At 53.0% G+C, this 113,564-nt stretch carries 112 protein-coding genes and 1 other RNA gene (2 of these 113 only partly in view); 49 read left to right on the forward strand and 64 right to left on the reverse strand.

The window, feature by feature from the left end; all coding sequences use genetic code 11:
• From E3E30_RS07600 to E3E30_RS07620, 5 genes are all read left to right on the forward strand, one after another.
• Positions 1-77: the final stretch of an ATP-binding protein gene (locus E3E30_RS07600; protein ID WP_167729115.1), read on the forward strand. 763 nt of this gene lie to the left of the window's left edge; the window shows 77 of its 840 coding nt (coding positions 764-840); its start codon lies off the left edge, out of view; its stop codon occupies positions 75-77.
• Between the two features lie 165 nt (positions 78-242).
• Positions 243-2,618, forward strand: a complete 2,376-nt coding sequence (locus E3E30_RS07605; protein WP_167729116.1) for an STT3 domain-containing protein — start codon at positions 243-245, stop codon at positions 2,616-2,618.
• An 809-nt stretch (positions 2,619-3,427) separates the two neighbouring features.
• Complete coding sequence (locus tag E3E30_RS07610; protein ID WP_240922657.1) at positions 3,428-4,675, forward strand: polysaccharide biosynthesis C-terminal domain-containing protein; 1,248 nt, start codon at positions 3,428-3,430, stop codon at positions 4,673-4,675.
• Positions 4,676-4,705: 30 nt separating this feature from the next.
• Entirely contained in the window at positions 4,706-5,425 is a 720-nt protein-coding gene (locus tag E3E30_RS07615; protein WP_167729117.1) for a phosphocholine cytidylyltransferase family protein, read from the forward strand.
• Positions 5,422-6,456, forward strand: coding sequence for an iron-containing alcohol dehydrogenase family protein (locus tag E3E30_RS07620; RefSeq protein WP_167729118.1), 1,035 nt, complete (start codon positions 5,422-5,424; stop codon positions 6,454-6,456). The genes E3E30_RS07615 and E3E30_RS07620 overlap by 4 nt, the downstream gene beginning before the upstream one ends.
• Before the next feature lie 64 nt (positions 6,457-6,520).
• On the opposite strand, the gene E3E30_RS07625 is transcribed toward E3E30_RS07620, so the two are convergent.
• From E3E30_RS07625 to E3E30_RS07665, 9 genes are all read right to left on the reverse strand, one after another.
• Positions 6,521-7,699 carry a CDP-glycerol glycerophosphotransferase family protein gene (locus E3E30_RS07625; RefSeq protein ID WP_167729119.1) on the reverse strand — a complete coding sequence of 393 codons (1,179 nt, stop codon included), beginning with the start codon at positions 7,697-7,699 and terminating at the stop codon, positions 6,521-6,523.
• Positions 7,700-9,381: 1,682 nt separating this feature from the next.
• The gene (locus E3E30_RS07630; protein WP_167729120.1) at positions 9,382-10,560 is read right to left on the reverse strand and encodes a glycosyltransferase family 4 protein; all 1,179 of its coding nucleotides are present in this window, start codon (positions 10,558-10,560) and stop codon (positions 9,382-9,384) included.
• Between the two features lie 10 nt (positions 10,561-10,570).
• Positions 10,571-11,698 carry a glycosyltransferase family 4 protein gene (locus E3E30_RS07635; RefSeq protein ID WP_206205119.1) on the reverse strand — a complete coding sequence of 376 codons (1,128 nt, stop codon included), beginning with the start codon at positions 11,696-11,698 and terminating at the stop codon, positions 10,571-10,573.
• 15 nt (positions 11,699-11,713) lie between these two features.
• Positions 11,714-12,655: an S-layer glycoprotein N-glycosyltransferase AglJ gene (gene aglJ / locus E3E30_RS07640; protein ID WP_167729373.1), complete on the reverse strand. Its 942-nt coding sequence runs from the start codon at positions 12,653-12,655 to the stop codon at positions 11,714-11,716.
• A 59-nt stretch (positions 12,656-12,714) separates the two neighbouring features.
• Positions 12,715-13,263, reverse strand: coding sequence for a hypothetical protein (locus E3E30_RS07645; RefSeq protein WP_167729122.1), 549 nt, complete (start codon positions 13,261-13,263; stop codon positions 12,715-12,717).
• Entirely contained in the window at positions 13,264-14,556 is a 1,293-nt protein-coding gene (locus E3E30_RS07650) for a DUF58 domain-containing protein (RefSeq protein WP_167729123.1), read from the reverse strand.
• Positions 14,557-14,559: 3 nt separating this feature from the next.
• Positions 14,560-15,489, reverse strand: coding sequence for a MoxR family ATPase (locus E3E30_RS07655; RefSeq protein WP_167729124.1), 930 nt, complete (start codon positions 15,487-15,489; stop codon positions 14,560-14,562).
• Complete coding sequence (locus tag E3E30_RS07660; protein WP_167729125.1) at positions 15,479-16,495, reverse strand: DUF4350 domain-containing protein; 1,017 nt, start codon at positions 16,493-16,495, stop codon at positions 15,479-15,481. Before E3E30_RS07660 ends, E3E30_RS07655 begins: the two co-directional genes overlap by 11 nt.
• Positions 16,492-18,225: a carboxypeptidase-like regulatory domain-containing protein gene (locus E3E30_RS07665; RefSeq protein ID WP_167729126.1), complete on the reverse strand. Its 1,734-nt coding sequence runs from the start codon at positions 18,223-18,225 to the stop codon at positions 16,492-16,494. The genes E3E30_RS07660 and E3E30_RS07665 overlap by 4 nt, the downstream gene beginning before the upstream one ends.
• A gap of 67 nt (positions 18,226-18,292) precedes the next feature.
• On the opposite strand from E3E30_RS07665, the gene E3E30_RS07670 reads away from it, so the two are divergent.
• The 9 genes from E3E30_RS07670 to thpR all read left to right on the forward strand — a co-directional run bounded on the left by E3E30_RS07670 (position 18,293) and on the right by thpR (position 26,777).
• Entirely contained in the window at positions 18,293-19,039 is a 747-nt protein-coding gene (locus E3E30_RS07670) for a hypothetical protein (protein ID WP_042691351.1), read from the forward strand.
• Entirely contained in the window at positions 19,030-19,278 is a 249-nt protein-coding gene (locus tag E3E30_RS07675) for a hypothetical protein (RefSeq protein WP_167729127.1), read from the forward strand. The genes E3E30_RS07670 and E3E30_RS07675 overlap by 10 nt, the downstream gene beginning before the upstream one ends.
• Entirely contained in the window at positions 19,279-20,280 is a 1,002-nt protein-coding gene (locus tag E3E30_RS07680) for a DUF1616 domain-containing protein (RefSeq protein WP_167729128.1), read from the forward strand.
• 54 nt (positions 20,281-20,334) lie between these two features.
• The gene (locus E3E30_RS07685) at positions 20,335-20,925 is read left to right on the forward strand and encodes a M1 family metallopeptidase (RefSeq protein WP_167729129.1); all 591 of its coding nucleotides are present in this window, start codon (positions 20,335-20,337) and stop codon (positions 20,923-20,925) included.
• 39 nt (positions 20,926-20,964) lie between these two features.
• Entirely contained in the window at positions 20,965-21,762 is a 798-nt protein-coding gene (locus tag E3E30_RS07690) for an HAD-IIA family hydrolase (RefSeq protein ID WP_167729130.1), read from the forward strand.
• Positions 21,759-22,190, forward strand: a complete 432-nt coding sequence (locus tag E3E30_RS07695) for a ferritin family protein (RefSeq protein ID WP_167729131.1) — start codon at positions 21,759-21,761, stop codon at positions 22,188-22,190. The genes E3E30_RS07690 and E3E30_RS07695 overlap by 4 nt, the downstream gene beginning before the upstream one ends.
• A 175-nt stretch (positions 22,191-22,365) precedes the next feature.
• On the forward strand, positions 22,366-25,557 hold the full coding sequence (locus E3E30_RS07700; RefSeq protein ID WP_167729132.1) for an adenosylcobalamin-dependent ribonucleoside-diphosphate reductase: 3,192 nt from the start codon (positions 22,366-22,368) through the stop codon (positions 25,555-25,557).
• Between the two features lie 161 nt (positions 25,558-25,718).
• A complete protein-coding gene (locus E3E30_RS07705) occupies positions 25,719-26,183 on the forward strand; it encodes a phosphoribosyltransferase (protein WP_042691329.1) in 465 nt (154 codons plus the stop codon).
• 39 nt (positions 26,184-26,222) lie between these two features.
• Complete coding sequence (gene thpR / locus E3E30_RS07710; protein ID WP_167729133.1) at positions 26,223-26,777, forward strand: RNA 2',3'-cyclic phosphodiesterase; 555 nt, start codon at positions 26,223-26,225, stop codon at positions 26,775-26,777.
• Here the strand turns inward: thpR and E3E30_RS07715 are convergent.
• On the reverse strand, positions 26,741-28,060 hold the full coding sequence (locus tag E3E30_RS07715) for an ATP-binding protein (protein ID WP_167729134.1): 1,320 nt from the start codon (positions 28,058-28,060) through the stop codon (positions 26,741-26,743). The two genes, thpR and E3E30_RS07715, sit on opposite strands and share 37 nt — an antisense overlap.
• Positions 28,061-28,135: 75 nt before the next feature.
• On the opposite strand from E3E30_RS07715, the gene cca reads away from it, so the two are divergent.
• Complete coding sequence (cca, locus tag E3E30_RS07720; RefSeq protein WP_167729135.1) at positions 28,136-29,500, forward strand: CCA tRNA nucleotidyltransferase; 1,365 nt, start codon at positions 28,136-28,138, stop codon at positions 29,498-29,500.
• Here cca and E3E30_RS07725 read toward each other — a convergent pair.
• Positions 29,423-29,650: a hypothetical protein gene (locus tag E3E30_RS07725; protein WP_167729136.1), complete on the reverse strand. Its 228-nt coding sequence runs from the start codon at positions 29,648-29,650 to the stop codon at positions 29,423-29,425. The two genes, cca and E3E30_RS07725, sit on opposite strands and share 78 nt — an antisense overlap.
• 32 nt (positions 29,651-29,682) lie before the next feature.
• The gene (locus E3E30_RS07730; protein ID WP_167729137.1) at positions 29,683-31,413 is read right to left on the reverse strand and encodes a glycoside hydrolase; all 1,731 of its coding nucleotides are present in this window, start codon (positions 31,411-31,413) and stop codon (positions 29,683-29,685) included.
• Between the two features lie 104 nt (positions 31,414-31,517).
• Between E3E30_RS07730 and E3E30_RS07735 the strand changes: the two genes are divergently transcribed.
• From E3E30_RS07735 to E3E30_RS07745, 3 genes are read left to right on the forward strand one after another with little or no spacing between them, the layout of a single operon-like run.
• Positions 31,518-31,826 carry a hypothetical protein gene (locus tag E3E30_RS07735; RefSeq protein ID WP_167729138.1) on the forward strand — a complete coding sequence of 103 codons (309 nt, stop codon included), beginning with the start codon at positions 31,518-31,520 and terminating at the stop codon, positions 31,824-31,826.
• A 30-nt stretch (positions 31,827-31,856) separates the two neighbouring features.
• Positions 31,857-32,684: a DMT family transporter gene (locus tag E3E30_RS07740; RefSeq protein ID WP_167729139.1), complete on the forward strand. Its 828-nt coding sequence runs from the start codon at positions 31,857-31,859 to the stop codon at positions 32,682-32,684.
• 50 nt (positions 32,685-32,734) lie between these two features.
• Complete coding sequence (locus E3E30_RS07745) at positions 32,735-33,118, forward strand: hypothetical protein (RefSeq protein WP_099209590.1); 384 nt, start codon at positions 32,735-32,737, stop codon at positions 33,116-33,118.
• Here the strand turns inward: E3E30_RS07745 and E3E30_RS07750 are convergent.
• Positions 33,110-33,589: a putative toxin-antitoxin system toxin component, PIN family gene (locus E3E30_RS07750; protein ID WP_240922672.1), complete on the reverse strand. Its 480-nt coding sequence runs from the start codon at positions 33,587-33,589 to the stop codon at positions 33,110-33,112. The genes E3E30_RS07745 and E3E30_RS07750 overlap by 9 nt on opposite strands.
• Before the next feature lies 1 nt (position 33,590).
• A complete protein-coding gene (locus E3E30_RS07755; protein ID WP_167729141.1) occupies positions 33,591-33,935 on the reverse strand; it encodes a hypothetical protein in 345 nt (114 codons plus the stop codon).
• Positions 33,936-34,150: 215 nt separating this feature from the next.
• Between E3E30_RS07755 and E3E30_RS07760 the strand changes: the two genes are divergently transcribed.
• Positions 34,151-35,206 (forward strand): ATP-binding protein, encoded by a 1,056-nt coding sequence (locus E3E30_RS07760; RefSeq protein ID WP_042691302.1) that lies wholly within the window; start codon positions 34,151-34,153, stop codon positions 35,204-35,206.
• Positions 35,203-35,877, forward strand: coding sequence for a hypothetical protein (locus E3E30_RS07765; RefSeq protein WP_042691299.1), 675 nt, complete (start codon positions 35,203-35,205; stop codon positions 35,875-35,877). Before E3E30_RS07760 ends, E3E30_RS07765 begins: the two co-directional genes overlap by 4 nt.
• Here the strand turns inward: E3E30_RS07765 and yjjX are convergent.
• Positions 35,866-36,399: an inosine/xanthosine triphosphatase gene (gene yjjX / locus E3E30_RS07770; protein WP_167729142.1), complete on the reverse strand. Its 534-nt coding sequence runs from the start codon at positions 36,397-36,399 to the stop codon at positions 35,866-35,868. The genes E3E30_RS07765 and yjjX overlap by 12 nt on opposite strands.
• A gap of 160 nt (positions 36,400-36,559) precedes the next feature.
• Here yjjX and ileS point away from each other — a divergent pair, with 160 nt between their 5' ends.
• Positions 36,560-39,763, forward strand: a complete 3,204-nt coding sequence (gene ileS, locus E3E30_RS07775; RefSeq protein ID WP_167729143.1) for an isoleucine--tRNA ligase — start codon at positions 36,560-36,562, stop codon at positions 39,761-39,763.
• Positions 39,764-39,931: 168 nt separating this feature from the next.
• Here ileS and E3E30_RS07780 read toward each other — a convergent pair whose 3' ends face one another.
• The 4 genes from E3E30_RS07780 to E3E30_RS07795 all read right to left on the reverse strand — a co-directional run bounded on the left by E3E30_RS07780 (position 39,932) and on the right by E3E30_RS07795 (position 42,024).
• Positions 39,932-40,438, reverse strand: a complete 507-nt coding sequence (locus E3E30_RS07780) for a hypothetical protein (protein WP_042691292.1) — start codon at positions 40,436-40,438, stop codon at positions 39,932-39,934.
• Between the two features lie 189 nt (positions 40,439-40,627).
• Positions 40,628-41,005, reverse strand: coding sequence for a type II toxin-antitoxin system VapC family toxin (locus tag E3E30_RS07785; protein ID WP_167729144.1), 378 nt, complete (start codon positions 41,003-41,005; stop codon positions 40,628-40,630).
• Positions 40,975-41,205, reverse strand: a complete 231-nt coding sequence (locus tag E3E30_RS07790; RefSeq protein ID WP_167729145.1) for an antitoxin VapB family protein — start codon at positions 41,203-41,205, stop codon at positions 40,975-40,977. Before E3E30_RS07790 ends, E3E30_RS07785 begins: the two co-directional genes overlap by 31 nt.
• A 36-nt stretch (positions 41,206-41,241) precedes the next feature.
• Positions 41,242-42,024 (reverse strand): hypothetical protein, encoded by a 783-nt coding sequence (locus E3E30_RS07795; RefSeq protein WP_167729146.1) that lies wholly within the window; start codon positions 42,022-42,024, stop codon positions 41,242-41,244.
• An 82-nt stretch (positions 42,025-42,106) separates the two neighbouring features.
• On the opposite strand from E3E30_RS07795, the gene E3E30_RS07800 reads away from it, so the two are divergent.
• Positions 42,107-43,159, forward strand: coding sequence for an ATP-binding protein (locus tag E3E30_RS07800; protein WP_167729147.1), 1,053 nt, complete (start codon positions 42,107-42,109; stop codon positions 43,157-43,159).
• A 35-nt stretch (positions 43,160-43,194) separates the two neighbouring features.
• Here the strand turns inward: E3E30_RS07800 and E3E30_RS07805 are convergent, their stop codons facing one another.
• On the reverse strand, positions 43,195-43,971 hold the full coding sequence (locus E3E30_RS07805; protein ID WP_167729148.1) for a hypothetical protein: 777 nt from the start codon (positions 43,969-43,971) through the stop codon (positions 43,195-43,197).
• A 95-nt stretch (positions 43,972-44,066) separates the two neighbouring features.
• Positions 44,067-45,152 (reverse strand): radical SAM protein, encoded by a 1,086-nt coding sequence (locus E3E30_RS07810; RefSeq protein ID WP_167729374.1) that lies wholly within the window; start codon positions 45,150-45,152, stop codon positions 44,067-44,069.
• A gap of 67 nt (positions 45,153-45,219) precedes the next feature.
• Here E3E30_RS07810 and E3E30_RS07815 point away from each other — a divergent pair, with 67 nt between their 5' ends.
• The gene (locus E3E30_RS07815) at positions 45,220-45,582 is read left to right on the forward strand and encodes a ribonuclease P protein component 2 (protein WP_014123339.1); all 363 of its coding nucleotides are present in this window, start codon (positions 45,220-45,222) and stop codon (positions 45,580-45,582) included.
• On the opposite strand, the gene E3E30_RS07820 is transcribed toward E3E30_RS07815, so the two are convergent.
• Together E3E30_RS07820 and E3E30_RS07825 are read right to left on the reverse strand one after the other, a co-directional pair.
• Positions 45,579-46,925, reverse strand: a complete 1,347-nt coding sequence (locus E3E30_RS07820) for a glycogen synthase (RefSeq protein WP_167729375.1) — start codon at positions 46,923-46,925, stop codon at positions 45,579-45,581. The genes E3E30_RS07815 and E3E30_RS07820 overlap by 4 nt on opposite strands.
• Positions 46,926-46,930: 5 nt before the next feature.
• Complete coding sequence (locus E3E30_RS07825) at positions 46,931-47,956, reverse strand: TrmB family transcriptional regulator (RefSeq protein ID WP_042691270.1); 1,026 nt, start codon at positions 47,954-47,956, stop codon at positions 46,931-46,933.
• A 110-nt stretch (positions 47,957-48,066) separates the two neighbouring features.
• On the opposite strand from E3E30_RS07825, the gene E3E30_RS07830 reads away from it, so the two are divergent.
• Together E3E30_RS07830 and glmM are read left to right on the forward strand one after the other, a co-directional pair.
• Positions 48,067-48,465 (forward strand): UPF0146 family protein, encoded by a 399-nt coding sequence (locus E3E30_RS07830; RefSeq protein WP_167729149.1) that lies wholly within the window; start codon positions 48,067-48,069, stop codon positions 48,463-48,465.
• 22 nt (positions 48,466-48,487) lie between these two features.
• The gene (glmM, locus tag E3E30_RS07835) at positions 48,488-49,858 is read left to right on the forward strand and encodes a phosphoglucosamine mutase (RefSeq protein WP_167729150.1); all 1,371 of its coding nucleotides are present in this window, start codon (positions 48,488-48,490) and stop codon (positions 49,856-49,858) included.
• Here the strand turns inward: glmM and E3E30_RS07840 are convergent.
• Positions 49,827-50,642, reverse strand: a complete 816-nt coding sequence (locus E3E30_RS07840) for an MBL fold metallo-hydrolase (RefSeq protein WP_014123350.1) — start codon at positions 50,640-50,642, stop codon at positions 49,827-49,829. The genes glmM and E3E30_RS07840 overlap by 32 nt on opposite strands.
• Before the next feature lie 106 nt (positions 50,643-50,748).
• Here E3E30_RS07840 and E3E30_RS07845 point away from each other — a divergent pair, with 106 nt between their 5' ends.
• From E3E30_RS07845 to E3E30_RS07855, 3 genes are all read left to right on the forward strand, one after another.
• Positions 50,749-52,011 carry a M20 family metallo-hydrolase gene (locus E3E30_RS07845; RefSeq protein WP_167729151.1) on the forward strand — a complete coding sequence of 421 codons (1,263 nt, stop codon included), beginning with the start codon at positions 50,749-50,751 and terminating at the stop codon, positions 52,009-52,011.
• Positions 52,012-52,085: 74 nt separating this feature from the next.
• Entirely contained in the window at positions 52,086-53,366 is a 1,281-nt protein-coding gene (locus E3E30_RS07850) for a serpin family protein (RefSeq protein ID WP_167729152.1), read from the forward strand.
• A 29-nt stretch (positions 53,367-53,395) separates the two neighbouring features.
• Positions 53,396-54,142 (forward strand): RlmF-related methyltransferase, encoded by a 747-nt coding sequence (locus E3E30_RS07855; protein ID WP_167729153.1) that lies wholly within the window; start codon positions 53,396-53,398, stop codon positions 54,140-54,142.
• Here the strand turns inward: E3E30_RS07855 and E3E30_RS07860 are convergent.
• The gene (locus E3E30_RS07860) at positions 54,128-55,420 is read right to left on the reverse strand and encodes an ATP-binding protein (protein ID WP_167729154.1); all 1,293 of its coding nucleotides are present in this window, start codon (positions 55,418-55,420) and stop codon (positions 54,128-54,130) included. The genes E3E30_RS07855 and E3E30_RS07860 overlap by 15 nt on opposite strands.
• A gap of 143 nt (positions 55,421-55,563) precedes the next feature.
• Entirely contained in the window at positions 55,564-56,754 is a 1,191-nt protein-coding gene (locus tag E3E30_RS07865) for a class I SAM-dependent rRNA methyltransferase (RefSeq protein WP_167729376.1), read from the reverse strand.
• 94 nt (positions 56,755-56,848) lie between these two features.
• Here E3E30_RS07865 and E3E30_RS07870 point away from each other — a divergent pair, with 94 nt between their 5' ends.
• Positions 56,849-57,157, forward strand: a complete 309-nt coding sequence (locus E3E30_RS07870; protein WP_042691257.1) for a DUF5748 family protein — start codon at positions 56,849-56,851, stop codon at positions 57,155-57,157.
• A gap of 4 nt (positions 57,158-57,161) precedes the next feature.
• Here the strand turns inward: E3E30_RS07870 and E3E30_RS07875 are convergent, their stop codons facing one another.
• Genes E3E30_RS07875 through E3E30_RS07885 form a run of 3 tightly spaced genes read right to left on the reverse strand, consistent with a single transcriptional unit; the run spans position 57,162 to position 60,222 of the window.
• Positions 57,162-58,286 (reverse strand): tripartite tricarboxylate transporter permease, encoded by a 1,125-nt coding sequence (locus E3E30_RS07875; RefSeq protein ID WP_167729155.1) that lies wholly within the window; start codon positions 58,284-58,286, stop codon positions 57,162-57,164.
• Positions 58,265-59,428, reverse strand: a complete 1,164-nt coding sequence (locus E3E30_RS07880; RefSeq protein ID WP_167729156.1) for a hypothetical protein — start codon at positions 59,426-59,428, stop codon at positions 58,265-58,267. Before E3E30_RS07880 ends, E3E30_RS07875 begins: the two co-directional genes overlap by 22 nt.
• 41 nt (positions 59,429-59,469) lie before the next feature.
• Complete coding sequence (locus tag E3E30_RS07885; RefSeq protein WP_042691249.1) at positions 59,470-60,222, reverse strand: ATPase domain-containing protein; 753 nt, start codon at positions 60,220-60,222, stop codon at positions 59,470-59,472.
• 210 nt (positions 60,223-60,432) lie between these two features.
• Here E3E30_RS07885 and priL point away from each other — a divergent pair, with 210 nt between their 5' ends.
• Genes priL through E3E30_RS07900 form a run of 3 tightly spaced genes read left to right on the forward strand, consistent with a single transcriptional unit; the run spans position 60,433 to position 63,510 of the window.
• Entirely contained in the window at positions 60,433-61,641 is a 1,209-nt protein-coding gene (priL, locus tag E3E30_RS07890) for a DNA primase large subunit PriL (RefSeq protein ID WP_167729157.1), read from the forward strand.
• Positions 61,634-62,668: a DNA primase catalytic subunit PriS gene (gene priS / locus E3E30_RS07895; RefSeq protein WP_167729377.1), complete on the forward strand. Its 1,035-nt coding sequence runs from the start codon at positions 61,634-61,636 to the stop codon at positions 62,666-62,668. Before priL ends, priS begins: the two co-directional genes overlap by 8 nt.
• The gene (locus E3E30_RS07900; protein ID WP_167729158.1) at positions 62,665-63,510 is read left to right on the forward strand and encodes a DMT family transporter; all 846 of its coding nucleotides are present in this window, start codon (positions 62,665-62,667) and stop codon (positions 63,508-63,510) included. Before priS ends, E3E30_RS07900 begins: the two co-directional genes overlap by 4 nt.
• Here the strand turns inward: E3E30_RS07900 and rnpB are convergent.
• The 4 genes from rnpB to E3E30_RS07920 all read right to left on the reverse strand — a co-directional run bounded on the left by rnpB (position 63,496) and on the right by E3E30_RS07920 (position 66,217).
• An RNA gene (gene rnpB / locus E3E30_RS07905) (RNase P RNA component) lies at positions 63,496-63,817 on the reverse strand. The genes E3E30_RS07900 and rnpB overlap by 15 nt on opposite strands.
• 37 nt (positions 63,818-63,854) lie before the next feature.
• Positions 63,855-65,477: a hypothetical protein gene (locus E3E30_RS07910; protein ID WP_167729159.1), complete on the reverse strand. Its 1,623-nt coding sequence runs from the start codon at positions 65,475-65,477 to the stop codon at positions 63,855-63,857.
• 48 nt (positions 65,478-65,525) lie between these two features.
• On the reverse strand, positions 65,526-65,813 hold the full coding sequence (locus tag E3E30_RS07915; RefSeq protein WP_346765910.1) for a hypothetical protein: 288 nt from the start codon (positions 65,811-65,813) through the stop codon (positions 65,526-65,528).
• Positions 65,813-66,217, reverse strand: coding sequence for a DUF61 family protein (locus tag E3E30_RS07920; protein WP_167729160.1), 405 nt, complete (start codon positions 66,215-66,217; stop codon positions 65,813-65,815). Before E3E30_RS07920 ends, E3E30_RS07915 begins: the two co-directional genes overlap by 1 nt.
• 223 nt (positions 66,218-66,440) lie before the next feature.
• Here E3E30_RS07920 and glnA point away from each other — a divergent pair, with 223 nt between their 5' ends.
• Entirely contained in the window at positions 66,441-67,763 is a 1,323-nt protein-coding gene (glnA, locus tag E3E30_RS07925; RefSeq protein WP_167729161.1) for a type I glutamate--ammonia ligase, read from the forward strand.
• A gap of 7 nt (positions 67,764-67,770) precedes the next feature.
• Here glnA and E3E30_RS07930 read toward each other — a convergent pair whose 3' ends face one another.
• From E3E30_RS07930 to E3E30_RS07965, 8 genes are all read right to left on the reverse strand, one after another.
• The gene (locus E3E30_RS07930) at positions 67,771-68,616 is read right to left on the reverse strand and encodes an EamA family transporter (protein ID WP_042691224.1); all 846 of its coding nucleotides are present in this window, start codon (positions 68,614-68,616) and stop codon (positions 67,771-67,773) included.
• Positions 68,617-68,625: 9 nt separating this feature from the next.
• Positions 68,626-69,390, reverse strand: a complete 765-nt coding sequence (locus E3E30_RS07935) for an NAD+ synthase (protein ID WP_167729162.1) — start codon at positions 69,388-69,390, stop codon at positions 68,626-68,628.
• Complete coding sequence (locus E3E30_RS07940; RefSeq protein ID WP_167729163.1) at positions 69,387-69,863, reverse strand: hypothetical protein; 477 nt, start codon at positions 69,861-69,863, stop codon at positions 69,387-69,389. The genes E3E30_RS07935 and E3E30_RS07940 overlap by 4 nt, the downstream gene beginning before the upstream one ends.
• A 21-nt stretch (positions 69,864-69,884) precedes the next feature.
• A complete protein-coding gene (locus E3E30_RS07945) occupies positions 69,885-70,892 on the reverse strand; it encodes an ABC transporter ATP-binding protein (protein ID WP_167729164.1) in 1,008 nt (335 codons plus the stop codon).
• A 10-nt stretch (positions 70,893-70,902) separates the two neighbouring features.
• Complete coding sequence (locus tag E3E30_RS07950) at positions 70,903-71,862, reverse strand: ABC transporter ATP-binding protein (protein ID WP_042691217.1); 960 nt, start codon at positions 71,860-71,862, stop codon at positions 70,903-70,905.
• 10 nt (positions 71,863-71,872) lie between these two features.
• Positions 71,873-73,417 (reverse strand): ABC transporter permease, encoded by a 1,545-nt coding sequence (locus E3E30_RS07955; RefSeq protein ID WP_167729165.1) that lies wholly within the window; start codon positions 73,415-73,417, stop codon positions 71,873-71,875.
• Positions 73,418-73,427: 10 nt separating this feature from the next.
• On the reverse strand, positions 73,428-74,468 hold the full coding sequence (locus E3E30_RS07960; RefSeq protein WP_346765911.1) for an ABC transporter permease: 1,041 nt from the start codon (positions 74,466-74,468) through the stop codon (positions 73,428-73,430).
• Between the two features lie 164 nt (positions 74,469-74,632).
• A complete protein-coding gene (locus E3E30_RS07965) occupies positions 74,633-77,014 on the reverse strand; it encodes an ABC transporter substrate-binding protein (RefSeq protein WP_167729166.1) in 2,382 nt (793 codons plus the stop codon).
• A gap of 450 nt (positions 77,015-77,464) precedes the next feature.
• Between E3E30_RS07965 and E3E30_RS07970 the strand changes: the two genes are divergently transcribed.
• The 9 genes from E3E30_RS07970 to E3E30_RS08010 all read left to right on the forward strand — a co-directional run bounded on the left by E3E30_RS07970 (position 77,465) and on the right by E3E30_RS08010 (position 86,681).
• The gene (locus E3E30_RS07970; RefSeq protein ID WP_167729380.1) at positions 77,465-78,688 is read left to right on the forward strand and encodes a dihydroorotase; all 1,224 of its coding nucleotides are present in this window, start codon (positions 77,465-77,467) and stop codon (positions 78,686-78,688) included.
• Positions 78,672-79,373 (forward strand): dihydroorotate dehydrogenase electron transfer subunit, encoded by a 702-nt coding sequence (locus tag E3E30_RS07975; RefSeq protein ID WP_167729167.1) that lies wholly within the window; start codon positions 78,672-78,674, stop codon positions 79,371-79,373. The genes E3E30_RS07970 and E3E30_RS07975 overlap by 17 nt, the downstream gene beginning before the upstream one ends.
• A 47-nt stretch (positions 79,374-79,420) precedes the next feature.
• Positions 79,421-80,323: a radical SAM protein gene (locus tag E3E30_RS07980; RefSeq protein WP_167729168.1), complete on the forward strand. Its 903-nt coding sequence runs from the start codon at positions 79,421-79,423 to the stop codon at positions 80,321-80,323.
• 41 nt (positions 80,324-80,364) lie between these two features.
• Positions 80,365-81,363 (forward strand): ABC transporter permease, encoded by a 999-nt coding sequence (locus E3E30_RS07985; protein WP_167729169.1) that lies wholly within the window; start codon positions 80,365-80,367, stop codon positions 81,361-81,363.
• Positions 81,356-82,654, forward strand: coding sequence for an ABC transporter permease subunit (locus E3E30_RS07990; RefSeq protein WP_167729170.1), 1,299 nt, complete (start codon positions 81,356-81,358; stop codon positions 82,652-82,654). Before E3E30_RS07985 ends, E3E30_RS07990 begins: the two co-directional genes overlap by 8 nt.
• 26 nt (positions 82,655-82,680) lie before the next feature.
• Entirely contained in the window at positions 82,681-83,346 is a 666-nt protein-coding gene (locus E3E30_RS07995; protein WP_167729381.1) for a hypothetical protein, read from the forward strand.
• 27 nt (positions 83,347-83,373) lie between these two features.
• Positions 83,374-84,207: a 7-cyano-7-deazaguanine synthase gene (locus E3E30_RS08000; RefSeq protein ID WP_167729171.1), complete on the forward strand. Its 834-nt coding sequence runs from the start codon at positions 83,374-83,376 to the stop codon at positions 84,205-84,207.
• 144 nt (positions 84,208-84,351) lie between these two features.
• Entirely contained in the window at positions 84,352-85,419 is a 1,068-nt protein-coding gene (locus E3E30_RS08005) for an ABC transporter permease (protein WP_167729172.1), read from the forward strand.
• The gene (locus E3E30_RS08010) at positions 85,416-86,681 is read left to right on the forward strand and encodes an ABC transporter permease subunit (RefSeq protein WP_167729173.1); all 1,266 of its coding nucleotides are present in this window, start codon (positions 85,416-85,418) and stop codon (positions 86,679-86,681) included. The genes E3E30_RS08005 and E3E30_RS08010 overlap by 4 nt, the downstream gene beginning before the upstream one ends.
• Here the strand turns inward: E3E30_RS08010 and E3E30_RS08015 are convergent.
• The 15 genes from E3E30_RS08015 to E3E30_RS08085 form a co-directional block, all read right to left on the reverse strand.
• Positions 86,659-87,882: a DHHA1 domain-containing protein gene (locus E3E30_RS08015; protein ID WP_167729174.1), complete on the reverse strand. Its 1,224-nt coding sequence runs from the start codon at positions 87,880-87,882 to the stop codon at positions 86,659-86,661. The two genes, E3E30_RS08010 and E3E30_RS08015, sit on opposite strands and share 23 nt — an antisense overlap.
• Before the next feature lie 10 nt (positions 87,883-87,892).
• Entirely contained in the window at positions 87,893-88,648 is a 756-nt protein-coding gene (locus E3E30_RS08020) for a methyl-accepting chemotaxis protein (RefSeq protein ID WP_042691190.1), read from the reverse strand.
• A gap of 9 nt (positions 88,649-88,657) precedes the next feature.
• The gene (locus tag E3E30_RS08025) at positions 88,658-89,425 is read right to left on the reverse strand and encodes an MBL fold metallo-hydrolase (protein ID WP_167729175.1); all 768 of its coding nucleotides are present in this window, start codon (positions 89,423-89,425) and stop codon (positions 88,658-88,660) included.
• 100 nt (positions 89,426-89,525) lie between these two features.
• Complete coding sequence (locus tag E3E30_RS08030; protein ID WP_042691187.1) at positions 89,526-90,170, reverse strand: V-type ATP synthase subunit D; 645 nt, start codon at positions 90,168-90,170, stop codon at positions 89,526-89,528.
• A gap of 28 nt (positions 90,171-90,198) precedes the next feature.
• Complete coding sequence (locus E3E30_RS08035; RefSeq protein WP_042691186.1) at positions 90,199-91,590, reverse strand: ATP synthase subunit B; 1,392 nt, start codon at positions 91,588-91,590, stop codon at positions 90,199-90,201.
• A gap of 5 nt (positions 91,591-91,595) precedes the next feature.
• The gene (locus E3E30_RS08040; RefSeq protein ID WP_042691185.1) at positions 91,596-93,353 is read right to left on the reverse strand and encodes an ATP synthase subunit A; all 1,758 of its coding nucleotides are present in this window, start codon (positions 93,351-93,353) and stop codon (positions 91,596-91,598) included.
• Between the two features lie 6 nt (positions 93,354-93,359).
• On the reverse strand, positions 93,360-93,668 hold the full coding sequence (locus tag E3E30_RS08045; RefSeq protein ID WP_042691183.1) for a V-type ATP synthase subunit F: 309 nt from the start codon (positions 93,666-93,668) through the stop codon (positions 93,360-93,362).
• Complete coding sequence (locus tag E3E30_RS08050) at positions 93,665-94,765, reverse strand: V-type ATP synthase subunit C (RefSeq protein ID WP_167729382.1); 1,101 nt, start codon at positions 94,763-94,765, stop codon at positions 93,665-93,667. Before E3E30_RS08050 ends, E3E30_RS08045 begins: the two co-directional genes overlap by 4 nt.
• Positions 94,765-95,376: a V-type ATP synthase subunit E gene (locus tag E3E30_RS08055; RefSeq protein WP_167729176.1), complete on the reverse strand. Its 612-nt coding sequence runs from the start codon at positions 95,374-95,376 to the stop codon at positions 94,765-94,767. Before E3E30_RS08055 ends, E3E30_RS08050 begins: the two co-directional genes overlap by 1 nt.
• Before the next feature lie 35 nt (positions 95,377-95,411).
• Positions 95,412-95,897: an ATP synthase subunit K gene (locus tag E3E30_RS08060; protein ID WP_042691179.1), complete on the reverse strand. Its 486-nt coding sequence runs from the start codon at positions 95,895-95,897 to the stop codon at positions 95,412-95,414.
• 3 nt (positions 95,898-95,900) lie between these two features.
• Positions 95,901-97,910: a V-type ATP synthase subunit I gene (locus E3E30_RS08065; protein ID WP_167729177.1), complete on the reverse strand. Its 2,010-nt coding sequence runs from the start codon at positions 97,908-97,910 to the stop codon at positions 95,901-95,903.
• Position 97,911: 1 nt separating this feature from the next.
• On the reverse strand, positions 97,912-98,223 hold the full coding sequence (locus E3E30_RS08070) for a V-type ATP synthase subunit H (RefSeq protein ID WP_042691175.1): 312 nt from the start codon (positions 98,221-98,223) through the stop codon (positions 97,912-97,914).
• A 144-nt stretch (positions 98,224-98,367) separates the two neighbouring features.
• Entirely contained in the window at positions 98,368-99,045 is a 678-nt protein-coding gene (locus E3E30_RS08075) for a TrkA family potassium uptake protein (RefSeq protein ID WP_042691173.1), read from the reverse strand.
• On the reverse strand, positions 99,045-100,565 hold the full coding sequence (locus E3E30_RS08080; protein WP_167729178.1) for a preprotein translocase subunit SecD: 1,521 nt from the start codon (positions 100,563-100,565) through the stop codon (positions 99,045-99,047). Before E3E30_RS08080 ends, E3E30_RS08075 begins: the two co-directional genes overlap by 1 nt.
• Positions 100,562-101,470 (reverse strand): protein translocase subunit SecF, encoded by a 909-nt coding sequence (locus E3E30_RS08085; protein WP_167729179.1) that lies wholly within the window; start codon positions 101,468-101,470, stop codon positions 100,562-100,564. The genes E3E30_RS08080 and E3E30_RS08085 overlap by 4 nt, the downstream gene beginning before the upstream one ends.
• 314 nt (positions 101,471-101,784) lie before the next feature.
• On the opposite strand from E3E30_RS08085, the gene speD reads away from it, so the two are divergent.
• Positions 101,785-102,204, forward strand: a complete 420-nt coding sequence (gene speD, locus E3E30_RS08090; RefSeq protein ID WP_042693233.1) for an adenosylmethionine decarboxylase — start codon at positions 101,785-101,787, stop codon at positions 102,202-102,204.
• Here speD and E3E30_RS08095 read toward each other — a convergent pair.
• The 5 genes from E3E30_RS08095 to E3E30_RS08115 form a co-directional block, all read right to left on the reverse strand.
• The gene (locus E3E30_RS08095) at positions 102,201-102,746 is read right to left on the reverse strand and encodes a hypothetical protein (RefSeq protein ID WP_042691169.1); all 546 of its coding nucleotides are present in this window, start codon (positions 102,744-102,746) and stop codon (positions 102,201-102,203) included. The two genes, speD and E3E30_RS08095, sit on opposite strands and share 4 nt — an antisense overlap.
• 22 nt (positions 102,747-102,768) lie before the next feature.
• Positions 102,769-103,515 (reverse strand): KaiC domain-containing protein, encoded by a 747-nt coding sequence (locus tag E3E30_RS08100; protein WP_099209533.1) that lies wholly within the window; start codon positions 103,513-103,515, stop codon positions 102,769-102,771.
• Positions 103,516-103,598: 83 nt separating this feature from the next.
• Positions 103,599-104,102, reverse strand: coding sequence for a hypothetical protein (locus tag E3E30_RS08105; protein ID WP_167729180.1), 504 nt, complete (start codon positions 104,100-104,102; stop codon positions 103,599-103,601).
• 60 nt (positions 104,103-104,162) lie between these two features.
• Positions 104,163-104,582, reverse strand: coding sequence for a hypothetical protein (locus tag E3E30_RS08110; RefSeq protein WP_167729181.1), 420 nt, complete (start codon positions 104,580-104,582; stop codon positions 104,163-104,165).
• A gap of 62 nt (positions 104,583-104,644) precedes the next feature.
• On the reverse strand, positions 104,645-105,160 hold the full coding sequence (locus E3E30_RS08115; RefSeq protein WP_167729182.1) for a YkgJ family cysteine cluster protein: 516 nt from the start codon (positions 105,158-105,160) through the stop codon (positions 104,645-104,647).
• Positions 105,161-105,255: 95 nt separating this feature from the next.
• Between E3E30_RS08115 and E3E30_RS08120 the strand changes: the two genes are divergently transcribed.
• The 4 genes from E3E30_RS08120 (at position 105,256) to E3E30_RS08135 (ending at position 109,766) form a co-directional block, all read left to right on the forward strand.
• Positions 105,256-106,188: an ABC transporter ATP-binding protein gene (locus E3E30_RS08120; protein ID WP_346765912.1), complete on the forward strand. Its 933-nt coding sequence runs from the start codon at positions 105,256-105,258 to the stop codon at positions 106,186-106,188.
• Complete coding sequence (locus E3E30_RS08125) at positions 106,185-107,189, forward strand: ABC transporter permease subunit (RefSeq protein ID WP_167729183.1); 1,005 nt, start codon at positions 106,185-106,187, stop codon at positions 107,187-107,189. The genes E3E30_RS08120 and E3E30_RS08125 overlap by 4 nt, the downstream gene beginning before the upstream one ends.
• Positions 107,189-109,114, forward strand: coding sequence for an NEW3 domain-containing protein (locus tag E3E30_RS08130; protein WP_167729184.1), 1,926 nt, complete (start codon positions 107,189-107,191; stop codon positions 109,112-109,114). The genes E3E30_RS08125 and E3E30_RS08130 overlap by 1 nt, the downstream gene beginning before the upstream one ends.
• Positions 109,115-109,208: 94 nt before the next feature.
• Positions 109,209-109,766, forward strand: coding sequence for a DUF308 domain-containing protein (locus tag E3E30_RS08135; RefSeq protein WP_167729185.1), 558 nt, complete (start codon positions 109,209-109,211; stop codon positions 109,764-109,766).
• On the opposite strand, the gene E3E30_RS08140 is transcribed toward E3E30_RS08135, so the two are convergent.
• Positions 109,763-111,535 (reverse strand): tRNA uridine(34) 5-carboxymethylaminomethyl modification radical SAM/GNAT enzyme Elp3, encoded by a 1,773-nt coding sequence (locus E3E30_RS08140; protein ID WP_167729186.1) that lies wholly within the window; start codon positions 111,533-111,535, stop codon positions 109,763-109,765. The two genes, E3E30_RS08135 and E3E30_RS08140, sit on opposite strands and share 4 nt — an antisense overlap.
• Positions 111,536-111,631: 96 nt before the next feature.
• Between E3E30_RS08140 and E3E30_RS08145 the strand changes: the two genes are divergently transcribed.
• Positions 111,632-112,384 (forward strand): Nif3-like dinuclear metal center hexameric protein, encoded by a 753-nt coding sequence (locus E3E30_RS08145; RefSeq protein WP_167729384.1) that lies wholly within the window; start codon positions 111,632-111,634, stop codon positions 112,382-112,384.
• A gap of 75 nt (positions 112,385-112,459) precedes the next feature.
• Positions 112,460-112,924, forward strand: coding sequence for a hypothetical protein (locus E3E30_RS08150; RefSeq protein ID WP_042691157.1), 465 nt, complete (start codon positions 112,460-112,462; stop codon positions 112,922-112,924).
• Here the strand turns inward: E3E30_RS08150 and E3E30_RS08155 are convergent.
• Together E3E30_RS08155 and alaS are read right to left on the reverse strand one after the other, a co-directional pair.
• The gene (locus tag E3E30_RS08155) at positions 112,896-113,264 is read right to left on the reverse strand and encodes a hypothetical protein (protein WP_167729187.1); all 369 of its coding nucleotides are present in this window, start codon (positions 113,262-113,264) and stop codon (positions 112,896-112,898) included. The two genes, E3E30_RS08150 and E3E30_RS08155, sit on opposite strands and share 29 nt — an antisense overlap.
• A gap of 37 nt (positions 113,265-113,301) precedes the next feature.
• Positions 113,302-113,564, reverse strand: partial view of an alanine--tRNA ligase gene (gene alaS / locus E3E30_RS08160; RefSeq protein ID WP_167729385.1) — the 3' portion only. 2,479 nt of this gene lie beyond the right edge of the window; 263 of the gene's 2,742 nt are visible here — the last part of the coding sequence; its start codon lies beyond the right edge, outside the window — the gene reads right to left on this strand; the stop codon is at positions 113,302-113,304.

Raw genomic sequence — 113,564 nt, forward strand, 5'->3', positions numbered from 1 at the left:
ACTACGGCTTTCTGGAGCATGTGGGGAGGGAATACCGCATTCCCGACCCGGTAATTAAGAGAATCTTCCAAACCTGACTTTTTTCAGTTTAGCCCCAATAAGTTTTGAATCGATGATATGAGAAGAAGTGAGGAGCACCCGCAGACGAGACCAGAGTGAAGTTCCATTACGCAACGCTTTTATTACGTTACGATGGTAGTGAACTGGAGGATAGATTACAATTACGTGAGAGGGGAGCTTTAATGAAATGGCGATTGAAGTCCGAAACGGCGTCCCACCTTTACCGGAAACTCATCGAACCGAAGTTCGCCGTCCCGATAATAGCCGTTGTGGCCCTCATCCTCAGGCTCCTCCCCATGCACTTTAAGTACTTACTAGGTTACGACCCGTTCTTCCATCTTGCTTACATTAGGTACGCGCTTGAGAAAGGGGAATGGGTTAATTTTTTCCCTTACGCGTTTGGTCCTTGGGGAATGCAGATTAAACTCACCCAACCACTAGGCCTGTGGATGACCCCAGCTTTCATTTACAAGCTCCTTCATCCATTCGGTGTTTCCCTCTACAATGCGTTCAGGATAACCCCTGTAATCTTCGGAGTGCTCACAATCATTTTCATATACCTCGCCGTTCTCAAACTGTACGGGAAGAGGGAAGCCTTCCTCTCGGCCTTCCTTCTCGCGGTGAGCTTCGGCCACGTCTTCCGCTCGATGGCAGGTTATTACAGGGGAGACAACTACATGCTCTTCTGGTACAGCTTGGCACTCCTCGGAATCGCTCTCGGGCTGACGTGGAAGCCCAAGAGGTGGAAGTACGAGAGGTTCGTGTTCTACTTAATTCCGGGAATCGCAACCGGGCTGTCAGCGATATTCTGGCAGGCGTACTATCCCATCTTCGCCTTCGTGCTGGCAAACGCGGTTCTTCTATCAATAGGGGCGTTCCTTCTCAGGGAAGACGAAAGAATTCTGGACGGACTAGCCATCGCGCTTTCAACGGCCCTTGGGGCCCTGATAGCCAACGCTCTCGGCGGAATTTTTGGCTACGGTATGGTTGGCTACAACAGGTGGCTCGGTAAGAAGTTCGCCGAGGAGCTTGGAGTTCAGTTCGGGTTCATGAAAGACCTGTTCCTGCTCCTCTACGTTAAGTACGCCCTGCCCCTCGCGGTCACTGCAATCATCGCTCTCATTGTGCTGGCCAGAGTTGTAAGAGGTTGGAAAGCCCGGGTCTCAATCGTGGGAGCACTGGTTCTTGTGAGTGTAGTTCTGACGGGCCACTATTATGGAATCATCCAAAACCTGCTTGAAAAGATTTTTACTGAGGCCCCAATAGCTGAGACCCAGAGAACATCCTTAAGCGACTTGTGGACGGCCTACGGTCCGACTTTCGTTGCAGTACCCCTTTTTGCATTGTCCTTTAGAAGGAAGAATCTGGGGGACTACGTTGCTCTCGGCCTCGGACTCGTGGCAATCCCCATGCTCCTTATATGGACTCGCTTCCTCTTCATCGGCTCCCTCGCTGTCGCGGTTATGGCCGGCGTTGGGTTGGCTTCGGTCTCAGACCTCATAGCGGATTCCAGTAAGAAATACCTGTCCCTCGCGCTGAGCGGACTCGTTATAGCCGTACCCCTGACAACGGCCGTGGTGGGGGTTCAAAACACGCTTTCCGTGAAACCCATCGTGAACAACAACTGGGCAAGGGCTCTAGAGTACCTAAGCAACCACTCGAACATCAACGATGTCGTTCTGACTTGGTGGGACGAGGGGCACTGGGTGACGTACTTTGCGGAAAGAGCCCCAGTAGCACAAGCGAGTGCCATGACAAATCCTAGTAAGATTGTCGCCAAATACTATATAGGAAAGATATATAACAAGAGCCTCATGAACCTCGGAGTAGATTACGTCATCGTGTCTCTCGATGCCGTTGAGAAGTTCGGGGCCATACTTGAGACAGCAGGGGAGAGCGGGTACGCCATGATTCTGTTGAAGCCTGTTTCGACCCCCGGTGTGCTGACATTCGCGGCACCGGGGTACACGGTCATGGCAACGCCCGGAGAGAGCTGGGACGCAAAGGTTAGAATCGGAAACGTCTGGGGTGTTCCGGCTGAGCTCTTCATAGAGAAGGGGACGAAGGTTGAAAAGGTCCCGCTGAAGGGGAAGCCCACAATGGGGGCTTACGTTTACATAAACCTCAACTACGGCTACGCGGTGCTCATGAACGCTAAGGCCTTCAACACGAGCCTCGCGAGGCTGATGTTTACGGACGAGTATCCGAAGGATTACAAGCTCATTTACTCGGACGGGGGAATCGTTAAGATATTCAAGTTCGTCCATCCAAACGTCATCGTAACATCTGAGAACGGCTCGGTCGTGTTGAGGTTTGAGAACGCGAGTGGAACCGGACTCGGAGTATATGGATACCTTGACAATGGAACGTTGGTGTTCAAGAAGTGGTATAATGTGGAGGACAGAAGGGAGTTTATCCTTCCCAAGAACCTGAACGGGAGTGTCGTGGTAAGGTACACCTACACAAAGAGTAAGACCGTGCTTGACAGGGGAGTGCTTAGGGTTGATGACACATTAAGGAAAAATAAGGGGATAGAACACCAAGATTCAAGCCGTTAACAAGCTACTTGGGAGGAAATAGCTCAAAAGAGTTTAAATGAGAAACTTAATATGAGTAGTCTATGAGGAGACAGAGGATAAAATTCCAATCATCATCACAGCATATATAACCTCTCCTCTAAAGTTGAGAAGACGCTAGAAAGAACAGCAAAATAATTGAATTGGAATCGAGATAATAAATGCCCAGCGAGAATTGGGCCAAATCCCCTGAGCAAAATCTCAATACGACTCCAAGAGGCGACTGCTTAGGCGCCCATCAAAATGTTATTGCTTCTCCTGAACATTTTATTTATTCGTGCTTGAACGCGAAAGAGACATCTGTTAAAGAAATTCAGAGTCAAAAGTCCCTTATCACTCGCGTGGTGCAGTAAAGGTTAATACTCATTGAACTTACTATTGAACTTCAACTGCATAACCGCAACTGCAACAACTAGGCAAACGTGCAAAAGATGACATACTCATATGAAAGTTGGAAGCAGTTTAAAACTATGTTTAATACCATTAAACCTCCATTTGCGGTGTGTTCAGAGGTTTAGACAATGTTTGCAAAACGGCCGTGATTTATGGCCCCAACCGCATAGGATTGTGTTAGGGTGCAAAGAGAGGAAGAAAGTTTAAAATCTCACTAAGAGAATATCGATAACTGCAACTTACTAAGCTTTGCAAAGTTTTTCCATCTGCAAAATGTGCCTATCTAATAGAAGTATCAAAAAGCGAAAAAAGATAACATTCCTCGATTAGATGTTGAGGATATCCGATACAAACCAAATAACTTTTTAATTCCCACGAGGTAAACTGGATAGCCGGTGATGAGAATTATGCCGTTAAATCTGATTAAGAAGGAACTGCAGAACCTCAAGAGCCCGCTGTACAGGAACTCAATTTATATCTCACTGGCATCGTTCACAACAGCCCTCGCGGGTTTTCTGTTCTGGGCCATAGCTGCAAGACTCTACCTGGCGGAAGAGGTAGGGGTTGCGAGTGCTGTTGTGTCAGCCCTCAACTTAACATTTCAACTCTCGATGCTTGGAATGAACTTCGCGATAATAAGGTTCTATCCGAAATACAAGGAGAGGGCCGTTGGGAGCGCCCTCGCCATTACAAGCGTTGCAAGCGTTCTCTTTTCCGTCACCTATGGGTTAATCATGATGAGCTCCGGGTCATTTGAGGACTTCGGCTGGAAGTTTTTTGGAGTCTTCGTTCTGTTCTCTGTCATTGGAACAATTTACAATGTTCTGTACACATACTCTATAGCTAGAAGACGGGCTGAGCACAGTTTCCTTCAAAGTTTGCTCTTCGCGGGGAGATTCCTCTTTCTGTTCTTGCCGGTCTCGCTAGGAGCGATGGGGATAGTTTCGTCCTTTGGGCTTGGGCTCTTGCTTGGTCTTGGGTACGCGGTATTTATTGTGAGTATCCCCGAAATTAGATTGGATAGAAAGTTCATCAAAGAGGCTCTCCGCTTTTCCTTGGGAAACTACCTAGCCAACATTGCTAACATAGCCCCCAACTACCTCATGCCCACACTGGTTTTAAGCATGTTGGGAAAAAAGGAGACTGCTTACTTCTACATGGCCTTCGCGATAGGAAACCTGATTCTGTTCGTGCCCAACGCGATAAACACGTCGTTTTTTGTTGAGGGCAGTCATGGACTTAAGAACATCAAGGCGACCCTGAAGAAGGCGATAGCTTTCAGTTACGCATACCTGGCGGTTGCTACTGTGGCAGTATGGCTCCTTGGGGGTTTTGTTCTGAGGTTTTTTGGCGAGGAGTATGTGAACGGCCTGCCTCTCCTGAAGCTGATGGTCCTTGGAGGTTTCTTCGTTGTTGTTGTTAATTTCTCGATAACGATACTTAACATCCAAAAGAGGGTGAAAAAAATAGTGATAATAAACACGTTAAAGGCTGTGCTTTTCCTTGGCCTGAGCTACCTTTTGGTGCCTAGGATGGGGATTGTTGGAGTGGGATGGGGATGGATAGTGAGTCATAGTTGCTTGAGTTTGATATTGTTTTGGAATCATTTTGACCACATTAAACATTTAAAACATTTAAATTATTAAACTCCCCTACTAAAGGGGGGTGAATTCAAAATGGAGGCTATAATTTTAGCCGCAGGTGTTGGCTCACGCTTAGGAAACCTAACCAAAACTAAACCAAAGCCCTTATTGGATTTAGGAGGAATTACTATCCTTGAGTACCAGATAAACCAATTGGTAAATATTGCTGAGATTGAACTTTCAAGAATATTTGTTGTAGGTGGGTACAAAGTTGAGACCTTAATGCACTTAGAAAAGATGGGGGTTAACTTAATTTTTAATCCCAAATATCGCGAATACAACAATATTTATAGCTTTTACTTAGCAAAAGAGTATCTCGAAGAGGACTTTATTTTGCTCAATGGGGATACAGTATTCCACCCAAAAATTCTCGAAAAAATAATCAAAGCTAGAAGGGGTACCCATTTTATAATTGACAACGTCAAACAGCTTGGAGAAGAAGAAATGAAAGTTTTAATTGAGAATAATCGGATTCAAAAATTTGGGAAAGATATTGACCCAAAAAGTGCTAATGGTGAATATATTGGTATTGCAAAGTTTGATATTAACGATGCAAGAATCATATTCAATAAAATGAGAGAGCTTATAAAAAGTGGAAAAACAGGTATTTGGTACGAACTTGCCATTAATTATGTGTTAGATAAGATAATTGCAAAACCCATTTACACTGATGGTCTCCCCTGGATTGAAGTAGATACACCTAATGAATATGAAATGGCCAAAAAGCTATTTAGAGAGGTGATTCATATATGATTTATAAGTTTGTCAATTTTCCAATCATTATCGAGGTTAAAAGTGGGGTCTTGGAGGAATTTGAAAAAGTTGTTCATCAGAATAATCTCCATTTTGCGAATCCGTTGATAATAACCGGCAAAAAGAGTGGAGAGATTATTAATAGGTATCAGTTTGCTAGCGAGTACCAACATTACATCATTCAGGATGGTAAGCTAGAAGAGATATCTTATTTAAGAAAAATGCTTGTTGATTATCAACACGATGCCATTATTACCTGTGGTGGGGGTAGGATAATTGATATTGGAAAATATCTAGCAAGGGAAACTCTAATCCCTGTAGTTAGTGTGCCCACACTCTTATCGAATGACGCAATAGCGTCTCCAATTAGTATCCTAAGAATAAACAACGAATACAAGAGTGTGGGCACAACAATGCCTATAGGAGTTATTGTTGATATTGAAGTCATTAAAAGTTCTCCAAAGAAGTACATACTAGCCGGCTTGGGAGATTTAATTTCGAATATCTCCGCGTCATATGACTGGGTTCTGGCTCATCGTGATATTGGAGAGAAAATTGACAACTTTTCTAGAATGCTAGCGTATATGCCCGCAATAAATTTACTAAACAACTTTGAGATATATTCCTCACTTAAAGACGAGAAATTTATCGAAGACTTGGCTTATGGACTTATCTTAAGTGGGATTGCCATGAACATTGCTCATTCGAGTAGACCCGCAAGTGGTTCAGAACATAACATTAGTCATGCTCTCGATAGAATTTTAGGATTTAGTAGGATCCCTCATGGGTTACAAGTTGGATTCGCAACGATATTAACTACATATTTACAAGGACAAACAAGAGAACACAGACAAATCTTGGAACTATATGAAAAATTCAAGTTTCCAAAGACCCTAAAGGAGATTGGAGTTGATAGGGAAAGTCTAAGAGAAGCTCTTAACATTGCACCAACAATAAGAGATAGATACACTATACTAAACAAGTATCAGCCAGAAAAAATTGTTAAAATTGCAGATAACTTAATTATCTAATTTAGCCAAATTGGCGTAGCGGTTTGTTTTTAATTTTGAATTAGTTCAATTTATTTTTCATTACTTAATTTTTACCAAATAAGAACTTTGCAATTCGTTTACTTGATGCACTATCTGGATATACAAATGATAAGTCTCGAATGAGCTTCCTTTCGTATCTACATACATCTTCATTTTTTATTAGAATGTTGTGTAACACATTAACTAACTCTTCAACCGTTTTTACTTTCTCCCCAGGTGCCCAGAACTCAAACGGTTCCAACAAGAAGCCTCTTGTCTTCTTGTATTCCCCTATGTCGGGGACATAATACACAATAGGTCGATCTAAAAGAAGATAGTCAAAATAAACTGAAGAATAGTCAGTAATTAGTAAATCTGTCCCAGGTAACAAATCATATATTGTTAATCCGACCTCTAACAGATTTTGCGACAATAAAAGTTTAATATTGTCACTAATCTGCCCATATTTCTTTAGAAAATATTTTTCCTCAAAAGTATGGGGCTTATATACTAGTAGTATGTGGTTCTGCTCAAGAAAACGCTTGAGGTCTTTATTGGTGATTAACTGCTCAATAATTTCTCTAGTTACTTCGACTCTACCATCCCTATATGTTGGCATATAAATAATAATTTTCTCAAACTTATCTACATCAGTTTTTAGAACCTTTGCAATGTTATTTCTTCCCTGATTATATGAAAGGGATAGCAGGACATCACATCTGGGTTGTCCCAATATTTTAACTTTTTTAGGATCAATCTTAAAAGCAGAGGAAAATGCCGCCCTCATTATTGGGGATGTTGCTATAAAAAACGTGGTATTTTTAGACATTCTACCTAAAAAGTATCTAGATTCTCCCTTAAAGTAGTATCCTATATTTTTAAGAGGGAGGCCATGCCAGAGAACGACCCCAACTTGATTCCGTGGTTTAAACAATGGAACTGCATGTGAAACTACAAAATACTTAGACCTAAAAAGCTCCTTGAAATAAGAAAAGCTAAGAAATTTAACGTACGGAATACCATGAGTTTCGAAAACTTTCTCATCAGAATAGGCAACCCATATCATCTTTAGATTCGGGTAATGCTCTTTAAGAAACTCGTAAAGGTAACGGGGGTTGTCACTAAAATCTGGAATCGAGAGGAATAGCACTCTATTGGGGTCCTTGGGGATTAACGAACTTAGTAATGATAAAAAATCAAAAATAATTTCAAGCAACAATATCATTAGAGTGTTTATTTTCATGATATCTCCCCCCTGACATAAAACAACTTAGTCCCGTTAGATACATAGCATATACTATATTTTCCGAGAATATCTGAAAAGAAATGCCTAGGTATTTTGTAATATTCTCCCCAAATATTGTATATGTGATACTTTGTATTATACCATGTGAGAAATAGATAATAATTTATATACGTGGTATTTGATGGTATTTTGTTATACAAAAATAAAGACTTTATTGGAGTTATTCCCCAAATACCTATCCGCTCCCCAAAATACGTAGAAACCTCAATTACATGGTTGTCTCCTAAGATGATCGTTTGCTGGGGGTGCTCCATTTGATCCAGTTACTAAGCTGTATCTCTTCGGGAGTTGTTATCCAAAGTTGTTGATCTCCTAGATATACTGAGGGTGGATATACGATTATAATCGAAAAGATCGTTAATATAATAATTACAAAAGTGTACATATAATTGAATGATATCACCTTTGACGTTTTGTATGTAAATTTATTTAAGGGATATACAAGCAATGTTGAAAACGGAATTACAAGAAGTTCCACTATTCTAAATAGTGGAATCGATCCATTACTAAATAATGAGACTATTGATGCAACACTAATCCCAGCAATAAAGCCAAAAGTATATCCTATGTCACAAGAATCATTAGCATTTTTTGTGCAACTCCTGTTAAGTATCAACAGTGTCGATAGGAACGTTAAAATGGTAAACAAGATATAATATGTTCTTTTTATTAAATAAAATATATATACCTCCGAATGTATTTGTAGATTAGACGTAGGAAGAAGCGTTTTGATAAACATAATCAACGATAACTTTTTGGCCAATACAGTCGAGATTATCAAGTCAAGGAGACTCCTAATATACGAATGAGGATAATAAAAAAGCCATACTGCAATATAGGAGAAGCTAAGTAGTATAAATGAAGCGTAGAGAATGATAATGTGAGTCTTTCTACGGCAATAAAATGCATTAATAAATGTTATCCCACCCAATCCACTGATAAATAACAAAACTTCCAAGTGATGAGAAAATATTAGAGTAATACTCAAAATTACTATTAATAATATCCTTTTTGTTAAAGCAAAATTAATGTGTTTATCAAAAATCACCAGTAAAATTAAAATCCAAAGTAGTCTAGCCATACCCTGAGGGAGAACAATAACACCGAACAATACAAACGACGGAAACAAAGCTAAGATAGAAGCAGATAGAGTTGCTGAGAACAAGGTATAGCCCCAAGATTTATAAAGGAGTAAGAACATTGAAAATATCAGTATTAAATTAATTAAAATACTTAAAAGATGATATTCTAAAATCAATGATTCTTTATCAAATGGCGAAATCCCAATCACATATGCAAGAGTTGATAACAAAATATGAGATGCAGGAATTTTAAAATACACCTCTCCAGGAATGAGATTACTCTGCGATATATTTGATCTTGTTATTATATTGTGAGCTACTACAACATGATGAATATTATTTCCAACAGGAGCCCCATATATGTACAAGGGTACTAGTCTAAAAATAAATGATAACATCACTAATGCGCTAACAAGCTGTATATATTTCAAGCGATTGCTTGTATTGTCAGTTCTCGTTTTAATCGTAGTAACAAGTAAGTACACAAAGATAAAACTAATCGTGGCCACTAGCAGGTCTATTGCAAGCAACTTACTATTAATTACCATAGTGTATCACCAGTTCATTAAAGAGATCCTCAGTGTCGTTGCTAATCTTCTTCCACTCATATCTTCTCCTTACCATTTTCCGGCCATTGATTCCCATCTTTCTTGCATCTCTCTCGTTTTGTAGTATGTATACTATAGCATCCGCTAAGTTTTTCGAATCCTTAGGGGGGACTAATAGACCAGTCTTTTTATGTTTTACCACATATTTCATTCCCCCGATGCTACTGGCGATTACAGGTTTCTTTGCAGCATTCCCCTCAATTAAAACCATGCCAAAACCCTCTGCAGTGGTTATTGAGGGCAACACGACCACATCTGAACTAAGGTAGTAGTCAGGTAAATAATTGTCTTCAACAAACCCTGCAAAAATGACATTATTACTGACACCAAGACTCCTTGCAAGTTCCTTGTATCTAGGAATCATATTCCCTCCACCGACTAAAATTAAATAAGCATCCTTAACCTCTTTCACAACATTCGAAAATGCCCTGATAAGAACATCAACCCCCTTGTGGGTATGATGCCTCCCCATGGAGCCAACAAAAAGAACAATCTTCGAATTATCTGGCAGTCCATACTTTGTCCGAATATCTAAATAGTCCTTTTTTTCAAATCTGGATACCTCAACACCAGGAGGTATCCATGATACTTTCCATTTAACCTGCCGAAGAAAGGGGGATTCAAAATAACAATAAGGTGAAGGGGTTATTATATGGTCCGAAGAGCTCAAAACTATATTAAGCATTGTGGCATTGTAAACCCTGGCAATCATGTCCAGAGCATTAGGTTTAACTAAATCGTTATGGTAGGTCACTATAAATGGTGTGTTAATATTGTTAATAATTTGTTTATAAATAGACCCAATATCCGCAAAATACGTTACAGGCATATGTGCATTAATAATATCGAAATCTTCATTTTTTAGAAGATTACGAAGTCTACTTAGCAAATTCAACACGATGGGAGTATTTGAAAGTATCATCGTTGGAGGGATTCTACGGACGGTTATTCCATCAATGGTCTCCATTGCGGGAGCATGTTCTTTAGTAGAACAGAGAACAGTAACCTCATGGCCTCTTTGAACAAGTCTTTTAGCTATATTATAAACATAGTTTTCTAGTCCACCTCGATAGGGATAAAAATATGGGGTCAGGAACAAAACCCTCATTGTGCTCACCCTAAACAATAGTCTCTAGATATCCAACATAATCACGCACAATGTACTCCCAATCATATTTTTTGGCAACATTGAGCGATCCTTTTTTCATCTTCCTTGAGGAATGAGCCAGCACATACAGTATTTTCTCAGAGAAATCCTCAGGGATGGGTTTTGCTAAAAATCCATTCTTTCCGTCAATTATTAAATCCTTAGCAGCATTCATTGGGTGGGACGTTGTGACGACGGGAATTCCAGAGGCATTAGCCTCCAAAGCAGATATACCGAAACCTTCACGAACAGTTGGAAACACGAATACTTTGGATGACTTCATATGGGCTATTACATCTTCATGTTTAGGTAAAAATCCCTTAAACTCGACATTCCCAGTAAGATCCAATTGTCGAGTTAAGGCCTCTAATTTTTCTCGCTCAGGACCATCTCCAATGATAACAGCACTAATGTCAGGAATTTCCATTTTTAGTAACGACAATGCTTTTATCAAGAGGGCAACATTTTTCTCTTTAATTAACCTGCCTGCAAATATTATATCCCATTCCTCATCTACTGAAGGCACCCGTTGGATTTTAGTGAAATCAATACCATTTGAGAGTAATTTAATGTTTCTTACGCCTAAAGCATGAAGATCTCTTTTGGTTTTCCTTGATACAGCAATATGATACACAGATAAATTCACTAAAGACTTCTCAACAAATTTTCCAAATATTCCCAATTTTCCAAGATAATCCGCCCAATAATCTCTCCAGACTTCGTGCCAAGTTATCATCAATGGAATCGAACGGACATACGATGCAAACTTAGAAGAAAAACACGAAAAATAGGGAAACTCTTGGCAATCAATTACATCAATATTACTCTCTCTGATTAAAGGATATATGAGCCTCCTCGCGAAGTATATGGCCTCACTTATTGATCTTCTTCCATTTATATATAATTCTCGAGGATTGCCAACACCATGATAATAGACCCCATTAATTTCAATGTTCCTCTTTCCATTCCACCATTTTAACCCAAAGAAGTGAACTTCATGCCCAAGTTGAGTCAATCTCATTGATAGTTCAAACAATCTAGTTTCAATACCTCCTTTTTTCCATGGAGGGATACTGTCATATATAAATGCTATTCTCATAGGAATCCCCACGACTTAATCTTCTAATCTTTTACCGCATTCTCTTATCAATTGGGTATACTTATTCCTAAGATCCAAGATCAATTTGAATACAAAGTTTACTATAAATCCAAATATTAATAAATTAACCCCAGTAATTATGAAAATCGACGTCAATGAAGTAAGTAAATAATGACTAACACCACGAGACCATTCTGTAACAATATACACCCCACTTAAAACGCCGAGTGATAGAGCAATCATTCCAAAAAGATACAGATACCTTCCAGGATTGTACCGCACCATGAGCTCTATAATTGTCTTCCCAATCCTCCAACCGTCCTTGATGGGATGAAGGTTTGCCTTTCCTTTACGCTTGTAGTAGTTAATAGGAACCTCAGCAATACGGAACCCCTTGGCAATTGTCTCAACGGTTAGTTCGGTTTCAATTTCAAAACCGTGTTTCTCAAGTTCGACGTTCTTATAAAGTTCCCTTGTAAGGGCGCGGTAGCCGGTAAGAAGGTCATGAACCTCGACACCGTACATAAACCTGAAAAGGGCGTTGAAAATCTTGTTCCCGATAAGGTTCAACTTCGTAAAGGCACCCTTCTCAAAGTTAATCAAACGGTTCCCGATAACATGCTCCGCTATCCCTCTCTCGATAGGCTGGAGGAGCTTTGTAACATCCTTCGGGTCGTAAGTGCCGTCGCCGTCAATCATGACGACTACCGGCGTGTCTATCATCTTAAAAGCCTCAGCGACAGCCTGCCCCTTGCCCTTTCCGCTCTGGAGAACCACCGTTGCACCTTTAGCCCTTGCAATCTCGCGCGTTCTGTCCGTGCTGTGGCCGTCTATGACAAAAATGTTCGTAAATCCAAGCTTTTTGAATCCGTCGATTACCTCACCAATTCCATCCTCTTCATTTTTTGTCGGAATCAGTATTGTAACGTCCTCAGGATTCAATTTTTTCAATTGCATCACGGTGCCTCCCGATAGTGTTTGCACTGTGCCTCGCTAAGTTAGTATCCTTTATTTCTCTACGCACGCTTAAACATCTCATCCCTTTTAAAGTTTTTCCAAACGAGAAGCAATGAAAACGTAAAAACCCCAACCGCGGCCGTAACCGCCACCTGCGCCGGAGCGGAGCCCGCGTAATCCAGGGTTTCCCTAAGCAGGGCGAACGCTACAATTGTAATCCCCAAGACCGCGCCGGCAATCCGTCCAAACCTCACTCTGGAGACAAGAACAACGGCCCCGCCAACAATCAGCGACTCCGGAAAGAGGGCCCCGAGGAGTATGAAGGGAACCGCAATTAACTCCCTTCTCCCGGGCAGAAGCCTTCCCGTTAGAACGTCGTCAAGGAGAACAATGAGGGCCAGGGAAAAGGAAAGGACTGCAATCAATGAAGAGTAAGAGTACACCGTCGAAACCTGAACGGAGTTGCCCAGGTAGATGGCGTAGAGAAAGAACGCCACCAGCCCGGCGTCTCTTCTCTTCAGCGAGAGCAGCCAGGGCACTATCGAGAGCGCCCCCGCGTAGGTTCCAGCCCAGTAACCGGCGATTATCGAGAGTAAAACACCAATCACTCACATCACCCTTGCTATCTCCCTAAGGTAGTCGCTCGGCCCGAGGTCAATCGTGGGAACGAGGGCGTTGAAACGTTTTATAAGCCTCTCCCGCTCCTCATAAGCTTTGTAAAGCCTCTCAAGGGTTTTCTCGTCGAGGGTTCCCGAGTAAAACAGAATCGGATTTGGAGAGAGGATTAGAACCCTGTGCCTCTTCCTGGCCTCGGAAACGGCCCTGTAAACGTTCCTCGGGTTGCTGAGGTCGGTTATGAGGATTATAAACGCCGGACCTTTAAGGAGTGAGAGCGCCTCAAAGATTCCGGGTGAGCCCTTTCTGCCCTTCATCACTGGAAGCACCTTTTTAAGGAACTCCCTGGCCCTGGAACCCACGCTGGCTGAGAACTCGAACCTGAGGCTCATGGCCTTCTCCTCGTGCTTTATGCCCAGGCTCCTCCTGATGGCTTCGAGCTGAGCCTGCCCCTTCCTTGCGGGCAGCAGTTTGGCGCTCACCTCATCGTAAACGACGAGTCCAACGTTGTAGTTGTCGAGCAGTGCCGAAGCAAGCTGGAGAACAAGGGTTGAGCCGTAGTCAATCTTCGCCCGCCTTATTCCTTTCCTCATCTCCCGGGTGTTATCGAGGAATATGTAAACGTCAACGTTGTCCTCCCTGAGGAACTCCCTGACTATGAGCTCGCCGAGGCGGAGGCTGGCCTTCCAGTCTATCCTCCTGAAATCGTCGCCGTGCTGGTACTCCCTCAAATCCTTGAAGTCGAGGCTCTCGAGACCGAAGAAGCGCCCTGTCCTGTAAAGCTCGGCTAGGCGGAGGTTTCTCTCAACCCTCGCCTCCTCCCTCAGCTCCTCCAGCGAAGGGTACGCCTGAAACCTGGCCCCCTCAAGGGTCAGCTCATCAAAGTAGAGCCCGCGCCATTCCTCGACCCTGAGCGCGATTCTCTCTATCGAAACCTCGCCCTTCTCAAGCACCTTCATACGGCCGGCCAGGGTTTTCTCCTCGCCCTCAACGAAAAAGGACTCCGGGAACTCAACGCCCAAGCCCCTCGCAGAAACCTCAGGACGAAGCCGGACGATGCTACCCGAGTTCTTAACCCTGAGCTCCAGGGGATACTCCTTACCGGCCTCAAGGGGCCCTTCCGGAAAAGCCGCGGATGCGCTGACGGCGAACTCCGTAGACGAGCGGAGGAGGAGCAGATAGATTAGCATCGCCAGGCCGAGAAACCCGGGGAGGACGTTGCCCGAAAGGTAGCCCTCAAGCATGAGGAGGAACGCAGTCATCACAATGAAGTCTTCCCTCTTCATGCGCTACACCGGCACCGGCGTTCTCTTGAGGATGTCCATGAGGACGTCTCTGGGCTTAAGACCTTCGAGCTCGTAGTCCACCCTAAGCACGAGCCTGTGTGCGAGAACCGGGAGTGTCATCTTCTTCACGTCATCAGGGATGACATAGTCCCTGCCGTCGAGGAAGGCACTCGCCTTGGCGGCGTAGAGGAGGTGCTCCCCCGCCCTTGGGGAGGCGCCGAAGAGCAGTCTCTCGTCACTCCTGGTGGCGGAGATGAGGGCGTAGATGTACTCTATGACCTCATCGCTGACTGTAACTTTCCTTACCCCCTCCATGAGCCTGAAAAGTTCGCTTCCCCCGACGACCGGACGAACATCGCCGAAGTCGTTGGTGCTCTTTCTCCTCAAGAGCGCAAGCTCCTCCTCCCTGCTCGGGTAGCCCATCTCCACCTTGAGCATGAACCTGTCAATCTGGGCCTCGGGAAGGGGGTAAACACCCTCCTGCTCAAGGGGATTCATGGTCGCTATCACAAGGAAGGGCCTGGGAAGCTGGTGCGTTTCTCCCTCTATGGTGACCTGCCTCTCCTGCATCGCCTCAAGCAACGCTGACTGGGTTTTCGGCTGGGCGCGGTTTATCTCGTCGGCAAGAACGACGTTTGCAAATATAGGCCCTTTTTTAACAACCCAGTCTTTGACCTTCTGGTCGTAGTAGCGGACGCCGATTATATCAGCGGGGAGGAGGTCCGGGGTGAACTGTATCCTCGAGAAAGTGAGACCAGTCGCGGAAGCAAAGGCCTTGGCAATGGTCGTCTTTGCGACGCCCGGGATTCCCTCAAGGAGAACGTGTCCCTCGGTTAGCAGTGCAACTGCAAGGAGCTCTATAACGTCCTCTTTGCCAACCACAGCCTTTGAGAGCTCCCGTTTGAGGTTAGTTATGAAGGTTTTACCGTCCATGAGCACCACCCAGTTTTGAGCCGGTCTCGATTTCCTCAATCAGTCTTTTTAACTTATCCCCGTCGTAGCCCCTGGCCTCAAGCCTCCGGAGGATATCCTCAAGACTCTCCTCCTCCGACCCGAAGAGCTTCTCAAGGATTGAGAAAACCAGACCCAGAGACCACGCAAGGAAGCGAAGCGCGAGGCCGGATTCAACAAAGAACACGACGAGCGCAACGAAAAGAACGTAGTAGAACACCAGCTTCCTGTTGACGGCCCTCTGTATGACGACGGTTCCGGAGGAGTACGGGTTCAGGTCGCGGTGGTGTGCCTCGTCTATGTAGAACGTCTTGGGGAGCCCCGCAATGAGGTTTCTGAGAAACGGCTCGTTCTCGTCAAAGAGGGCGTTCGTGAAAATCCCAGGGTCCGAAATTATGATTATCCGCCCTTTCCCGTGGGGCACCTCATCGGCGAGGGGGAACCGTCCGTAGGAACCCCTGAACATCGTCGCGTTGCTGGTGAAGAGGATGGGATTCTGAGCCCCGAGGATAACAGAAGGCTCGCGAAGGGCCACGAAGGGGACGCCCCTCGCAAGGGAACCCGAAACCTCCCGTGTAACGGGGAGGCCGTTGAGGAACGTTATCGTGAGCGCTTTCTCCCTGGAGACCCTCTGCTTTAAACTCAGCTCCCGAAGTATGGAGTTTCCCACGTCAGAGTCCGTGGCGAGTAGCAACGTGCCCCCCTTTTCAATGAACGAACGAAGCACCTCGAGTTCACCCGCCCCAAGAGAGACATCGGGCTCTATCATAACGAGCGTCGCGTTTCCCTCAGAGAACGAGGAGTAGGGGAAGAGCACGGGAACTACCTTGCCGGAGTGGTACAGGAGCGCTCCAAACCTTGAAGTTCCATCTGGCCCAGTGTTCAGAACGCTGTAGGGGGCATCACTCTTAAACCGGGGAACGCTCAGGGGCATAACTATGAGGGCAATCCCTACTATGAGGAGCAGAGCGTACGCCACCCTTCTCACAGCTCATCACCGATTATCGCCGATAGCAGAACCCTCGAAGCAGTTCTAACCGCACCGCGAACCGTTGAGGCCTTCGCCTTGATCCCTCTGTAAACCTCAAGCTCGTGAAGGGTCGTGAGGGTGAGCAAATCCTTTCCAAACGGGAACCGTCTAAACTCACCGAGGAGCTCTCTGGGCGTCGTAGACCTGGGCAATCCCCGGAGCCTCAGCAGGGCGCGGTAAACGAGGACGTAAACCTCACGCACGGAGGAGAAAGCCCTTTCCTTCAAGCCCCACTCCAACGAGCCCGAGTCCGGTTTTTCCACCCGCTCAGGGGAGCCTGAACTCTCCCTGCCAAACATACGGTACGCAAGGAACGCTATGACGAGCAGGGACACGAAAAGGGCAACCCTTGCCATCGGAATCAGCGGAGGGGTTATCACTAGGGTGTTTGACCTGGCGGGCAGGTATCTCTGGTTTCCCCTGAAAACTACGTAGACTTCATGGGGTCTGCTTCCTGTTGGTATTGTGAGCGTGAACTCCCCCTTCGAAACGAAGAGGCGGGAGTAAAAGGAACCATCCACGTAAACGTCGAGGGCAATCAAACCCCCGGGAGACGGAAGCAGGCGCCCCTCAACGGTTGCTTCTCCGGAGAAGGGGGAAACTTTGGAGACGGAGAGCTTTATTATGAGGGGAACCCTCTGGGGAACGAACTCTGTGAAGGCACTCGCGGGGGAGTGAACTTCATCTCCGAAGTAGAGAACGTCCACCCATACCGGGCCGGTTGTTTTAAGTGGAACAAAAAACTGCCCATCCCTATCCGTGAAGACACCCCTAGCGGTGCTTCCCCAGCGAACCACCAGGGGAGCGTTTTTGAGTGGGTTGCCCAGGGCATCGCTAACGTAGCCGCACACACCGGAGAGGTTTGCGCAGGTGCCGAAGGTAATGAAGACCGGAACGCGGAGAACCTCAACCTCAACCGTGTTCGAGCGGTGCTCCCCGGTTGCGTTTGTACCAACCGCGTAGACCTCGTAAACCCCAGTGGAGGGGAAAGAGTACACGTAAGAGAACTTCCCCTCAGCAACCGGAAGGAGAACCGAGTAGTTGCCAATATGGAGAACAACCCGGCTCATATTGGGGGCGTACCCAAAGATTGTAACGTTTTCCCCAACGAAAGGTCTCGCCTTGGAAACGAATATAGAGAACCTCAACCCGGCAGCTTCGTTGACGGCGTTCTCCTTTGAACGGAATTCGCGCGAGATTTCGACAACAAGCTCATCAAGGGCAGTCGTGTTAAGGAAAGCTTCACTACCGTTAACGCCGAAGGAAAACTCAGAGATAATTTGAAGGGAGTTTCTAACGAGGGAGATGCCATCCACAACAGATGCTATGTGCTGCCTCGCTACCTCGTAGTTCCCGCTCGAAAGTGAGGAGTTGAGGGAAGTGCTCCCGTTAACTATCAGCAGAACACCCTTCTCAAGCTCAACGAAGGAGCGGGCGAGGGTAAGGACATCGTTTGAAGCGTTGTAGGAGAGAAGCGTAAAATACGTGGAATTCGCAACGGAGAGCAGCTCCAAGGCATCTCCCACTGAGGCGTTGCCCTCCAGCACCCCAGAGAGAAGGGAAGCTGTCCTGTTGAGGAGATTGCCATAGTACACGTAGTAAGGAGTACTCAGAGGTGAGCCCGCCGAGGAGGGGGGAATAATCGTTAGGGAAAGCAACAGCAACAGGATTGCGGAAACCTTCTTCATAATACCCCGCGAACGGAAACGAGAAAACCTTTTATAAGGTTAGTGGCTCCCCCGTTCGTGGGGCGTAATGAAGGTAAGGGAAGCCTCGGGATTAACCCTTATGATAACCGGGCTCGCACTCGCAATCTACGGGTTCATGAACGTTAAAACCACCCTCACAAACCTCGGTATAGCCGGCGTTTTCTTGGGCCTCGTTGTGCTTACATTTAAATCCAGCGACTACGTAAAAAAGGAAAGCGTTCAGGCGATTATGGAGCCGTATCGGAGAGTTTTCTCAACCTTTGCGGACAACCTGTACCTCGAAGGAAACGCCGTCTTCATACCGCCCTACGAGAACCTTCCGAGGGGCGGACTCTTCGTGCCCCTCCACGATAAGTTTGAGCTTGACCTAGCGAGGCTTGATGAGGGAACTGTCTTCCTCACAGACGTTCCCAACGACCGGGCGATGGGGCTTTTCCTCGGACCCTTCGGGAGTTCTTTGGTAGAAAAATTTGAGGAGCACTTTGAGGGACCGCTCAATGGAGCCGGCAGCGGAGCCGTTGAGAGCGTCGCGGGCTCCGTTCTCCGATACCTTGAGCTAGCCGACAGAGTGTACATAGAGGAGAAAGAAGATGGATTTCGGGTGGTAATTCGGCCAACAATCGGATGCAGACCAAGGAACTGCGAGAAGGCTCCCTGTCCAATATGTGCCTCAGTCCTACTCGCACTTGCAAAGGGAACGAATCAGGTGCTCGCCGTTGAATCCGTTGAAGAGAAGGACTACGGAATTGAAGTGACCGTCAGAAAGCTAGGAGGAGTCGAGAAATGGATGTAGAGGACTACATGCTCCTCTTCCTGTCAGTCTGGATTTTGATTTCTGCTCTGGCTACATCGAGCGTAAGCGTTTTCCTGACCCTAACCCTCATAGGCCTTCTAATAACCGTTGAGGTGGGAAGCCTCTTCCTGAGCAGGGAGCAGAAGGAGAGTTTAAAACCCCTCATCGAGCTCCTGATAGTGGTGTTCGCAATCATCGTTATGGGACGTGTGTACTCAATCCTCTCGGGGGGAAGGTAGTTGCGAGAGCCTCGGGGCGTATGGAAGTACTGGGACCTTGTGACGCTGATATGCCTCTCAGTCCTTCTGGACATCCTTATACTAGCCTTCCCAGACAGCCTCGCGAGGAAGGCCCTTGGTTTAGCGTTCGTGCTCTTTTTCCCGGGCTACGCATTTATTACCGCCCTATTTCCAGAGAGAAAGGAGCTCGATAACCTTGAGAGGCTCGCCCTGAGCTTCGGACTCAGCATAGCGATAGTTCCGCTCATCGGTTTGGCCCTGAACTACACCCCCTGGGGAATAAGGCTGAAGCCAATTCTAATCAGCCTAACTGCATTTAACATTATCTCCGCCCTCGCGGCAATTTACAGGAGGAAAAACGCAATTGAACCCTGGATTCCCTGGATAACCCTGGAAGATATAAAACGGGAACTGGAGTGGGAGACTGCGAGTAGGCTCGATAAAGCCCTTACCGTGATTCTGATAATCGCAATTGTGACCTCCGTAGGAGTCCTGGCCTATGTCGTGACCCATCCAAAGCCCGGGGAAGCTTTCACGGAGTTCTACATCCTCGGTCCAAACGGAAAAGCGAGCGACTACCCAACAGACCTCAAAGTCGGACAGAACGCAACGGTAATCATTGGCATCGTCAACCACGAGCACAGAAACGTGACCTACTACGTTCAAATTTGGCTCGTGAACCTGACCTGGGACAACCAGACAAACACGACGATAATCCATGAGATGTATCCAATGCCCGGATGGTTTAACGTAACCCTCCCACCAGTTCCAGTCAACATCGAGGGCAACTGGACACCCCAGTTCGAGACCAACTACACGTTCAGCATAGACAGACCCGGCAGGTGGCAGCTGTGGTTCCTCCTGTTCAAAGACAGCCAGCCAAGACTTCCCCCCGCACCGCAGGATGGAAACTACGCTGAGACCCCCGCAAGAGAGCTCATTTTGGGGGCCGTCAACGGGACAATTCAGAGCCTCAAGCTGAATATCTATGTCCATGAGTGACTAGTTACTTCCGAACATCGAAAAACATATAAGGGGAACTTCCAACATTATACGGTGTTACTAATGAAAGCAGTTAAGGTAGAACTTCGGATAATCGTTGTTGTAGTGGCGCTGATAGTAGCTGTCTCCGGAGTGGCCAAATCCCACTTCACCGACGCGGCAATCTCTAAGGGCAACACCATAACCACCGCCGAGTTCGACATTGCCATAAGCAAGGACGGAAAGCGCTTCTACAACGAGCTCAAGCTCTTCGACCTGAGCAACCTGCTCCCCGGGGAGAACAGAAACGTGACATTCCTCGTCAAGAACAGGGGCACGGTCACGATAAACCGGCTGACACTGACGCTAAACGTCCGAAACTACGAGGTGAAGATGTCCCCGGCGGAGAAAGCCGTTGATTCAACACCCGAAAAAGGAGAACTCGGAAAGTGGCTGGTTCTGAAAACAATCAGCGTGAACGGAAGAACAATCCCCGTGAACAGAACCCTCGACGAGCTCAGCGGGAAGACGATATCCCTGCCGGTAAAGCTCAAGCCAGGGGAGAAGGCTGAAGTAAGGATGACCCTTGAACTCCCGGCCAAGGCGGGCAACGAGTGTCAGACCGATGGAATAGACGTGACGCTGAGGCTCGACGCGAGCCAGTGAGCTTTTATACTTCCCCCACCTTCTCCCTCCGGTGGGAGCATGATTGGAATCATATTCGACATGGACGGCGTCATCTACCGCGGAAACCGGCCGATTGAGGGTTCGCGGGAGGCAATCAAATACCTGAGGGAAAAGGGTATTCCATTCGTCTTCCTCACCAACAACTCGACCAGAACGCCAGAGACCTACAGGCAAAAGCTCCTCTCGATGGGCATAGACGTTCCGGCGGAGAGAATAGTTACCTCGGGCCTCGCCACGAGGCTCTACATGGCCAAGCATATGGAACCAGGGAAAATCTTCGTCATCGGGGGAGACGGCCTCCACGAGGAGATGAAAAGGCTCGGCTGGGGCGTTGTAAGCCTCGATGAGTGCAGGGAAGGAAAATGGAAGGAAATCGAGCACGTTGTGGTTGGTCTCGACCCCAAGCTAACCTACGAGAAGCTCAAGTACGGGACGCTGGCGATAAGGAACGGGGCGAGCTTTATCGGAACGAACCCCGACACCACTTACCCCGCGGAGGAGGGACTCTACCCAGGGGCGGGGGCAATAATAGCGTCGCTGAAGGCCTCAACTGACCGAGAGCCCCTAATCATAGGAAAGCCCAACGAACCGGCCTACGAGATAGTGAGGGAGAAGCTCGGCCCGGTTGATGAAATCTGGATGGTGGGCGACAGGCTCGACACGGACATTGCCTTCGCGAAGCGCTTCGGCATGAAGGCGATAATGGTTCTCACAGGCGTAAGCACCTTAGAGGACGTTGAGCGGAGTGGAGTTAAGCCCGACCTCGTTCTGCCGAGCATAAGGGAGCTCTTGGACTACCTGAGGGTTGTGGAATGAAGGCGAGGAAGCTGATAGAGAGGCTAATCTGGCAGGAGAACGAGCTTTACAACCTCTACAAGCTAGGGGAAACGTACGCGCTCTTCGAGAGACCCGAGCTGAGAGACACCTTCGCACTCATGGCGGAGGAGGAACTCAGGCACCGCGAGACCCTGACGGGACTCCTGAACGAGGGGACCCTCGAGAGCCTAATCCTCGACTACATGGACGAACTGTCAATAGAACCGGTGTTGAGCGATGAAAGAGCCAAACCGGAGAGCCTTGAGGAGCTCGTTGTTGAGGCCGTCCTGAGGGAAAAGCACGCCTACGAAATGTACTCAAAGCTCGCGAAGCTCTTAGATGAGCCCTTCAGCGACCTGTTCATGCACCTCGCGAGGGAGGAGCTGACCCACGCGTACCGGTTGAAGCTGATATACGAGGCCATCTAAACCATCCATCGCCTTTTTCTATCCGTTTCCTACCATCCAAGGTGATAAGTCAGAATTCGTCAGGATGGCAAGTCAAGGCGGGGCAAGGTATATTAGGGAACCCGGCGAGAGTGGCGGTGCTGATAATTTTACCAATGGTCAGATTTATACACAGCTGTGTGTCAGGGGTGTTTATATGGCCGTTGAAAAAGTGATGAAAAGAGACGGTAGAATCGTACCTTTTGATAGGGAGCGTATAAGGTGGGCCATCCAGAGGGCAATGCTCGAAGTTGGAATCCACGACGAAAAGCTGCTCAATAGGGTTGTCAGAAGGGTCGTCAGGCGCGTCAACGAGCTCTACGACGGCCAGATTCCCAACATCGAGAACATACAGGACATCGTTGAGCTCGAGCTCATGCGCGCCGGCCTCTTCGACGTCGCCAAGGCCTACATCCTCTACCGCAAGAAGAAGGCCGAAATCAGGGAGGAGAAGAAGAAAATCCTCAACAAGGACAAGCTTGATGAAATCGACAAGCGCTTCTCCCTCAACGCCCTCCGCGTTCTGGCGAGCAGATACCTCATAAGGAACGAGAAGGGGGAAATTGTTGAGAGCCCCAGGGAGCTCTTTGAGAGGGTCGCCACCCTCGCGGTCATCCCCGATTTGCTCTACGACGAGCGCGTTTACGACAAAGACGGAAAGCACGAGCAGGATTTAAGCCGGGTCAAGTACTACCTTGAGCACTTCGAGGAGTTCGACGGGAAGTACTCAATCGGACGCTTCAAGCTCAACAAGTACCACTTCGAGAGGCTCGTGAACCTCTACCGCGAGCTGGCGGAGAAGGGCAAGATGAAGGTCTCGATAGACGAGTTCCTGGGCATGCTCGAAAACGGGGCCTTCGACGACTACGAGGCTGAAATAGAGGAGTACTTCAGGCTCATGGCCGGCCAGGTCTTCATGCCCAACACGCCGGCACTCATAAACTCTGGCAGACCCCTCGGAATGCTCTCGGCGTGCTTCGTTGTCCCAATAGAGGACGACATGGAGAGCATAATGAAGGCCGCGCACGACGTGGCCATGATACAAAAAATGGGTGGAGGTACGGGGCTTAATTTCTCAAAGCTCCGCCCCGAAGGCGATTTCGTCGGTTCTACTGCCGGAGCCGCGAGCGGGCCAGTTTCCTTCATGCACCTCATCGATGCCGTCAGCGACGTCATCAAGCAGGGAGGCGTAAGAAGGGGCGCCAACATGGGAATCCTCGAGGTCTGGCACCCGGACATAGAGAAGTTCATCCACGCGAAGGAGAGAAACACTGGAACCAACGTGCTGAGCAACTTTAACATAAGCGTCGGCATCTGGGATGACTTCTGGGAGGCGCTGAAGGAGGGCAAGCGCTACCCGCTCGTGAATCCAAGAACCGGCGAGAAGGTCAAGGAGATAGACCCCAAGAGCCTCTTCGAGGAGTTAGCCTTCATGGCCTGGAGCAAGGCCGACCCCGGCGTTATATTCTTCGACGTCATCAACAGGAGGAACGTTTTGGCGGAAGCGAAGGGAGGGCCGATAAGAGCTACCAACCCGTGTGTGGTCGGGGAGACGAGGATTTTAACTGAAAAGGGAGAAATGAAAATCGAGGAACTTTTTGAGCTGGCCAAGTCAAAGGGGACAGAAACCATTAACGTTATTGATGATGGGGTACTCGGAGAGGGCGGCGAACAGAGGGCATACCTGAGTCCAGTAAAAGTCATTGCATCAAACGGTGAAAAAGTTGAAGCGTACGTGTGGAAGGTCGGATTTAAGCCCGCAATAAAGATTGTTCTCGAAGATGGAACCGAACTCATAGGTGACGAAGAGCATGAGGTTAAGGTTAAGGGCCAATACGTGCGTCTGAAAGACCTCAAGCCAGGCTTATGCGTCGATGTCTATCCAGAGGGATGCAGGAAGGTCATGCGTGTAGAGCCGGTTGGCAAGAGACTCGTTTACACGTTGACAATGAAAAAGGTTCATGAGTACGTAGCAAACGGGATAGTGAGCAAGAACTGCGGTGAAGAGCCCCTCTACGAATACGAATCGTGCAACCTCGCGAGCATCAACCTCGCCAAGTTCGTGAAGTATGACGACGAGGGGAAGCCCTACTTCGACTGGGACGAGTACGCCTATGTCATTCAAAAGGTCGCCAAGTACCTCGACAACGCCATCGACGTCAACCGCTTCCCGCTTCCTGAAATCGACCACAACACGAAGCTCACAAGGAGAATAGGCGTCGGAATGATGGGCCTAGCTGATGCCCTCTTCAAGCTCGGCATTCCGTACAACAGCGAGGAAGGCTTCGCATTCATGAGGAAGGCCACCGAGTACCTCACCTTCTACGCCTACAAGTACAGCGTTGAGGCCGCCAAAAAGCGCGGAACGTTCCCGCTCTACGAGAAGAGCAGATACAAGGACGGTGAGCTACCGGTCGAGGGCTTCTACCACCGCGAGATATGGACGCTCCCGTGGGACGAGCTTGTTGAGGAAATCAAGCGCCATGGAGTCAGGAACGGCATGGTGACCACCTGTCCACCCACTGGCTCGGTTTCGATGATAGCGGACACCTCCAGCGGAATCGAGCCAATCTTTGCCCTCGTTTACAAGAAGAGCGTTACCGTTGGCGAGTTCTACTACGTCGACCCTGTCTTCGAGTCCGAGCTCAAGAAGCGCGGTCTCTGGAGCGAGCAACTGCTGAAGAAGATAAGCGACAACTACGGTTCAGTGCAGGGCCTTGAGGAGATTCCCGAGGACATGCAGCGCGTTTTTGTCACCTCGATGGACGTCCACTGGCTCGACCACATCTTGGCTCAGGCCAACATACAGCTCTGGCTCACCGACAGCGCGAGCAAGACGATAAACATGCCGAACGACGCGACTGTGGAGGACGTTAAAGCGGCATACCTTTTAGCCTACAAGCTCGGCTGTAAAGGAATAACCGTCTACCGCGACGGCTCGCTCTCGGTGCAGGTCTACAGCGTCGAGGGCGAGAAGAGGAAGCGCGTTCCAGCCAAGCCGAGCAAGTACGCGGTCGAGAAGCTGAAGGCTGTTGTCGAGGCCGAGCCCTGGCTGGCCAAGTTCATCAACGTCGAGGCCATACTCAACGGCACCAACGGGAAGGAGAAGAAGGAAGCGCCGGCGCTCAGCTTTTCCCTGAGCACGGCAAAGACCATCACGCCAAAGACGCCAGAGCACCCGCACCACGCGGAGAAACCGGAGATTCCTGAGGAGAAGATTAAGGAGCTCCTTGGAGTGGCTTACTGCCCTGTCTGCTACGAGAAAGACGGAGAGCTGGTAGAGCTCAGGATGGAGAGCGGTTGCGCCACCTGCCCGCGCTGCGGCTGGAGCAAGTGTGTCATCAGCTGAGGGTTTCTTCCGTTTTCTTTGCCCCCTTAATTTCGTTCCTCCAGACATCTTTTAACATTCTCCTGCCAAAATAGGTTTTTTAAGGCCTTTCTTTTAACTTCCACCACTCACCCAAAGCTTAAGTTCGGCGTTGAGAACTCACGCTATTCGGAGGTGTTCCCATGGACAAGGTTTACCTGACCTGGTGGCAGATTGATAGGGCAGTCTTCGCGCTCGCCGAAGAACTGAGAAAGCACTTCATGCCCGACGTGATAGTCGGAATCGCGAGGGGCGGGCTTATCCCAGCTGTAAGGCTGAGCCACGTTTTGGGCGACGTGGAGCTCAAGGTCATAGACGTCAAGTTCTACAAGGGCATCGACGAGAGGATGGAGAAGCCCGTGATAACGATTCCCCTTCACGGCTCACTGGAGGGCAAGAAGGTCGTCATTGTGGATGACGTCAGCGACACCGGAAAAACCCTCGAGGTCGTCATCGAGGAGGTCAAGAAGGCAGGGGCGAAGGAGGTTAAGGTCGCGTGCCTCAGCATGAAGCCCTGGACCAAGGTTGTTCCCGACTTCTACGTCTTCAGAACAGACAAATGGATAGTTTTCCCCTGGGAGGAGTTCCCCGTTGTGGTGAGGGAGTAACCCCTTTAACCCCTCCCTCCAACTTTTCTCGGTGGTGGTATGAGGGCGTTCATAGCGATAGATGTGAGCGACGAGGTTCGCGACAACCTTCTGAAGGCCCAGGAGAGGATAGGGAGCAAAGCGGCGAAGATAAAGTTCGTCGAGCGGGAGAACTTTCACGTGACGCTCAAGTTCCTCGGGGAGATTGACGAGATAACGGCGGAGGAGGTCAAGAAGGCCCTGGCGGAAGTAGCGAGGAAGCACAAAAAGCACCGCGTTCGCGTTAAGGGAATCGGCGTCTTTCCGAACCCGAACTACGTCCGCGTCATCTGGGCCGGAATCGAGAACGACAAGGGGATAAAGGCGATAGCGAACGACGTCGAGCGCGAGATGAGAAGGCTCGGCTTCAAGAAGGACAAGGACTTCGTGGCCCACATAACAATCGGGCGCGTCAAGTTCGTCCGCGATAAGGTTGAACTGGCGATGGCGCTGAAGGATTTGGCTAACGAGGACTTCGGCGAGTTCGAGGTTGAGGCGATAGAGCTGAAGAAGAGCACGCTGACGCCGAAGGGGCCAATCTACGAGACCGTTGCGAGGTTCGAGCTCGCTGAATGAAGCTGGAAGAGGAACAGCGGAACGGGAATTATCGCAAGGTTCCTGGGTTCCACGAAGTCGATATCAGCCTTTGAGAGCAGGATTTTGTTCTTTATGCCGACCCTCGGGAAGTCGGATAGGGAAACGCTTTTCCTCCATTTTACCTCAACGCCAAGGTTTCCGGCTATGAAATCAACCTCCTTCGAGCCGTAGAAGTAGTAAGTGGGGAAGAGCCTGCTTAGATGTTCACCCACGACACCCTCAACGACCCTTGACTCGTCCACGGCCACGCCGAAGAGCCGAGAGAAAGTTCTAACAAGGAGGGGGTCAAGGAAATAGAACTTCCGCTCCCTTCTGAACAGGGGCGTCATGTCGTGGAGCCTCACCTGGAAGTAGTTCCTGCCAATGAAGAGTTCTTCAAAGAGCTCTAAGTAGTCCCTGACAGTCACGTGGGAACCGATTTCAAGCTCCTTGGCGAGGGAGTTGAGGCTCACCCTGTCACCGTAGCGCCTGAGCAGACCGAGGATAAGCGAGAGCGCAATTCTCTCACTCCTCCCCAGCTTCACAACGTCGAGAACCGTTGCATTGTAGACCATCTCATAGGTTTCGGGCGAGATTTCACCAGCTAAGAGCTCATAGATTGCACGGGGATAGCCACCGGAATTCAGATAGAGGTCAAAAACCCCGAGAAGCTCGTCAAGGTAGGGGTACAGCTCGAGGGCGTTTTCGTAGAACTCTCTTGGAGTCGTGGGGTTTTCGTGGGGAAGCTTGATTTTCCTCACCTGGGACCGATAAACGAAGGCGACGAGTCTAAAATCAAGGGGGAGGAACTCCTCAACTTTGATTTCTCGGCCCGGAAAGCTCTCCCTCTTGAGACCAGCTGACGTCGAGCCCGTAACCTGAAGAACCATCCTCGAAGCCAGAGGTGAGTCAAGGAGGAACTTAACCGCCCGTTCCCAGCCATCAACGAACGTAACCTCGTCGAGAAAAACGTAGGCCTTCCCGGTAGTCCTCCTCAGAAACGAGCGGACAACGGAGACGATTTCTTTGTAGTCCCTCAGGAGGTCGCAGGAGAAGTACATGATGTTTCTTGGATTAACACCGGATTCAATGAGATGAGCTATTGAAAGCTTCATGTAGGTTGTCTTGCCAACCTGCCTGGGTCCTATCAGGATTTTGTTCACCGGCTCAAAGCGGTACAGAAGCTTGGGTTCCCTTGAGAGCGCCCGTTTAACCTTATCATCGAGGTAAATCGCGTCCGCGTCACTCCACCAGGGGTTCTGCACGACGGCAAGCTCCTCCATGCCCACACCTAATTGATAGCTTGATAACAAAAGATATATAAATATTTTGATAGTTCTAAATCAACAGGTGAGGGAATGCAGGTTGACGAGGTTCTGGAAAAAGTGCTCTCCAAGATAAGGCCTAGCGATGAGGAGAGGACCTTCGTCGAGGAACTCATGAGGGAGCTGAGGAGCATAGCCGAGGAGAGAATAGAGGAGCTCGGCTTCAACGTCAGGCCATACTTCGTCGGCTCGCTCGCGAAGGACACCTATTTAGCCGGAGACCACGACGTTGACCTGTTCCTGGCCTTCCCCCTCGGAACTCCCCTTGAGGAGCTGAGGGAGAAAGGTTTAGAGCTTGGGAAGGCCATAGCAGAAAAACTCGACTCCTACGAGATAGCCTACGCGGAGCACCCATACGTCCGGGCGAGATACAGGGGGGTAAGCGTTGACCTCGTGCCCTGCTACGACGTCAGAAATTGGAGGGACGTTAGAACCGCCGTTGACCGCTCGATACTCCACACGCGCTGGGTGAACGAGAACCTGAACGGGCGGAACGATGAGGTTAGACTGCTCAAGCGCTTCCTGAAGGGCATCAACGCATATGGAAGCGAGATTTACGTGAGAGGCTTTTCCGGCTACCTGGCCGAAATCCTCGTCATCAAGTACGGCTCCTTCCTCGATGTCGTCGGGAAGGCGGACTTCATACTGAGGCAGAAGATAATAGACCCGGCGGACTGGCTGAGGAAAGAGCCGGAAACCGCGCTTAAGACCGTGAAGAGGGAAACCGAGGAGGACAGACCGCTGATAGTGATAGACCCCATCGACCCGAGGCGGAACGTTTCGGCCAACCTGAGCTGGGAGAAGTACGGGCGCTTCTACTTCAAGGCGATGGAGTTCCTTGAGAACCCCTCGGTCAACTTCTTCTTCCCACCGGAGAAACCCAAGGGGAACTACCTCGACGAGCTGAGGAAGAGGGGAACAGCCCTTGTAACGCTCCTAATCGATGTCCCCGATATGGTGGACGACATCCTTTTGCCCCAGCTGGAGAGGAGCGCGAGGGGCTTTGAAAAGGCCCTTGAGAGGGAAGGCTTCCGCGTCCTCGGCTGGAACGTCGGGAGAAAAGGGAAGGCCTTCATAATGCTCGAACTTGATAGAGACGGGCGCGAGAAAGTCAAGATTAAGCCCGGCCCGGAATTCTTCACCGAGCGGGGGCGGAACTTCTACAGGAAGAACGAGAAGGTCTGGGTCATTGGAAAGAGGCTCTACTCCGAAAAGGCCGTCCGGGAGAGCGCTGTGGACGTCATCATCGAACTCCTCGAGAAGAACCAGGTGTCTCTCGGAAAAGGAATAAGGGACGCGGTGAGGGAAGCGGAGGTCCTGTTAAACTACGTTCCCAAGGAGCTGGAGCGCGAGGCCTATCTCTTCCTGAGCCGAGAGAAGTGGAATCTCAAGGAGTAGGAGGAGCTCCTTCTTTCCCAGCTTCCCCCGAATTTTATTGAGGGCAGAGCGGAATTCAAGGGCACTCTTACCATCGAAGCCCCTCTCGATGAGCTCAACCAGCCGTGATTCCCTCAGCTCGAAACCCTTTTTGGGCTTCATTGAAACCACCGGTTATGGAGTTAGGGAAACAAAATATAAACTTACCTCCTACGGTGCTCGCAGTACTCAGGGTTCTCCCAAAGGCCGTGCCTTTCGCCGGGGATGTGGCCGGTGTCCGCGGTTGCCCACTCGAGGTTGTAGCCCTCAACGAGGCTTCTCAGGTCGCCCCAGAGGTCACGTTTTCCTACGTAGAGCGCGGCCCTCGTCACGACGTTGTAGCCGCTCGTTGGAACCTCGGGCTTCAAAGCCTCGCGCCAGGCCTCTTCACCCGTCTCCCAGCCCTCGATTGACGGCATCGCGGAGAGGTTCCATACATGGTAGAGGTCATCAAAGCGGAGCATCTTGAGATACGCCCCGATAAAGAGCGACTGAAGCTCGCTTCCCTCGAAATACTTCATCAGCTCAATCAGAGCCTTTGCCATGACCGAGACGTTGGAGAAGGCAACGCGGGTGTCGAGGTTCTCCCAGAAGCGCGGGCAGGAGTGGTTGGCGAGGAGCATGAGGTAGTAGGCCCTGCCGAGCGGTAGGGCGTTCCTATCGCCGTTGGCAGGCTCGAGGACGTAGTTGAGCGACGTGCTCAGGCCAAAGTAGTCGTAGTAATCCCTGAAGAAGACCCGCGCGTACCTGACCAGGAACTCCTCGGGGTCGGCGTTAAGCTCTTTCAGACCCTTTAAAACGCCGAGCCTCACAGTCCTGTTGAGCTCGCCGAAAAGGCGCGTGAAGGCTACATTCCAGAGCTGGGAGACTTTTCTCCCGTTCACTTCCCTTGCAAAGACCCTTCCATCGGCCCTCCGGTAACCGAGCCAGCGCGAGTCGCTCGTCTTGCCGTCGAGGCTCAGGTCGAGGTAGTCGCTCCAGCTGGAGAACTCTTTGACGGGCATCTCGAAGGAGCACTCCCCCTTGAGGCGCTTGAACTCGCCGGAGAGCTTCTTCCAGACGAAGGAAGGCGCCGAAATCCGTTCAACTCCGTTTCTCTCAAGGCCCTCCATCCAGGCAACGAAGCGCTCGAGCTGTGCAGGATTTCCGAGCAGACTCTCAAGGTCGCTCGCGGTAAAGACCAGGTAGGGAACGCCTAGGTTCTCCTTGTAGTCGTCCCTCCGCGAGAGGGTCTCGTTTACCAGCCCGGGGACGTCGAGGGTGTTGAAGGCGAAGGCGTCGCTCAGGCCCCATTCGCGGCCGAAGACGAAGGAGTTTGAGTAGCGGTTGCACGAGTACTTCGCCTGCGGGAAGTCGTAGAGTAGCTGTCTTTCATCGAGCAGGAAGACGAGCTTCCTGTCGGCGAGGGATTCAATGAGCTGAACGGTCCTTCTCGTTATCACGGCCTCCGGAAGCCAGTAGCCGATGACGCTCTTGTCGCCAATCAGCGGGGCGTAGAAGTCAAAGGAAACCCTTGCAAGGATTCCCTGCTCAAACTCGTCGAGGTGGGGCATTATCGGGTGGAAGGGAACCGTTGGAACGGCGTCGAGGGTCTTGAGGAGCTCAAGGGTCCTCTCAAAGGCCCCCCTTCTGTACCGAAGGAGCATGAGGAACGTGAAGGGTTCGATATCGACGCTGACTCCCTTGAGCCGTGATAGAACATCGGAAATCCTCTCATAGGAGTAGAGCATCGCCCGCGTCCAGTTCTCGCCTCTAACCTCCTCATCGCCGATTCTAATCGCGACCGGGCTTTTCCGCTCCTCGTACTCTATCGGACCGGAGCCGTCGCCGTCCTCAACGTAAACTATGTCGCCCGGCTGGTAGGCGTGAAAGTGGTGGGCGTACTTCATAAACATAGTCTCACCGATAGTGATACGTCCTCAACCCTTATCGCCTTTTCCTACCCATATCTGCCCGATAGGTTAATAAACCTGTCCAGCAAAGTACAGTTGGTGGGAGAATGAAGAGACTCTTGAGGGAACTCCTTGGGGAGGAGCTGGCCAACTACCTCGAACTGCTGAGAGCGAAGCTGGCCTTCGCGGAGGAGCTTTACGGAATAAAGATGAACTACGTCCCGCTCATCACGGAAGGAGACGTCGTAATCCTCGACAAGAGGGACGGGCTGATAAAGTGGCTGAAAACGAAGAAACCGCTCGAAGAGGAGGAGCTCAGAGAGCTGGCCGGCAAAATCCGCCAGAACCTCGAAAGCGGTTACGTGGAGATGCTCCTTTCAATGAACATGTCCTGCATCAACGGACCCGGGGAGTAGCTTTTTAAAGTCCAGTAGCAACTCGGCTCGATGAAGAGGGCCGAGCTCGTACTTCTCACGATAACCGCCATGTGGGGTTTCACCTTTCCGGCGATGAAGGTCAGTCTGGACTACCTTCCGCCGATTCTCTTCCTGGCTTATCGCTTCGGCATCGCGTCGCTTCTAATGCTAATCATCTTCCGCTCGAAGGTCCTCAGGAAGGAAACTATGCGCGAGGGCTTCCTCCTCGGGCTCACCCTATTCTTCGGCCACGGCTTCCAGATTGTCGGCCTCAAGTACACCACCGCATCGAACTCGGCCTTCATAACGTCTCTCTACGTCGTGTTCACGCCCTTCATATCTTACTTCCTCCTCGGGGAAAGGGTCAAGGCTAGGGACGTTCTGTCGCTCGCCATCGCCCTCACCGGGCTGTACCTCATCTCGGGGGCAAGCTCAAGCATCGGCTACGGCGACCTCCTAACGGCCCTCTGCGCGGTTAGCTTTGCATTTCAGATAGTCCTCGTCCAGCGCTTCGGCGAGAAGGACTACCTCAGCCTGGCCTTCTGGCAGATTTTCTGGAACTTCGTCTTTTCCTTAATCTTCGCTCTGGCGTTCGAGCCCAGGGTTTTTCCAAGGGAGGTGCTCCCCTGGCTTGGACTGCTCTACACGGCCCTCTTTGGAACCGTCATAGCGTTCACCCTTCAGGTCAAGTACCAGAAGCACACGACGGCCTACAAGGCGGCTCTCATCTATTCGATGGAACCAATCTTCGGTTCCCTGTCGGCCTTCGTCATTCTCGGCGAGAGGTTCACGAAGAGGGCCCTGGCGGGCGCGTTCCTCATAATGGCAGGCGTTTGGAACGAGATAAGGAAAAACTAACGAAAGGTTAATAAAAACTTCCACCTATTCTTAAAGCGGAGGTGATGGTCATGGTGCACGAGTACATAAAGGACCGCACCAAGGAGTTATCAAAGGAGGAGAAGGAGAAGCGCTACAAGTACCTTGGAAAGGAGGTCATAGACGTCGGCGACCCGGGACTCGACAGCATTCCGGAGTTCTACGGCATAGCGAACGCCATATGGCGAGACTGGAAGAACGGGGAGATAAGCACGAGGACGGCCCTTGGAAGGCTCGCGCTCCTCAAACTGCTCACCTACAAGAGCAAGAACAAGAAGATTCAGGACATTCCCGAGGAGGAGCTTGAGGAGGTCAGGAAGTTCATAGACTACGTGATACAGGTCATCAAGAACGAGAGCAGGAGAAAGGGCGAGCCCGAGGAAGAGAGGCAGGTCGAGGAGAAAGCTTCATCGTAAGGCTTCTCTTACAAATTCTCCCGCCCTCAGAATTTTAACTTTTCTTCCATCAAAACGATAAGTTTTGGTAGCTTCATCCCTCATCTGGACGATGTGCTTGGTGTTTTCTGAGATAATATAATCCACTTTCTTGGCGTAGGCCACGTCAAAGAACTTAGCGTCGTTCGGGTCCCTCAGGTTCTTTAGGAACTCAGGGTCATCGGAGAACTTTCGCCGAGGACGAACCATGACACTGTTTTTAATAACCATCGCCAAAATCCGCAATGCACGTCTCGTAAGCCCCGTTTCCATACCGATGCCGAGAATCTGAGTTTTCATTTCCTCGATAATTTCATCTGAGACAAAATTTACGATATAGCCCCTTTGAAGGGCCTTTAATATCTGCCACGCTGGAGATTTTGGAAGGTCCTTAGACTTCAACGCACTAATAAGGACGGATGTATCTAACACAACTTTGATTTTACCCGCCATCTCAAACAACTCCTAACTCTCTCAACTTCACCTCGATGCGCTTAAACTTCTTAAAACTCCGCTCACCTATCTTCATAAGTTCCTCAAGGTTGTAATCTATCCCAACATGCTCCTCCTCCAGTTCCCGTTCCCACTTTTCAAGCTCTTCATCAGTAACGGTATTGGCCAGCCTTTCAACTTCCTTCATCAGTCGTTTCATCTCAAAAAACCACACTATGTCCTCAGGCTTCTCATGAATTTTCCTCGCGAGCTGGACAATCCATTCACTGACCGAACGCCTGGCCTCTTCGTCGGTCTTAAGCATTAACTCAATCGCCCTCACATCAGACGCCATAACTCTCCCCATTCTTTTTATCCGCGACGGATTATAAAACCCTACCGTTGGCAATGTTTGCACGTGAGTTCCGCAAAAGCTTAAAATTCTCACCGGCCTAACCTTAACCGCCCTCCCCTCTCACGCCTCCGGGAGAAGTGACCGGGGGACGGTCGGGGAGGGCACATTTCTTACCGTTAGAAAATTTTATAGTTATAGAGAGATAAGGGCATCAATAGGGGAGGAGAATGGAATATCTTGATTGGATTACGATAAGGAACTTCAGGGCAATATCAGAGTTGGAGCTCAATAACTTGTCCAAAATTAACGTGTTCATCGGGAAGAATGGGGTGGGAAAGAGCACCGTTCTTGAGGCCATATACCTGAACACAACATGGGGCGGCAGAGACCTCCTCAGGAGACACCCCATAAAGACAATTCTATTCAGAAGGGGATTGAACCCGTACATAAGAAAACCCCTTGCGGAAGAAGACCCCATGGTCTATATTTCATATTTCTTCAGAGAGCCCTACCAGCCAATCACAATAAGCTCGAACATTACAACATCCGAACTAAGGCTCTGGAATCAACGCACATTGGATAAGTATGTTTCCGGGGAAACCGAAAGAAGACTCGTAATCATGGCTAACTATGGTGGGCCGGTCGTAGAAATCGAACCAGTTGAATACGGTGAATATACGAGATACGTACTCAAATGGCCAAGATATTCCGCCTCTCGCAAACGCGCAATCCTCCTCGATGACAATACCTTCAGAACTCCCTACTACGGCACGTCCTCAATCTCGGAAGTCGTTGTAAAGCTTGAAGAGTTTTCTCTGATTGATGTAGATAACCTAAGAGTATTTCTTCAGAAAGTGACAGGAAGCCCTATTAAAAGGATATACAAGAAAATCGCAGAGATTATCCTGCTCATGGAGAGCGGAGAGAAAATCCCAATGTCCCTGCTGGGGGACGGTATAAAAACGGCAATGGGCTATTATTATGCCCTGAACACAGAAAAACCAGTTACAGTCCTTTTAGAGGAACCCGAGAACCACCTTCATCCCGGTTTGATGAAAATCCTCGCGGAAGAGATAGCAAAAACGAAATCTCAGGTGTTCATAACGACCCACAGCATAGAATTCCTCGGGTACGTTCTTGATAGCTGTGCGAAATTAGGTGTCGAGTCAGAGGTCAGGGTTTTTAGATTCAAATCAATAGACGGGGGTGTCCCAAACGTTGAAGTCTACAACGGTTCAGAGGCCAATGTAGCAATTAACACCATAGGGGTGGATTTAAGGTGAAAATAATATTCACTGAAGGTCCCCTTGATGTTCTCCTTATAAGGTCAATTCTTGTCAAAGTGTTTTGCCTAGAGGATATAACCAGGTCCGATTATGCATCCCCCATTAGAAGGCATTTCAGGAACCTTCTGATAAACTTCCAGGTGGATGGTGTTATACGAATTGTCAGAACTCCTAATGACGAAAGCATTGTAATAGCAAGTGTGGAAGGCAAAGACAACTTCTTAAAAATCGCGTCGGCGATAAAACCCCTTCGGCGCGTCGCTGAGGAAATCCATGAAACTCTAAACGGGGTAATTTTTGTTGGGGACCGTGATGCATGGAGTATACTAAACAGGCTGAACAACCCAAAAGGAGAAGTTCCCGTTTCCACACTGGCCTATGAAGGATACATGGAGGACCTACTGTTTAAGATTTTCAAAAATGTCGAGAAAGAACTAGACAGCCTTGAACTTGAAGTCTACAAAAAGGTTCTTGGCCCTGTCTCAAAGTTCAAGGATATTGACGGGGACACCTGGAAAAAGAGAAAGCTCAGCTTGCTTCACCTCGTATTTGGGCCCAGATGCTTTGAAAATCTCTTTGAGAACTTGTGCTCAAAACTGACTGACAAATGGAGAGGCGTAGAAGAAATCTCACATCTTGCTGACCTCTTGGAGGTATCAAAAGAATAAACTTGGATTCATCCTCGGTATCATCGCCATCAGGACTGCAATCTCGTTGAGTTCCGTCCTCGTGAGCAATCCTTTACTCAAAACGCCTATCGCGCCGACCTTCCTCTTGAGTTCAAGGTCTTTGACGAGCTCGCCCATCGCCACGCCTGCCTCAACTCCCTCTTTAATGATTCTCTTGATTACAACAGGCGGATACTCGAAGCCGGGGCTGTGGCCTATCGTTATCCTCCCGTCGGGACTCGCCACCGCGCAGACCTGAACGTCGAGATAGCCGGTCAGCGTTCCTGGGAAGGGGTAGATTCCCGCCTCGATTCCGACGCCGAGGTCAGCGTTGGTCTTCTCCAAAGCCCTCTTCGCCCTGTTTATAGCACCCCTCACTATCTCCTCGATTCCAATCGGCTGGTCTGGGACGCCACTGTCAACCTCAACCCCTATGACATCAACGTCGCCGTAAATCCTCCGCATCACGTTCTCAACGGCCTTAACCTTCGTCGGATTGGTAGAGCCGACCGCGATTCTCATGCCACCACCGAAAAAACTCGGCAGAAAACCTTATAAGCTAACTTCCCAACTCTGCCCCGATACCCATGAGGGGGGAGTGTTTTATCCTTCGCTCCGCCCGTTTCGAGGCTTAAGCCCTCTTCTGGGTTAGCCTTAACTATCACTTCTGGAGGGTTCTGGGATGATTAAGGAGCCGGAGTTTAGGGAATACAACCCAGGCAAGCTGGAGGAGAAGATAGAGGCCTTTTGGAAGGAGAACGACACCTACGAGAAGGTCAAGGCCAGCAGGGCGAACGGCCCGAAGTACTACTTCCTCGACGGACCGCCGTACGTGAGCGGTGCAATACACCTTGGAACTGCCTGGAACAAGATAATCAAGGACATGATAATCCGCTTCAGGACGATGCAGGGCTACAACGTTCGCAGACAGCCGGGCTTCGACATGCACGGCCTGCCGATAGAGGTCAAGGTCGAGCAGGCCCTCGGCCTTAAGACCAAGAAGGACATCGAGACCGAGATAGGCGTTGACAACTTCATCAAGAAGTGCAAGGAGTTCGCCCTTAACAACCTCAAAGTCATGACCGAGCAGTTCAAGATGCTCGGAATCTGGATGGACTGGGACAACCCCTACATGACGATAAAGAACGAGTACATCGAATCGGGCTGGTTTACCCTCAAGAAAGCCTGGGAGAAGGGGCTTTTGGAGAAGGACAAGAGGGTTTTGCACTGGTGCCCGCGCTGTGAGACCGCTCTGGCCGAGCACGAGGTTCGCGGTGAGTACAAGGTCAGGAAGGACCCGAGCATCTACGTCAAGTTCCCGGTCGAGGGCAGGGATAGGGAATACCTCCTCATCTGGACGACAACGCCCTGGACGCTTCCGGCCAACTTAGCCGTTACAGTTCACCCCGAGTACGAGTACGCGAGGGTCAGGGTCAAGACAGAGAACGGCGAGGAGTACTGGATAATCGCGAAGGCCCTCGTCGAGCGCGTTCTGAGCGAGGTCGGGGTCAAGGGCGAAGTGGTCGATGAGTTCAAGGGCGAGGAGCTTGAGGGAGTGAGATACGTTCACGTCCTTCTCGACGAGTATCCGAGGCAGAGGGAGTTCCGCGAGAAGTACGAGTGGGCTCACTGCGTAATCCTCGGCGAGCACGTCACGCTTGAGGACGGTACCGGATTGGTTCACACCGCGCCAGGCCACGGTGAAGAGGACTTCGAGGTCGGGCAGAAGTACAGTCTGCCGGTTTACAGCCCGGTCGACGACCAGGGTCGCTACACCGAGGGCAGGTGGAAGGGCGTCTATGTAAAGGACGCCGACCCGGAAATAATAGAGCACCTCAAGGAGAAGGGCTACCTCGTGAAGGCTGGAACGATAGAGCACAAATACCCGCACTGCTGGCGCTGTAAGACCCCGCTGATTTTCAGGGCAACCGACCAGTGGTTCCTCAAGGTGAGTAAAGTCAAGGACAAGATAATCAAGGAGAACGACGAGAAGGTCACCTGGTATCCTGACTGGGTGAAGGTTAGATACGACAACGGCGTCATGAACTCGGGCGACTGGGTCATAAGCAGGCAGAGGTACTGGGGAATACCGCTCCCGATATGGCAGAGCGAGGACGGCGAGATATACGTCGTTGGAAGCTTTGAGGAGCTTGTAAGACTTTCTGTGGCCATAGAGGTTAACGGCGAGAGGATAGAGCTTCCGGAGGACTACACCGAGAAACTCAGGGTCATAGAGGAGAAGCTTGGTCCAGAAGATTTGCACAGGCCCTACGTCGATGCCTTCATCATAAAGGTCAACGGCAAGGAGATGAGAAGAGTAAAGGACGTCGTTGACGTCTGGTTCGACAGCGGAATAGCGAGCTGGGCTTCGCTTGACTACCCGCGCAACAGGGAGCTCTTTGAGAAGCTCTGGCCGGCCGACTTCATAGTCGAGGGCGAAGACCAGGTTACGAAGTGGTTCTACTCCCAGCAGGCCGCCAGCGTCATAGCCTTCGACACCGTGCCATACAGAGCGGTTGCCATGCACGGCTACGTCCTCGACGAGAAGGGCGACAAGATGAGCAAGAGCCTCGGCAACATCATAAGGCCCGAGGAGGTCGTCCAGAAGGAGGGAAGGGACCCGTTCCGCTTCTACATGCTCTGGGCCACCAACCCCTGGGAGAACCTCCGCTTCAGCTGGAAGGGACTGGCTCAGGTCAAGAGAATGCTCAACATACTCTGGAACGTCTACGTGCTCAGCGCCACTTACATGAGCCTCGACAACTTCGACCCGACGAAGCTCAAGCCAGAGGAGCTTCCGTTCCGTGAGGAGGACAGATGGATACTCAGCAGGGTCAACGGGCTCATAAAGGACGTGGAGGAGGGGATAGAGACCTTCAGGCTGACGAAGGCAACCAGGGCAATCTACAACTTCGTCGTCGAGGACCTGAGCAGGTGGTACGTTCGCTTAATCAGGAAGCGCATGTGGGTCGAGGGCGACGACCCAGACAAGTTAGCTGCATACTACACCGTCTGGAAGGTCTTCGACGTCCTGCTGAGGCTGATGGCACCGTTTACACCGTACATAGCCGAGGAGATATACCAGAACATGCACAGGCCGTTCCTCGGCGTGGAGAGCGTCCACATGCTCGACTGGCCGAAGCCCGACGAGAAGGCCATAGACGAGGAGCTTGAACGCGAGATGGAGGCGGTGAGGAAGATAGTCGAAGCGGGCTCAAGCGCCAGGCAGAGGGCCAAGATAAAGCTCCGCTACCCGGTCAGGAGAATAATCGTCGAGACCGAGGACGGGACAGTAAAGAGGGCCGTCGAGAGGCTCAACAGAATCCTGCGCGACCAGCTCAACGCCAAAGAAGTGGTCGTCGGAAAGGTCGAGCGCGAGCTCGTCATAAAGCCGAACTTCGCGAAAGTTGGCCCGGAGTTCAAGGGCGACGCAAAGCTCGTGATAGCCTGGATAAACGAGCACGGAAGGGAACTCTACGAGAAGGGCGAGATGGACGTAGAAATCGAGGGCAAGACCTTCCACCTCACGAGGGAGCACCTGAGCATAGAAGAGAAGCTGCCGGACTTCTTTGTCAGTGAGGAGTTCGAGGGTGGAAGGGTCTTCGTGGACAAGACCCTCACCAGAGAGCTCCTCGCCGAAGGCCTCGCCAGGGAGTTCGTCAGAAGGATACAGGAGATGCGCAAGCGCCTTGACCTCGACGTGAACGACAGAATCGTCGTCACCATAGAGACCACCGACGAGAACCGCGAACTGCTCAGCGAGAACCTCGACTACATAAAGAAGGAAACCAGGGCGACCGAGGTAATCTTCGGAGAGGCCAAGGGCTACGTCGTCGAATGGCCAGAGGTCCAGGCGAAGATAGGGATTGAGAAGGTTGAAGATTGATTCCGAGCATAACGACCCTTTTATTTCCCTTTTAATTGTGTGCTCTAAGTTCCATATAGACAACACCAAGAACAATAAGACAATTAGCGAGTGCAGTTGTGGTTAATAATTGATGAGAGCAGGAGCAGTAAAAAAACAAAAACAGGAACCACCGACTGAATTAGAGCCTTATTCAATGTTCTCGGTCCCAAGTCTTTTGGAAAACAGCCTGTAGTTAACGAGTTTTCCAATGAGAAGCATTGCAAGACCCAGCCCAAACGTGAGAAGGAGGAACAACCCAGTATTGTCCCTGGCCTCGTCTATGAAAACTGTAAGCGACAAGACAAAGCCTATTGCAAGACCAACCCAGAAGTACGCTATCTGAGGCGCATAGTAGGACAGCTTGTCGCTAAAAGCGTAGAACGCCGCAACAACGCCTGCACCGGCGAAGTAAGAGTACGCGAGGTGCTCGTTATAGTGATAGATTACGGAGCCCATCAAGAATATCACTGAAAAATTCCACAGAAATGTTATGGTCCTGTTTTTGAACCGCTTTGGAAGCACTGCACGGAGGAAGAGGAGCGAAATTAGAATCGCTAACGTCAGATAACTCACTTCTCTCAAAGGCGCGAGAATGTTGAGTATCCCAATACTAATAGCAAAGAAAAGGAAAGAGTGTAAAATCTGGCTCTTCATTGATCAACCCTCCGACTGTTCAAATCCTATGCTCAATGCCATGAGAGACAACAACTGAAAGTCGCCTTTCTTCGGTTCTTGGCATCTTCATACTAATGGGTCAGACATAGTAGAGATAACTGTGCATATAAACTTTTTTTACGAGCCATAGTCAGTCGAAAGAAACGGGCAGACAAAAGAGCGGACAGTTCATTTCTCCAAAATTTTCACCTTCAACCCATACTCTTCGAAGCGCTTGAAGTCCTCATCACAGGTGTAGAGCGTTGCGTTGTGGGCTATGGCAGTGGAAGCTATGAGGAGGTCTTTCAGGGGAGGTCGTTTTCCCTTCTTCATGAGGTCTCTGAAAATCGCTCCCGCTACCTTTGCAGAGTTTTCGTCGAACTCAACCTTGGGCATCATCTCAAGCATGAGCTCCTCCCGCTCTTTCAGGTGACCACAGTGAAGCTCAAAGAGAACAATGGTTGGTATATGATATTCTCTGTTTCCTTCTTGGTAAAGTTCTTCTACGACCTTTCTATTTCCGCCGAAGAGCTCGATTACCACGCTGGTGTCCAGGAGTCCATCCATTCTTCAACCTCCTTCAGTTCTTTCTTGAGCTCTTCAAGCTCTTCGGGGGTTCTCGTCCCGAAGGCTATCATCAGCACGTCGAGATTTCCCTTCTTTTTCTTGCCTATGAGCTCTCTCAAAAGCTCGGAAAAGCTCTTGTTGCCCTTCATCTTGACGAGCTCATAGTAAACGTCATCGGCTATCGTAATTGTCTTGCCCAACAGCACCACCCATAAGTGCATGCATGCACGAAATATTTAAAATTTACCCGTGAACATTCTCCAGACGAGCAGAATTTGGGTTAGGACAATCAACGTTAAAGCCAGAGCGGTCAGTTTCCTTGATTTCTTCGGAAGATAGAGGTCGATGAGGCAATAAAGGAAGTTCAGGCCTGAAAGCTCCAAGAGAAACTTCACCAGACCGGTTTTCCTGCCGATGGCCATTACCTCACCTATGGGGTCATTGCCGGCCGGATAACTCGAATGAAGCGCTATGAGCCTGACTGCAATGAGTATTGCCGTGTAGAGGAGGTTCTGCCTTATCATCTCAACTAAAAAGTCTCTACTCAGGTCCCTTCCTTTAAAGAGTTTGTAGAGTGCAAATGGAAAATCCATGACCCACAGAACCATTGAGACGAAAAGAACAAAGAGGGCAAGGATACGCACAAATATCGCAATCCCGTTGAGAAGTCCCTTTAGCGGATTTTCCGTCATCACAACGGCCGTGGCAACCAATCCCCAGAACATCAAGGCTCTGGTTACTGTTTCAAAGACTTCCTTTGGAAGGTAGAGCCTGCCGTGGGTTTTCTCGATTATCTCGGGCAATCTTCTGATATCTTCCCGCGAGTAGCCGTAGCGTTCAAGGGTCTTACCAACGAAGTGAAACGCCACGAGGAGAAACGGAACAAGGAGAAGAAAGGCGACGAAAACGTTTACGGCGTTGAGGTTTTCCCGTATCTGCCGAACAAAAGTCCAGATGGCCAGCCAAAAACCCACTGCCAGAAACCATGGAATGAGATAGTCCTTAACAAAGACTCTCATGGCCGTTAATATCCCCTGAGGCAAATAACCCTTTCGAAACCCTTATAACTTATGCCCCCGTAAGTTACTTACGGTGGCGTAAGTGCTGTTCGACCTCAGGCCGAAGGATAGGAGAGAGGAGATTTTTGATAGGGAGAAAGAGTTCGAGGAACTTGAGAAAAGCGTCGAGAGGTATCCTCTAACCCTTCTGCTCGGAATAAGACGCGTGGGCAAGAGCTCGATGCTCAGGGCTTACCTCAACGAGAATCCCGGGATTCTGATAGACTGCAGGGAGCTCTACGCCGAGAGCGGGCACATAACGAAGGAAGACCTTATGAGGGAAATTCAGTCAAAAAGGGGGCCGCTCCAGAGAACCCTTGCCCGATTCAGGGTAAAGCTGAACCTTAGATTCCTTGAGATAGAACCCGATGACGCCTCGCTGAGGGAGGTCTTCAGGGAGCTGAACGAGCTCGGTGAAAAAACCGGGAGGTTCATAATCGCCTTCGACGAGGCCCAGTACCTGCGCTTCTACGGCTCACGGGGCGGGAAGGAGCTTTTAGCTTTGTTCGCCCACGCCTACGACAGTCTGCCGAACCTCCGAATTATCCTGACCGGCTCGGAAGTCGGCCTGCTCCACGACTTTCTTGGCATAGACGACTACGAGAGCCCGCTTTATGGCAGGGTTGGAGGCGAAATCTACGTCAGGCCCTTCGACGAAAAAAACTCAAAGGAGTTCCTGAGAACAGGCTTTAGAGAAGCTGGCCTTGATGTGTCTGAGGACACCATAGACCGCGCCGTATCAATCCTTGACGGAATCCCTGGCTGGCTCGTCCTCTTCGGCGTGAAATACCTTGAAACGAAAGACTTCGAAAAGGCAATGGAGGCGACGCTCAACGTTGCAAAGGGCCTGCTGTTCGGTGAGCTGGGGGAGCTTGAAAGGAGGAGCAGGAGGTACACTGAGATTTTACGGGCGATAGCCCTCGGCTACAACAGGTGGAGCCTGATAAGGGACTACCTTGCCGTGAAGGGTATGAAAACCCCTGAACCGAGGTTATACGAACTTCTCAAGAACCTGAAGAAGATGGGATGGATTGAGGAGAATGGGGAGTACAGACTGGCCGACCCCGTGGTCAAGCTAATCCTGAGAGAGTCGTAGAGCCCGAGTACACTGGTAAAGCTTTCGCTTTTTTGTTACCCAAAAACAATCCTCCACGCGACCCACAGCTGAAGGAACACGATGACCGTCAGCGCCAGCGCCGTCAGCTTTCTGCTCTTCCTCGAACCGTAGAGGCCGGTTATACTGAACAGAAAGTTTAGGCCTGAAAGCTCAAGGAGCAAGCTTACCAGCTCCGTTTTCCGCCCAAAGGCCATCATCTTCCCAATGAAATCATCACCCGCCGGGTAGTTTGAATGGAGCGCTATGAGCCTGACCGCTACGAGAATTGCCGTGAGGACAAGGTTCTGTCTTATCAGCTCAATCAGGAAGTCCCTGTCAGGTTCCCTCCCGGTAAAGAGCCTGTAAAGGGAGTGGGGGAAGATAATAACCCAGATAAACATCGAGATGAGAAAAACGAAGAAGGCGAAGATTACAGCAAACATCGCTATTCCGCTGAGAAGTCCCATTATCGGGTCTCCAGTCGCCAGAAGGGCCCAGGAAAAGATACCCCAGAATATAAGGGCGTCGCCGATAATATTGAACACCTCCTTCGGAAGGTAGAGCCTGCCGTGGGTTTTCTCGATTATCTCGGGCAGTCTTCTGATGTCCTCTCGCGAGTAGCCGTAGCGTTCAAGGGTCTTACCAACGAAGTGAAACGCCACGAGGAGGAAAGGAATGAGAAGGAGGAAAACCGCAAAAATGTTCACGGCGTTTAGGTGCTCCCTCATTGGGGGAATGATAAGCCAGAGGGCAACCCAAAAGACGACGATGAACGCCCATGGGAGGAGGTAGTCCTTAACAAAGACCCGCATGGCCGTTAATATCCCCAGGGGTAAATAACCTTTTCGAAGCCATTACAACTTATGCCCCCATAAGCAACAACTCAGAAGGGTAACGAAGGAGAAATTCAGGACAACGGAATCCTCTCGACCTCAATCCGGTCGAAGGTCGGGTACTCCTCCACGATGAAGAACCTCACGTCGCCTTCGATGGCCTCGGCCAGCTCTAAAGCAACCTCCTCGGGCATCTCTATTCTGCCCTTCTCGCGGTTGATGTGGAGCCACTCCTCCGGAACTTCGGCCTCGCTGACGAGGAACTCGTAAAGCTCGTCGAGGTCGTCGTATTCGGCAATCCCGAAGCGGAGCGTTCCGTCCTCGGTAATTTCCATGTATGGCTTTGCAACGTTCCTCGCCATTCTCCTCAACCGGTTCCTGAGCTGGACGGCGTCCTTGAGCTTCGCGGTGCAGAGGTGGTAGCTCAGCGAGGTGTTCTCTTCGCCCCACTCGAGGAGTTTGAGACCGAGTTCGAGTGAACCCTTGATGGCGGAACTCTCGTCGCTTATAGGTTTGTAGCCTCTGTCAAGGAGGTTTCTGAGGTTTGTCTCGCTGAACTCCAGCTCGTTCACGTTGAGGAACTTCGCGCCGAGGCTGTCGAGGAATTCGGCGTACCACTTCATCCTCTCAAACTGGCCCGGGACGGAGGGAATCTCCCCGCCGACGTCCCAGTCGAAGTCGAAGGCGTTCTTTATGTTCTCGATTTCCACCTTGAAGAGCTTCGAGTTTGGGTTGAAGAGGTCGGGGTGGAAGCGTATCTCGTCGAGGCCTGCATCGTAGAGCTTCTCAAGGTTCTTCTTCGTGGCCAAAGCGCCGGTGGTGTAGAGGTGAACGTGAAAGTCCTCGCCAAAGGCCTCCTTGAGGGCGCGTATGTATTGAACGGTCCTGTCGAGCCTCGCGAGGGGGTCTCCGCCGGTGACGCCCGCACCTTTTGCCTCCTGAATCATAGCTTCCTCGATGACGTCATCAACGCTCTTAACGGGCCTTTCGTTGGCGTAAACAACATCTTCCCTCCTCCAGGGGCTCAGCGGGCAGTAGAAGCAGTCCCTCGGACACTTTCCCGTGGTGAAGAGTACGAGCTTCTCACCCCTAACGCAGAGCTGACAGCCCTTCGGAAGTTCCCTCACGGCGTATGAGAAGTAAGGGGTCTCCCATACCATAGCCCTCGCCAACCCTAACCCGAGGGCAGGCCTTAAAAACGTTGGCGGGCAAAGTTGTCCGATGCCTATGAGGGAGAAGCCGAAGTACCTGCCCCCGACGCTCCGCGAGAAGCACCGTTACATAGCATTCCAGCTGATTGGGGAGAGGCCCTTCCGGAAGGACGAGGTTAAGAAAGCGATATGGGAGGCGAGCCTCTCAACGCTCGGAGTCCTCGGTTCGGCTAAAGCAAAGCCCTGGTTCATACGCTTCGATGAGAAGAGCCAGACCGGAATCGTTAGGGTTGACAGGAAGCATGTGGAAGAGCTCAGATTTGCCCTAACCCTCGTAACCGAGATAAACGGCTCGAGGGCAATCTTCAGGACGCTCGGGGTTTCAGGGACGATAAAAAGGCTGAAGAGGAAGTTTTTAGCTGAATTCGGCTGGCGTTAGAGCAGGAAGGGCATCGCCTTGTCTACAGCGCCGGTGTAAACGAGCAGATAGCGCCTGCAGGCCTTCTCCCAGGTGAAGTCCCTTCTCGCGCGCCTTTTGGCGTTCTCGCGGAGCCTTGTGAGGGTTCCTTCGTCGAGTTCCTTGGCAGAAACCATTGCCCTCGCGAGGGCAAAGGCGTCTCTCGGTGGGACGAGGATTCCGGTGGCGTTCTCAGGGTCTATGTTGAGGTCTATTATCGTGTCCTTGAGCCCCCCTACGGCGCTCGCTATTGGAACCGCCCCGAGGCACATCGCCTCAAGCTGAACCAATCCAAAGGGCTCGAAGTAAGACGGAATCACCACGAAGTCCACCGAGCCGTAGAGTTCCCTAACGGTTTCCCTCGGCAGGACGTCGGTGATTACCCTGACGTTCTCCGGGAAGCGGTTCTCAACGGCTTTAGCCCAGGCCTCCAATCCTGGGTCGCCCTTGCCGACGATGATGAAGCGCATCTCCTTAAAAGATGGGTCGCCGGAGAGTATCTCTATCGCCCTTAGGAGCGTGTCAACGCCCTTCTGGGCCCTGTCGAAGCGGCCGATGAACATGAAGGCCCTTCCGTCACTCAAACCGAAGCGCCCGAGGATTAGCCGTCTCCGTTCCTCCCTCGGCCTATCGGCGTTCTCAAGGAGCTCCTCACTCCAGAAGGAGCAGTCTATGCCGTTGAAGACGTGCGTCACCTTGCCGTCGAAGCTCCTGAAGAAGTCCCACTCCTCGAGGAGGTAGCTTCTGCTAACGGTCGTTACCGCGTCGGCTATGTAGCAGGCGGTGTGCTCGGGGTCTATCTCGGGATAAGGCGCGAGCTCGCCCAAGTTGGCCTCGTGGAAGTAGCCCGCTGGAATCCTGGCCTTATTGAGCCTGTGAACCGTAAAAACGGTTTTGGGAGAGAAGTACTTCTTCAAAAGTCCGAGGGCAAAGACCGTGTGCCAGTCGTGGGCGTGGACGACGTCCGGCCTGAAGGTCTCAATAAGGTGGTTGAGCAGACCAGCGGAGGCCTTGCCGAAGAGGACGGCCTTCCTGAGGAGGGTCTCCCAGTCGGGATAGACGTCGGTGTCGAGGAGGTCTCCGGAGAGCGTGTAAACCGTGACCCCGTTTTGCTCCCGCTTTCTGGCGGTTACCTCGACGGTTCTGCCCTCGAAGGAGAGCCTGAAGGTGAGAAACGGCTCTCCGAGGCTCCGCCCGTGGTCGGGGGTGAAGACGATTACCTCGTTGCCGAGCTCGACCAGCCCCTCGGCTACGTTCGTCACCGCCTCGGCGAGTCCGCCGACCTTAACGGGCAGGTACTCGAAGGAGAGGATGAGGACGCGCATAGGCATCACTCGAGGAGTATGAACTTCTCGCCCTCGACGTCCTCGACGTAACTGCTTATTCCACCGACCTTCCAGCGGTTGCCGCCGGCTTCTATCGTCACGTTGGCCACGAGCGGAGTGTACTCATAGTCCACTATCTTTCCGTGGAGCTCCACCGGCTCCCTCGTATCGACGAGCTTTCCGGTGATTTCGGCCTCCCGCGGGAGACCAACGTGTTTGAGTATCGTGATGAGCGTCCTGACGTTGACGAAGGTCAAGGGCTTTGAGAGTGCCTCGTAGTTGATGGGTTTGACCACCTCGCTGTTGTCGAAGTAAATCGTGTAGAACCAGTGCATGTACTGGAAGACCGCCCTGGGGCTCTTGGCCCAGAAGGAGTAGAACTTCTCCCGCCTCCTGTCCTTGGGAATCGCGCCGAAGAATATCGAGTAGTCCGCGTCGCCGATTATCCAGCTCGCCATAAGCCAGGGAGCACCGCCGGTTCTCGCGAGGAGTATGTTGTCCGCCTTGAGCCAGTCGGGAATTTCATCGGGCAGGTTTGTAATTATCACGAAGATTACGTCCTTTCTGGCCTTTATATCCCGCCTGAGAAGCTCAAGGAACTCGTAGGGCGTGTTGATTAGAACCTCGTAGCGGGCGGTTCTTATTATGTGCTGAACCCTCTCAAGGGTGTTGTCGAAGCCGAGAATCGTCCATATCTCCGGTAACTCCTGCCCGTGGGTCTGCTTGTAGAGCTCGACAAACGCCTCCTTGAGCTTCTCGATGTCCTCTATGAACTCCTCCTTTATGCGCTCGAGGACGACCTCAGGATTAACCGGGCGGTAGAGCCTTGGAGTCCCGTGCATAACATCGACGAAGCCCTTCCTGTGGAGCGAGCTGAGGACGTCGTAGACCCTCGTGTGCGGAATGCCGCTCTCCTTGGTTATGTCGGTGGCCTTGCTCGGGCCGAGCTTGAGAAGGGTTATGTACGCTAAGCTCTCGTACTTCGTGAGTCCGAGCTTCTGGAGCTTTTCAATGATTTCCTCCTCCCTCATTTTCGTCACCTATTCACTAACGTTAGTTTGTTCATCCTTAGTGGTATATGGTCACGGTGAGTGTATAAAACTTTTGCTTAACTTTTTAAGGGGTATCAAAAACACCCCCCATGCTCGAGAAACTGGCGGAGTTCATAGCCCAGAACTTCCCGCGGGGAAAGGCGGTTGAGCTGGGGATAGGCTTCCAGACGAAGGTGGCTTTAAGGCTGACCGAGCTCGGCTACGACGTTCTGGCTATAGACTGGAACGAAAAGGCCGTTGAGAACGCGAGGAAAGCCGGCATAAAAGCCCTCCGCGACGACCTCTTCAGGCCGATGCTCGGCCTTTACAGAGACGCGGTGGTTCTCTACTCCGTAAGGCCAACGCCCGAGATAATGAAGCCAATAGTCGAGCTAAGCAAAAATACCGGTGTCCCCCTCGTGGTTCTGCCCCTGAGCGGTGATTCCGTGCCCAGACCGATGAGGCTCGTGAACTACGGTGGGCTGGCAATATACGTTTATAAGCCGTGAGCGAACTAAAGCCGGTGGTGGTATGAAGCTCTTCGGCACCGCGGGGATTCGGGGAAGGCTCTGGGAGAAGGTGACGCCCGAGCTTGCATTAAATGTTGGAATGGCCCTCGGAACATACAAGAGCGGAAAAGCTGTCGTCGCGAGGGACGGGAGGACATCAAGCATCATGCTCAAGAACGCTCTGATAAGCGGTCTGCTCGCGAGCGGGATGGAGGTTTTAGATGCCGATTTGATTCCAACTCCCGCTTTAGCCTGGGCTACCCGGGAGCACGGCGACGCGGGGGTTATGATTACCGCGAGCCACAATCCCCCGACCGACAACGGGATAAAGGTCTTCAACGGCGACGGGACGGAATTCTACGTCGAGCAGGAGAGGGAGCTTGAGGAGATAATCTTCTCAGGGAACTTCAAAAAAGCGGAGTGGAACGAGATTAAAACGGTTAAACCCCTCGACGTTATAGACGACTACATTCAAGCGGTTCTCGACTTCGTGAACCACGAGACGGGCCTTAAAGTCCTCTACGACGGGGCCAACGGCTCAGGGAGCGTTTTGGCTCCTTACCTGCTCCGCGAGATGGGGGCGAAAGTGATAAGCGTGAACGCCCACGTCGACGGCCACTTCCCGGGGAGGAAGCCCGAGCCGAGGTACGAGAATATCGCCTATCTCGGGGAGCTTGTTAAAGAACTCGGCGTCGATTTGGCAATAGCTCAGGACGGCGACGCCGACAGAATAGCGGTTTTCGACGAGAAAGGTAATTACGTTGACGAGGACACGGTAATAGCGCTCTTCGCCAGGCACTACGTTGAAGAAAACGGCGGGGGAACGGTTGTTACGTCGATAAACACCGGGTCGAGGATAGACGAAGTGGTTGAAAAGGCCGGGGGAAAGGTCGTCCGAGTCCCACTCGGCCAGCCCCACGACGGCATAAAACGCTACAACGCCATCTTCGCCGGCGAACCCTGGAAGCTCGTCCATCCAAAGTTCGGCAACTGGATTGACAGCTTCGTGACGATGGCGCTCCTGATTAAGATGATTGACGAGAACGGCCCCCTCTCGAAGCTCGTCTCGGAGATTCCCGTCTATTACCTGAGGAAGGAGAACGTCCCGTGTCCGGATGAGCTTAAGGGTAAGGTTGTCGAGAGGGCCAGGGAGGAGCTTGAGAAGGCCTTAGGGGAAGAAATCAAAGAAGTCCTTACGATTTCGGGCTACCGCTTCCAGCTGAGGGACGGCTCGTGGGTTCTCGTCAGGCCGAGCGGGACGGAGCCGAAGATTCGCGTTGTCGTCGAGGGGCCGAGCGAAAAGAGAAGGGACGAGCTCTTCGAGCTGGCCTACAGAACGGTTGCAAAAGAAGTGGAAAAGCTCAAACGAAGCGCGCGGGTCGAAGGGTCCTGACTGCTATTTCCCTTTTGTCTATCATGACCTTGAAGCCCTCCTTGGCGACGTAGGTCTTGACACCCGTTACAGTTTCGATGTATTTTGCCTCCTTGTAGGGGTTGGCGAAGTGCATCTTCATGCCGATGTGGCTCATTATCAGGACTTCTGGTTTTTTCTCCATGCTCTTGAGCATTTCAACGGCATCGTCGGTGCTGAGGTGGTAGGGAATTCCCATATCCCTCGGGCGCGTTATCGCCGCTATGAGAACCCTCGCCCCGTCGTGCCACTCTATTAGGCCGTCGAAGTAGGCCGTGTCCGGGATATAGGAGATGTCGCCGTAGGCGGTCTTCATGCGGAAGCCGATGGTTGTGGGGTCCGAGTGCTGGCTCGGGGTTATGAGGAACTCCTCCTCGCCTATCGCTATCTTGTTGCCCGGCTCTGGCGTGTGGACGCTCTCAAGGACCTCTATGTGGTACTTGCTTATCGCGGGTGTATGAGTCTCGTCGCCGTAGACGACGCTCTTCGAAGCTATGAGCACTCCCCTCTTCTTGAGCGCACCGCCGGTCATGGCCTCGACCATGACCTCGAGGTCGTTGCAGTGGTCGACGTGCCTGTGGGAGACGAAGATTGCATCCAGCCTGCGAGGGTCGAGCTTGTAGCGCCAGCTCCTGACGAGCGCTCCCGGTCCAGGGTCAACGTAAACGTTCCTGCTCGCCCTTATGTGGAATCCCCCCGTGGAGCGGAACTGGGTTATTGTGATGAACCTCCCGCCCCCGCTCCCGAGGAAGGTTATCTCTATCACTCCCTCACCTCCGTATCCTCTGCGGACGGTAGGGTTTGGGCGGTGGGGTATATAAGCGCTCCGAAACCGGTTTAAGCTCCGGGGAGAAGTAGTGGCGGTGGTTCTGATGGAGTTCGAAGGGGTTCTGAAAGAAGTTGAAGGCCTGAGGGACGAGATGGTAAAGACGCTCGTCGAGCTGATTAAGATTCCGGCCATAAGCCCCGACTACGGCTACGAGGGAGAGTACGACAAGGCCCAGAAGTTGCTTGAGATAATCAAAGACTGGCCCTTCGATAAGGTCGAGGTCTACAACGCGCCCGATGAGAGGGCCAAGAACGGGGTCAGGCCGAACATATTGGCCTATTACTACGGCGAGAAAGGTGAGGAAAGCGAGAGGCTCTGGATTCTCACCCACCTCGACGTCGTTCCGCCGGGAGACCTGAGCAAGTGGACCGTTACGGAGCCCTTCAAACCGCTCGTCAAGGACGGCAAGGTTTACGGCAGGGGAAGCGAGGACAACGGACAGAGTTTGGTTGCTTCGCTCTACGCTGTGAGGGCCATGATGAACCTCGGAATAAGGCCGAAGAGGACCGTCATTTTGGCCTTCGTCAGCGACGAGGAAACCGGGAGCAAGTACGGAATCGGGTGGCTAATGAAGGAGCACCCGGAGCTGTTCAGGGAAGACGACCTCGTTCTCGTCCCGGACGGCGGAAACGAGGACGGAACGTTCATAGAGGTTGCCGAAAAGGGAATCCTCTGGTTCAGGCTCAAAGTTAAGGGCCAGCAGGTGCACGCGAGCATGCCGGACAAGGGCCTGAACGCACACCGCGTCGCACTCGATTTGGCCTACAACCTCGACAAAAGGCTTCACGAGAAGTACAGCGAGAGGGACGAGCTCTTTGACCCGCCGGAGAGCACCTTCGAGCCAACGATGGGAGGGAACCTGGCCGACAGCCCGAACATAATTCCCGGCGAGCACGAGGTCGTTTTCGACTGCAGGGTTCTGCCGAGGTACAGCCTCGACGATATTCTCAGGGACGTCGAAGATGTCGCGAAAGAAGTTAAGGAGAGGCACAGGAAGGAGCTTGACGGGAAGGTTCTTCCCGAAATCGAGGTGGAAGTCCTTCAGAGGGGCGACCCGGCACCGCCGACGAACCCGAACAGTGAGATAGTGAGGCTCCTGAAGGAGGCGATAAAGGAGCTACGCGGAAAGGAAGCCAAGGTAGGGGGCATAGGAGGCGGAACCTTCGCGGCGTTCTTCAGGAGGAAGGGAATTCCGGCCGTCGTCTGGGCGACGCTCGACGAGATGGCTCACCAGCCCAACGAGTACGCGAAGATTGACAACATGGTCGAAGACGCCAAAGTCATGGCCTACCTCGCCCTGCGCTGACTTTGCTTCGAACTATTTTGAAGCGAAAGAAAACCATTTATCTTTTCTTATCGTATTTCTTCAGGAGGATTGCCATGAGAAAGGTTATGGCACTTTTCGTTGTGTTGATGGTGATTTTTGTCAGCGGATGCATCGAAAAAGGAACGGTTGACCAGACCTCCCCCGGCGGCACTAAGACCCCTTCCCCCGGTCTGGTGAACCAGTCTCCGGAGGACGTGAACGCGAGCGAGGCCGAGCTCGAAGTTGCAGGTGGGGAAAACCTCTTCGCATTTGCCCTATACTCACAGCTCGCAAAGGGGAACGGCAACCTGTTCCTCTCGCCCTACAGCGTACACACGGCACTGGCGATGGCCTACGAGGGCGCCAGAGGCCAGACCGCCGAGGAAATGCGGAGCGTTCTCCACCTCCCCGAAAGCAGGGCGGTCAGGCTCGCCGGGTTCAGAAAGCTGATAACCGACCTCAACCCGAAAGACGGGCCCTACGAGCTGAAGACCGCGAACGCACTCTGGGTTCTCGAGGAGTATCCCATCAGGAAGGACTACGTTGAGGTCGTGAGGAAGTACTACCTCGGCGAGGTCAGGAGCGTGGACTTCAGGAGGGACCCCGAAGGAGCGGCATCGGCGATAAACGGCTGGGCCAGCGAGCAGACCAACGGGAAGATAAAGGACATGGTCTCTCCGATGGCGCTGAGGGACGCGAGGCTCGTGATAACGAACGCAATCTACTTCAAAGGGGAGTGGGTGCACAAGTTCGACCCGGAGCTCACCAAAAACGAGACGTTCTTCACGCCGAAGGGAACCGTGGAAGTCCCCATGATGCACACGGCGGGGGTCTTCAACTACACCGAGAACGACCTTATTCAGGCCGTCGAGCTGCCCTACAGGGGCGGAAGGCTGAGCATGCTCGTCCTGCTCCCCAGGGCGAGGGATGGCTACAGGGGGCTGGAGAAGCGCATAAGCCCCAACTACCTCCTCTCGCTCCTCGCGAACCTCAGTCCGGCAAACGTGAGCATTGCCCTCCCGAAGTTCGAGTTCAGAACCGAGTACAAGCTCTCGGGAGTGCTGTCGGCAATGGGCATGGGGAGCGCGTTCTCAGAAAAGGCCAACTTCTCGGGCATAACCGACGCGGAGAAGCTCTTTATATCTGAGGTTGTGCACAAGGCCTACATAAAGGTGGCCGAGAACGGGACCGAAGCGGCAGCGGCCACCGGCATCATCATAGTCAGCACCTCCATGCCCGTCGAGGAACCGAAGTACATAGAGTTCCGCGCGGACCACCCCTTCATCTTCGTGATAGTGGACAAGGAGACCAAGGAAGTCCTCTTCATGGGGCGCCTCGTGAACCCGAAGGAGTGAGCTTTTAAGCCCCTTCCCCAACTTTTTTCATGCCCCTCTGGAAGGACGGAAAGCTCGGACTGCCTGTGAGGGAAGCGGTTAAGCTCTTTCCGGAGCTGGAGGAATACGTTGACGAGCGCGGAAGGCTCGACTTCTCGGACAGAAAAGCCAGGATACTCTACAACAGAGCCATAGCGAAGGCCCTCTTCGGGCTGGAGATAGAATACCACCCACGCGGTCTCGTGACGCCCCCGATATCGCGCTACCTCTTCCTTAAGACGTTTTTGAGGGAAGGAGAAAAGGTTCTGGAGATTGGAACCGGACACACCGCGATGATGGCGCTTATGGCTGAGAGGCTTTTCGACTGTGAGGTAACGGCCACGGAGCTGGACGATGAGTTCTTCGAGTACGCGAGGAGGAACATCGAGCGAAACCTCGCCAAGGTCAGACTAATCAAGAGCAACGGAAGCATAATCCGAGGGGTAATTCCCGAAGGCGAGAGCTTCGATGTGATTTTCTCGGCCCCTCCTTACTACGAGAGGCCGACAAAAGGTGTTTTAACGGAGAGGGAAGGCGTTGGCGGTGGGAAGTACGGCGAGGCCTTCTCGGTGAGGCTGATAGAGGAAGCGAGGGACTACCTACGGCCCGGCGGAAGGGTGGCCCTCTTCCTGCCCGACAAGGAGGAGCTGATAAATGCCATAACGGAAAAGGGGGAGGAGTTGGGCTATTTCGTGAGGGACGTGAAGTTCAAGGTCGGGACGAGGTGGAGGCACAGTTTGATACTAAACAAGGCTTAGGAACGCCCACCAAGGAATCATTAGGAGGTTATCCCGAGCCTCAAACTCTTTCCCGATGACTATCCCGAAGTCCGCCCCTGTTCTCTCCATGCTCCTCTTAACTTGAGCGTAATCAGACTTTCCAAGGCCGACCTCGATAACGTAGCGCTTTCCGCCCCGCGTGAGGACGAAATCCGCGCCACCTTTTCCGGGTTCGTACTCAAGAACACCTTCACCCGAGAGATACAGCGCAACGGCATCCTCAAGCAGGGGAGCGAGTTCAACCACTTCAAACTTGGATAAGAGAGACGCCCTGAGCGAGGGAGCCGAGAACTTGAGCTTCGGACTTCTGCGGATTTTCTTTGAGATGCCACCAATCGGAGGAATTTCAATGAGCAGTCCGCTGGCAACGAAAGCCCTCACGAGTTCAATAACAGTGCTCTTTGATATTCCCAGAGTTTTGGAAAGCTTCTCGTAGCTGAAGCGCTCTCCCTTGGGCGTTGCGAGGAGGGTTAAGAGCCTAAGCGCTGAATCCAGCGTTGACGAGTCGAAGTTCCTGAACTCCGGCAGGTCACGGTAGACTATCCGTTCAAGGAGGGAGAAGAGAGCATCGTACGCTAGTCGCTCATCCATCTCAAGCGTCAGTGGAAGTGAGCCGAGCTTCAGATAATTCTCAGCTTCACCAGCATAGCGGGCCCCCAAGGAAAGCGCCCGCTCAAGGTCTTCGGCGTTGAACTCAAAGAGGGCATCGAGACCAATCCTCTCAACGTCATTCCCGCGAAGGTGGAGGTACTCAACGAAGCTCAGGGGTTTTACGTCAACGTGGATAGCTCTTCTCGCAAGGTCGGGGCTTTCTCTCAGCTTTAGAGCGGACGAACCGGTTGCAATTATCAGGGCCTTTTTCCTGTCGTGAAGAACCTTAAGGGTTAAATCCCAGTTTTCAGCGTACTGAACCTCGTCGAGCAGGAGAACCGGCCTTTTTGGTCTGAAAACATCGAAGTATCGCTCAATGACCTCGTGGAGGGAAAAACCGAGCAGGCGGACTTCATCTGCGGAGATGTATATCACATCGGACGTCTGTGAGAGGGTGTGAAAGTAGAGCTGACCGAGAAGAGTTGTCTTTCCAGTTCCCCTAAGGCCCGGGAGGAGGACTGTTCTGGGGTCACCGCCATCGATATAGGCATCAACAAAACCGGTGAGCTTTTCAAAGAGGAAGCGCTTCCTCAGCATCCTCGTGTAATCAAACCTTGAGGGCAACTCCGCGGAGAGCTTTAAAAGGTAGTCTGTTATCCCGACCATGTTCCCACCTATTTTGGTCGTTCAAACGACCAAATAGAAAAGGATTTCGGTCGGCAAAGCGACCGTAACGGGACTCCGACCGTGGGCGTCTCAGCACTCACGCCGGTCTCAGTGGAGGTGCTTTCTCGTCATCGTCCCGAGTTTCAGTGCATATCCTCAACGTAGAGGAAGAGGCACTTAAGGTATTCGGTGTCCTTTGAGGCCATGAGTATCGGGTGGTCTGGCGCTTGAGTCCTGTAGGGTTCGAGCATCCTGAGGAACTTGCCCGCCTTTGCTCCAGCCGCGATGACCATGTCCTTGAAGGCCTGCATGTCAACGTGCTGGGAGCAGGAGCAGGTGACGAGGATTCCGCCCTCCTTCACGAGCTTCAAGCCGGCGTAGTTGACGTTGAAGTAAGCCCTGAGCCCGCGCTGGAGGTCCTTCTCGTGCTGGACGAAGGCAGGTGGGTCAAGGATTACGATGTCGAACTTCTCGCCCCTCCGGAGCATCTCCTCCATAACGGGGAATGCTGAACCAACGATGAACTTCATTTTATCTTCAACGCCGTTGAGCCTGGCGTTCTCCTTGGCTGTTTCAATGGCCCGTGGGGACTTATCAACGGCAACCACTTCCTCGGCTCCAGCCACCGCCGCGTGTATCGCGAAGCCACCGGTGTAGGTGAAGACGTCTAAGACCCTCATTCCCGGCTTGACGTACTTCTCCAGAGCTATCCTGTTCTCGCGCTGGTCGAGGAAGAAGCCCGTCTTCTGACCGCGCATGTCGACGATGAACTTGGCCTTTCCTTCCTCTATTACCGTCCTGTACTTCTCCTTGCCGAGGAGAACGCGCTCTATCTCGGGCAGTCCTTCCCTTCTCCTCGAGCGCCCGGTGTTCTTCTCGAAGACTGTCTCTATTTCCGGTTCGACCTCCATTATGGCCTCGGCCAAATCGAGCTTAAACCTCTCCATGCCGATGCTCGAAATCTGAAGTGAGGCTATCTCGTTGAAGCGGTCGACTATCAGGCCCGGTAAATAGTCTGCCTCGCCGTAGACCATTCTGTAAGCTTTGTCGTAGCCAAGAACCTTCTTTCTGTACTCGTTGGCCTTCCTAATCCTCTCCTTGAAGAGCTCCTTCGTTATCGGGGTGTCTTTATCTTTGATGAGCAGGCGGACCATTATGTTCGAGTTAGGGTTGACGAAGCCCCTACCGAGGAACTTCCCTCCCCTCGTGTAGACCTCGACTATGTCTCCGGGTTCAAACTCGCCCTCTGTTCTCACGACACCCTTCTTGAAGACTATCATCGCGCCCTTCCCTATGGCCCTCGCCGCCTGGGCGTCAACGATTACCCTCGCCATTCTCACCACCGGAGGGGTTAGAGAAGGGGGTTTAAAAACCTGCCCGGCGATAGGTATTTAACCCCCGGAGCCCTATATTAGAGCGGTGGTTTCTATGCACTTCGACGTTGTAAAGGAGTTCTTGGAAGAGATTGGCGCCGACTGGATTGAGCTCGACGGTGAAGTCCACCTCGAGCCCGAGGTCTTCTACGAGGTTTGGAAATACATCGGCCAGCCCGAGCTGAAGACCTACGTCGTCGAGGACGAGGTTGTCGAGCCAGGCTCCTACGACCCGCCCGAGATGAAGTACACCGACGTCAAGAAGATTAAGGTCAAGAAGGTGTACTTCGAGACCCTCGACGGCAAGAGAATCGTGACGGATTACTCCGAGTTCCAGAAGATTATGAAGGAGAAGTCCGCCTGACGTTTCATCTTAGCAGGACCGGAAGCATCAGGGAGCCCATGCAGGCCGTCCTCTTCACCCCGAGGAGAACGGTTAGGTAACCCACAATCGCGGAAGCGGTCAGCGCGAGCAGGCCCGGAAGGCCGTCGAAGATGAAGGCCAGGAGAATCAGAAACGCCAGAACAGTGAGGTTGATAAACCGGTACGGGAGCCTCGATAGGGCCCCCGCCAGAAACCTTGCAAGGGGCTCGCCGTAGAGGAGAACCGCGAGGCCCACGAAGAGCGCAACGAGGAGGAACGCCGGGAGGGCTTTGACGCTCAAAGGCTCCATTAGCGTCACCACTCCGTTTCTTTCCCTTCCCGTTTCGAGGAAGTTGAGAAAGGCGAAGAGGAAGTTGGCGGTGTTAACGGAGTAGACGATTGTCAGGAACGAGCGCTCGTCCCGGGAGATGAACGAGCCGAGCAGGGCCGCCTGCGATGCCGTGAAGGCCGGAAGAAGGGAAGCAAGCATACCGAAGAGCGTCCCCAGGAAAGAGAATAGGACGAGCCCTTTGGGGGTAATCTCGAGCTCCGGACTGCCAGGCTCTACTCGCTTGGTCCCGGCCAGGAGGGAGGAAACTATAACCGGAACGCCGAAGAACCCGGTGAAGAGGACATAAAATGGCTCGTTCAGCGGGAGCGAGAGAATAAAAAGGCCAAGAATCCCCGAGAGAAGGATTACGAAGAGCGCATAAATCTTTTTCACGCCCCGCTCGGTGAAGACGAGAAGAAGGATTAGGAGCAGGACGGCAAACTTTCCAAAGGCGGGCCTGTAGAGGGGAGCGAGGCGAAGGTAGATGGGAACCAGCGGGAGGAAGAATATGACCGCCAGAAAGCTCGCGATGAGCGCTATCCTGACGACCTCAAGGCCCTTACCGCCGAGCACGAGCCGGTGAGCCGGAAGAACGCCGAGGGCCGTACCCTCATCGGGAACGCCGAGGAAGGTTGAAGGGATTGCATCAAGGAACGTATGAGTCAGCCCCATCGCAAAGAGAACGACCGCGCTTAGGCCGAAATCACGGAGAAGGGAAGCCAAAGTGTTCACGTGGATTCCCGGCGTTATTCCCGTGAAAGTGCCGAGCAGGAGGCCTAACAGTGCTTCCCGGAGCAAAGGTCCTCACCCGACTGAACTTCAAACGCCGGCTTTCCCCTGTAGGTCGTGAAGAAGCCGTAGGCCGTTACGCTATCGTTTTCAGCCAGAGAGACACCGAGCCTCGATGGGAGCTTGAGGAGAACCGAGCAGGTGCCGTTTGTTACGTTTGCTACCCCAAAGCCGTTCCTGTAAACCTTTACCCAGGCGACTTTTCCCGAGATTCTCGAGAAGGAGCCTTCGTTGAAGGAGCAGATGCCGTTGGGCAGTTTCCCCCGGGGCTTCACTATGGAGCAGTTCAGGCAGAGCAAACTGGACTTTCTTCTCAGGGCCTCGAAGCGAACCGTGTCGCCGACTCTCGCGCTGAAGCCGTGGAGCCTCAAGTCTGTGCAGTCGAGCTTCAGGTAGCGGGAGGTACTTTTGATAACGAGACACTCGCCGGTGGCTATCTCCCCGATTTCCGCCAGGTTGAGGGGCTTCTCCTCGGCAGGCCCGAGGACGTTAACGTCGTCGCCGGAATTCACGTAGAGGGCGATAGTAGAGTAAAGCCTCACAACGCCGAGGACTTTGACGCGAAGGCCCGGTCTGAGGGAAAGGCCGTGGGGGAGGTAAACCCTGAACTCCTCGCTCTCGTTCCAGACCGTTGCGGGGTTGCCCGGGTAGAGGACGACGCCCTCAAGAGGGTAGGGCATGCCATTGCGGGGTTCCTTCAAATAGCCGAGCTCTTCAACATTGACGGGATAGAACTTCGAGCCGTAGGTCAGGCCCTCAAGCCTCACGAGGCTTCCCTTGGAAGCGTTGAGTGGATAGGCGAGGCGGACCCTCAAAGGAGTGAGCAGAACGGGGCCGTTGGAGTACCAGTAGGCCCCTTCAATAATTTCTAAGGGAAACGTCGCGTTTGCGGGGACTACTGAGGAAACGTCCATCCAGAGACCGCGGTTGGTCGCTCTGAGCCTGCCCTGAACTGTGTAGGCCTTTCCGAGCTCCAAAGACTTCCCGAGTGCGACCGTGACCGTGCCGTTGTAGAGGACCGAGATGGAGCCAGAAGAATAAACGCAGAGGCCGGTGAAGGAGTCTTTCTCTGGGGAGTAACGGCTAAGCGCAAGGGAAACGAAGAGGAGTGAGGATAATAAAACGACTACAAATAATCGTTTTTGAACCATCGAAAATAGTAAGAACAAAGGTCCTTAAAAAATTTTGGGTGTCAGTAGATTTCCCCGCTCGGGTAAACGACTATGCCCTCCTCGGTTATCTCGAAGGGGTACTTCTTCATCGAGTGCCTCGTCTCACGCATCTTCCTGATTAAGAGATAGCGCTTGAGTTCAACCTCCCTCTCGATGAAGTCGAGAAGGATGACGCCCCTGGAGATGTACTCCTCGACGCCGTACCTGCTGATTTTGCCCCTGCTCGGGTCGGGGGCCTCGGTTGTGAGGATTGACGTGACGCCCATCTCAAGGAGTATCGTGTTGAGCTGGAGGAGCATTTCCCTGATTTCCTCCTCCTTCTTGAGGCGGAACGCTATAGAGGGAATGGAGTCTATGACGAGCCTCTTGGCGTTGATTGCCTTAACAACGCGGTAGACGTATCTCAAAAAGTCCTCGGCGTTGAGGTTGCCCTCAAGGACGTACTGTTCCTCGGACGGGAGCCCCACGACGGCGCTGACACCATCGACGATGGCTATCTTGCCCTCGCGTTCGTATTTCTCGATGTCCCAGCCAAAGGTCCTCATCTCCCTCCTGAGGTCCTGCGCCCTCTCCTCGAGGGTGACTATTACCCCGGGTTCATCGTAGAGCTCAACACCCTTGTAAACGAACTGAACCGCGAACGTTGTCTTACCGCTTCCGGTGGGACCGGTTACAAGGACCGTGGTTCCCTCGGGGAATCCTCCCTCAACGAGGTCGTCAAAACCGGGAATCCCGGTCTTGACTCTGCGAACTTGCCACACCTCTCTGGTCATACGAATCACCGTGATGGCTGTTGGGGATAGCTCTTAGTTTATCCGCTATAGCTAATTGATGGTTTGTGGATATAAAACTTTTGGAAGATAACGGAACTAAAGTCCCCTTTGATGGAAGATTTACAACGGTTTACTTATTAAATCGCCAGGGAACACCACAGGGGCGGAAACGTTTTATTGAAAAAAGCAAAGTGGGAGCAAGGTGAAACCATGTCCGACCCCTTTGGAAGGGACGCACAGGAGTTAATCAGGCGCGAGTTCGGGGACGTTCTGACGCTCCTTGAAGGGATTCCCTCAAGCATAGACCCAGACGAGGCACTCTCACTCGTCGGTTGGATGCTAAAATCCAATGAGCCCCCGGGAGAGCTCCTCAGAACCGACCCACTCGAGGAGCTCAGGGACCTCTTCAGATTCTACGCCCTGCTCGGGGCGCTGGCGTTCTCCCCCTATGGCATCGAGGCCGAGTTCGTGAAGAAGGCAACGGCAAAGCTCTACCGCGCGAGGATAGAGAGAAAGGGCTCGCTGGAGGGAAGCCTTCTAAAGATTGAGCCGGCGGAGGGGATACCCGAGAGGGACAGGAAGATACTTGAAAGGGCGATGGACAGAAGTCTGCCCGAGGACGAGAGGGAGAAGCTCAAGCTGAAGTACAGGATGCACCTGAGCGAGTTCCTCGAGCTCTGGGAGGGGTCGCTGAAGGAGGTCTACGTAAGGAAAGGATACGCCTACCTCCGCTGGGACGAGGCGTTAAAGCTCTGGGAGATGGCCTTTGAGAGGCGCTTCGATAAAGCTGTCAGCCTTCTCGCCGACGTCAGGGACGAACTTCCCGAATTCTACGAGGAGCTTAAGGAGAAGCTTGAGGAGCTCGCCGGGGAGTACTTCAAGGAGAGGCTTGAGAAGCTCGGAAAAGTTGGCGCAAAGCCGCTCCGCTTCGACCTATTCCCGCCGTGCGTTAAGGAGGCCCTAAAAGGCGTCCCCGCGGGAATGAGGAACTACGCGATTACGGTTCTCTTAACGAGCTTCCTGAGCTACGCGCGCATCTGCCCCAACCCGCCGAGGAAGGACGTCCGTGTTAAGGACTGCATAAGCGACCTAAGGGTCATCGAGGAGGAGATTCTACCTGTTATCATAGAGGCCGGCAACCGCTGTAAGCCGCCGCTCTTCGAGGACCAGCCCCACGAGATTAAGAACATCTGGTACCACCTCGGCTTCGGACTGACCGATAAGCCAACGCTCGAGGACAGCGGAAATTCGACGTGGTACTTCCCGCCGAACTGCGACAAGATAAGGGCCAACGCTCCCCAGCTATGCAAGCCGGACAGGTACTGCAGGGGGGTCAAGAACCCGCTGACGTACTATCTGAGAAGGCTCGCAAGGGAGGAGCGGGGCGAAACCGGTGAAGGAGGTGAGGAGGGTGGCTGAACTGCTCAGAGAGGTCAGCAGGGAGGAGAGGGAGCTCTACTACAAGGGCGAGTGGAAGGCCGAGAGGATTCCAAAGTTCATCATTGATAGCCTTGAAAAGCGCGAGTTCGGCTTCGACCACACCGGCGAGGGCCCGAGCGACAGGAAGAACGTATTCACCGACGTTAGAGATTTGGGGGACTACGTTAAGGCCACCTCCCCCTACGCAATCTACACGTCCGTTGCGCTCTACCGCGAACCGGCCCAGATGGAGGGCTGGCTTGGAGCGGAGCTCGTCTTCGACATAGACGCCAAGGACTTGCCCCTAAGGAGGTGTATGGACAGGCACCCGAGCGGGCAGGTGTGCCCAATCTGCCTGGAGGACGCGAAGGAGCTCGCAAGGGACACGCTGGTGGTTCTTAAGGAGGACTTCGGTTTCGAGAACGTCCACGTGGTTTACTCGGGCAGGGGCTACCACATAAGGGTCCTCGACGAGTGGGCGTTGAGGCTCGACGCCAAGGCCAGGGAGAAAATTTTAGCCTACATCAGCGCCTCGGAGGAGGTAACCTACGAGGACGTGATGAGCAGGAGGATTATGCTGTCGAGTGGCTACTTCCGGGCCTTTAGGCTTCGCTTCGGCTACTTCATAAAGAGGGCAAACGAGAACCACCTGATAAGCGCGGGGATAAAGAAGGGCCTTGCCAGAAAACTCCTGAGCGATGAGAGCAGGAATAGAATCGTGAGGAGCTTCGTCGAGAGGGGTTTGCTGGCCTCTTTCCCGAGCGGAGTCGGCTATAAAACGCTGATAAGGCTGTTCTCGATATCGAGCACCTTCTCCAAGGCCTACTTCGACGGACGCGTTACCGTTGACGTCAAGAGAATCCTCCGCCTGCCGTCGAGCCTGCACTCCAAGGTGGGGTTGATAGCAACCTACATCGGCCCAGACGAGGGGAAACTCGAGCGCTTTAACCCATTTAGAGACGCCGTGCCAGAGTTCAGGAAGGAGGAAGTGAAGGAAGCGTACGAGGAGTGGGAGAGCTCGCTATGAACCGGGGAAAGGTCCAGATAGCGCTTGCAATGCTTATATGGGGGAGCGTCGGGATATTCGGCAGGCTCTCGGGGCTTTCGGGTTTAGGGGTCGCCTTCGCGAGGGTTTCGTTTGGAGCGCTCGTCCTTCTCCCAATCCTCGGCCTCAGGGGAAAGCTCGGAAACGCTTTGGGGGAGCTTAGAGAGAGGCCCTATCACATGCTCGCGCTCGGGACTGCGTTAGCCTTAAACTGGGTCTTCCTCTTCACGGCCTTCAACTACACGAGCATAGCGAACGCGGTTCTCGTTTACTACACCGCCCCGGTTCTGGCGACGCTGATTTCATGGCGCTTCCTCCATGAAAGGCTCGACGCGGGAAAGGTTCTGAGCCTTGCCATAGCCTTCACGGGACTGCTCCTCATAGCGTCTTCCCAGAGAATCAGCCTCTCCGACAGGGACTTCACAGGAATCGTATTCGCGTTTCTGGGAGCGCTCTTCTATGCACTAATTCCAAACCTCGGCAGGTTCATGAGGGGCGTTGACGGAGAAAGCTTAACATTCCTCCAGCTGGCGGTAGCTTCCGTCGTTTTAATTCCTTTCGTGGCCGTTGAAAACGTTGGAAGCCCGGTCTGGTGGGCAATAGCGGTTCTCGTCTTGCTCCACACGGTGTTCGCCCTCTACCTCTACATGGACGGGCTGAAGAAGGTGGAGGTCAAAGACGCCTCCCTGTTGAGCTACCTCGACCCGCTGAGCGCGATAGTTTACGCGTTCTTGGTCTTTGGAGAGGTGCCAGGGGTTAGAACCGTGATAGGTGGCGCCCTCATTCTGCTCGCTTCAGCTATTGATTTGGCGAGGGGGTCGTAGCCCGCCTTCTGTGTCAAGGGGGCATTCGACTGAGCGGCCTACCACGGGGCTCGCACCGGGAACTCATCGCCCCTTCCACGGCCTTGCACCCCGCGGGACGGCCGTTTCACCGCATCCCCCGGGATTGTCTGCGGGTTAGCTCGGTGCCCGTCGCCAGGCCCTTCGCGCGCGTCATCCACATCTCCCGGGGGCCGTGTCGTTTCTGCGCCGTTGCCCTCCCTCTCGGGAGGTGCCTTGCGGCACCGCGGCCCCGGTGCGGTGGGCGGAACTTCCTCGGGAGTGCCCCGAGAGCCCCCGACCCCCTCGCCGTAAGGAAGTAGAAAAGGGAGAATAAAAAGGTTTGGTCACTTCTTTTTGGGCAGGGAATCCCTCTCATGGAACTTTGGCGGCTTCGGCCTCTTGAACCTCCCGAGCGGTGAGCGACGCTTTGGAGTTTTCCTGGTTCTCCCCTTCTTGGGCTGGTTCTGGTAGTATAACACAACCACAACGGCCACTACGATGAGTATCCCCACAACGGGCCACCACGGGAAGCCCCCGCCGTTGGCTTCGCCCGTCGTTGAGGTTGTGTTAGACTGCGGGGTTGTGGACGTGGTTGTCGGGGTCTGCGTCGGGGACGGCTTGGGCTTCGGCGCCGGAACCCAGAGGCTACCTTCCTTGACGCTGACCCTTCCAAGGGCGTTGAGCTTGAAGGAGTACGTAACGTTGACGCCCTTTGGAACGTTAAACCTGAATGAAAGCCCCTTTTTGCCAGGGGGAATAGTTACGTCAAGAACGTCAGCGTAGAGGGAAGTTCCGTTGGCGAGAACCTTGTACTCGAGAGTTCCGCTGACCGCTTCTGGGGTCGGGTTCAGGAGCAGAGCGCTAACCTCAAGCGTCGAGTTCAGTAGCTTTGCACTCAGGGACCCTATTGAGGGTGGAGCATAAACGGTGTAGTGAACGGTATCGTTCCCCCCGGAGCGACCGTGAACGGAGAGACCAATAACGGCGGAGACGTTTCCTGGCTTGGATGTCGGAAGAGACAGCTGAACCACACTAGTACCAGGGGAGAGGGTTATCTCCCGAGTTTTGGCAGCAAATGATTTTGTGCCGTTGATTACAGCAACGCAGGAAATCGTGGCGTTTATGTCCCTTTCGGAAATGATGGTGACGTACGCCTTCAGTGTGTCGTTAAGCAGGACGCTCTCCTTCTCAACAGAGACGCCAACGAGCCTGACACCGAGTGAAACTGCAAGCTTCTTGGTGTAGGTGTAACTCTGGTCCCCGTATGAAACGCGGTAGATTAGGGTGTAGTTACCCTCCGGATAGTTCCACCCGACAGGTAGAGATAGCCTTATCAGTGTGTCCCCCGGCGGAACTGTCACGTTTTTGGAAACGACGGAGTAGTTATTGCTCCCCAGGAGAAGGGCAGAGAAAACGTTCACGGTAGCGTTGAAGTGGCCGATGTTAATCACATGGGAGTAAACGGTAACGCTCTCCCCCAGGAAAACGTAGGGGACATCACCCCGACCAGGAACGTAGGAGTAGGCGCTCGTAAAGGTAAGGGGTGAAGCGAGAACTTCAACCGGAACCTTGGCCTTCAGGATGTAAACGTCTCCCGAGTAAGTTGCTATGAATCGAAGGTAGAGCGTGTAGTTGCCCGGAAGGACGTCCTTTGACACGGTCAGGTTGTATTTTACCGTCTTGTTCTGACCCCTGCCCCAGTTTGGAAAAACCCTCGGGAACATCGTGAAGTTGAATCCCTCAACGCGGTTTCCGTTTGTGTCCTCCACCCAGAAGCTCTGATAGCTGACGACAGAGTAAATTACACCCGCATTGTTCGTCAGGAGAAGCGTTCCTTCGCTGTAGTCACCTCTCACAACGGTTATCGAACCCGCCACTGATATAGTTCCAAACTGGGCGCTGGTAAACGGAAGGAACATCGAAACTAGTATGATAGCGATGAGCAGTAGTGCCCGCCTCACAATCACCACCCCAGATAATAAGGCGCCCTCGAATTTAAACTTACCCATTAAAAGTCAGCTGTGCACAAGGGCACGGTATAGCAGGAACAGGCCAGTAGCCACGAGAAACGCGGAGAACGCCAGATAAAGGCGGTAGAGTCCCAGGTCGGAGAAGTGCTCCCTTGCAACGAGGGCTATTGCCAGGAGCATCACCCCGTAGAGGAGGGCGAAGATTCCAAGGGCGAGCGACGTCTTTATGCCGAGGAGCACGAGGATTCCAAAGACCGCCCCGGCGAAAACCGTGACGTGGGGAACCGTGAAGGCGAGGTAGTTGAGGAAAACACGATTATCGTCCATATCCATCACTCCGCTATGAAGGCGTAGGTTGTGGTCGTCGGCAGTTCCCGCCTCACCCTGGGGAGCAGGTACCTCGGGTAGAGCTTCTCCTCGGGCTCGTCGAGGGGGTCATAGGAGCCGAGAAGCCTGTCTATCACCTTGACCGCGACCTTTCCCCTGACCCTGAAGTAGCCCCTGAAGTCGCTGACTATCTCAAGGACTATCGGGAGGAGCAGTTTCTCCTCGTCGCCGGGGTCAAGAAGACCCCTAATCCTCTCGAGCTCTGCCTTTCGGAAGGAATGCCTGCTCCCGTCCCTCAGCCTGACGGAGGGCTCCTCTGAGGCGAGCAACTGGACGAGGGTTGGCCTCTTCGCCGGAAGGTGGCTGTTTATGCGGTAGATTTCCCTCAAGAGGGCGTTTTCGGGGTTCATACGGGTGTCAATTCGAGCCGGAGCAGATAAACGTTATTTAACATATTCTTGTCAAAAAGTTCAAAATTAAGCGAGTAGATAGACTTGTTTACGTCAAAACGATAACGCCCATAGGCCGTTTTTCGTCAGGCGTTCAAAAATTCAGGGGAAAGGGTTAATTAGGGGTATATGTTCAGCATGTGGCGGAAATAATTGAACGTTCAAACAATGAGGTGATGAAAAAATGAACGAAAGTGCAAAGCTCCTCGGAGTCGAGACGAGGGGCCCGAGGTTCCTCCAGCTCATCTTCGTGGACATAAACGGCATCCCAAAGGGGATGGAGGTTCCGATAGAGAGGTACGAAGAGGCAATCGAAGATGGCATAGCCTTCGATGGCTCCTCGATTCCCGGGTTCCAGGGCATAGAGGACAGCGACCTCATCTTCAAGGCCGACCCGAGCACCTACGCCGAGGTTCCCTGGGAAGGCATAGCGAGGGTCTACGGCTACATCTACAAAGACGGAAAGCCCTACAAGGCAGACCCGAGGGGAGTCCTCAGGAGGGCCCTTGAGAGGCTTGAAAAAGCCGGCTTCAAGGCCTACATCGGGCCGGAGCCGGAGTTCTACCTCTTCAAGAAGAACGGAACCTGGGAGCTCCACATACCCGACAGCGGGGGCTACTTCGACCTCGTGACCCTCGACAGGGCGAGGGAGCTGAGGAGGGAGATAGCCCTCTACATGCCGGCCTTCGGCCTCGTTCCGGAGGTTCTCCACCACGAGGTTGGCAGGGCCCAGCACGAGATTGACTTCCGCTACGACGAGGCCCTCAAGACCGCCGACAACATCGTGAGCTTCAAGTACGTCGTCAAGGCCATCGCCGAGATGCGCGGTTTATACGCCACCTTCATGCCGAAGCCCCTCTACGGCTACCCCGGCAACGGAATGCACCTCCACATAAGCCTCTGGAAGGACGGAGAGAACGCTTTCATCGGCGAGGACGGGCTGAGCGAGACGGCACTTCACTTCATAGCCGGAATACTCAAACACGCGAAAGCCCTAACGGCCCTGACCAACCCGACGGTGAACAGCTACAAGCGCCTCGTCCCCGGCTACGAGGCCCCGGTTTACGTGAGCTGGGGCTACAGGAACAGGAGCGCGCTCATCCGCGTCCCGGCCTTCTGGGGCAACGGGGCGAGGATAGAGTACCGCTGTCCGGACCCGAGCGCCAACCCGTACCTGGCTTTCTCGGCGATACTCTTAGCTGGACTCGACGGAATCAAGAGGAAGCTTGAGCCCGAGGCGTACGTTGAAACCAACGTCTACGAGATGGGCGAGGAGGAGAGGGGCAAAGCTGGAATCGAGACCCTTCCTGGAAGCCTCGGGGAGGCGCTGGAGGAGCTGAGGAAGGACAAGGTTGTCCGGGAGGCGCTCGGAGAGGCCTACGAGAACTTCATCGCCTACAAGGAGAGGGAGTGGAGCGAGTACGTCGCCTACCTCGAGAGCAGAGAGCTCCCGCTGGAGACCAAGAAGGTTACCGAGTGGGAGCTCGAGAGGTACTTCTACGTTTGAGCCCTTCTCAGTTCTTTCCTTCCCGCATGTGCACGAGGATTGATGCCCCGATTATGAGCGCCCCGCCGAGGAGCTGGAGGGGCGTTAAGGCCTCGCCAAACAGGATGTACGCGAGAACTATTGCAACCACCGGCTCAACGGTCGCAACTATGCTGGCCCTGCTGACCTCTACTTCTTTGAGGGCGTGGTTGTAGAGGGTGTAGCCGAGGAACGTCGGGAAAAACGCTAAACCGAGGAGGTAGGGAATCGCTCCCCTCGGAACGGAGAACTTAGAGAAGGGAGCGAGGAAGAGCAGGCCGAAGAGCAGGGTCATGAAGAGAACCCTCTCGGGCCTCTCGTTTCTGACACCGAACTTGGCGAGAACTCCATAGAGGGCGTAGGTGAAGCCGGTCGCTATGCCTGTCAGTAAAGCCAAGTGGCTCACGTTGAAGTCCACGTTGCCAGCAACGAGAAGCACTCCAGCCAGCACCATTACCAGTGCGATTGCCTTCTCGGTTGTTATGGGCTCCTTGAAGATTAATCTGCCGAGGATTACCGAGAAGGCCGGGGCGGTGTAGATGAGCAGAACCGCGAAGCCGACCGATGAGATTTTGACGGTGTAGAAGTAGAGGGTGTAGAAGGCGAAAACTCCAACGAGGCCGTAAACCGCGTAGAACCACAATTTCTCGCGCGTGAAGGGATTCTCGCGCAGGAAGAGCGAGATGTAGGTTCCGAGAATTATTAGAGCAAAGAGAACGCGCCAGAAGACCATCGTGAAGGAATCAACGTTATAGCGGTAGATGTAAGTGGCGAATATCCCTATCGTTCCCCACATTGAGGCGGCGAGAAAAACGAGAAGGTAACCGCGCTTCATCGGCTCACCTCAGAAGCTCGGGCCCAGTGGCAAACGGCGCTTGTGCTCGCTCCTCTTAACGAGGTTCTCGACGTATTCGACCCGCTCGATTGGTATGCCCAGCTCCTCGGCTATTTCATCCTTGTCCTTCAGCAGGTCAACGAGGCGCCAGAGGATTTCGTCGAGGAGGCGGTAGCTTATGCCAAGCTCGTCCTCGTCAGTCTGGCCCTCCCAGAGGCCGGCGGTGGGTTTCTTCTCGATTATCCTCTCGGGAACGCCGATGAGCTTCGCTATTTCCCAGACCTCGGTTTTGTAGAGGTTTATGAGAGGCGCGTAGTCGCTCGCCCCGTCGCCCCACTTGGTGAAGTATCCGGTGAGGAACTCGCTCCTGTTGCTTGTTCCAAGGACGAGGCAGTTCTTCTCATTGGCGTGAGCGTAGAGGAGAACCATTCTCGTCCTGGCCATTATGTTGCCAAGGTTCCTCCTGTCGGGCTGGAAGCCGAGCTGAGAAACGAACGAGTCAACGATGGGCTTTATGTTTATCTCCCTGCACTCGATTCCAAGGGAGGAGCAGACCAGTCTAGCGTCTTCAACGTCCCGGTTCTGGTAGTAGGGCATTATCAGGCCGAGAACGCGCTCCCTTCCGAGGGCCCTGACGGCGAGGTAAGCCGTTGTTGCGCTGTCTATGCCCCCGCTTATCCCAATCACGACGCCCTCGGCGTTAGCCTCCTCAACTTTCTCCCGGATAAAGGCCGTGATTATCTCGACGACGGAGTTGAAGTCAAGCTCCCTCATTTCCTCTTCCCCCTGAGGGCGTGGGTGTATCCAACCCACAGGACAACGGTGCCGGCGAAGGCAAGGACTGCCGCGGGTATCGCGAGGTCGGAGTAGGGGTAGCTTATGGCCTTCGCCCTGTATGTGTAGGTGACGGTGCCGTTAATAACCCTTACCTCGGGCCTGTCGGTTGGGATGAACGTGGCGTTTCCGGTTATGTTATATACGGCCGTGAAGTTGCCCCAGGAGACCTCAACGGTCGCGTTCTTCGAGCTGAGGGAGAGGCTCCTGTTGCAGTAGAAGTACCTGTTCTCAAAGGTATCGTTGCCAAGCGTATGATTGCCAGGACCGAGGGTTCCGCTTGAGTAATACGAAGGATGCCCCGTCTGGAAAACGGCTATTGCCGACAGAACCATGGCGAGCAGTATCATTATGAAGCCTGCAACAACGAGCCTTGAGCTCAGAAACACTTTGAGGGCTTCGTTCATGGGCATCACCGAGAAAAAAGAAAGGGGTCAGAACTTGCCGACGAGGTGGCACTCGGCAAAGTGGTTGTGCTCGTACTCTATGAGCTTCGGCTGTTCAACGTCACAGAGACCCTTCTTGGCGTAGATACACCTCGGGTGGAAGCGGCATCCGGGCGGAATGTTGACAGCGCTCGGAACCTCACCCTTAATCGGAAGCTCCTTGATGACGTTTCTCCTCTCGGGCTTCGGCTCCGGAACGGCAGCGAGCAGCGCCCTCGTGTACGGGTGGAGCGGGTTGTCAATGACCTTCTCAGCCGGACCCATTTCGACGATTCTACCGAGGTACATGACGGCAATCCAGTCGGCGAAGTACCTGGCCGTTGAGAGGTCGTGGGTGATGTAGAGGTACGTGACGCCCATCTTGTCCTTGAGGCTCTTCATGAGCTCAAGGATTTCTGCACGAATTGACACGTCGAGCATCGAGACCGGCTCGTCGGCGACGATAAACGTCGGGTTCAGGATGAGGGCCCTTGCAATAGCCACACGCTGCCTCTGTCCACCGGAGAGCATGTGCGGGAACCTGCTGACGTAGTCCTCGGGTGGAATAATCTTGACCATCTCAAGGGCCTTATAGATGAGCTCCTCACGCTCGGCCCTGGTTTCACCGATGCCGTGGATGAGAAGGGGCTCCTCAAGGACGTCGAAGATTCTGAAGCGCGGGTTGAGGGAGGCAAACGGGTCCTGGAATATCATCTGAACCTTCCTTCTGTAGGCAAGGAGCTCCTCTTTGGTTTTAATCTCGGTGACGTCCTCGCCCTCAAGGTAAATCTTACCGTCGGTTGGCTCAAGGAGTTTGACGATGAGCCTTCCGGTGGTGGACTTACCACAGCCACTCTCACCGACGAGTGCAAAGACCTGCTGCTTGTAGATTTCGAAGCTGACTCCGTCAACCGCGTGGACGAAGCGCTGAGGCTCACCGCGCAGGCTGGCGAGGAGACCCCTCTTGAGCGGGAAGTACTTCTTGAGGTTTTCAACCTTGAGTATCGGCTCGGCCATTCTCAACACCTCACAGCAACCAGCATGCCGCGTAGTGGTCCTTATCAATCTCCTTCAGCTCGGGCTCCTGCTCCTTACAAACGTCCATCGCATAGGGGCACCTCGGGTGGAAGCGGCATCCCTTCGGCGGGTTGATGAGGTTGGGCGGCTGTCCCGGGATGAACTCAAGCCTCTCAACGTCCTCGTGAAGCCTCGGAATAGCCGCGAGGAGCTTCTGGGTGTACGGGTGGGCCGGCTCGTAGTAAATCTTCTCGCTGTCTCCAATCTCGATTATCTTACCAGCGTACATGATGGCGACCTTGTCGCTAATCTCTGCGAGGATGCTGAGGTCGTGGGTGATGAATATCATCGAGAGGTTGAGTTCCTTCTTGAGCCTCTTCATGAGGTTGATAATCTGCGCCTGAACGATAACGTCAAGGGCCGTCGTCGGCTCATCGGCTATGACGACGCTCGGCTCCATGAGGAGGGCCATAGCAATAACGACACGCTGTTTCATACCACCCGAGAGCTCGTGGGGGTAGCGGTAAACGATTTCGGGGTCGAGACCGACGAGTTCAAGGTACTTCTGAGCCCTGTCAAGGGCCTCCTCCTGACTCATTCCCTTGTGGTATATGAGGGGCTCGGTCATCTGGAAACCGATGGTGTACACCGGGTTGAGGGCGTTCATAGCTCCCTGGAATATCATCGAAATCTTCTGCCAGCGGATTTCCCTTCTGAGGACGTCCTCAGGAAGGCCAACTATCTCCCTGCCGTCAATCTTGATGCTTCCGTCAACTATCTTTCCTGGCGGGGTGGGCATACCCAAAAGGGTAAAACCAAGGGAGGACTTGCCACATCCGCTTTCTCCGGCAAGTCCCAGGACCTCACCCTTCTTGAGGTCGAAGCTGATGTTGTCAACGGCCTTGACGACACCCTTGCTGGTGAAGTAATACATCTTGAGGTTCCTAACTTCAAGGACGTTCTTAGCCATCTAAACCACCTCACGCGCGCTTGAGCCTCGGGTTGAGCACGGTGTCGAGCGAGACACCAATCAGGACGAATATCAGTCCGACGAAGGCGATTGCAAGTCCGGGCGGGATGACCTGCCACCAGTATCCGTTGAGGGTCGCACCGTTGGCGTTGGCAGCGTTAAGCATCTGACCCCACGTAATCATGTTGTTGCTCGTAAGGCCAAGGAAGCTCAGTCCGGCCTCGCTGAGGATTGCTCCCGGAACGCTGAGGGCTATGCTAGCGAACGCGTACGGGAGGAGCTGTGGCACTATGTGCTTGAAGACTATCCTTCCGGTGCTCGCACCGAGGGCTCTTGCCGCCTCAACGTAGGTCTGCTCCTTAATCTGGAGCGCCATACTCCTCGCGACCTTGGTGGTTCCCATCCATCCAAAGAGCACCAGGATGAAGACGAGCTGCTTGAGGTTAATCTTACCTCCGAAGTACAGCGAGAGCAGGATGAGCATCGGAAGCACCGGCAGGGTCATCATGAACTCGGTGAACCTCTGTATCGCCTCATCCGCCCATCCGCCGAGGTAAGCACTGGTAACACCCACGAGGATTCCAATGAGGACGGTACTGACTGAAACGGCGATACCTATGGCCAGGGCAACGCGGATACCCCAGAGGAGGCCAACGGCAATCGGCCTACCGTACTGGTCGGTTCCGAGGAGACCGTAGGTTCTACCAACAAGGGCAACCTTGAAGTTGCTGAAGTCAACCTGAACGTTGCTGGGAACGGTGACGACTATGGTGAACTTGTACGTGCCCTGGAGGGCTTCAGGGGAGTTAACTATCTGGTCGAGGGTGCGGAGCTTTCCGTTGTCGGTCATCTTACCGAAGATGACCTTCATCGGGTCCATTGACTGGTAGTAACCGTAGAGGGTCGAGTTCATCTGAACCTGCTGGGTGAGGTACATCATCTTCATGTCCATCGGGAGGCTGTCCGGAAGCTGCATTGGAAGAGTGAATATGCCGTTCTCGTAGAGCCAGTAGAAGATGAGGCTCTTGACCTCCTGGGTGTAGGCAAGCTGGACGACACCGCTTGATGGGAGCTGGACGTTGTAGAGGAGCATGAGGGAGTTGTACTTAAGGCCGTTTTCCTTAGGCCTCTCAACGTACATCGTGACCAGTGGGTTGTCCTGGGGCCTCTTAGCGGTCGAGTTAAGGCCGGTAATGACTATGTCCTTGGGCGGAATGTCGTACCTCATATCATAGGTAAACGTCATCGTGTAAACGGTGTAGCTACCGTTCTGGGTCTTGCTTAGGTGAAGGTCGTCTATGGTGTACTCAACCTGAGACGCCCTCTTCTCGCTAACGAAGTAGTTCTCCCATGCCGGCGGGGCATTCTTGGGGTTGGTAACCCACGCGGTTCCAGTCTGCCACTCCTTGGGTATGTTGGGACTGGTAATGTAAGGAGCGGCGATTGCGAGGACTATGAGGACGATGAGGAAAAATAATCCGAACATTCCACTCTTCTGGTGCTTGAAATCCTCCCAAAACCTCTTGACGCTGTCCTTGAAATCAACCCATCTCATTTACACCACCTCACGAGCGGGCAGCGGCGCCGATTCTGATTCTCGGGTCGAGGTACGCGTACAGTATGTCCGCGAGCACCATCGAGAGAACAGTGAGTATGGCGAACATGTAGTTCAGTGCCATCATCGTCTTAACGGCGTTGAGCTGGAGTGCCTCGTAGTAGAGACGTCCCATTCCCGGCCAGTTGAAGACTATCTCGGTAATCATTGCACCGCCGAGGGAGCCTATGAGACCGAAGATGACCATGGTAATAATCGGCGGGGCGGCAGCCTTGAGGGCGTGGCCGTAGATAATCTTCCTCTCGGGAACACCCTTTGCCCTGGCAACCATAATGAAGTCTTCCTGCATGGTTCCAATCATGATGTTTCTGGTCGTCCAGGCCCAGCCACCGAAGAGGTTGATGACTATTGTAACGACCGGGAGGCTCATCTTCTTGAGAATGTTAACCCATCCGGAGACCTGAACCTGTGAGTAGAGCGTTATCGGCAGCCAGCCGAGGTAGACGACGAAGACGAGTATCATGAGCATTCCGAGCCACCACATCGGAAGGCTCGTGGTGACCATTGCCAGAATGGATATGGTTCTGTCGAGCAGGCTTCCCGGACTGCGAGCGCTCTTGATACCAAGGGCAAGACCTATGATGATAACCAGGATTTCTGCAGTCGTAAACAGGAGTATCGTCCTGCCAAGGGCCGTTTTAATCTGGTCTGTTATAACGGTGGTTCCAAAGACCTTCTGGAACGACTGTCCCCAATTGAACGTGAACGTATTTATCGCGTATTCCCACGTTCTCTTCCAGTAAGGCTGGTCGAGGTGGTAGTACTTAATCCGGGTCTGCTTGTACTGCTCAATGAGCTCCTGGGAAGGCTGGGTGTGGTGGGTCTGCGTGTAAGACCTAACCCACATCTGCACTTCCTCGTTCACCTGGGCAGTCAGCTGTATTGTTGCGAGCTTCGTGAAGAGGGCGGACATCAATAGGACCGCCAGGAAGAGGATTATCACAGCGTTTATCAAACGGTACGCCACGTACTTTCCAAAGCTCATCCCCATTCTATCCCCTCCAGCAACGATACTACTGGCTCTCCATGAAGTCAACTTTTACGTGCTAGTTAAAGTTTAAATAGTTTTCCCCAAAACGAGCACAAATGTACACATTTTGAACATAAGAACAGCCGTGTTCATCAGGCAGGAACAAGAAAAAGAGGGGAAGGAAATCACTTCCTCCTCCTGAGGAGGAGCGGCACTATGGCAAGGCCGACGATGAAGGCCGGACCGCAGAGTCCCTTGCTCTCCTTGCTGGTTGAGCTGGTCGGAGTGCTGGTCGGCTGGCTGCTGGTGGTCTGCTTCTCCTCACTGCTGGTGGTCTGCTGGGTGGTGGTCGGGGTCTCCTTCGGGGCGGGCTCAATGGACCTGGCTGAGAGTATGCTGCCAACACCGCTTATCGGGTCAACGAACTCGACCTTTATCTTCTTGTTGAGGAGGAAGAAGTTCCAGGTCTCGGCGGTGTAGACACGCGGAGCGTTGAGTGAGTGGACACCGTAGGCAAACTTGAAGAGGTCCCAGAACTGGTCGAGGCTCTCGAGCTTGACAGTGTCGTTGTTCGGTCCAGTCCACTTGGCGTAGGCGAGCAAGTTAGCAAGGTCGTAGCCGGTCCAGTCAAGGAGCGGCTTGAGCTTATCCGGAGTGTTGTAGTACTTAAGGTTAAGAGTGCTTATGAACTTGTTGAGGTCACCACCGGCAACGGCATTAACGAGGTCCTGAAGTGTCATCGGGTTGTGGTAGTCGGTACCCCAGTTCGGGTCAATGTATATGTCAAAAGCCCATGGATCCCAAGCTATGCTTGCAACGTCCTGGATTCCGCTGACGACCCAACCCTCAGTATAGACATGCCACTGGAGGGTGGTCGGGTCCTGACCGTAAACAACCTTGTTGGCCTGGCTCCTCTGCCACTGGAGGAGGTCAACCTTGAAGCCGGCCTTCTGAAGTATCTGAGCAATGTACTTGCCCTCGTCAAGCCTCTCGTCCTCAACGCGGGCGATAACCTTCACGGTAACCGGCTGACCGTCAAAGTACCAGACGCCATCCTTCTTCTCAAGGGTGTGGCCCTTGGCCTTGAGGGCCTGGGCGGCCTTGTTCATGGCCTCGTCAATCATCTTGATGGCGTAGGCCTCGTCACCCTGCGGGGTGAAGCCGAGGGCCTTGGCAACCATCATGTAGTTGCTGTAGGCGTCAACCTGACCGCTGACCTCAGGACCAAAGAGCGGAGCACCGCTTCCCTGGAGGACCTGGCTGACGATGTACTGCCTGTTAACGAGCCAGTTCATAGCGTACCTGACCTCGCGGAGCGCGAACGGGTTGAACTTGGTCTGGCCGCTCGAGTTGACGAGACCGGTCTGCGGGTCGCCAACGAGGTTGAGGTTAAGGCTCCACCAGACTGCGATGGTCTTCATCGGGTTGAGGTTGTCACCGTACTCTTGGAGGGCCTTGGCTATCTTGTTGTAGGGCCTGGCGTACCAGTAGAGGTCGTACTCACCCTTGGCAACGGCGAGGATGGCGGTGTCGTCGTTAAGGCTACCGTAGATGTCAATTTCCTTCCAGTACGGGTCCCACGGAAGCTTCTTGCCGTTAATCTCATCAGGATAGCCAATCCTCTTGTTGTTGGCCATCTTGAGAACGACGGTCATAGCCTTCGGGTCGTACTTCTCAACGTAGTACGGACCATCGCTAATGATGGCGTTGTTGTACTTGTCAACCCAGCTGATGACGCTCTCATAGCCCTTCTTGGCGAGGTCAGTGGTTATTCCAGCCTGCTCCTCGCTGATGCCCCACTTCTGGAGGACGTCCTTGGCTGTCTCAAGCCAGACCGGGATGAGCTTTCCGCTGTTGAGGATGGCCTGGGCTTCGGCCTTGAAGTACTTCATCTGGTCGGGGTCAATCATGTCAATCTGGAATCCGTTCTGGGGCTGCTCGCTCCAGGAGAATGCCTTACCGTTAACGCCGTGGGCAACCATCTCACTCATAACGTTGTAGAGCTCCCACGGAACGCTCGGCTTGACACCAAAGTTGATGGCAGTAGCCCACTTGCTGTAAGGTATGATGTAGTCCTGGTAAACGGTGTACTCGATGTAGTCATCGGTGACCTTGTTGACCTTAAGACCCATTATGTTAGCAAGGGTGCCCTTCCAGTTATTGCTCCAAGTCTCATCATAATACTTGTCACCCTTGCCGTCTTGGTAGGCCCACTCCCAGGTCATGGCATAGTCAAAGAGGTAATCAGCGAGGGTTATCTTCTGGCCGTCAACCCAGGTTCCAAGGCCACACTTCCAGGTGACGGCGCTGGTAGCGGTCTTGCCCGCGTAGGGGCTGACCCACTTCTTCTCGGTTCCGTTCCAGATTATAGCATCGTCCGGAACCTGAACATTGTACTTGACGTCAACGAGCTGGCACCTGTAGTTGTGCCTCTGGGCGTCCGGGCCCATCATTATCATGGGGTCATTGAGGAAGTACCAGATGCGGTGGGTGTAGACATCGTTCATTCCACTCGGACTGGGGTTGAAGACACCCATGAAGAGGCTGCCCTGGGCGGCAAGGTACACGATTTTAAGCTTATCTCCCTGGACCGTCTGCGCGCTTGCTGGCTTGGCAACCAAGAAAACGCTAAACAACATCAAGCCCATAACGAACAGGCTTAGGGCTTTCCTATTCATACTCCACTGCCTCCTTCACTTTTTGGCAACGTTGCCATATACGGGGTATAATGGCATGAAGCTATACATCCGAGCCCTATTTAAGGGTTACGTTAATGTAAAAGGAACTAGAATGCAACCAAGAGGACAACGGCGCTATTCAAAATTGGAAAGAAGCCTAAGGAGGAACACGGCAATGCGATATCGAGCATTCCCAGGAGAAAGCAATCGGTAGTACAAGTTAGTTAAACACAAAATAACCAGATACTCTTCCTATAGAAAGCCGGAAAAAGTATCTCCTCCCGATTTCACAATCAAAAATCTTAAAACCCTGACCGAAAAAACCCCGTGCGGGCTTCAATGCACGAGCTCGTCTTAAAGGGAAAGTTCATTCTCAGAGGGGAATCCTTTGATGGCAGCGTGGGTATTGATAACGGCAGAATATCAAAGATATCTGTTCAAGAGCTTCGTGGAGAAAAAGAGCTGGATTTATCCGGATATCTAATCCTTCCAGGCATCATGGACACCCACGTCCACCTCAGAGACTTCGAGCAGAAGGACAAAGAAACGGTCAAAAGTGGGACGAAAGCGGCCCTCCACGGGGGAATCACGGCAGTTTTTGACATGCCCAACACGAAGCCACCTGTCATGGACCCCAAGACCTTTGAGAAGCGCCTTGAGCTTTTCCAGAGAGAGGCCTACGCCGACTACGCCCTCAGCTTTTTGATAAGGAGCAACTGCGGGGAGGCTAAAAAAGCCCGGGCAGATTTCTACAAAGCCTTTATGGGCGCCTCCACAGGTGGAATCTACTCGGAGGACTTTGAGAGGGACTACGCCTGCTCACCCGGCGTTCTGAGCGTCCACGCGGAAGATGCGGAGCTAATCCACGAAAAACCCGAGAGGCCACCGGAGGTCGAGGAAGTTGCCATAAAGCGAGCCCTTGAAAGCGCCGAGAGACTCAAAAAGCCCCTCAACATCTGCCACGTATCAACGAATGGGGGAATTGAAGCGATACTTCGAAAAAACCTCCCCTGGGTGAGTTTCGAGGTCACGCCCCACCACCTGTTCCTGACGAGGAGGAACTACGAGAGGAACCCGCTCCTCAAGGTTTACCCACCTCTGAGGACGGAGAAGCACGTTAAAGCGCTCTGGGAGAACTTCTCGCGGATTCCCATAATAGCGAGCGACCACGCACCACACACGCTCGAGGACAAGGAAGCGGGAGCGGCGGGGATTCCGGGGCTCGAGACGGAGGTTGCGCTCCTACTCGATGCGGTGAACCGCGGGATTATAGATATCTTTGACATCGTTGAGAAAATGCACGACAACCCGATTAAGGTCTTCGGAATCAGAGGTAGGAACTTCGCCATCGGAAACGAGGCCACCTTTACGGTCGTTGACCTTAGAAGGGAGTGGACGGTCAGACCGGAGGAGTTCTACACTAAGGCCAAATGGAGCCCCTGGGAGGGGAGGAAGCTGAGGGGAAAGGTCGTGATGACGATTCTCCGCGGAAAGGTCGTTATGGAGGATGACGAAATCGTAGGAAAGCCGGAGGGGGTTCGTCTGGATGTACAGCGTGGTTGAGCTGAGGGAAACTTGGGAGGTCGCGAAGGACGTTAAGGCCTTCAGGCTCTCGAAGGGGTTTGACTTCACACCGGGGCAGTTCGTCATGGTCTGGCTTCCGGGGGTTGGCGAGAAGCCCTTCAGTCTGGCGTGGAAGGACCTGCTCCTGGTTAAACGCGTCGGGCCCTTCACCTCGAAGCTCTTTGAGCTAAGCGAAGGCGAGAGGCTCTGGGTTCGCGGGCCCTACGGTATGGGGTTCGAGAAGAAGTGGGAAAGAGCAGCGCTCGTCGCCGGGGGAATCGGAATCCCACCGCTCTACGCGCTGGCGAGGGCCTGGAGAAATGAGTTCGAGAGGATAACCCTAATCTACGGCGCCCGCTCGAAGGAAGAGTTAGCGCTACTCGACATCGAGGACTACGTGGACGAGGTCGCCATAACGACCGACGACGGCTCGGCCGGCAGAAGGGGCTTCCCGACGGACGTTTTGGCAGAGAGGAAGGGCGAATTTGACGGGGTTTACGCCTGCGGTCCGGAACCTATGCTCAAGGCCGTTCTGAGGGTCATGGACTACGGAAACGTCCAGGTCTCAGCGGAGCGCTACATGAAGTGCGGAATCGGTGTCTGCGGTTCCTGCAACCTCGGAAAGTACCTCGTATGCAGGGACGGCCCGGTCTTCGACGGGGTTCAGCTCAGGGGGCTTCTCTGACCAATCACCTTTTTAAGTCCCTTTTATCCGCTCCGGCCGGTGAGAGGATGAGGTACAGCTGGGAGGAGTTTGCGAGGAAGATGGGCGTCGAGCCCCAGATTCTTGAGAACGAGGAGGCGAGGCTCCTAAAGAAGTTCGTTGACGAGATGCTCTACCCGAGCCACTGCAGATACTGCCAGGGCCTCGATTTGAGCAATCCAAACCCCGTTCACCACCCGAGCTACGAGCTTACTCCAGCGTGCAATCACGACTGCATCTTCTGCTACTCGAACGTCGCGGTGAAGCTCGGAAAGGCGCCAAAACCGGGCTACTACGGCTGGGAGAACCCGAAGGCGATAACCGTTTCGCAGTACGGGGAGCCACTGCTGAGCAAGCGAATAGTAGAGGTCAACAGAATGCTCCGCGAGAGGTTTCCGGAGGCGAGGCTCGACCTCCAGACCAACGGCTCGCTCCTCACCGAGGAGCTCTGGCAAAAGCTCGACTTCGACATCGTCATGATAAGCCTCGACGCCTCGACGCGCGAAAAGCATCTCAAAATTACGAACGCCGACACGTTCGACGCAGTCGTCAACGCGCTGAGGATAGTTGGCTCGGACAAAAACGTCCGCTCGGTTGTGAGAACAATCTTCATGCCGGGGATAAACGACGAGGACATACCGAGGATAGCGGAGCTAGCAGCTTCCCTTGGAATAGACGAGATGCACCTACAGCCGCTGACGGTTCACGAGCTCAACGTGGACCGACTTAAGAGGGCGGGCCTCGATTTCGAGAGGGCCGAGAGCATGAGGGAGCTTCTCAAAACGGCGATGGAGGCAAAGAAGTACATAGACGTCAGGATAAGCGGTTGCCTTTTAGCCCAGCTCAAGAAAATGGACGCGCTCACGCTCTTCAGCGTCAGGAGGGTTGCGAGGGAAGTCGCACCGGTTGTGAAGAGGACGAGACTTGAGTAGCGACCGCAACTTTTTTATTCATCTCTTGTGTAATTAAACCGATGACCACCAGAATAATTGGAGTTATCCTCAGAGAGTTGGCCATATTTATAACGGTGGTTATGATACTGTCGGCTCTCATAGCCTCCTCAGAAGCCACTCTACGTGGGGAATCCATTGGAAGTGCACTGCACCCCGCGAACCTCGTCAACAAAACAAAAGAGTACTTCCAGTTTTCGGCCGACGTCTTCAAAAATGAAGATGAGAAGGTAGTAACGATAACCAGGGGCAACTCAACTCTCATATACTACATCCCAACCCCACACAGCATCTTCACTTCCACAGTTGGAACAACCCCGGGCACGTCAATTCTCCTGACCCTGGCAATTCTTTCGGTTTCGCTCCTGTTGATTCTCATCTTCGGAGCCCTGTGGGGCTTGAGAGCCGGTTATCGGGAGGGAATCTCAGATAGAATCCTGAGAATCCTCGGGCCCTCTTTCTCCGCCATCCCAGGCTGGTTCTGGGCAGTTGCACTCCTCTGGATTCTCTGGTGGAAGCTTAGCGTTCTCCCCCTGAGCTACCTCGACTACATTCATAGGGCAAGCGTTGAGGGCAGGGTTACCATTTTCACCCACCTGAAGGGCCTGGCCCTGCCGATTCTCACCCTAACTCTAGTCAACATTCCTGTTTATGCAATGACCGTCAGGAACCTAATCATCAGGGCAAGGGAGGAAGACTACGTCATAACCGACGTCCTGAAGGGTCTCCCAGACGGCAGGATAGAGCGCAAGCTCCTCCGCGTTGTACTTCCGAGCTTCCTGACCTTTACAAGCTACAGCTTCCTAAACCTGCTGATGAACGACATGGCGGTGGAGGTTCTCTTCAACGTTCCAGGAATCGGCAGGACATTTATGATGGGAGTCCGAGGGTTAATCTTCTCCCTAAACGGGAGCATGCTCTTCTTTGCGAGTCTTGTAATGTCCACCCTGTACTTCGTGAACGCTTCAATCCTTGAAGGCCTGTACCTAAAGCTCGACCCGAGGGTGAGGCGGGATGCGTAAGCTCTCGGTTCTTATAATAGCATTCTTCGTTGCATTCTCAATCATTGGGCCCCACATGGTTGTCGAAAAAAACGCCGAGAACTGGAACAACGCCTCCTACTGGAAGTACAACCCCATCGGGGTTCCCCCTGAGTGGTACGGTAAGCTAGCAGGGCTCCCCAAGACGGAATGGCTTGAGGGGACCTACCAGAACGGCAGTTTCGTGTACTACTACGACTTTCACTACGAGAGCGTTCCCCAGAACATCTTGGTCATCCCAAACCTCACCAAGAGCCTGAGGATATCAATCGTTGACCCGCGCGGAAAAGAGTATCCCGTCTGGAACGGAATGGTTCCCGATTCCCTCAACCTAGGCACCGTTAGTTCATCGATAATGCGTATCGCAGAAGAAAAGTGCAATCCAAAGCCAATCTGGCCCCAGCTCCTGTTCCACAACCCGCTCAAGGCAGTATTCGCCGAACCAGGAACGGACTGCGTCTTTCACTTCGTCCCGCTAAGGGGAACCTACAAAATCGTAATAACCGGCACCTTCGGAAAGCTCGAATCCAACGACGAGCCAAAGGTTAGAATCCTGGGGTTAAGCTACGGCCGGCTGGGAACGGATGTTTACGGAAGGGACGTGTGGACCGGCTACGCCTACGGCGCGAGGGAAACGATAATGATTTCAATACTCGGCGCGGGCATTCTCGCGCTCCTCGCCTTTGCCGTAGGTTCCCTGAGCGTCATTTCAACGAAGTTCGGTTCCGTAGTAAACGCGGCCTCCAAGATTTTAACCTCAACCCCCTCCCTGCCACTGGCAGTGCTCCTCGTCTTTCTCATTGGCCAGTTGGATGTGGGAATCGGAACCCTTGAAATACACGTCAACCCCTACGTGATGGCGCTCATAGTCGCCATAGTCTTCATAGGCACCTCTTCGAGGGAAATCCGCTCCATAGTCGAGGAAGAGCTGAGAAAGGATTACATAGAGTCGAGCAGGGCAATGGGAGCAAGCCCGCTCCAAATCCTGAGGTTCCATATATTTCCGGTTCTGCTTCCGTACGTGGTTTACCTCTTCGCAATCTCAGTACCGGGGATAATAGCCTTCATAACCCTCCTCGGGTTCTTTAACGTCGTTCCGGGGTTCAACTGGGGCACCATAATGAGCACGCCCCTGATGGCGGGAATAGCGAAGTACGTTCCGTACTGGTGGCAGATAGTCCCCCTCGGCCTCTCCCTCGGTCTGATAGCCTACGCTTTCATAGACCTCGGAAGGTTCGTCGAGGCGAGGTTCCTCAAAAGGTCTAAAACATAAGCAGTAAATCCCAGTAGGTGGCGCCCATGGGAGTCCAAAACGCTCTCTCCCTGTTCATCCTGCTGGTATTCATTGGGATAAACCTCTGGCTTTCGCTAACGCGGCTGATAACGAGGATAACCGGAAAGCTCGTCCGGAGGGTCCTCCGCGTGGAGCTCCCAGAGAACGAAAAGAAAGCCATTGAAAGGCTGTTCACGCCGATTTGGATTGGGGTTGGCCTCTACGGCGCCTGGAAGGTCCGCTGGGACTATTTGGCGATGCTCTTTGCTTTTCTAGCGTTCAGGAGCGGAGCAAACGTATCTAAGCTCCTCGTCTACAGCCACCACGATGGAAAAATCCTGAAGAATCTAAGGGGAAGGCTCCTCGGAACCCTTGCAAGGGTCACGAGGCTCGGACTTCTCCTCGAAGGAACTTTCATCCTGGCCCTAGCCCTGGCTTACAAAGCCCTCTTCGCCCTTTCAACGTCCAGAGGCCCCGTTGGAATTTTCATTCTTAAACTATGGCTTCTAGGATTGCTCTCGGGCTTTGCCTTTGGGTGGCTCGTGGCTAGAAACAACGGGGGAATCCTGCTGAGGGACCAGATTGCCCTCGTGCTCCTCTTCGCGGGAAAGAAGGGCGTTGAAAAGACCGAGGAAAAAGTCGAGCTCATAAAGTCCAAGAAAAATTCACTGGCCTCGCGCTTCAAAAAATGATTTAAAGGGCCTTTCTTTTCTCTCGCCATGCTGAAGTGCTCACTCTGCGTCAACGATGAGAGAACGTCGAGAATAGACATCGTAAACGGAAAGCCGATATGCCGTGAATGCCAGGTTTACCTAAAGCACCCCCTCGACAGGGAGAAAATCAGAAAGGAACTCGAAGAACTCATGAAGGACGTTGACAGGGCCGTGGTTGCCTACTCCGGCGGAAAGGACAGCGTGGTGGCGCTCTATTTGGCCAAGGAAGTCTACAGAATCCCAGAGCTCGAAGCGGTGATGATAGACCACGGGCTCATGGCCGAGGAAGCTATAGAGAACGCGAAGCGAATAGCCGAGCATCTTGGAGTTCCCTTCAAAGTCTTACGCTACGACTACTCCGACATATTCAGAAACGCCCTCCTGAAGGGCCAGAGCCCGTGCAGGGCCTGCTCGAAGAGGACGATGGAGAAGCTGAGGAAGTACGCCCTCAGGAACGGCTACAGGTACATAATAACGGGCCACGAGCTTCCATTCGGCCACCATCCATACAGGCTCATGAGCGGTGGAGTCGTTCAGATTAGGCTCCTCTCAATGATGACCGAGGAAGAGCGCTTTGAAATCCTGGAAAAGCTTCCCTTCGAGTTCCCGGAGCTTCCTGGTTATACCACCAACTGCCTCGTTCTTGGGCCGGCTCTGCAACTCTACTGGGAGAAGCACGGCCACAGCTTCGAGCACAGACGAATAGCGGCCCTCGTTCGCTACGGCCTCATGAGCAGGGAGAGGGCGGAGAAAGAGCTCCAAAAGCCGGAGGTACCTGAGGAGCAGTGGAAGGTCGTGCTGGAAAAGCTTGGGCTGGATAGAAACCGGTTCAAACTTTGACAAAGAGAGAAATCGAGAAAAAGTTCACAAACTCCGGGGGAACCCTTTGAAATTTTTCAATTTCTTACGGAAGGGAACGAGGCCTGAAAAAGAAAAATGTCAAAACTTTTAAACTCATGGCGAGTATTTCTCATGGTGGAATAAGTGGGTGCGCGAAGACAAGTTGGAAAAGTAATAGTCAAAAACTTCGTGTTTTTTACCGTTGCCGTCCTCGTGTTCCTAATTCTCGTGACGTCCGCCCAGTGGAAGTTAACGCAGTACAAAATACAGGACGTCTTTACGCAGAACCTCAAGGTCATACATGAGAACAGGCAGTACTTTGAGGCCCAGATGGAAAAGCTGGGAATGAACGAAACGGAGTACGCATGGTACTGGACCTATAAGGTGCTCAGGATAAAGCCAACTTTCACGGGAACCCTTGAGTACTACTTCAAAACCTCATTATCAGTTTTTAAAGACCTCGGGAGCGCAGGACTCAAGGGATTCAGCCACCCTATGGGCTATTACCTCAAGAACACCATCGTAATCCTAATCCTCGTGGAACTGTGCATCCTCGCGGTTGGAACGTACCTCGGCCTGCGGGCAGGCTACAGGGGCGGACGCCTTGATTCCGTGATTTCCACCATGGCCCAGCTCTTCTCCGCAATCCCGGTGTGGTTTATAGGCGCCGTTGTGTTCCTGCTCGCCTGGAGGTTTTCAGTCCTTCCTGATTTCGCCATGAGAATCCAGCTCGCCTCAACTGACGGTTCCCCAGGGCTGGGTGAGTACACCGTCGGCTTCGCCCTGCCCGCTATCGCAATGATTCTCTCGGCAACGTGGGAGTACGCCTTCACGCTGAGAAACATCGTCGTGAGTGAAAGGAAGAGCGACCACATAACCTACGACATAGCAAGGGGCCTGCCTGACGGCAGAATCATGAAAAAGCTCCTCCGTGTGGTCTTTCCGAGTTTTCTAACCTACACAACCTACAACTTCATGGACGTTTTCATGAGCGTCCTCGTCATAGAGCTCGTCTTCGACGTTCCAGGCCTCGGATACATCCTGCTGCACTCCTTCAGGGTAATCAACAAGCCGCCGGAGGGCGTTGAGTTCGTCTACTACCCAGAGGCCATCTTCGTCGTTGGTTTTGCCATGCTGTTGATTTACTTCATCAACTCGCTCCTGACCGAGATAGTCTACGTATACCTTGACCCGAGGGTGAGAAGACAATGAGGAAGATGAAGGCGGGCTTTGCGATTCTCCTAATCTACGTCCTCCTCGCACTCATCTCACCCCACGTGATTCCAGCGGAGGACGTCAAGAACTGGAACTACAAAACCTACTGGCTGAAGAATCCCAGAATGGCCCCTCCGGAGTGGGTTAACCTCTTTGGAAAAAGCCTCCCCCCGACGGGAAACCTCAGGGAGGAAAAGCCCGGAGAGTACGTGTACAACTTCCACTACGACCAGCCACCACAGGACATCCTAATAATACCCCCAGCAAACTGGTCCGGCTTCGTAGAGGTAACGGTACTGACACCGGACGGGAAGAAAGTAACGCTCTACTCCGGTACCATAACGGGAATAACGTCCACAGGAAAGGCTTTCTTCACAGTTTTTGACCTCGCAAGGCAGATGGGAGTCAACGACGACATCTCGGACATGATAGTCAAGGGGGAGGGTCTTAAGATTCTGTTTTTCAGGAAGGAGGGAGACGAGTGGGTTCCAGTAAAAGGAAAATACACCTTTAGAGTCAACGCATCATCAAAAATAACCCTCCGCGTCGTTGGAAGAACTTACGGTCCCCTCGGAACGGACTCGGACGGGAGGGACATAGCGGTTATATTCCTCGGCGGACTACCCCAGACCCTTGTGATAGTTTTCCTGACCGCCCTGACAACGGTTCTCCTCGGCACTGCAACCGGTTTGTTCGGGGCCCTCTCAGGAAAGCTGGGAGCCCTAGTGGAAGGCTTTGCAAAGGTTTCCTCGATGCTCCCCCTTGTTCCAGCGATGATTCTCCTCGTTCCAATCCTCGGAAGCGTCAGCTACTATGGAACCATAGAGATATCAACCGGTGCGTTCGTCTTTGCCCTGTCGCTCCTCCTCTTCGGCAAGGTCAGCCAGAACGTCAGAACGATAACCATGACAGAACTCTCAAAAGAACACATCCTCGCCTCAAAGGCCGTTGGTGGAAGTGAGCTCTGGATTCTCAGAAGGCACGTTCTGAAGGCCGTTCTACCCTACGCGGTTTCCCAGCTCATACTAACGGCGGCCAAGGTAATAGCCATAATCTCAATCCTCGGATTCTTCAACGTCAACTTCGGCTTCAACTGGGGAGAACTGCTCGCGATGGTGGTAACTCAGAGGGCCATCTACAACGGCGCCTGGTGGATGGTCCTGCCCGTTGGAGTGGCCATAACGGTGATAGCGATAGCCCTCCTGCTGATAAAAAGCGAAGTGGAGGAGAGGTTCATCAATCCCTGGGAGAGCCTATGAGCTCCCTCAGCTTTTCCTTTGCAACGTCGAGAACGTCTTCCGGTTCCGCCTCAACCCTTCCCCTGGCTAGGTTGTCGGTTCCACCGCCCTTGCCGCCGAGCTCCTCGATGACCTTCGCAAGGAGTTCCTTCATCGAAACCTCAACTTCCTCGTTCCGGGCGAAGAGGACGTAATCCTCGCTCGCGAGGAGGAGTATCGAACCGGGATTGTTCTCGACAAAGTTGACTGCAAATGCCTGGGCGTCCTTCATGGGCCACTTCTCGACGAGGGCAACCACGTTGTAATCACCTATCTCCTCAGCCTTGTCAATCAAGGCCAGTCCCTTCCAGCGCCAGAGCTCGTGCCTGAGCTCGTCGAGCTTTTCCTCAAGGGAATCCATCTCCTCCTTCAGTTCCCTGACCCTCTCAACGAGCGGCCTGTTCTTGTTTGGCATTTCATCCAGAGCGCTCCAGTAGTCTTCTAGGAGCTCGTTGAGCGTCCTTAAAGCCCTGTTTCCGGCGACGAACTCTATTCTCCAGAGGTTCTTGGACTTCTTGTAGAAGCGGAGAACCTTGATGAACCCTATCTCGGAGGTGTTCCTAACGTGGGTTCCACCGCAGGGAGTCCTGTCAACGTCGCCGATGCTCACTATCCTGACCCTGTCCGTTACCTTGCTCACGTGCTTCCTGAGGGTCTTGACGATGTCGTCGGGAAGGTACTTGAACTCCTCGACCGTTACGGGAATTCCCTCCGCTATCACCCTGTTGGCCTCGATTTCGGCCTCGGTAATCATCTCCCAGTCGAGCGGGCCGTTGACCTCAATCTTGTTGTAGTGCTCAAAAATCTGGAAGCCCGTCGTGTCGAGGTCGTAGAGCTTCTTCAGAACGGCCGAGAGGATATGCTGGCCGGTGTGGTTCTTCATGTTCTCGTATCTCCAGTCCCAGTCAAGCTTCAGCTTAACTTCCTCGCCCTTCTCAGGAAACCTGCCCTCGATAACGCCCTCATGCCAGATTTCCTCCCGCTCCTTAACCTTGGTGACCTCTATCGTGAACCCGTCGCCCTCTATAAGCCCCCTGTCTGAGGGCTGGCCACCGCCTTCAGGGTAGAATATCGTCCTGTCAAGGAGAACCTCAACGAGGCCGTTGCCCAAATCCTTAACCTCAACCACCTTTGCGGTGGTCTCCCTAAGGTAGGGGTCGGAGTAGTAAAGCCTCTCCGTCATTCCCAACACCTCACAACTCATCCTTCTGCTCCTTCGCGTACTCGCTGACCATCATCCTGAGGAGTGAAGCCAGCTCCTTGTTGTACTTGTCCTGCATGTCGGCGAACTTCCTCAAAGCTAAGGCTATTCCCTTGAGCCTCTTGATGTCGTTCACTATCTCCTCCTGCTCGCGCGAAATCTCGTCGAGGACGGAGCTAATCTCAACCATCGCTTCAATGTCCCTGCCGAGTATCTCGGTACCCTCCTTAATCCTGTCCATTACGGCTAAAGCGTCGCGGAGCGTCTCGAGCTGGCCCATGACGCGGGTGTTGAAGTCCTTTATCTCCTTGGCGAGGTTCATCGTTTGAACGGCCATCTTTCGAATCTCATCGGCGACAACCGCGAAGCCCCTTCCCGCTTCCCCGGCTCTCGCGGCCTCTATCGAGGCGTTCAGGGCAACGAGGTTGGTCTGCTTCGCCACGCTCGCTATCGAGTCGCTTATCCTCGACACGTACTCAAGGTTCTCGACGAGGGTGTTGAACTCCTTGGCAAAGACCTCAAAGCGCTGGAAGAAGGGAAGGAACTCCTCTTGAAAGCGCTCAAGCTCTTTCATGACCTGAGACAGTTTCTCAATGTTCTCGATAATCACCATGTTGTTCTCAAGGAACTGCCCGCTAATCTGCTCCGCCAGCTCGTCTATGATTTTGCTGGACTCCCTGCTGGAGGTTTTTATACGAACCGACTGGGCCAGGGCGTTCGATGCCTTCTCGATGCTCCTGACGTTCATGCTACCACCTCAGCGGTAGAGGTCAACGCCGCACTTCAGGTTCTCGAGGAAGTCGTAAAAGCGCGGTATGAACCTCTTCGGTATTATCGCCCCGTGCTGGGGCAGTATCGCCTCGACGTCAAGGAACTTCACCCTGTCGAGCCAGGCCTTTATGGCCCTGTTCGTCGGCATGAGCCTCTCGTGAACCGGCCTCATCGCCTGAATGTGCCTTTCCATGTTCTCAACAACTATATAGGGCTCGTCCAGGAGCGCTATGCCGATATCGCCGGTGAAGAGGAACTTGCTCCTGTGGTCGTATATCGTGAAGTGTCCCGGGCTGTGAAGGAAGTGGGCAGGTATGAACTCGAGCGTGGTCGCGCCGAAGGGCATCGTCTCGCCCTCGTCCGGCAGCTCGTGGGTCACTGCCTTGGCATCCTCAAAGCCGAAGTGCGGTAAAAACCTCGTCCAGAGCCAGTGGACTATTATTTTCGCGTTGCTTACCTCTCTCCACAGGGGCAAGCTACCGGCAACGTCCGGGTCCTGGTGGCATATGTAGATGTACTCGATGTCCCTGGGGTCGATGTACTTTGACGCGTTGGCGAGAACCTTCGAGAAAATCTTGTATCCTCCGGGGTCTATGAGGATGCCCTTCCCCCTGCTGACTATGAGATAGCTGTTGACGTCAACGTCCTCGCCGCCCTCCTGTGTTCCAAGGTAAACGACGAGGTGCTCGTCATCGCGGTAGAGAACGTGGTCTTTTCTCGGGTCGAGTCCGGGCTCAATAAAGTACTCTCCCATCGCTCACCCCCAGCTTAATTACGAGAAGGGTATATTTAAGCGATTTGCCTACACAAGCACCTACATAAACGCCCCTCAGAAAAAGGAGAGCGCAAAGGGCTCAGGAACCGCCCCTGGCCTCGATTAACGCCTTAACCCTCTTGAGCCTGAAGAAGTTCTCGCGCTCCATCTCATCGAGGCGCTGCTTGATGAACTTAACCGTTGCCTCCATGCGCGGGATTATGATGTACTCGAGCGCGTTGACGCGCCTCTTAGTGACCTCGATTTCCCTCGCGAGCCTCTTGAGGGTCTCCTCGACCTCTGCAAGGCGGACCGCTAAATCAAGAACTTCCTCGAACTTCTCGGCCACGAGGTCAACCTTGGCGGAGCTCGAAACGAAGGCGTAACCCCTCTCCCCCGCGTTCCTCCTGAAGCTCTCGGCCTCGATGAGGGGAACCGGAACGCCCATGACGTTCCTCTTCCTAATCTCAACCTCCCTGTTGGGCTTCACGGAGAGGCTTATCTCCTTGAGGCGGAGCGTTCCGACGTCAATCTCGGCCATCTGAAGGGCCTCAAAGGCCTCCTTCATCTTGAGGTTGAGCTCGCGCCTCAGCTGAAGCGCCTCGTCGTAGATTGTGAAGAACTCCATGACTAAAGCATCTTGCTTGTCCTTGAGGAGCTTGTGGCCCTTCTTGGCCAGCTGGATGCGCCTCTTCAGGTTGAGGAGCTCCATTCGCGTCGGCTTCACGTTGAGCAGTTCTGCCATCTCGACCACCTAAAAAGTTGGTAGGGGCTCACTCGCCCCTCTTCCTGTACTTGGGGTGGTACTTGAGGATGTACTCCTTCCTGACACGCTTGAGCTCGCTCTCCGGAAGCTCCGCCAGGAGCTCCCAGCCGAGGTCGAGGGTCTCGAAGATGCTCCTGTCCTCGTCGTAGCGCTGAGCGATGAACTCGCGCTCGAACCTGTCTGCGAACTTGAGGTACTTCCTGTCGGTCTCGCTGAGAGCTTCCTCACCGACGACGGCGACGAGGTCTCTAAGGGAGCGTCCCTCGGCGTAGGCCGCGTAGAGCTGCTGGCTGAGCTGCGGGTGGTCTTCCCTGGTTCTTCCCTTACCAATACCGTCCTTCATCAGACGGCTGAGACTCGGGAGGACATCAATGGGCGGGTAGATACCCTTCCTGTGGAGCTCCCTGCTGAGGACTATCTGGCCCTCGGTGATGTAACCGGTAAGGTCTGGAATCGGGTGGGTGATATCGTCGTCGGGCATCGTGAGGATTGGCATCTGGGTTATGCTTCCCTTCTTGCCCCTGACACGACCGGCACGCTCGTAGATTGTGGCCAAGTCAGTGTACATGTAACCCGGATAACCGCGCCTTCCGGGAACCTCTTCTCTGGCAGCTGAAATCTCACGCAGGGCCTCGGCGTAGTTGGTCATGTCCGTGAGGATAACCAGAACCTGCATGTCGTAGTCGAAGGCGAGATACTCTGCAACGGTCAGGGCCATACGCGGGGTGATGATACGTTCGATTGCCGGGTCGTCGGCGAGGTTGAGGAACAGGACGGCCCTCTCTATTGCTCCGGTCTCCTCGAAGCTCTTCTTGAAGAAGTTGGCCTCCTCGTAGGTGATACCCATCGCCGCGAAGACCACTGCAAACTGCTCCTCCTCGCCGAGGACCTTCGCCTGCCTCGCTATTTGAGCGGCGAGCATGTTGTGTGGCAGACCTGAACCGCTGAATATCGGAAGCTTCTGACCGCGAACGAGGGTGTTCATACCGTCTATGGCCGAGATACCCGTCTGGATGAAGTCCCTCGGATAGGCACGGGCGACCGGGTTGAGCGGTGCACCGTGAACGTCCCTCCTGTCCTCGGGGATGATTTCCGGTCCGCCGTCGATGGGCTTACCGATACCGTTGAAGATTCTTCCCAGCATGTCCATTGAAACGGGAACCTTGAGGGTCTCGCCGGTGAAGCGGACGCTGGTGGTCTTGACGTCCAAATCGCGGGTTCCCTCGAAGACCTGGACTATCGCAAGGTTCTCCCTGGCCTCGAGCACCTGTCCCTTCCTCTTCTCCCCGCTCTCGGTCTCTATCTCGACGACCTCACCGTAGGCAACTCCCTTGACGCCCTCGACAATCATCAGCGGGCCGTAAATCTTGCTAACGGTGGAGTACTCCATTCCCGGCATGAGCATCACGCCCCGTACTTCTTGAAGAGCTCTTCAAACTGCTCGTTCGTCTCATCTATGAGCGCCCTAATCTTCTCGATATCGGGCTCGAACTTCATACGGCCTATCTTCTCCCTGACCGGGAGCTTGGCTATCTCGTCAACTGGAACGCCCCTGTCAACGGCCTCCATTGTCCTCTCGTAGAAGTTTAGGATAACGCGCATCATGGTGACCTGCTTCTTCGGCGGGCAGTAGGTGTCGACCTCGTCGAAAGCATCTTGCTGGAGGTAGTCCTCACGGAGCATCCTGGTGACGATGAGTATGGCCTTCTCCCTGTCGGGTAACGCGTCAGGACCGACGATTCTGACAATCTCCTGGAGTTCAGCCTCCTTCTGGAGGAGGGCCATAGCGGTATCGCGCATCTTCCTCCACTCTGGGTCAACGTTCTTGTGCCACCAGTCCTGTATCGAGTCGAGGTAGAGGGAGTAGCTCCTCAGCCAGTTGATTGCCGGGAAGTGCCTCCTCCTAGCGAGGTCAGCATCGAGGGCCCAGAAGACCTTGACGACACGCAGGGTGTTCTGGACGACGGGCTCGCTGAAGTCTCCACCGGGCGGTGAAACGGCACCGATGACGGAGACGCTACCGACCCTGGGCTCGCTTCCAAGGGTCACAACGCGGCCGGCACGCTCGTAGAACTCCGCTATCTTACTGGCGAGGTAGGCCGGGTAGCCTTCCTCACCGGGCATCTCCTCGAGACGGCCGGAAATCTCACGCAGGGCCTCGGCCCATCTTGAGGTGGAGTCAGCCATCAGAGCGACGTCGTAGCCCTGGTCGCGGAAGTATTCCGCTATGGTGATTCCGGTGTAGATTGAAGCCTCACGAGCCGCGACCGGCATGTTCGAGGTGTTGGCTATGAGGACGGTTCTCTCCATGAGCGGTTTACCGGTCTTCGGGTCCTTGAGCTTGGGGAACTCCTCAAGGACGTCGGTCATCTCGTTTCCGCGCTCACCGCAACCGATGTAGACGACGACCTGCGCGTCACTCCACTTGGCGAGCTGGTGCTGGGTGACGGTCTTTCCTGAACCGAACGGGCCCGGAATTGCTGCAGTTCCACCCTTGGCTATCGAGAAGAAGGTGTCTATCGTTCTCTGTCCGGTGATGAGCGGAACCTCGGGCGGGAGCTTGTTCTTGTAGGGCCTCTTGACACGGACCGGCCACTTGTGGTACATCTTAAGCTCCTCTATGCTCCCGTCGGGCTTTTTGACCTTGGCGATAACCTCTTCGACGGTGTAGTCGCCTTCCTCGGCTATCTCGACTATCTCACCCTCGACCCAAGGCGGAACAAGGATTTTGTGCTCGATGATGCTCGTTTCCGGAACGACACCGAGAATGTCTCCACCGGTGACCTTGTCGCCGACCTTGACGGTTGGCGTGAAGTGCCACTTCTTGTCCCTCGGAAGGGCCGGAGCGGTAAGACCCCTCGCTATGAAGTCACCGCTGAGCTCTCTCAGCTTTTCGAGCGGTCTCTGAATTCCGTCGTACATCGAGGTGAGCAGACCGGGACCGAGCTCGACGCTGAGCGACGAACCGGTTCCCTCGACCGGCTCACCGGGCCTTATACCAGCGGTTTCCTCGTAGACCTGAATGACTGCCTTGTCGCCTTCGAGACGGATGATTTCTCCGATGAGACCCATCTCACCGACGCGAACGACCTCGTACATCTTGCTTCCTTTCATGCCGTCCGCAACGACGAGTGGTCCCGTAACACGAATTATCCTTCCCATTTCCCTTCACCTCTTGAGCTCAACACCGATAGCCCTCCTGACTATCTCGCGGAGGGCCTCTTCACCGAACTTAGAGCCCGACTTATCGGGCACCTGAAGGATGATTGGAATCGTAACGTCCGGAATCTCAACCCTCTGGGCGAACCTCTCGGTTATGAGTATGATTCCCACGTCGCCCCTCTCAACGAGCTCCTTAAGCTTGTTCCTAAGCCTCTCCATCTCAAGGGGGGTGTCTTCAAAGGCGTAAACCTCGTGGGCCCCGGCAAGCTTGAAGCCCAGAGCGGTGTCCCTGTCGCCGAGCACGGCTATCTTCATGCCACCTCACCCGCGAGCTCCTTTATCCTTTCGGGCTCAACGCCGTTCTCTATCAGCTTGGCTATTGCCCTCAGCTTCCTGATTTCCCTCTCCCTCCTGAGGACGTAGCTCAGCGGCGTGGCTATGCTGAGCGGGTAGAAGCGTTCGAGCTCTGAAATCCTCTCGATTATGTGGTCGTTGAGTGCCTTCTCGAGGACGCTCAGGTCTTTCTCTATTTCCTCCCTGACGTCCCTGATTACCTGGCCGTACTTGGTCGAGTCGAGCTCGGCTAAGGCCATGTCGAAGGAGTCAACGTGCAGGAGCGGGTCAAGCTTGACGGTTCCGCCCGGAATCAGCATCGGCTTTATCTCTTCCGCCGAGAGACCGGCCTTCTTTGCCCTGAGCGCGGTAAGGATGTTGACCCTGTCTATCGAGAGCCTTACGAACTCCTCTAAGATAATCCTCTCGTCGTCCTTCCTTGAGAGGGCATAGCTCAGCAGTTTTCCGTAGTGCATCCTGTAGAGCTCGGTCTCGAAGCGGGTAACGTCTATCTCGCCGAGCAGGAGCTTCTGGTAAACTTCCTCATAGGGGGTTCCCTCGAGGATTACGAGGATTTCTTCAAGGGTCTTCGCCTCGGCCATCGCCTTGACCTTGGGGAGCATCGTTCCGAGCTCGACGACGTAGTCGCTCGCGGGCTCGTTGGCGAGCTTGGCCTTGACGACGTTGGCTATGTTCCTGACGTCCCAGCCCTCGAGGAGGAGCTCAAAGAAGCCCTTTGAGCGCTTGGGGAGTATCTTGAACATGAGCTCGTAAGTTCCGGCTAAGGCCCTCTCAAGGGCCTTCTCAACCTCCTCAACGGTGTAGCTCGAAACGTCGGCGAGGTAGTCTTTGTAGTCGGTGTCCTCCAGGTTCACGACGAAGTTCTGGAGGGTTCTGCTTTCGGCCAATTCGTTGAACTTCTGCTCTGTGAGGAGCTTCGCTTCCATGGCCTTGATTCTGGCGTTCGGATACGAGTAGGGGGTGTACTTCCAGATTATCCTGGCGGTCTTGTAGCCCACCCACGTGAAGACGACTGCAATGGTGGTGTTGAGGATTCCCGTTACTGCCTCCATCTCAATCACCCGAAGAGGGCCTTGGCGATGGTAGCCCTCAGGTCACTTTCAAAGCGCTCTATCCTGGACTCGAAGGTGTTGTCAACCCTAACCGTTCCGTCGGAGCTCTCCACGAGGATTCCGCCGATGGTCTGAATCGGCTCACCGACGGTGACCTCGACGTCCTTTCCAAGGGCCTCGCGGAGCTTCTCCCTGAACTCGGAAAGCCTCTCAACGATGAGCTTGAGGGTCCTCTCGTTGGAGCGGACGACGACCTTATCGGTTCCGAGCTCCTCAACGGCCTTGACGGTGAGTTCAACGAGCATCGGGAAGTACTCGTCCTCGGGGAGGTTCGCGAGCCTCTCTTTGAGGGACTCAATGACGGACCTTATGAGCTCCTCCTGAACGGCGAGCTTCTTCTTCCTGACCTCGAGCTTGGCGTTGGCGATTATCCTCTGCTTCTCTATCTCGGCCTGGGTCTTGGCCTTTCGGAGTATCCACTCGGCCTTGGCCTCCGCCCTCTTTCTGGCCTCGTCCTTGAGCTTCTCGGCCTCTTCCCTGGCTTCGCTGAGTATGTACTGTATCTTCTGCTCGGCCTCCCTGTTTATCTCCTGAATTATCAGTTCAGCCCCTTCCATCTTCAATCCTCCTCAAGCTGTAAAAAGGAGAGGGTTCAGAGACCGACGCCGGTGGCAATCATGATGAGCGCACCGACGAGACCGAAGATGGCCATGGTCTCGGCCATAGCGGCGAAGATGATGCCCTGGGTGAAGGTCTTCGGGTTCTTGGCAACGGCACCGATTCCAGCGCTCGCGATGATACCCTGCGGTATGGCCGAGAGGCCGGTAAGGCCGACGGTAAGGCCGGCACCGAAGAGTATGGCGCTCTTAACTATGTTGTCTGTGGTGGCCTGGGCGAACTTGAAGCCGCCGCCTATGATTCCCGCGCTGAGCAGGATGAGGAACAGCGTAATGAGACCGTAGATACTCTGGGTCATCGGCAGACCTTCGAGTATCAGCGCGTTCTTGAAGTTCTTCTCGTCCTCTGCAACGACTCCTGCAGCTGCGGCACCTGCTATACCAACACCGAAGGCCGAGGCGGCACCCGCTATTCCGCTCGCGAGCGCCGCACCGAGGGCAACGTAAACTATCGGGTCCATCCTTCATGCACCTCCATCAGCTTTCAACTCGAGTTTCGAAACCTCCCTCTTGGACTTGAACGGGGTGAAGGGCTTTCCATCGCCCGAGTAAAAGGTTCCGAAGAACTCAACGTACTGAAGACGGAGCGAGTGAACGAACGCTCCGAGGGCGTTTATGGCGGTCGAAAACAGCTGACCGCCGACGAAGATAATCAAACCTATGATAATTCCGAGCGGAACGACGCTTATCTTGATTCCCCAGACCATCGCGGCAAGGACGTTGATGACCATCGCTATTCCGCTGGTTGCCAGTGCGAGGGCCATAAGCCTGGCGTAGCTGAGCCAAGTTCCGACGAAGCCAAAGAAGTCCGAGATTATCATCAGCGCCGCGAGTCCGCCGTTGGCAACTATCTCGCCGACCGCGAAGAGGACTATGCCGATTCCGAAGAGTGCCTTGGCCGGTAGCATCAGCGAGGCGTTCTTGGTCGCGAAGAAGACTATGCTGAGTATTATGAGCATCCAGGGGAGCTGCTCAAGTACTGCCCCCTTGGCGTCGCCGTTCTTCCACTTAACTATGAAGCCTATGGTGTAGCCGGTGAAGAGGTGCGCGAGACCTATGGCGAGTGCGAGCATTAAGACGAACATCGGGTCCTTCAATGCATCCGCTATGCGCCAGAACTGGGCGTTCGGATTGCCCGTGACGTACTGGAGGACTATGTCTCCGGCGTTGCCGAAGTAGCTGCCGAAGAGGATTCCCATGAGCATCGTGAAGAACGAGCTGACGAGCAGTGTATATGCGAACTTGTAGGTTCCGTCGTTGAACTTCTTGTGGCCCTTGACGAGGAGTGCCGCGACGATGCCGACGATGAGACCGTACATGAAGTCGGTGAGCATGAAGCCGAAGAAGAACGAGTACGTGAAGGCTATAATCGGCGTCGGGTCTATCTCGTCGTACCTCGGAACGCCGTACATCTCGGTGAGCATCTCGAAGGGTCTCGCCCAGCTTGGATTCTTGAGCTTAATCGGAATCTCCTCAATTTCCTCCTTCCTCGGCTCACGTACGTTTATGTAGGCCTTCCCTTCGGTGACCTTCTTTATCCCCTCGAGAACCTTTGGAACGTCAACCCTCGGGAGCCAGCCGGTTAGGGCGAAGGTCATGTTCGTCCTCGCGAGCATCGGGAGCACTGAGGCCTTGTCGCGCTCGTTTTCCATCAGCTCCTGGTAGAAGACGACGTCGTCGTAGTACTTCTCGGCGAGCTTTTCGGCTTCCTTCTTCGCCTCGTCGAGCTCCCTGAGCTTGGCATCGAGCTTCTTCCTGTACTCCCTGACGAGTTCCTCGGGCGTTCCCTCTCCCTCGGGAACCTCAATCCTCTCAAAGGAGTGCTTGGCCAGGACGGAGTTAACTTTGTCGTGGTCCTTTGAGAGGTTCGCAACGACGAGGAGCGCCTTGTCGCCGAGCTCTTTGCTCACAAGGGCGACCTTACCCTCTGTGATTTTCCTAAGGTCCTCGATGAGCGCCGGGAGCTTTAGCCTTTCAACGGAACCGACGGAAACCTCGACGAGACCGCTGTGCCTGAGGTACTGAACGGGGAGCTTGAAGACGGAGAGCAGTTCAAGGGTTGATATCGCCTCTTTAATCCTCTCTATCTCCGACTGGAGAGAGCTGAGCTTCCCTTCAACGGCCTTTATCTCGGGCTCAGCCTTTGCGAGGAACTCCTCAACGTCCTTGATGAGCTTCTCAATGCCCTCGTAGTGGTAGGTTCTCTTAGCCTTCTCCTTGGGGAAGAAGAACTCCTTTATTCCCCCTCCCTGAGCCTTCTTGTGGGCCTTCAGGAAATCAACGAGCCTTGAGATTGTTATGCTGTAGGAAGCGGCCTTTCGATGGTACTCGTTTGGAGTATCTTTCTGGGCGATTTTAACGTCGAGCTCGCGAATCTCCACGAGCCCGGCCTCGTGAAGGTAGGTCAGCAGCTCGTCCTTGTAGCGGTTGAGCGTTATGACGTCGAGCTTGACCATCTCCTCGGGCCTGAACATCTCAGCCCCCTCTCACAAGCTCTATTGCCTGGGTTATTGCGCTCTCGAAGTTGGCCTCGGCCTTCGAACGGAGGGACTCAATTTCCCTCTCGCCCTCCTCAAGAATCTTCTTAGCCTCGGCCTCCCCCTCTTCCCTCGCCTTCTGAACGAGGGAATCGGCCTCGACCTGGGCCTTGGCAAGTATTTCCTCCTCAACGGCCTTTGCTTCTTCCTTGGCCCTGAGGACGATGGCCTTTGCTTCCTCTTTGGCGCGCTCAATACGCTCCTCTGCTTCCTTTTCTGCATCAACAATCCGCTTGATGACGTCCTCCATGAGCCGTCCCTCCGATGACCCTGAAAACAGTTGAGCTTTTCGCCACCTTTGGCTTCCCTAACTGGTTTAAATAGTTTATGGTTTGGGATAAGGAACATGGAAAAATGATTAGAGGGGTGCACGCATTTTCGTCGGATTTTAGGTCTACTCCCCGCCCTCCAAAAGTTCCTTCACTTCCTTGAGGACGGAGTTCTTGGCAAAGACGATGACCTGACCTTTCTCGGGCAACTTCGTATCTCCGGAGGGAATGATTAGGTTGCCTTTTTCGTCGTAAACCGCTATAATCAGCGCGTCCTTGGGGAGGTTGAGCTCTTTAACGAGCTTTCCAGCAATCCTGCTGTTCTCGTCTATCGTGAACCTCACTATCTCGGCCCCCTCCTTGGGGAAGAGAACGCGGTCAAAGCCCGGTGTGACTATGTTCCTGCTGATGTACTCCGCCGCTATCTCCTCCGGCGAAATCACGAAGTCGAAGTACTTCTTCAGGTCGCCGACTTCCTCAAAGATTCTCCTGTTCTTGGGGTTGCTTATCCTCAGCGAGGTCTTGACGTTCGGGTTGAGGTTCTTAGCCAAGATGCAGGCGAGCAGGTTGGCGTCGTCCTTGCCCGTTAAAGCCGCGAAGGCGTCGGCCTGCTTTATGTTTGCTTCTTCCAGTGTCTTCGGGTCCGTTGCGTCGCCCTCTATGACGAGGCCGTTTATCTGCATCGAGAGCTCCTTCGCTCTGTCCCTGTCCATCTCGATTATCGTGACGTCGTGGCCGTCCTCCTCGAGCATTTTGGCGACGAGGTAGCCAACCCTTCCGGCACCCATTATTATGACGTACATCAGTCCTCACCGACGAGGTACTTGGCTATCTCGGCGTAGGCAGGCCTCGTGACGAAGATTCCGATGAGGACGCCGATAATGGTCGTCACCGCGAAGCCCTTGAGGGTTCCGACGAAGTAAACCAGGAGGAAGCTCATGGCCGCTATCGTGGTTGCTGCCGAGGCGAATATGATGAAGAACGCCCTTCCAATCCTCTTGAGCGTGCTTGAACGCCTCGTTATCTTCGTGAGCTTTTCGCCTCCGAGAAGCTCGTCGGTTATGACTATCTGCTGGTCTACTCCCGTACCGATGGCCGCTATGATACCGGCTATACTCGGGAGGTCGAGGTTCCACTTGATTAAGGCGGCGATTCCGAGGATTATCGTGACCTCGAAGAGGCTCGTGCTGGCGACGGGTATGGCTATCTTCCAGTTCCTGTAGTGGAAGTAAACTATCAGCAGGACGGCTATCAGAGCCGCTATTCCAGCGTAGAGAGCCTGGGTCTTGAAGCTCTCACCAAGCTTGGGCGAGATAAACTGCATTCCGATGACCTTGAGCTTGACCGGGAGCGAACCGCTCTTGAGGACGGTGTAGACGGTCTTGGCCTCCTGCTCAGCTTGGAGCCTGTTTGCCGCGTGGCCGGTTATCTGAACGTCGGTCTGAGGAACCCCGTTGGCAAGGCCCTCGCCAAGTGAATACGGGCCGTAGAGACCGAGAACGCTGCGAACGAGCTCCGCATCACTAACACCGCTCTGTCTCGGTACGTAGCGGACACTCACGTTCATTGCCCTGAGCTTGTCAACGAGGCTCGCTCCAACGTCAACGAGAACTATCGGCTTACCGTCGGCGAGCTTCTTGAGCTCCTCGGCGCTCTGGTTGGCGTAGGCTATCGTGGTTATGTTGAAAGCATCGTGGATTCTCTCCACAAGATAAGGCGCCTGCGGGGCGTTCGCGTTGAAGGCGGTGCTGTTCATGAGGTCGTACATGCTCTTGGGAACAACAAGGAGCGAGTTGATAGGCGGGTCGAGGAACATGTCAACGGGCCAGCCGGCCTTGCCCTTTGCAAGCTTGGCGAACTTCTCGGCGGCAGTCTTGGAGATACGGAACGGCACTTCCCAGCTGTTGTCGGGGTTAATTTTATAGACGCCAACGTAGGTTATGTCCTTGCCCGTTCCAAAGATTACGCCGTCGAACTCCATGTAGAAGACACCCTGGCTCTCAATAACCTTCTTGAGGGCGTTTGCCTCCTCCGCGCTCGTCACGTTCGCAACCTTAACGACGACGATGTCGTTGCCCTGTCCCTGAACCTGAACATCGCGGAGGCCGAAGGTGTTCAAACGCTTCTGAAGGGAGTCCGTCACGAGCTCCATCGTCTTGGAGTCAACGGGGTGCTCTGTCTGGGCTATGAGTGCGACACCACCGGCTATGTCTATTCCAAAGGTCAGGGGACGCATCGCCAGAGTCGCTATCGAACCGGCAAGGAAGATGATGAGAAGGATTATCCTCCAGTTGAAGAGGAGCTTCTTAAGCTTCCTGTTCATGCCTTAACCCCCCTTGTGGTGAGATACCACCTGAGAACACCGGCGTTGAAAATCCAGGTGTTCATGAAGTCCGCGAGGAGACCGAAGATGAGGACTATGGCTATGTTGTCTATCGTCGGCGACGTTGAGATTAGCCAGAGCATGAAGAGGGCTCCAAGCGTCGTGGTGCTCATGGTAAAGCCCGTCGATACCGCGCTCAGGTAGGCCTCCTCTATTGTGTCCTCCTTCCTGCGCGTGAGCTTGGTTGTGAGGAGGATGTTGCTGTCGACGGTATAACCTATGAGCATCAGCAGGGCCGCTATCGTCGCGGTCGTCAGCTGGATTCCGAAGACGCCCATCATGGCAACCGCTATAACCATGTCCGAGAGGGCCGAGAAGATTATTGCCAGCGATGAGACGGGGTTCCTGAAGAACAGGAAGACCACCACCGCCATCGCGAGGAAGGCGAAGGCTATTGCCCTTATTCCCTGCTTCTTTGCGAGTTCACCAAACGTCGGCAGAACCTCGCTGTGGGTGTACTCGGCATCCGGGTACTTCTGCTTGAGGATGTTGATAATCTCAACCGGGTCAACTCCACTCGGAGCGTAAACGCGGATTCCCTTCGTTCCCTCTACGCTCGTGAAGCTCTCAACGTTTACGTTGACGCCGAGCTCGCTTCTGAGCCACTTCTCAACCTGGTCTGGGTTCGCGTTCACACCGTAACCGGTAACCACGACACCGCCCTTGAGGTCAATGCCGAGTGGAGGGAAGTGCACCGCCAGCAGGAGCAGTGCGACTATGAAAACCGCGAGCGGGTAGATTATCATCTTCCTTGGTTCCATCTCGGCCAAAAACCTGAGCTTTTCGCGCTTTTTTGCCCGGAACTCGTTGGCCTCCCCGGGCTTTTTAGCCTTCTTCCTGGCCATACGTTCACCCCTGAGAGTTTTTAATCCCAACTTGTGGTTAATTTGAAGGGCGAGTTTTAAAATTAGTGGTTCGCTGGTTTAAGTTGAGCACCGCTCACCAGAAAGGTTTAAACGGCTTCACAAGCCTTAAAGTCCGTTTTGGCAGAGAGTAACAGAATTCTCCGAAAACTGCCAGAAACTTTCAGTTTAAATCAATAAAGCTCCGCTCCGGTTAGTTCAGAACCGAAACGGCCCGGCCATTCCCGTTCACTTCGGGGATTAACTTTAAAAAGGGAGCGCACTACCCACCCCTCAGGTGAGAGGCCATGAGCGAGATAGAGACCATTGGCTTTCACTACGTTGTTGAAGCCGCTGGCTGTGACCCAGAGATACTCGGTGACGCTGACAAGATAAGACAGATATTCCTTGAGGCGGCAAAGGTAGGCAACATGGAGGTCAAGTCGAGCTACTTCTTCAAGTTCTCACCGACCGGCGTCAGTGGCGTCGTCATCGTCGCGGAGAGCCACATCTCAATCCACACCTGGCCGGAGAAGGGTTACGCGGCTCTGGACGTTTACACCTGCGGAACCAAGGCCGAGCCCGAGAAGGCCGTTGACTACATCCTCGACAAACTGAAGGCCAAGTACGCCCACGTCTCCGAGATAAAGCGCGGAATCGAGGAGGACGACGACACCTTCACCCACATGATAATGACCTGGGAAGAGAGCCTCAGGAAAAACGGAAACGGAAGTTAAAGGAGCTTCTCTATTTCCCTTATCCTTTCTAGGGCATCGCTGAGTACCTTTCTGACGTTCTCAAGCTTCGCCTGGAGCTCGCGGTTCTGCTCCTCAAGCTTCTTGACCTGCTCCCTGAGTTCGTTGAGCTTCGCCTCAAGCTCCTCCTTCTCCTTCTTGAGCTTCTCGTACTCCTCCATGGCAACGAGCTGACCGCCTTTAGCTAGAACCTCAACGTTCTTAACCAGCTCGTCGAGCTTGCCCTGCTTTATGAGCTCGTAGGTTTCTCTGACGAGCTGACCGGCCTTAGTTTCTCCCTTGAGGTGCTTCCTTATGGTCGCCTCCGTCCTGCCGAGTTCCTCGGCGATTTCCCTGACTGTCATGCCTGCCTTCTCCCTCGCTATCGCTCCGGCTGCTACCGCGAGGCTGTCGACCCAGGTGAGCCTCTCGGCCGGGTCCTTGATGAGCTCTATGACCTCGGGCCTGAAGAGCGTCGCGAAGAGCAGTATGCTCTCGAGCCTGTGTATCTCCTCCCTTCCCATCGGGTTCAGTGGAACCTCCATACCTCTCACCCCCTTTCAGTTTTCACTCAATCTCAACAACGGTCTTCCTCTTCAGCACCTTGTCAGGGTAAACCACGATTCCCTTATCGGTTATCTCGAACGGGTGCCTCCTCATGCTGTGGCTCGTTCCGCGCATCTTCCAGACTATGAGTGAGCGCTTGAGCTCACCGTCAATCTCGTCAAGGTCGAGCCTTATTATGCCGTCTACGCCGTGCTCAACTCCCGGTCCGCCGAATCCGCGCTCGCCGACGCTTATCTGGCTCACGAGTATGCTCGTAACCCCGAGACCAGCTAAGACGCGCTTGAGCTGCATGACGATGCTCCTCGCCATAGCCGGCTTGTTGATGTAGAGAGTTGTAACCGAGTCGATAACGACGCGCTTGGCCCCGAGGTCTTTAACGGCCGTTCTAAGGACGTCTATGAACTCCCTGATGTCGGTTAAGTCGTGGACGATGTACTTCTCGTACTCCTTGCTCTTGCCGATTCCAGCGGTGAAGGCGTCAACCATCGCGAATAAACCTTCCTCCTCGTACTTCCTGACGTCCCAGCCGAACTGGGCCATGTTCTGCCTGACCTGAACGGGGTGCTCCTCAAGGGCGACGTAAATGCCGGGCTCGCCCATCTGGAGGCCGTTCCAGATGAACTGCTGGCTGAATATGGACTTGCCGGTTCCCGGCCCGCCGCTGAGCAGGACGACGTTCCTCTCGGGAATTCCGCCGTGAAGGATTTCGTCCATGCCAGGAATGCCGGTCTTGACCTTTCTAATCATGAGCGTCACCCCCTTTAGTAACCTTTAGTTACCATTAGGCTCTACGCAAAAGGTCTTAAAAAGGTTACGTGCGGTTAGAAAATTCAGCGCTTCCGCCTCAAAAACTCCCCGATGTCGGTGACGTTCAGGATGAACTTCCTCCTGCTTTCGGGGTTTATCCTGCCAATGCCAAGGATAATCCCGTTCTCGTCGTATATTACGAGCTTCTTCGTTCCCTGCCAGACGTACTTTCGCACACCGCTCCTCGGGACGTCCTTGCCAGTGGTGAAGAGGAAGCCGGCCTTTGGACTCAGCACCGCGTAGTTCTTCTCGACCTCAACGAAGTAGAAGAACTCGACGTTGGGGTAGAACTTTTCAACGAGGTTGTCAACCTTAATCGTGCCGACGAAGGTTCCGTAGGCGTAGGGTTTGACGGCCAGGCCTTCAAGCTCCCTCCAGACCCGCTCGTTGACGGCGTAAACGTCCCTGAACTTACCCTCAACGACGGCGAAAAAATGGTGCTTCAACTCGCCGTACTTCTCGGCCTCGCGGAGTATGAGGTCGTATTCCCATGCGGAGGCACGGCGGTAGCGGAGTTCCTGGTTCATGTTGTTGAACTTTTTGAAAAATACTTAAAAAGAAATCGTTTTTAACTTCTTGACACTTGTCTACTCAATTTTCCGCAAAACTATAAGTGTGAATCTCTTTATTGGCAATGGCATATCTATCCTAACCTGTCGGCGTTCAGTCTTGTCAAGTGAAACAACAATGTTTTTATCGTCATCAACCCACAAAGTCAAAGGTCCAGCTTCAACAGACTTTAATCCTCCATACATAATGCTTATACCGCCGGATTTTCCTAAGTAAGTAACCTCCATTGGATGAAATCCGTAGTCCCAGCATTCTTCATCACAAGCATCGTCTCTAAAAATAGGCCTTTCGCTAATTTCTCCGTCAATACGGACAACCTTTAGCATATCAGAGAACTTACTTGATAGTTCGTAGTCCAATGCGGAGATAATGTCCATATCTGCTGATTCCCACAGGGTAACAACTAACTTATCGCCTTGGATTTCAAACGATACCATAGTAACACCCCATTTAAGTAGCAAACAGGAAATTTAAACTTTTTGGGCCTTATTTACCCAAATCATATTTCAAGACGCTCTATCAGCTTTGCAAAGCCGTCCATATCGGTCTTCTCGAACTCCCTCTCGAACTCAAGCCCGAGCTCCGCTATCTCCTCAGGCGTTATCGTCGTTTCCGGGTTTTCGGCGTTTATTCCGGGACAGCTCTCATCGTAGTAGAGCCACAGGGTTTCGCCTTTGTAATTGAACGGCTTCTCACCCTCGATGCCGAGCGGTTTTCTGGAGACCATGAAGGGGTAGATGCGGCAGATAACCGGCCTGACCTCGTGAATCCTGCACTTACCGGTTTCCGGGTCGTGAAAGACGCAACCCAAATCCCACTCCCGGACGGCGAGAACGAAGCGCACATTATTGCCCTCTACCGAGAACGTCACGAAGTCCTGGGGGTCGTTTCCGGCCTTGGCTATTCGCTCGACGTCCTTTAGAGTCAGGTAGACGTGCCTTCCCCTGCAACAGTCGAGGCAGTAGAGACAGCGGAAACCGACCGGCTCTGTGAAGGGTCTCGGTTTGAAGCGCATGTCATGAGTTTCCAACAGCAATAAAAACCTTTGCCTTACTCCTTGCAATTTTGATTGCAGAAAGGTTTATATGCTCCCAATTTTTTCTTCCAATGGTGGTCACTGTGTACGCTATAGAGACAGAAAACTTGACCAAAATTTATGATGGAACCGTTGCCGTTGACCACCTCAACCTCAAGGTCAAGAGGGGAACGGTTTATGGATTCCTAGGGCCGAATGGAGCAGGCAAAACCACCACAATACTAATGCTCCTAGGACTCGTTGAACCGACCGAGGGGACGGCGCGTGTTGCTGGAATCAACGTGATGGAAAAGCCCGTGGAGGTGAAAAAAATAACGGGCTTCATGCCGGCGGAGGGTGGCCTCTATCCCAACCTGAGCGCCCTCGACAACCTGCTCTACTTCGCTAAGTTCTACAGGATGTCAAGGAACGAGGCTGAGAAGAGGGCGAAGGAGCTGCTTGAGCTTGTTGGCCTTAGAGATGTCGCGGATAAGAAGGTTGAGGGATTCTCAACGGGGATGAAGCAGAGGCTTTTATTGGCCCAGGCCCTCCTCAACGACCCGGAGATACTCTTTCTGGACGAACCGACAAACGGTCTCGACCCAAGAGGAGCTGTCGAGCTTAGAGAGCTTGTGAGAGAACTGAAGAAGGATGGCAAAACGATATTCTTCTCAAGCCACATACTCGCGGAAGTTGAGGAAGTAAGCGATGAAATCGGCATAATCTCCCAGGGAAAGCTCCTCATAAGCGGAAGCCAAGAGGAAATAAAGAGGAAGTTCATGGAGGGAAGGTATCTGATAACCGTCGAAACAAAGGAACTGCTTGAAGTTGAGTCGCTCGACGTTGACGTTATCGAATGGAGAAAGGCCGGCGAGAGAACCCTAAGGGTTTACGCTAAGAAGGACGTCAGAGAGGAGCTGATTGAGGAGCTAAGGCAAAGAGGGTACACCGTTCTCGATGTCCACCTCCACGAGCCCAGTCTTGAGGAAATCTTTATGGAACTCGTCTACGGGAGGGGAGCGAAATGATTGGGGCGATAGCCGAGAAGGAGTTCAGGGACTACCTGACGAGCAGGCGCTTCCTCATAATCTTTGGGTTCCTCCTAACAACGCTGGTACTATCACTCCTCCAAACGAAACTCGGCATTGAAAGCTGGGGCTCCCCTGGAAGCGAGATGCCAAAGGTCTACGATATTATGTGGGGACTAAGCTTCTACCTGGGATTTATTGGAGCCATCTTCGCACTTTCTCTCGGCTTTGACGCAATCACGAGGGAGTACGAGGAGAGAACGCTCAAGGTCTTAATGGGACACCCCGTGTTCAGAGACCAAGTAATCCTAGGAAAGTTCTTAGGCGGAGCTATGGCGATTGGGTTGGCCGTCACAGTAACGGCACTTATAAGCACGGGAATGCTACTGTGGATTGGTATTACAATAGACGACTACACCCGTCTTGTGACGTACTTCCTCCTAGTTTACATTTATCTCATGGTTTTCTTCACGATGGCTGTGGCATTTTCGGCACACTCGAAGAACAGCGGAAATGCACTGATGTACTCTCTCGTAGTGTTCCTTGCCCTCATGACGATTCTAACCCCATTGGGGAGCATAATCGCCCACGAACTTGCAGGCCCCCAGCCTAAAATGTCAGACGAGCTGAAGGCCCTCCAGGAGAAAATGAGCATGGGAAACGCAACGATGGAAGACTACAACAAATACAGGATTTTAATGGAGGAGTACCACAACGAAACCGAGAAGTGGTACAAGAAATACTCAGAGATAAATGACTACTTCCAAGCACTCTCACCAGAGTATGAGTTCACCAAGATTTCCCAATACGTTCTAAACCCCTATGTAGGAAGCGACTCCAGCACTGTGGTTTACTACCCCGACCATAACGAAGAACAAAAGAAATACAGCCTGCTCAAAAGCATATCCTTTGTAAAAAAGGAGCTGATAGCACTGCTGGCTTATCTCCTTGTGTGGTTTGTGGTGGCGTATCTCGGCTTTGTAAGGGCGGAGATACGGTGATGACCATGAGAAAGGCCCTTGCGAGTTTCCTCCTTCTCCTTTTTATACCGGGAGCTCTCGCGGAGACCATTGGAATAACTATGAACATCGGGAAAACAATTAAAGTAAACGGGTCAAACATCACGCTTGTTGACATTTCTTCAACCGGAAGCATTGCCCTGAGAGTAAACGAAACACTCTACGTCCTAGATTTCGGAGATAGCGTGAAGGTTGGGAACCTGACGGTAATCGTTGGAAGCATTTTTCCAAACAGGCAACAGGCTAGGCTCTTCTTTATAGGGAAGAACATCAGCTTGCTCGGTGGAGAGCCGAAGGTAGAGCTCACGAGCATGGTAAGGAAAGTTCTGCTTTCCCCCAGGGAGAAAGTTGGACTGAGCATTGAGGTAAAGAACCTTGGTGAGGACTCCTACGTGCCCCTCTCAGTAAATGTACCCGAAGGATGGACTGGAAAACTGACCTTCGGTAACACAGAGGTTCTTGGTGTTTACCTAAGGCATGGAGAAAGCGTTGGGCTGACCCTCGAGCTCAAAGCCGGAAGCGAGCCCGGAACGTACAGAATTAAGGTCGGTGCTGGAGATTCAACCCTTGAGATAACTGCTGTTGTCACGGGAAACGCTTTGCAGGCCTATGTAGACTTCCCGGGGAAGGAAGCAACCGCAGGAAGCAATGTCAGCTTCACGCTACACCTATCCTCTGAGGCCCCCGTTGATGTCCCCCTCTCAGCCGATGCCCCAGTCGGCTGGAACGTGAAGTTCATCGCCCTTGGTTCTCCCGTTAGAATCGTCAGGGTAAGCGGCGAGAGAAGCATCGAAGTTCTTGTGGAAATTCCAAGCAATGCGAGCGTCGGAGCACACAGCGTAACAATCAATGCAGGAAACGAAAGTCTAAACCTGCTCGTCTACGTTACCGAAACGCACGCCGGAGAAAACGGAACCCTCTCTGTGAAGGTCATCGATGAAGAATCCGGAAACTACGTCGGCGGAGCGAAGGTCATTCTAACTGGAAACGGGGTCAACGAGTCAGCAACAACCCTGCCCGATGGAACCGCTGTCCTAAAGGCGCCCGAGGGAAATTACAAGCTGAGCGTCTCCAAAGAGGCTTACAAAAGCGTTGAGATGAGGGTAAAGCTGAAGGCAGGTGAGAAAACAAGTGTTACGGTAAACCTTGAGAAACTTCCCTACTACTTCGACGTTCTCGTTCCAGCGCCATCGGAGAGCCAGATTCTCGGGAAGAACTTCATCTACGAGGTCATAATCCAGAACCTCGGAAAAGAGGGCGACACTTATTCACTGAGCCTCACGATGCCAAAGAACTGGGGAGGGATGATAGTTGAAAGCCCAGACTCGAGAACGGGAATAAGCTCAACCTACGTTGAGAGCGGAGGAGAAAAGAGGCTCTATGTAATCCTGATTCCGCCCGACAACGCAGAACTCGGGAACTACACTGCCAACCTGACAGTTAAGTCCCTTGGAAGCGACGTTGCAAAGAGGGTAATACTGAGGGCGATGCTCATGGGGAGTTACGGAATGAGCGTAAGCCTTGAGAAATACAGCGTCGAGGTAAAGTCCGGAGAAGAGACTGAGCTGAGGGCGAAGGTTTACAACACGGGGACGAGCCCTCTGACGAATGTAAGGATTAAGGTTGATGCCCCTAAGGGATGGAGGGTTGAGGTCAGTCCAGATAGGGTGGCATCGCTAGGGAGAGACGGCGTCGCGACTTTCACCGTTAAGATAAACATCCCTAGTGACGTTGATGCCGGTGATTACTACGTGAAAATTACGGCCATGAGCGACCAGAAACAAAGCAGCGAGCAGGTTCGCATTACCGTAACCAAAGGCAGCGGGACGACCTACGCAGGCCTTGCGATGGTTTTCATAGCGGTTCTTCTGCTGGCGTTCATACTGAAGCGCTACGGCCGGCGCTGAGACCTTTATTTTTTGCAGATTTTAGTAACTTTCCCACAGAAAACTTTTTAAGCGATTAAAGTTACTTTTCGTGAAAAAACTTGGAGGTGGTAGAATGGAGTACGGTGAGCTCAAGAAGAACTGGGCCTGGCTGTTGGGCCTTGGAATAATCTTCGTAACCCTCGGATTCGCCGGCCTGCTCCTCCTGCCGCTGGTGACGATAACGAGCGTTGCCATCTTCGGAGCCTTCATGCTCGTCGCCGGAGCGCTCCAGATTGCGCAGGGAATAACGAAGGCCAAGGACTGGAAGAGCAGGGGCCTGCACATCCTCATGGGCGTTGTCTACGTCATCGGCGGTATAGCGACCCTTGAGAACCCCGTTCTCGCGACGACGATACTAACGCTCGTCCTCGGGTTCTCGCTGATTGCAATAGGCGCGATAAGGATTGGCGTTGCCTTCCAGAACAGAGATATAAGCCAGTGGGCGCTGATGACACTCTCGGGAGTCCTGACGATATTCCTCGGCGTCCTGATAGTGCTCCAGTGGCCCTGGTCGAGCCTCTGGGCGATTGGACTGTTCGTGTCCGTTGACCTCATAATGAGCGGTGCCAACTTCATAGCGATAGCGCTGGCGGCGAAGGCAGAAGGGGAGAAAAGCGGGGTTCCTGCTTAAGTGTTCAGGTGCGCGTCGAACTCCCCGCTCTTTTTATATTCGGCGTAGCCCCTATCGAGCCTCTTTGCAACGTAGGGGCCGTTCTTCCGGTAGCCGAACTTTCTGTAATACTCCCTGACGCCGACGCCGCTGATTACGAGCATCTTCTTGACGTCGAACTCCTCGCGGGCGATTCTTTCAGCCTCGGCCAGAAGCTCCCTTCCGTAACCCCTGTGTTGCCACTCGTACCTCGGTTTCCCACCAATAGGCACGAGCGGGCCGTAAACGTGGAGCTCCCTGACTATCGCCGAGGGACAGCAGTTTATCTCCTTCCTGTGGGCCTTTTCGCTCGGAATTCTGAGGCGGAGGAAGCCTATCAGTATGTCGTTCTTGGTATCTTCAAAGCTCAGGAAAATCTCCCTTCCGCCAGATGCCTCGTAGTCCTCGCGGAGGAGCTTTATGTGCTCGACCTCCGGCTGGATTCCAAACTTCTCCATCATGTGGCCGACTTCCCTAAAGCGAATCTCCCTCGGCCTTATGCCCCTCTTGATAAGCTCGTTGAAGACGAGCTGACCGAGGTTCGAGTGCTTGACGCCGTCAACGATGAGCTGAACGGGAATGTCGCGCTGGATTCTCATTACCCTAACCCACTTCGGGAAGAGCTTGTAGGCCTCGACGAGGAGTTCAACGGCCTCCTCTGTGCGGTAGGGACGGTATTTACCTTCCTTCCACCAGCGGTAGAGGGGGGCGTCCTTGGTTACGAGCGTCGGGTAAACCTTGAGCATGTCGGGCCTGAAGCGAGAATCCTCGAAAATCGTCCTGAAGGTGTAAAGGTCGCGTTCAAAGTTGCTTCCCGGCAAACCAGGCATTATGTGGTAGTTGATTTTCAAGCCAGCGTCGCGGAGAAGCTGGGTGGCCTTTACTATCTCCTCGACGCCGTGACCGCGCTTGGTCCTCTCGTGGATGAAGTTGAAGACCGTCTGAACGCCCAGCTCAACGCGCGTCGTTCCGAGCTTGAGCATCCTGTCAATCTGCCTCTCGAAGGCCCAGTCGGGCCTTGTCTCTATCGTAAGGCCAACCATCCTCACCTTTGCTTTCTCGTTCTTCCTCTGTTCGTCTTCAAGGTAATAGTAGGGTTTGGAGTGGGTTTTGAGCCACGCCTCGCGGAACTTCGGGTCCTCCTCAAAAACGGACTCGTCCTTCTTCACTATCAGCCTAATCAGCTTCTCCTCGAGGTTCTCTACATCTTTGAAGTGCGGGAAGTCGTTCATAGCCTTAAAGGCGCACTTGATGAACCACTCCTGGTAGTCCAGGTCAACCGCCGGAAAGGTCCCGCCCTGGATTATGACCTCGACCTTGTCAACGTCGTGGCCTATGTCGGTGAGCTGTTTGAGGCGACGCATCATGATGATGTAAGGATGGTAAGCGCTCTGAATCGCCCTCAAAGCGGAAGGCTCCCTTCCCGTGTAGCTCTGGGGCGAACCGACGCTCGGCCCACCGGGACAGTATATACACCTGCCATGGGGGCAGGGAAAGGGCTTCGTCATCATGGCAACGACCGCGACGCCACTTATCGTCCTCGTTGGCTTTCTCTTCAGCAAGTCCCTGAACTCATCGCGCCTCTCCTCCGGAATGGCCTTCAGAATGTCGGAATTGCCGGGAATCTTCGAGAGATGATACTTCCTGGCTATCTTAATCTTCCAGCGGTTGAGCTCGTCCCTGCTCTTAATCTCGCCCTCCATCACGAGTCTCGCAAGCTCTCTAACTGCCTCCTGGAATCTCTCTTCCATAGCGACACCTCTCGCTCGATGTAGGGCGGGGTTTTAAAAGGGTTTGTGGGACATATTCAGTTACTGAATAATTCACCAAGTGAATAGGTGATAGCCATGAACCGCGACGAGCTGGTCGCTTTCCTCAACGAATACCTTCAGGTTTCGGCTTATCCCGACAAGTCGAGCAACGGCCTCCAAGTGGAGGGAAAGACTGAGGTTGAGAGGGTGGCGTTTGCCGTTGATACGACGCTCAGAACAATCGAGAGGGCCGCTAAAGGAAAGGCCGACATGCTGATAGTGCATCACGGAATGATTTGGGGAGGCCTTAACTATATAACAGGTATCCACTACAAAAGGCTGAAGGCGCTAATTAAGAACGGCCTGAACCTTTACGTTGCCCATCTACCCCTCGATGCTCACCCGGAAGTCGGCAACAACGTCGGCCTGCTCAAACTTCTAGGTCTGGAGCCCATAGGGCCCTTCGGCGAGTACAGGGGACTGAGCATAGGCTTCTACGGCGAGTTTGAAAAACCACAGCCTATTGAGAAGGTGGCGCAGGTTATAGCTGAAAAGCTCGACACGACCGTCAAAACCTACGAGTTCGGGAAGAGGGAAGTTAAAACCGTCGGCGCGATAAGCGGGGCCGGAGCCTTTGCACTGGAGGAGGCTTACCGGAAAAGGATAGACCTTTTAATCACCGGCGAATTCGGCCACGCGGACTATCTGACGGCCCTCGACCTGCCCCAGAGCGTTTTGGTTGCAGGGCATTACAAGACCGAGACTCTCGGCGTTAAGGCCCTGATGGAGCTCGTTAGGGAGCGCTTTGGGCTGAGCGTCTTCTTCATAGACGAACCAACGGGCCTTTAATTTCGTTTTTTCGGCGTAACCACCTACACAAAAGCGTTAATAACCGGCCGAAACAAAGTTTCTTGGGTGACAGGGATGAACAAGGCCCTCGCTATCATGGCGATTATCACGATTGCACTCGTCGCGTACGCATTTGAGACAGCCCAGCTGCCGCCAGCGACCATTGAATACAAAGAAGTGTTCTATATAGACAACCAGAGCATCACATTTATCACAAAAGACGGCTATGGACTCTTCACAATGCACATAAAGCCCAAGATAAGCTCCTTCGAGCTGACGATACAGTTCCCGGAGGGAACGAGCTACCTCGTCCGCTACGGAGACAGGGACTACCGGGGAACGGATACGTTCAAGATTACCGTTGACAAGGACAGCGTTCCCGCCGAGGTGTACGTTCAGTTCCAGCTCCCGGAGGAGCTCACGCGGAGGATAATCTACGAAGGCGAGAGCCCCGAGATAAAGGTTATCGGCGAAAAGGCCCCGTTCTGGCATGCCGAAGACGTCATTTACATCAAGTACCGGAAGGAAGAGAAGTCCTGAGCTCCGAGAGAACCTTTTCTTCTCCCATTATCCTGACAGAAATGCCGAGTTCTTCTGCGTATTTGAGAACCCAGCCGGGACTAGCTCTGAAAGGTGTTACCACCCACAGCTCGGGGAAGCCGGCGCGGTGGGCCTTGACAACGTCGTAGAGAACCCTCTGAGGAAACCACTTGAAAGATGCCTCAAGCTCTATCGCGAGGAGCCTTCTCTCGCCATCGAGGATTGCAACGTCTATCCTCGTGCCGTCCCTGGTTCTGTATTCTGGAACGGCTTTGAAGCCGAGCTCGTCGGCGAGCGTGACTATCTGGCGGGTTAGGGTTTTGACCTTGATTGGGGACACCTCAAGGGATTGAATCAAGGGAGGAGAAAAGAAAAGCTCAGCCAAGCCTCTTCTTGACCTCCTCTATCGCCTCCTCTGCCTTCAGCGGGTTCTTTATCCTGCCCTGCGCGAGTTCTTTCCTTCCACCACCGCCACCGCCGGCGACGGAGGTTATTACTTTCGCCAGCTCTCCCGCTTTAAGGTCGAGGCCATCGCCGACTGCAACAACGAAGTGGCCCTCCCTGCTGATGAGGACAATGACGCGCTTCTCCTTCCTGAGCCTGTTGGCCGCTTCGCGGAGGTCGTCCATCGTGCCCTCAA

Source organism: Thermococcus sp. 9N3 (assembly GCF_012027685.1).
In the GTDB taxonomy this organism is placed as follows: Archaea; Methanobacteriota_B; Thermococci; order Thermococcales; family Thermococcaceae; genus Thermococcus; species Thermococcus nautili.

Excerpts from the sequence above, each read along its gene's own strand:
- E3E30_RS07605 (WP_167729116.1), top strand. The coding sequence starts at position 243 with ATGAAATGGCGATTGAAGTCCGAAACGGCGTCCCACCTTTACCGGAAA.
- E3E30_RS07610 (WP_240922657.1), top strand. The coding sequence starts at position 3,428 with ATGAGAATTATGCCGTTAAATCTGATTAAGAAGGAACTGCAGAACCTC.
- E3E30_RS07615 (WP_167729117.1), top strand. The coding sequence starts at position 4,706 with ATGGAGGCTATAATTTTAGCCGCAGGTGTTGGCTCACGCTTAGGAAAC.
- E3E30_RS07620 (WP_167729118.1), top strand. The coding sequence starts at position 5,422 with ATGATTTATAAGTTTGTCAATTTTCCAATCATTATCGAGGTTAAAAGT.
- E3E30_RS07625 (WP_167729119.1), bottom strand. The coding sequence starts at position 7,699 with ATGAAAATAAACACTCTAATGATATTGTTGCTTGAAATTATTTTTGAT.
- E3E30_RS07630 (WP_167729120.1), bottom strand. The coding sequence starts at position 10,560 with ATGAGGGTTTTGTTCCTGACCCCATATTTTTATCCCTATCGAGGTGGA.
- E3E30_RS07635 (WP_206205119.1), bottom strand. The coding sequence starts at position 11,698 with ATGAGAATAGCATTTATATATGACAGTATCCCTCCATGGAAAAAAGGA.
- aglJ (WP_167729373.1), bottom strand. The coding sequence starts at position 12,655 with ATGCAATTGAAAAAATTGAATCCTGAGGACGTTACAATACTGATTCCG.
- E3E30_RS07650 (WP_167729123.1), bottom strand. The coding sequence starts at position 14,556 with ATGAAGAGGGAAGACTTCATTGTGATGACTGCGTTCCTCCTCATGCTT.
- E3E30_RS07655 (WP_167729124.1), bottom strand. The coding sequence starts at position 15,489 with ATGGACGGTAAAACCTTCATAACTAACCTCAAACGGGAGCTCTCAAAG.
- E3E30_RS07665 (WP_167729126.1), bottom strand. The coding sequence starts at position 18,225 with ATGAAGAAGGTTTCCGCAATCCTGTTGCTGTTGCTTTCCCTAACGATT.
- E3E30_RS07670 (WP_042691351.1), top strand. The coding sequence starts at position 18,293 with ATGAAGGTAAGGGAAGCCTCGGGATTAACCCTTATGATAACCGGGCTC.
- E3E30_RS07675 (WP_167729127.1), top strand. The coding sequence starts at position 19,030 with ATGGATGTAGAGGACTACATGCTCCTCTTCCTGTCAGTCTGGATTTTG.
- E3E30_RS07690 (WP_167729130.1), top strand. The coding sequence starts at position 20,965 with ATGATTGGAATCATATTCGACATGGACGGCGTCATCTACCGCGGAAAC.
- E3E30_RS07695 (WP_167729131.1), top strand. The coding sequence starts at position 21,759 with ATGAAGGCGAGGAAGCTGATAGAGAGGCTAATCTGGCAGGAGAACGAG.
- E3E30_RS07700 (WP_167729132.1), top strand. The coding sequence starts at position 22,366 with ATGGCCGTTGAAAAAGTGATGAAAAGAGACGGTAGAATCGTACCTTTT.
- E3E30_RS07705 (WP_042691329.1), top strand. The coding sequence starts at position 25,719 with ATGGACAAGGTTTACCTGACCTGGTGGCAGATTGATAGGGCAGTCTTC.
- thpR (WP_167729133.1), top strand. The coding sequence starts at position 26,223 with ATGAGGGCGTTCATAGCGATAGATGTGAGCGACGAGGTTCGCGACAAC.
- E3E30_RS07715 (WP_167729134.1), bottom strand. The coding sequence starts at position 28,060 with ATGGAGGAGCTTGCCGTCGTGCAGAACCCCTGGTGGAGTGACGCGGAC.
- cca (WP_167729135.1), top strand. The coding sequence starts at position 28,136 with ATGCAGGTTGACGAGGTTCTGGAAAAAGTGCTCTCCAAGATAAGGCCT.
- E3E30_RS07730 (WP_167729137.1), bottom strand. The coding sequence starts at position 31,413 with ATGTTTATGAAGTACGCCCACCACTTTCACGCCTACCAGCCGGGCGAC.
- E3E30_RS07735 (WP_167729138.1), top strand. The coding sequence starts at position 31,518 with ATGAAGAGACTCTTGAGGGAACTCCTTGGGGAGGAGCTGGCCAACTAC.
- E3E30_RS07740 (WP_167729139.1), top strand. The coding sequence starts at position 31,857 with ATGAAGAGGGCCGAGCTCGTACTTCTCACGATAACCGCCATGTGGGGT.
- E3E30_RS07745 (WP_099209590.1), top strand. The coding sequence starts at position 32,735 with ATGGTGCACGAGTACATAAAGGACCGCACCAAGGAGTTATCAAAGGAG.
- E3E30_RS07750 (WP_240922672.1), bottom strand. The coding sequence starts at position 33,589 with ATGGCGGGTAAAATCAAAGTTGTGTTAGATACATCCGTCCTTATTAGT.
- E3E30_RS07755 (WP_167729141.1), bottom strand. The coding sequence starts at position 33,935 with ATGGGGAGAGTTATGGCGTCTGATGTGAGGGCGATTGAGTTAATGCTT.
- E3E30_RS07760 (WP_042691302.1), top strand. The coding sequence starts at position 34,151 with ATGGAATATCTTGATTGGATTACGATAAGGAACTTCAGGGCAATATCA.
- yjjX (WP_167729142.1), bottom strand. The coding sequence starts at position 36,399 with ATGAGAATCGCGGTCGGCTCTACCAATCCGACGAAGGTTAAGGCCGTT.
- ileS (WP_167729143.1), top strand. The coding sequence starts at position 36,560 with ATGATTAAGGAGCCGGAGTTTAGGGAATACAACCCAGGCAAGCTGGAG.
- E3E30_RS07780 (WP_042691292.1), bottom strand. The coding sequence starts at position 40,438 with ATGAAGAGCCAGATTTTACACTCTTTCCTTTTCTTTGCTATTAGTATT.
- E3E30_RS07785 (WP_167729144.1), bottom strand. The coding sequence starts at position 41,005 with ATGGATGGACTCCTGGACACCAGCGTGGTAATCGAGCTCTTCGGCGGA.
- E3E30_RS07795 (WP_167729146.1), bottom strand. The coding sequence starts at position 42,024 with ATGAGAGTCTTTGTTAAGGACTATCTCATTCCATGGTTTCTGGCAGTG.
- E3E30_RS07805 (WP_167729148.1), bottom strand. The coding sequence starts at position 43,971 with ATGCGGGTCTTTGTTAAGGACTACCTCCTCCCATGGGCGTTCATCGTC.
- E3E30_RS07810 (WP_167729374.1), bottom strand. The coding sequence starts at position 45,152 with ATGGTATGGGAGACCCCTTACTTCTCATACGCCGTGAGGGAACTTCCG.
- E3E30_RS07815 (WP_014123339.1), top strand. The coding sequence starts at position 45,220 with ATGAGGGAGAAGCCGAAGTACCTGCCCCCGACGCTCCGCGAGAAGCAC.
- E3E30_RS07820 (WP_167729375.1), bottom strand. The coding sequence starts at position 46,925 with ATGCGCGTCCTCATCCTCTCCTTCGAGTACCTGCCCGTTAAGGTCGGC.
- E3E30_RS07825 (WP_042691270.1), bottom strand. The coding sequence starts at position 47,956 with ATGAGGGAGGAGGAAATCATTGAAAAGCTCCAGAAGCTCGGACTCACG.
- E3E30_RS07830 (WP_167729149.1), top strand. The coding sequence starts at position 48,067 with ATGCTCGAGAAACTGGCGGAGTTCATAGCCCAGAACTTCCCGCGGGGA.
- glmM (WP_167729150.1), top strand. The coding sequence starts at position 48,488 with ATGAAGCTCTTCGGCACCGCGGGGATTCGGGGAAGGCTCTGGGAGAAG.
- E3E30_RS07845 (WP_167729151.1), top strand. The coding sequence starts at position 50,749 with ATGGAGTTCGAAGGGGTTCTGAAAGAAGTTGAAGGCCTGAGGGACGAG.
- E3E30_RS07850 (WP_167729152.1), top strand. The coding sequence starts at position 52,086 with ATGAGAAAGGTTATGGCACTTTTCGTTGTGTTGATGGTGATTTTTGTC.
- E3E30_RS07855 (WP_167729153.1), top strand. The coding sequence starts at position 53,396 with ATGCCCCTCTGGAAGGACGGAAAGCTCGGACTGCCTGTGAGGGAAGCG.
- E3E30_RS07860 (WP_167729154.1), bottom strand. The coding sequence starts at position 55,420 with ATGGTCGGGATAACAGACTACCTTTTAAAGCTCTCCGCGGAGTTGCCC.
- E3E30_RS07865 (WP_167729376.1), bottom strand. The coding sequence starts at position 56,754 with ATGGCGAGGGTAATCGTTGACGCCCAGGCGGCGAGGGCCATAGGGAAG.
- E3E30_RS07870 (WP_042691257.1), top strand. The coding sequence starts at position 56,849 with ATGCACTTCGACGTTGTAAAGGAGTTCTTGGAAGAGATTGGCGCCGAC.
- E3E30_RS07880 (WP_167729156.1), bottom strand. The coding sequence starts at position 59,428 with ATGGTTCAAAAACGATTATTTGTAGTCGTTTTATTATCCTCACTCCTC.
- E3E30_RS07885 (WP_042691249.1), bottom strand. The coding sequence starts at position 60,222 with ATGACCAGAGAGGTGTGGCAAGTTCGCAGAGTCAAGACCGGGATTCCC.
- priL (WP_167729157.1), top strand. The coding sequence starts at position 60,433 with ATGTCCGACCCCTTTGGAAGGGACGCACAGGAGTTAATCAGGCGCGAG.
- E3E30_RS07900 (WP_167729158.1), top strand. The coding sequence starts at position 62,665 with ATGAACCGGGGAAAGGTCCAGATAGCGCTTGCAATGCTTATATGGGGG.
- E3E30_RS07915 (WP_346765910.1), bottom strand. The coding sequence starts at position 65,813 with ATGGATATGGACGATAATCGTGTTTTCCTCAACTACCTCGCCTTCACG.
- E3E30_RS07920 (WP_167729160.1), bottom strand. The coding sequence starts at position 66,217 with ATGAACCCCGAAAACGCCCTCTTGAGGGAAATCTACCGCATAAACAGC.
- glnA (WP_167729161.1), top strand. The coding sequence starts at position 66,441 with ATGAACGAAAGTGCAAAGCTCCTCGGAGTCGAGACGAGGGGCCCGAGG.
- E3E30_RS07930 (WP_042691224.1), bottom strand. The coding sequence starts at position 68,616 with ATGAAGCGCGGTTACCTTCTCGTTTTTCTCGCCGCCTCAATGTGGGGA.
- E3E30_RS07935 (WP_167729162.1), bottom strand. The coding sequence starts at position 69,390 with ATGAGGGAGCTTGACTTCAACTCCGTCGTCGAGATAATCACGGCCTTT.
- E3E30_RS07940 (WP_167729163.1), bottom strand. The coding sequence starts at position 69,863 with ATGCCCATGAACGAAGCCCTCAAAGTGTTTCTGAGCTCAAGGCTCGTT.
- E3E30_RS07945 (WP_167729164.1), bottom strand. The coding sequence starts at position 70,892 with ATGGCCGAGCCGATACTCAAGGTTGAAAACCTCAAGAAGTACTTCCCG.
- E3E30_RS07950 (WP_042691217.1), bottom strand. The coding sequence starts at position 71,862 with ATGGCTAAGAACGTCCTTGAAGTTAGGAACCTCAAGATGTATTACTTC.
- E3E30_RS07955 (WP_167729165.1), bottom strand. The coding sequence starts at position 73,417 with ATGAGATGGGTTGATTTCAAGGACAGCGTCAAGAGGTTTTGGGAGGAT.
- E3E30_RS07960 (WP_346765911.1), bottom strand. The coding sequence starts at position 74,468 with ATGGGGATGAGCTTTGGAAAGTACGTGGCGTACCGTTTGATAAACGCT.
- E3E30_RS07970 (WP_167729380.1), top strand. The coding sequence starts at position 77,465 with ATGCACGAGCTCGTCTTAAAGGGAAAGTTCATTCTCAGAGGGGAATCC.
- E3E30_RS07975 (WP_167729167.1), top strand. The coding sequence starts at position 78,672 with ATGTACAGCGTGGTTGAGCTGAGGGAAACTTGGGAGGTCGCGAAGGAC.
- E3E30_RS07980 (WP_167729168.1), top strand. The coding sequence starts at position 79,421 with ATGAGGTACAGCTGGGAGGAGTTTGCGAGGAAGATGGGCGTCGAGCCC.
- E3E30_RS07985 (WP_167729169.1), top strand. The coding sequence starts at position 80,365 with ATGACCACCAGAATAATTGGAGTTATCCTCAGAGAGTTGGCCATATTT.
- E3E30_RS07990 (WP_167729170.1), top strand. The coding sequence starts at position 81,356 with ATGCGTAAGCTCTCGGTTCTTATAATAGCATTCTTCGTTGCATTCTCA.
- E3E30_RS07995 (WP_167729381.1), top strand. The coding sequence starts at position 82,681 with ATGGGAGTCCAAAACGCTCTCTCCCTGTTCATCCTGCTGGTATTCATT.
- E3E30_RS08000 (WP_167729171.1), top strand. The coding sequence starts at position 83,374 with ATGCTGAAGTGCTCACTCTGCGTCAACGATGAGAGAACGTCGAGAATA.
- E3E30_RS08010 (WP_167729173.1), top strand. The coding sequence starts at position 85,416 with ATGAGGAAGATGAAGGCGGGCTTTGCGATTCTCCTAATCTACGTCCTC.
- E3E30_RS08015 (WP_167729174.1), bottom strand. The coding sequence starts at position 87,882 with ATGACGGAGAGGCTTTACTACTCCGACCCCTACCTTAGGGAGACCACC.
- E3E30_RS08020 (WP_042691190.1), bottom strand. The coding sequence starts at position 88,648 with ATGAACGTCAGGAGCATCGAGAAGGCATCGAACGCCCTGGCCCAGTCG.
- E3E30_RS08025 (WP_167729175.1), bottom strand. The coding sequence starts at position 89,425 with ATGGGAGAGTACTTTATTGAGCCCGGACTCGACCCGAGAAAAGACCAC.
- E3E30_RS08030 (WP_042691187.1), bottom strand. The coding sequence starts at position 90,170 with ATGGCAGAACTGCTCAACGTGAAGCCGACGCGAATGGAGCTCCTCAAC.
- E3E30_RS08035 (WP_042691186.1), bottom strand. The coding sequence starts at position 91,590 with ATGCCGGGAATGGAGTACTCCACCGTTAGCAAGATTTACGGCCCGCTG.
- E3E30_RS08040 (WP_042691185.1), bottom strand. The coding sequence starts at position 93,353 with ATGGGAAGGATAATTCGTGTTACGGGACCACTCGTCGTTGCGGACGGC.
- E3E30_RS08045 (WP_042691183.1), bottom strand. The coding sequence starts at position 93,668 with ATGAAGATAGCCGTGCTCGGCGACAGGGACACCGCTCTGGGCTTCAAG.
- E3E30_RS08055 (WP_167729176.1), bottom strand. The coding sequence starts at position 95,376 with ATGGAAGGGGCTGAACTGATAATTCAGGAGATAAACAGGGAGGCCGAG.
- E3E30_RS08060 (WP_042691179.1), bottom strand. The coding sequence starts at position 95,897 with ATGGACCCGATAGTTTACGTTGCCCTCGGTGCGGCGCTCGCGAGCGGA.
- E3E30_RS08065 (WP_167729177.1), bottom strand. The coding sequence starts at position 97,910 with ATGTTCAGGCCCGAGGAGATGGTCAAGCTCGACGTCATAACGCTCAAC.
- E3E30_RS08070 (WP_042691175.1), bottom strand. The coding sequence starts at position 98,223 with ATGGAGGACGTCATCAAGCGGATTGTTGATGCAGAAAAGGAAGCAGAG.
- E3E30_RS08075 (WP_042691173.1), bottom strand. The coding sequence starts at position 99,045 with ATGTACGTCATAATAATGGGTGCCGGAAGGGTTGGCTACCTCGTCGCC.
- E3E30_RS08080 (WP_167729178.1), bottom strand. The coding sequence starts at position 100,565 with ATGAACAGGAAGCTTAAGAAGCTCCTCTTCAACTGGAGGATAATCCTT.
- E3E30_RS08085 (WP_167729179.1), bottom strand. The coding sequence starts at position 101,470 with ATGGCCAGGAAGAAGGCTAAAAAGCCCGGGGAGGCCAACGAGTTCCGG.
- E3E30_RS08095 (WP_042691169.1), bottom strand. The coding sequence starts at position 102,746 with ATGGAGGTTCCACTGAACCCGATGGGAAGGGAGGAGATACACAGGCTC.
- E3E30_RS08100 (WP_099209533.1), bottom strand. The coding sequence starts at position 103,515 with ATGATTAGAAAGGTCAAGACCGGCATTCCTGGCATGGACGAAATCCTT.
- E3E30_RS08105 (WP_167729180.1), bottom strand. The coding sequence starts at position 104,102 with ATGAACCAGGAACTCCGCTACCGCCGTGCCTCCGCATGGGAATACGAC.
- E3E30_RS08110 (WP_167729181.1), bottom strand. The coding sequence starts at position 104,582 with ATGGTATCGTTTGAAATCCAAGGCGATAAGTTAGTTGTTACCCTGTGG.
- E3E30_RS08115 (WP_167729182.1), bottom strand. The coding sequence starts at position 105,160 with ATGCGCTTCAAACCGAGACCCTTCACAGAGCCGGTCGGTTTCCGCTGT.
- E3E30_RS08125 (WP_167729183.1), top strand. The coding sequence starts at position 106,185 with ATGATTGGGGCGATAGCCGAGAAGGAGTTCAGGGACTACCTGACGAGC.
- E3E30_RS08130 (WP_167729184.1), top strand. The coding sequence starts at position 107,189 with ATGACCATGAGAAAGGCCCTTGCGAGTTTCCTCCTTCTCCTTTTTATA.
- E3E30_RS08135 (WP_167729185.1), top strand. The coding sequence starts at position 109,209 with ATGGAGTACGGTGAGCTCAAGAAGAACTGGGCCTGGCTGTTGGGCCTT.
- E3E30_RS08140 (WP_167729186.1), bottom strand. The coding sequence starts at position 111,535 with ATGGAAGAGAGATTCCAGGAGGCAGTTAGAGAGCTTGCGAGACTCGTG.
- E3E30_RS08145 (WP_167729384.1), top strand. The coding sequence starts at position 111,632 with ATGAACCGCGACGAGCTGGTCGCTTTCCTCAACGAATACCTTCAGGTT.
- E3E30_RS08150 (WP_042691157.1), top strand. The coding sequence starts at position 112,460 with ATGAACAAGGCCCTCGCTATCATGGCGATTATCACGATTGCACTCGTC.